Source organism: uncultured Psychroserpens sp., from assembly GCF_947494225.1.
Lineage (GTDB): Bacteria > Bacteroidota > Bacteroidia > Flavobacteriales > Flavobacteriaceae > Psychroserpens.
On the sequence record NZ_CANLUG010000002.1, the window covers coordinates 173,015 to 288,357 of the forward strand.

Genomic DNA, 115,343 nt, shown 5'->3' on the forward strand with positions numbered 1-115,343 from the left:
TGTAGATGAACCGTTTAAAAAGTTGATCAACCAAGGGATGATTTTGGGGACGAGTGCGATTGTTTATAGAGTTTCAGGGACTAATACTTATGTGTCCAAGGGGTTAAAAGAAGGTCACGATGTTGAAGAAATAAGAGTAGACGTAAATATCGTAAACGCTTCTGATGAGATAGATATCGAAAAACTTAAACAATGGCAACCACAGTTTGAAAATGCTGAATTTATTCTTGAAGAAGGTAATTATATTGTTGGTCGCGAAGTTGAAAAAATGTCAAAGCGTTGGTTTAATGTCGTTAACCCAGACAGTATTTGTGAACAATATGGAGCCGATAGTTTACGTCTTTATGAAATGTTCTTAGGACCATTAGAGCAAGCCAAACCTTGGAATACTGCTGGTATTACTGGTGTTCACGGATTCTTAAAGAAACTGTGGAAACTGTATGTGGATGACAATGGACTTAAAGTAAACGATGCAGAGGCCACAAAAGACAACTTAAAAACCCTTCATAAAACCATAAAAAAGGTAGAAGACGATATCGAGAACTTTTCATTCAATACATCAGTATCCACCTTTATGATTGCTGTGAACGAATTGACAGCTCAAAAGTGTACAAGTAAGGCCATACTAGAACCGTTACTGGTATTAATATCTCCTTATGCGCCACATATTGCTGAAGAATTATGGAGTAAACTAGGGCATGACCAATCGATCTCGACAGCTCCATTTCCGAAGTTTGAAGAAAAACACTTGGTAGAAAGCAGTAAGAATTATCCTATTTCTTTTAATGGTAAAATGCGATTTACATTGGAGCTACCTTTAGATATGAGTAAGGATGATATTGAGAAAACAGTCATGGCTCATGAAAAAACCATTGCGCAATTACAAGGACGAGAACCTAAAAAAGTAATTGTAGTTCCTGGCAAAATTGTCAATATAGTAGGTTAAAAACATGAGGCTGCAGATTAAAAAATATGATAAGATTATATTGTTCTTCTTCGTAGCCTTTATATCTGCTAGTAGCTTAATTTGGTTATTTGAAGAACGGTTTGACCAATCAAAATGGATTACGAATCCAACCCAACGTTACAAAATGGCCAATGACATTGTTGAAAGTAAATTGCTCATTGGCAAAACAAAAGATGAGGTGATATCACTATTAGGTGAGCCCGAAATGACACTAGAAGCAGGAGGAGACACCTTACTATATAAACTAGGAAATGCGCCAAGTTTTTTTAAATCTGAACAAGACAGATTGGTTGTGTTGCTTTATAATAATGTCGTTGCTCAAGTAGTCCTAACACCCTTTAAAGAATAGAGGTTTAAGAGTGTCTATAAATGACTTTCTGCGTTTTATAAAAGTGAGCAGTATCAAGAACTTTCATTACTTTTACTAAAACAACGATTATGAGAACCGTTTTCTTACTGCTTGGTTTATTTGCCTGTTTTAGTCTTAATGCGCAAGACAAGGTTTTTCCAGATGATTATTTAGGAGTTTATAAAGGCGATTTGGTCATTACAAGTTCTAAAGGCAAACAAAGCCTGCCTATGGAATTTCATTTAAAGGCTACAGATTCTACTGATCTTTACAGCTATAAATTTATTGTGTTGGTGAATAATAAGCCCTCTGAAAAGAACTACACTTTAAAAGTAAAAGATAAATCTAAAGGCGAGTTTTTAATAGATGAAAACAATGGTATTGTACTCAACGCCAATTATATTGATAATACACTTTATAGTGTTTTTGATGTTGAGAGTAGTTTGATAACAACTACCGAAACGTTTTATGAGAATAAAATGGAGTTCAAGATTGTATATTCAGATATGACTGACAAAACGAGCAGTGATAATGGAGGAGATGCAGTGAATGTGACGAATTATCCAGTAACGGTTATACAAAAAGCCATTTTAACAAAACAATAACTGACAAAATTTCCCTAGCTACAAATTGGCTTACTTTTTGTACTAGAATAGTAACAATTTAATTTTTATAATTATGAACGGAATGATGGGATATTACGTATTAATTGGAGCCATAGCATTGGTAAGCTGGTTAGTAAGTAATCAATTAAAACAAAAATTTGCGAAATACTCTAAAGTGCAATTGCGCAATGGTATGAGCGGACGAGAAGTAGCTGAGAAAATGCTTGCAGATAATGGAATTACAGATGTTGAGGTGATTTCTGTGGCAGGTCAGTTAACAGATCATTACAATCCAAAAAATAAAACGGTAAATTTAAGTGAGGCAGTCTACAATCAACGTAATGCAGCAGCAGCGGCTGTAGCAGCACACGAGGTTGGTCATGCAGTACAACACGCGCAAGCATACAGTGCTTTAGGAATGCGTTCGGCACTAGTGCCAATTGTAAGTGTAACTTCTGGCATGTCGCAATGGTTAGTTATTGGCGGATTGGTATTAGGAGCAGCAGCAGGTGTTGGCTTAGGCTATTGGGTTGCGGTTGCAGGATTGGTATTTATGGGATTTGCTACGTTATTTAGCTTTATTACTTTACCTGTAGAATACGATGCGAGTAACAGAGCCTTAGCTTGGTTAAAAAACAAAAATGTAGTTACTCCAGAGGAGTATAAAGGATCTGAGGACGCATTAAAATGGGCAGCAAGAACCTATCTTGTTGCAGCTATTGGAGCTTTGGCGTCTCTTCTGTATTGGGCACTTCAAGTGTTTGGAGGGCGCGATTAATACGACCTTATAAACAAGAGTTCAACCGAATTTCGTTTTTTTACACGGGATTCGGTTTTGTTTTTATTATTTTAGATTTATTAAATCAATTAACCTATGGAAAATTCTAACCAAAGCCCTTTTCACAATACTAATAACAAATTGATGTTGAGCGCTTTATCTGCTACAGATCGTGTAGCTTTTTACAAAAAAACCTATGCTCATGTAGCTGGTGGTGTTCTCGTTTTTATCATGTTTGAATGGCTCTTATTACAAAGTGATGCTATTGTTAGTTTTGCGATGTCTATGACGCAAGGCTGGAGATGGTTAATCATGCTTGGTGGTTTTATGTTTATTACCAATTATGCCGAGGGAATGGCTCTAAAAACTCAAGATAAGAATAAGCAGTATCTCGCTTATGGTTTATATATTTTAGCCGAGGCTTTTATTTTTGTTCCACTGCTGTATATCGCAACAACATTTTTGGCCGATGGTGGAGATGTGTTATATCAGGCTTCCATTGTAACCTTGTCTTTGTTTACAGGGTTGTCTGCCATAGTATTTGTGACTAAAAAGGACTTTTCATTTTTAAGAACAGGATTAACAATTGGCTTTTTTATCGCTATGGGATTAATTGTTGCTGGTTTACTTTTTGGATTTAATCTTGGTCTATGGTTTTCTGTGGCCATGTGTCTATTAGCAGGCGGTTCGATTTTATATCAAACCTCTAATATGGTACACAAATATTCAACCGAGGATTACATTCCTGCGGCTTTAGGATTGTTTGCATCGTTAATGCTACTGTTCTGGTATGTCTTGCAAATTTTTATGTCGAGAGATTAATTATTCTAAATATTATGTATGAAAAAAAGCATTCTGAAAAGGATGCTTTTTTTTTGTTTAATTAGAATTGCTCTTCGAGGTTTACCAATTTATTTTGAATGGCATACACTACCAAACCAGCAAGATTTTTAGCTTCTGTCTTCAGTAATAAATTATTACGATGACCATCAACGGTTCTCGGACTTATAAATAGTTTTTCGGCAATTTCGTTCGTTGTAAACTGCTTACATATTAAATCTAACACCTCTTTTTCTCGTTTGGTAAAATAGGTTGTGTCAAAGTTAGATTTCTTGATTTGGTCATTATTATTTAATAACCCTTCATGAATAAATTTCATCACTTGTTCATCATAATAAAACCCTTTGTCGGCAACTTCTTTAATGGTAGTAAGCATCAATTTTGGAGTACTGTTTTTTGCTAAATAAGCGACAGCTCCAATAGAAATCATATTAATAATGAATGGCTTACTAAAATAACTGGTAAGCGCAATAATTTTAATATCTGGGTATTCTTTACGAATAAGTTTTGTGGTTTCAACACCATTAAGACCAGGCATTTTTAAATCTGTGATCACAATTTCTGGCAACTGCTTTGCCGAGCGTAGTTGTTCCATTAAATGGTTACCATCTTCTGCATCAAATAAAATGTCTAAGTGTTTTTCTTTGCTTAAAATTGAAATAAGCCCTTGTCTAAATAATAGCTCGTCATCGGCTATTGCAATTGTGATTTTAGTATCCATAAGAGTAACAATTAATTGTGAATATACTTCCCGTTTTTTTAGAGCTCTCAACAAAAAGTTGCCCATTCAATATCGCAACTCTACTCTTAATATTTTGTAATCCAATTCCGGATTTCTTTTTATGTTCATTGACGTCGAATCCAATGCCATTATCTTTGAAAACGAGTTCAAAGCCTTGCTTCTGTTTTTTTAAATGCATTTGTAGTAGGTCTGCTTTGCCATGTCTTAAGGCGTTATTAATTAGTTCTTGTGCGATTCTAAACACATGAAGTTCGCTATTTCTATCTAATTGATTTAGGGGTTCAATTTGATGATTTATTTTTATAGATGTGTTTGATGTAAACTCTTCAAACAACTCTTCTAAAGCCACTTTTAAACCAAACTTGTCTAAAATTGGAGGCATTAATTCGTGCGCAATTTTTCTGGAGCTCTCTAGCGTTCTTGTGGTAATATCTAAAATATGATTTAGAGCTTCTTTATGTTCACTAGAAATGGTTTCGTCTTCAATTAAAACGTTGGTCGTTAAACTCACCACATTTAATTTTGAACTAATAGCATCATGTAAGTCTTGAGCAATACGATTGCGTTCTTTTTCTTGAACCTTTATTGTGGTTTGTAATATCTTTTTTTGATGATCGAGTTTAATGTTAATCTTTTCAACCTCTTTCTCGATAATTTTTTTTTTGGTATAATGGAAGAACGAGATTAAAGTAACTGCCATTATAATCAATAAGCAGATACTTATTCCAACGATACTTATGAATGTATTATCTTCCAATTTAAAATTAAGTTTTAGACTTAAGAGATTTATACCATTGTGTAAAAATAAGAATTTGGTAAACAACAAATAATAAGGAGTTGATAAACCAAAGTAACTTATTTAAGCTAGCGTTACTTGAAGTAACAAAATTTCCTGAGCAAAATATAAGTGTGCTTGTTAGGAGATATATGAATATTCCGTAGTTAAGATACATGCATTGCATTTTCTCTGTGAGCGTGTTATAAAAATACATTACAGAAAAGGTAACAATGCTTAGGGAGGTTAATATGATTTCTAATAAGTTGAATTTGTAATACAACATGGGATTATTTATGTATTGTATTGCGAGAATAATAAGTACACAAACAAATACAGTTTCAACAATCCTTTTATGCCTATTTTTTTTAAATAAAGCTCTATAGAATAAACTCAAAAGAGTAAATTGAAAAATGAAATAGAAATGAGATAAAAAGAGATTCGTCTTTCCTATTAAAAACATATAATTAAACAGTAATTGAATTATAAGAGTTACTAAAAGGTAAAGTGTAAATATATTAAGGCTTACACTTTTATTGTAAGCCCTAACATATAATATGGTATTTACCAATAGAAAACCGCTTCCCATAAGTAAAATTACTTTTTCTATCATTTTTTAATAAATAAATGGACTTAATCTATCACATGTGTTTGGACAAGGTGTAGTCAGGTCATAAGCACCACTTCCTGTTAAAACAGAAACTAAATTATCTACTTCTCCATTTGGACAGCCTGGAGATTTTTCACCTTGTACAATATCTCTATGTACACCATTACAATCTATGCTGGTTCCAACTATCACTAATTTTTCACCATAGCCATCTGTTTCTTGCGGGTCTATTGCCATATAAGCTCTTATACCCGATTGTTCGATATTATTAAGCGAATAATTTCCGTCAGCCTCCTTTTTGATGACTAACATTTCTTCAAGGGTGTCAATTAAATCTTTAGCAGGAATTAAAAAAGCTTTACAATTGTTAGGCTGTTTTTGTTGCCAGAGCTTAACATAAGAAATGGCATCGTTGATATCGATGGGGTTCTTTTTAGTTTTGATTACACTTTCTTTCATAATATTTAATTTAAAGTTGATTAATAATCCTTAAAGCTACTCAAATTGTATTAAAAAAACAGAGCTATTTAAAAAAACAGGTATTTCTACGTGATTTGAATATGTAGTGGTTTTGCGCTTAAAAATTAGAGGGTTTTCTGTCAAATTTGTAATCTATTAACAATTAAAAAATTAGACTATTATGGAACAATACATCGGACAAATTATGATGTTTGGAGGAAATTTTGCCCCAAGAAATTGGGCATTATGTGACGGCCAACTATTACCAATTGCAAGTCATACGGCATTATTTTCAATTTTAGGAACCACTTACGGAGGTGACGGGAGAACAACGTTCGCCTTACCAGATTTAAGAGGTAGAGCGGCATTACATGCTGGTAACGGCCCAGGAGTTGACCCTGTAACACTTGGTCAAAAAGGGGGAGAGAATAGAGTGACTTTAAACGTGACTCAAATTCCAGCGCATAGCCATACAGGAACGATTGAAGCTACAAGTCCAGTAGGACGTGGACAAGGAACGACTAATCCAACGAATGCTTATCCAGCCGAAGGTGGATCTTACGCTACTGCCAAAAATGTTAAAATGGCAGGAGATGCTATTCAAACTAATAATACTGGTGGTAACCAGTCTCATGATAATATGCAACCATTTTTAGCGGTGAACTATATTATCGCATTAGAAGGGATTTTCCCTCCAAGAAGTTAATAAAGAATAATGATGCAAAGAATATCTAATCAATAGATATTCTTTGCGTTTCTAAGATGCTTATTGTTGAGAAACATAGCGTTAAACCAAAATATTAATCTGTTTAACGATAAATAGCTGGATATCAGCAATTTATTTGTTTTAAGTAGTATCTTAAAAATATAAAAAGCTATTAATCATTAAATTATTCATTATGAAAACAAACTACACTTATTCAAAGAAATCACTATTTGGCACCATTGTTTGGTGTTTTTCGCTGTTTATAAGCCTTAATAGTGTAGCCCAAAATCTAAATTTTACTATCGATACCGCTGTAGACAATGGTACTAATATTACAGAAACTATTACCCTTGGATCAGATACTTATGTGCTTACAGTCGCTCACTCAGGAAATGAGGAACTCGACAACTTAGGAGGCGGAGATCTGGTGTTCTTTTTGAGCGCTATTGATCCACTTACTCCTCATGTTTTAAAAGTTACCAAAAATGGAGAGCCTGTTAATTTCAAACTTAATAGTATTGATTATGATACTTTAGGTGCAGGAACCATTTCGGTTAGAAATCAAAATGATGAGATTATTTCAGCTCCAACATTTTATCCGTTAGGTGCAGGAACCTTATTTATTTCTGATCCTAGTAATGGTTTTGATATTACTGAAATTAAAATTTTCCCAACGGATACAGACGATTTAAATGATTTTGGATTTCATAATATCGATATTGATATTCTTGATACACTTGGTGTAGACGAAAGCTCTTTGTTAGAAAACAATGTTAGCGTTTTTCCAAATCCATCCAATGGAGACATCACCTTAAAAAATACCACTATCGCTTTAGAAAAAATAGTTGTGTCTGATCTCAATGGAAGAACCGTTTTTACTAAAAATTTAAATGGTGTTATTGGAAATGTTGATGTAAGCATGAGTTCGAAGTTGTCAGCAGGAGTTTACCTAATGACAGTATCGTCTAAAGAAGGCTCTGCGGTAAAGAAAATAATTATTAATTGATTTTTATTTATTGGTAATCAGAAGTTTAAATGTCTTATCTTGTGATTCCAAATCTATTTATTAAATACTTATATTATGAAACAAATTTACATTTTACTTTTTTTAATGTCTTCGGTTCTTACGGCCCAAACTTTAAATTTTACCATCGATACTGCAGTAGATAATGGTACCGTAATTACTGAAACAATTGTAAGTGGACCAGACACCTACGTGTTAACGGTCAATCATTCGGGGAATGAGGAATTAGACAATTTAGGAGGAGGAGATCTTGTGTTTTTTCTAAGCGCCATAGATCCGCTAACACCTCATAGGTTAACTATTACAAAAAATGGAATGCCTACAAACTTTAACTTGAATAGTATTGATTATGACACGCTTGGAGCTGGAACTATTTCTGTAACAAACCAAGATAATGCCTTTATTTCTAACCCTACGGCTTACCCTTTGGGAGCAGGTGCTTTAACAATAACTAATGCTGCAAATGCCTTGAGTATAACGCAGATTAATATTATACCTTCTGATACCGACGATTTGAATGATTTCGGATTCCACAATATTAATGTAGATATTGTTGACACATTGAGTACAGATGAAGTGTCTTCATTAGAACAAAGTATAGACATTTTGCCTAACCCTTCCGATGGAAATATTACAATAAAAAATGCTGGTGTGGCATTAGATAAGGTTGTTGTATCAGATTTAAATGGTCGTACCATTGTAACCTATAATTTAGAAGGTACAACTAGTGATAAAAATTTAGATATGAGTTCGTTACTTTCTACAGGATTGTATTTAGTTACGATTTCTTCTGAAAGTAATGCAATTACCAAGAAGTTATCTGTTAAGTAATAACCAACCAACTCTAAAAAAAAAGCAACCTCATGAGGTTGCTTTTTTTTAGTATGGATTAAGCTAAGATAGCTTATATCTTAATTTGACGTTCAATTTGTTGATTTAAGGAAATAAAAGTTTCAGTTCTTGAAACACCTGTAATGGATTGAATATCATGATTAAGAACATGCATTAAATGCTCATTATCCTTGCAAAGCACCTTAATAAAAATGCTCCAATTTCCAGTGGTATAATGGCATTCTAACACTTCAGGAATCTTTTTCAATTGTTTAACCGCCTCAGGGTTACTTATAGCTTTATCTAAATAAATGCCAATAAATGCCATGGTTGTATACCCTAAAACTTTCGGATTTATAACAAACTTAGAACCAGAAATTAAACCAGATTTCTCGAGTTTTCTTAAGCGTTGATGTATGGCAGCACCCGAAATACCAACCAATCGTGCAATTTCCAAAATAGGAGTTCTGGCATCTGCCATTAATGCACGTAGAATCTTTTTATCGATACCATCAATTTGTATATTCTGATTGACCATTTTCATAAGCAATACGTCTTAAATGTTTAATGGGTTGTACCCTAAATATGGAACTTCTTTTTCAGAAAATTGAATTCCGAAGTCTTCCAACTCCCTTAAAATAGGTTCATAAACCTCTTTGGTGATTGGAATTTGAACACCAGGTGTTGTGATTTTTTCGTTTAAAATAGCTAATGTTGCTATAGCCACTGGTAAACCTACTGTTTTTGCCATTGCGGTATAGGTTTGATCTTCTCCAATAGTAACCATTGTAGAATCTATTTGATGCATGTTTCCGTCAAGTTCATATCCAAACTTGTGGTACATAACAATCATGTCTTTATCATCTTCTTCAAGCGTCCAGCTATCCATTAATATTTTTTGAAGAATTTGTGCTGGCGTTGCTTTTTTGAGTTCTACCATTTTGGTTTTACTGAAAAAATCTAATTCCTCTAGTTTATCCCAAACAATATCATCTTGATCTATTTTAAGGGCGTGTCTAAATTTTAATTCAACAGAATCGGTAGGGCTGTAAGGGAGAAAGGCATTAACAAAATCACGATAGCTCATGTTTTCACTATCGTCAATAGTATAACTATCGTCTGTTAAGCCTAATTGCACAAACATATTCCAAGCACGACTAAAACCAACACGACGCATGGTTCCGCGATATAAAGTTTTAATAGTATCTAATCCATAAACCGATTGATACTTAAGAGAATCTCGGTTAGCATACGCCTCAAAACGCCCGAAACCATCTATTTCTAAAAATTCAGTTCGTCTAAATAATCTATTATAAGGAATATACTTATATGAGTTTTCCTGTAAAAACTTTGCTGCACTTCCTTGTCCGGCAACAACAACATTTCTAGGATTCCAAGTGAATTTATAATTCCAAAGGTTATTATCACTTTCAGGAGCAACTAAACCACCTGTAAATGATTCAAATAATACCATTTTACCACCTTTTTCGCGTATATCATCTATGACTTGCATGGCACTCATATGATCGATTCCTGGGTCTACACCAATCTCGTTCATAAATACCAATCCTTTTTCAGTTACGGCTTTGTTAAGTTTTTGCATGTCCTCACTTACATAGGATGCCGTGACCATGTTTTTTCTATAAGTTATACAATCTTTGGCTACTTCAATATGATATCTGGCAGGCAGCATAGAAACCACAATGTCGGCATTTTCAATAGCAGTTTGTCTAGATGATTTGTCAAAAACATCTAGCATAATAGCATTAGCGTTTTCATGACCACCAATTAATTTTTTGGCATTAAGTATATTAATGTCCCCTACAATAATATGTAGTTCTTCTTCAATAGATTTATCTAATAAATATTTTATAAGGTAAGATGTAGATTTTCCAGAACCTATGACTAAAATCTTTCGCATAATGGGTTGAGTTGAGTAATTTTGTTTATGAAGTTTTTTTGTAAATCAGAAAAACAACAAAGAATTTTAAGCACGAATTTACTAAATAGAAAGGGTTATAAAAACCAAAATTCAATTTATATATGAACAAAAAAATTCTAATAGCAGGGAGTATTTTAGGAGCTCTAGGCATTATTATTGGTGCCTTTGGGGCTCATGGCCTTAAAGCGCTAATCTCTAGTGAGTCACAATTAACCTTCGAAACAGGTGTGCGTTATCAAATGTACCATGCATTGTTTCTTTTGTTTATTGGAAGCTATAACGGACTTAGTAAAAAGGCAAAAAGTATCATCTTTTATTTAGTTGTATTTGGAGTATTTTGCTTTTCTGGTTCAATTTATGGACTGGCAACAAATGAACTTTCAAGTTTCGATTTTAAGCAAATAGGATTCATTACGCCTATTGGTGGTTTACTGTTAATTATAGCTTGGATCATATTGTTGATAAACTTTTTGAAAACCAATGCCGATAAATCTCAAAATTAGCAGGCTACTTTAAAATAATGTTTAATTTTGCACTTTAAACAACACAAACAAATTATGGTAAACCATACACATGCAACGAAATCGATTTCGTTAGATGCTTACGGTATAAAAAATGCTAAAGTAAGATATCAACTATCTCCAAACGAACTTCAAGAACTTACTATTTCTAAAGGTCAAGGGCAGGAAGCCTCTTCAGGTGCTTTGGCTGTTAAGACAGGCGAGTTTACAGGTCGTTCACCTATGGATAGATTTATTGTAAAAGATGATATTACAAAAGATCGAATTTGGTGGGGAAATATTAACATCCCTTTTGATGCTGATAAATTTCAGAGACTATATGATAAAGTCACTAATTATCTTTCTGAAAAGGAAGTTTTTGTAAGAGATAGCTATGCTTGTGCAGATGACAATTATAGACTAAATATTCGTGTTATAAATGAGTATCCATGGAGTAACATGTTTGCATATAACATGTTTTTACGCCCTACAGAGGAAGAATTAAAAGACTTTTCAGCTGAATGGACTATTGTTAATGCACCAGGATTTATGGCCGATCCAGAAATTGATGGGACACGTCAACATAATTTCGCGATTTTAGATTTTACACGCAAAATTGCTTTAATAGGTGGTACTGGATATACTGGAGAAATCAAAAAAGGTATTTTTTCTGCACTCAATTTTGTTCTTCCTGTGTTTAAAAACACATTACCTATGCACTGTAGTGCAAATGTTGGTAAAGATGGAGATACAGCAATCTTTTTTGGCTTGTCAGGTACAGGTAAAACAACGTTGTCTACAGATCCCAATCGTAGTTTAATTGGTGATGACGAACATGGTTGGACCAGTGAAAATACAGTATTCAATTTTGAAGGTGGTTGCTATGCTAAAGTGATTAATTTGTCTAGAGATCAAGAGCCGGAAATTTATGACGCTATTAAAAAAGGAGCTATTCTTGAAAATATTGTTATGGATGATAATGGTAATGTTGATTTTGCCAATACATCAATAACTCAAAATACACGTGTGAGTTATCCAATTCACCATATTGATAATATTAGAGTACCTTCTATTGGTAAAAACCCTAAAAATATATTTTTCTTAACTGCTGATGCATTTGGCGTATTGCCTCCAATTTCTAAGCTTACACCAGGACAGGCGGCTTATCATTTTATTTCTGGATATACAGCTAAAGTTGCAGGAACTGAAGCTGGTATTACAGAACCTGTACCAAGTTTCTCGGCATGTTTTGGCGCTCCATTTATGCCGTTACACCCAACGAAGTATGCTGAAATGTTGAGCAAAAAAATGCAAGAGGCTGGTGTTAATGTATGGCTAGTGAATACAGGTTGGACTGGAGGTCCTTATGGTGTTGGATCGCGCATGAAATTAAAGTTTACACGCGCAATGATTAGCGCTGCAATGGACGGAAGTTTAGAAGCTGCTAATAAAGATAACTATCATGTACATTCTGTTTTTGGTGTAAAACAACCTAGAACATGCCCTAATGTACCTACCGAAGTTTTAAGTCCGAGATCAACATGGAATGATGATGAAGGGTATTACAAAACGGCATTTAAATTATCTCAATCTTTTAGAGACAACTTTAAGCAATTTGAAGAATTTGCTAGTGATGAGATTATGGCTGGTGCACCTTTGAAATAACTAGATTGTATTATAAATCATAAAAAAACGTCCTAATATATATTAGGACGTTTTTTATTTATAGTATTATAAAAAGGGATTTATTTTCCTTTGTTTACCTTATCAATATATTTTTCTAAAGCCATTGTCATTGATGGTGTCTCTGGTGTTGGAGCTGCAATATCAACTCTTAACCCATGAGATTCAACTGCTTTAATTGTCGTGTTTCCAAAAACAGCAATTCGAGTGTCGTTCTGCTTAAACTCAGGGAAATTGTGAAATAAAGATTCTATACCAGAAGGACTAAAGAATACTAAAATATCATAGTATACATTTGCTAAATCAGATAAATCGCTTATTACTGTTTTGTAAAATACCGATTCTTTCCATTTTACATTTAAACCATTTAGTATTTCTGGAACTTCCGGTTTTAATTTGTCCGTAGTAGGTAATAAGAAGCTCTCTTCTTTATACTTTTTAATTAATGGCGATAAATCCTTAAAGGTGCGTTTACCAACATAAATTTTACGTTTTCTGTAAACAACATACTTCTGAAGATAATAAGCAACAGCTTCAGATTGACAAAAATATTTCATCGTATCTGGAACTTTAAAGCGCATTTCATCTGCAACTCTAAAAAAATGATCCACAGAATTTCTACTTGTAAGGATAATAGCTGTATAATTAGAAAGATCAACTTTTTGTTGTCTTATCTCTTTAGCTTCTACTCCTTCAACATGAATGAATGGTCTGAAATCTATCTTTACTTTTTGCTTTTCTTGAAGATCAAAGTAAGGCGAATTTTCTATTTTAGGTTCTGGTTGAGATACTAAAATCGTTTTCACTTTCGTCATATTCCTTAAAGTGTTTTTAAGCGTTGAAATCTTTAATTAACTTATATAAAATTAGATAGGGTCCAATTTCAAGTGCGCAAAGATACAAAATAAAATAGAATATGTTATTTAAAAGTAATTTTTGATGATTCTTAAATGAAGAAATAAATCCAATAAGATTGATTAATACAATAAGTCCGATAATTGAATAAATGATAGGTTTTGAGGGATTTAGCGTATAAATTATAATGGCATTGATTGGGAATAACACTAAGCCAGCATAATTTTTAAACGTCGTTTTTTGAAATAAATACGAATCGATGAGTTCATCTATGTCAAACAAACTTCCTATTAAACGTTCTAATAGAATCTTAATTAGAAATAAAACCCCAATACCAAACAATAGTTTAAAAAATAGATTAAGGTCAAATTCTGAAGGGTTTACCAATGTAGAATAACTAATAAAGGCAAAAATTGAAACAGATATAATCCCATTGAAAAATAGTAAGGCATCAAATCCATCTATAAATTTTTGGTCCCTTGCATAAATTTTTAAATACTTAGAGTTGCCGATAACCACCAAAAAATCTTTAAACCTGTGGGCAAAAATGTATTTTGATAGCGTAATAAAAACCAGCCCTAAAACTAGGAAAACTGTAAACCAATCATTAGAAATAACCTCTCTTAGCATACTACAAAACTATGAAGAATATTTGACGAATGCATACCTTATAATTTGCAACATTAAATCAATTATATAAGATTAACAATGTTTATGATTTTAAGCCTTATTTATAAGTGATAAAACACTTACTTTTGTCTACAACTAACATCAAAAACTATTTAATTCTCGATGCAAGATGCCATTGTCATCATACCAACCTATAACGAAATAGAAAATATAGAAGCCATTATTAGAGCTGTATTTGCTCAAGATAAGGTCTTTTCTATTTTGATAGTTGACGATAATTCTCCAGATGGTACAGGAACTAAAGTTAAGAGCTTACAAAGTGAATTTCCTGAGAAACTATACCTGTTGTCTAGGGCTAATAAAACGGGACTAGGAACCGCTTATATTGAGGGGTTTAAATGGTGTTTGCAACGACATTATAATTATATTTTTGAAATGGATGCCGATTTCTCTCATAACCCAGAGGATCTTATTAAACTCTATAATGCATGTGCGATAAAAGGTGCAGACATGGCTATTGGCTCTCGTTATATTGGCAATAGAGTTAATGTTGTTGATTGGGATATGAAGCGGTTATTGATGTCGTATTTTGCTTCTAAATATGTGAAATTTATCACGAGAATGAGAATTGACGATACTACAGCTGGTTTTATTTGTTATAGTCGAAAAGTTTTGGAAACAATCAACTTAGACAAGATTAAATTTGTAGGTTATGCGTTTCAAATTGAAATGAAATTTAAAGCCCACCTCAAAGCATTTAATATAGTAGAAGTCCCTATTATATTCACAGATCGAGCAAAAGGAAAGTCTAAAATGAGTGGAAGTATTATTTCAGAAGCGATTTTTGGAGTGATTAATATGAAGTTTAAAAGTTTATTTGGTAAATAAGATGCAGAACAAAACGATACTTATCAAGAATGCTAAAATAGTAAATGAAGGTGCCATCACAGAAGGTGATATTTTAATTGAAGGAGAACTTATCAAAGAAGTTTCAGATTCAATTAGTGCTAAATCGGCCGATGTGATTGTAGTTGATGCCGAAGGTAATTATGTTTTTCCTGGTGTTATAGATGATCAAGTTCATTTTAGAGAACCAGGACTAACGCATAAAGGAAATATTGAGTCTGAGTCTAAAGCAGCACTTGCAGGTGGTATTACATCGTTTATAGAAATGCCTAATACAAACCCTCAAACCACAACAGTAGAGAAATTAGAAGCTAAGTTTGACGTGGCTTCTCAAAGCGCATATGCTAATTATTCTTTCATGTTTGGAGGTACAAATGATAATTTAGATGAAATTCTTAAAGTGAACCCTAAAACGGTTGCTGGTTTAAAGTTATTTCTAGGGTCTTCAACAGGAAATATGCTCGTTGATAATCCTAAAGTTATTGAGAAGATATTTAGTAGCACTGATATGGTTATTTCTGTGCACTGCGAGGACGAAGCTACAATTAGAAAAAATATGCAAACGCATATCGATACCTATGGCGAAGATATCCCAATTGAAAAGCATCCTATTATCAGAAGTGAAGAGGCTTGCTACTTGTCATCTTCAAAGGCCATTGAATTGGCTAAGAAAACTGGAGCTCGATTGCATGTGTTTCATTTATCAACAGGAAAAGAAACCAAACTTTTCAGTAATAAAATTCCATTAAAAGATAAGAAAATAACAGCCGAGGTTTGTATTCATCACCTCTGGTTTAGTGATGAGGATTATAAGCAAAAAGGTACACATATTAAATGGAATCCAGCAGTGAAAACCGCAAAGGATCGTGACGAACTATGGAAGGCTTTATTAGATGATAGAATTGATGTCATAGCCACAGATCATGCGCCACATACGCTTGAAGAAAAAGATAATGTATATACAAAAGCACCTTCAGGCGGACCCCTAGTACAGCATGCCTTGGTTGCTATGATTGAAATGTACCATAAAAATAAAATTTCGTTACCAAAGATTGCTCAAAAAATGGCACATAATCCTGCTATATTGTTTCAGGTTGAAAAACGAGGCTATATTAAAGAAGGGTATTATGCCGATTTAGTGATTGTCGATATCAATAACCCTTGGTCTGTTAAAAAAGATAACATTTTATATAAATGTGGATGGTCACCATTTGAAGGAGCTACCTTTAAATCTAGAGTAACTCATACCTTCTTAAACGGAAGCCTTGTCTATAATAATTTTAAAGTATTAGATGTGAAAGCGGCAAAACGACTCACCTTTAATAGATAAGATTATGATCTGATGTCGCGCTTGTAATAGTGTGAAACTTTGGAAATTGATTCGTCAATAGGACGAAACTTAAACTGAAGTGCCAACTTCACCTTAGCGTTGTCATATAAGGTGTCTTCAGAAATAGATTTAGCCATTTGTTTGGATAATTTTCGACGTTTTCCAAACAGTTTATGATGTGTCCAATCTAAGCGCCAAGCTACTCCTAATAACAACGGAGAGGCTTCTTTAGTTGCTGTTTTTACCTCTAAATTTCTGGCCACTTTATCCTGAAAACTCTTAAACGATGCATTTTCTGAAATTACAATATAGCGCTCATTTTTTAAATGACTCGTCATTAATTGTGTCATTATAGAGACAACGTCCCATACATCTACATAAGCCGATGACCCTTTAGGGTAGTAATTTAAACCTTTATAGATTTGTTTAAACAAACTCCCGCTACCTCCGCCATTCCAAATTCCAGGACCTAAAATAATTCCCGGATTAACAATAACAGCGTCAATGCCTTCTTGAGTGCCTCTCCAAACTTCCATTTCGGCTCCATATTTAGTAATCGCATATACGCTATTGTCATGTTCTGGATTCCATTCTGTCGTTTCTGTAATCAATGTGCTTGAATTTGACTCATGCCCAATGGCAGCAATAGAACTTACATAGCATAATTTTTTAACCGAGTTTGAAATGCATAAATTAACAATATTGGCTGTCCCTTTAATATTGACGTTTCGAAGTTCTTTATAACGGTTGGGTTCAAAACTGATGAAAGCCGCACAATGGTAAACGTAGGCGACGTCTTTAAAGGCTATTTCTAAAGCGGGAATGTCATTTATATTTGCCTCTACCCATTCAATTTTATTATAGAGTTCTTCGGCATTATCAGTATAATAACTAAATACTTTTTTTACAGATTCTAGTTTATGAGCCCTGCGATAAATGGCTCGCACAGCGTCATTATTACTTGCCAAATTAAACAATAGATGTGAACCAACAAGTCCTGTGCCTCCTGTAACTAAAATCATAGCATAAAATTACGCTTTTTTCTAATTGTCTTTTGTCTTTTAAGGTATAAATCTATCTTTGCGGAAGATTACTAATAGATACGTTATGATAAAGAATTTTGTAGAAGAATTACAATGGAGAGGAATGGTTCACCAAACCATGCCTGGAGCTGAAGAACATTTAATGGAAACAATGAGATCTGCCTATATAGGTTTTGATCCTACAGCAGATTCTTTACATATTGGTAATTTGGTACCTATAATGCTCTTAGCACATTATCAACGTTGTGGGCATAAGCCTTTCGCCTTGGTTGGAGGTGCAACAGGAATGATTGGTGATCCATCTGGGAAATCTAGTGAACGCAATTTGCTGGATGAAAAAACCCTACGCCATAACCAAGATGCTATTAAAGCACAGTTATCACATTTCTTAGATTTCGAAAGTGATGCTCCTAATGCTGCTGTGCTAGTTAATAACTATGATTGGATGAAAGACTTTTCGTTTTTAGAATTCATACGCGATGTAGGAAAGCACATTACAGTAAATTATATGATGGCTAAAGATTCTGTTAAAAATAGAATTTCTTCAGAGTCTAGTGATGGGATGTCGTTTACAGAGTTTACATACCAACTGGTTCAAGGTTATGACTTTTTGCATTTGTACAGAGCAAATAATTGTACAATCCAAATGGGAGGAAGTGATCAATGGGGAAATATTACAACTGGAACCGAATTGATTAGACGCATTGCTCGAGGTAAGGGATTTGCCATTACATGTCCTCTTATTACTAAAAGTGATGGTTCTAAATTTGGAAAATCTGAAGGTGGAAATGTATGGTTAGATCCAAACAGAACATCACCTTACAAATTTTATCAATACTGGCTCAATTCTAGTGACGAAGATGCCGAGAAGTATATCAAGATTTTTACGTTTTTAACGGAAAATGAAATCTCGAATATTATAGCATCGCATAAAGAAGCACCAGGCCAGCGAAGTCTACAAAAACGTTTAGCTGAGGAAATGACAACGATGGTGCATTCTAAGGCTGACTATGAAAATGCCGAAAAAGCATCTAATATCTTGTTTAGTAAAACCTTTAAGGCAGATATTAAAACTCTTGACGAAAAAACATTTTTAGATGTTTTTGAAGGTGTGCCTCAAGCCGAAATTTCTAAAGAAGAACTCTCTGAACTTAATATGATAGGAGCTTTGGCTGCAAAGACTAATTTCTTATCATCAAATAGTGAAGCACGACGTGCATTAAAAGAAAATGCCGTGTCTGTGAATAAAGAAAAGGTGAAAGAGGATTATCAATTATCTGAAGAAGACCTAATTAATGATACCTATATCATTCTTAATAAAGGAAAAAAGAATACTTATATTATTAAAGTGTACTAAAAGAAAAACGTCCCGAAAGTAGCGGGACGTTTAACATTAACCAATCAACTATTATTCGAAGCTAATCCTTCTTTTTCATAGAACTCTAAACTATTCGTCTAAATTCATAGCTTCCCAGTTTTTGTCGGCTTTTTTTTGTAAACCTTTCACATTATTTTTTTTCCAGCTTTTTAAAGTGTTATTTCCCCAAGAATTATAGAATAAATAGAGCTTTCCATCTCTAATTTCAAAAGTTTTGGGGTTGATATCCACCTTCTTAGAACTTACAGCTACAGCATATGCACAATAGCCTCCATATTGGGGAATATATTTTTTAGGATCGTTTTTAAATGCTTTAAGATTGTCTTCCGAAGAAAATTTAAACTTTACATTATCGTAGATTGTGGTATAAGCCTTATCACCTTCGATAGCTTGGTTATCAAAATAAGCTACAACATCATAACCTTTAGCTATATAATTCTTTTTGGTGTTGTAATTTACAGACTGTGCGAATGTTGTTATCATTCCGAAGAAAAAGATAACACTAAATAATTTTGTTTTCATGGATTTGTAGTCGATAGAAAACTAAAAAGTTTACAAGACCATTAAATTACAACCTCTAATGTCACTCGAATCGAACCTTCCAATAACATCAAAACTATGATTCTTATAAGTACGCCCTAAATCCTGTGTTGCAATGAATGAACACGAATTGATATTTGCTAAATCAATAATATTTATGCCACCAGTTTTTTCGTTGTTTAGGAGTGTAAGTGCGTCCTCAGGATCACGTGTTAGAATACGCATCCAACTAGGACATTTAAAACGACCATCGCCCAACGAATACGCCTGGCTTAATAGTTCGGTCATCCCATATTCACTATGAACTTTAGAAACACCAAAACCCGATTTTAGAATGGTATGGAGTTCATCTCTTACCATTTCTTTTCTACGACCTTTCATGCCTCCAGTTTCCATTATGATTGTGTTTTGGAGTTTGAATTGATGACTTTCCACGAGGTCTAATAAGGCAAAAGACACCCCAATGAGCAATACTTTTTTCCCTTTAGCATCTAATGCTGTTAATTGTTGTTTTAAGTCATTAATAGTATTGAGGTAGAAACCACTTTCGACATGTTTGGAGGCATTGATCATATCATTTACCATATAGATTAATGATGATCCTTCGCGTTCTAAGTAACTTGGTAATAAAGCAAGAATAACATAGTCTTTAATGTTTCCATAGAATTGCTCAAAACCTTTTCTAAAACTTTGCTCATAAATTGAGAGGTCTGTAACGTAATGCTTACTGGTTGTAGTGCCAGTTGTTCCGCTGCTAGAAAATGTTTCTTGAATGGGGGTTTGAGAACTTAATACCTGGTGACTTTTAAAAAACTGAATGGGTAAAAACGGAATATCTCTAATCTGTTTTACATCACTAGGATGCTTATATAGCAAATCGCAAAAAGAACGATACACTGCGTTATTTTCAAACTGAAATTTAAAAACATCTAAAGCTAGTGTTTGAAATTCTTTTTCAGAAGTAATTGAAAAAATGCGAGTTGTATCTATCATTAGTGCAAAAATAAAAAAAAGCGCCTCGATATTTATGGAGACGCTTTTAAATGATTTGTAATTACAATTTATTTAATGGCTAACTTTTTAGTTGTAGACGCATTATTCTGTGTAATTTTTAAGATATACAACCCTGTGTTTAGGTTTGAAACATTTAATTGATTGTTTTCTAAAGTTTCTCTAATAACTTCTTTTCCAGAAACATCAAAAACACTAACCTCAATACTATCATTGGTGTTAGTTGCATTTATGTTAACCACATGAGATGCAGGATTTGGGTACACATCAAAGTTTGTTGTGCTTACATCATTAGTTGATAATGTTTGCATGAAATTACATGTAGGGAGTGTAAGCCCTGGATTGTCGTTCGTTGTCCAATTTCCTGGATTTAAAATCGCAGCTTTAAGTTGTGAAATAGATCCTGTTGTTGTAGAACAATCATAAACAGCATTGTCAACTTCGGGAGCGATTTCTAAAGAAAATCCAACTAAAGATGCTGGCTGTGCCGAAGATGTTCCTCCTGTTGCATTAGCATCCCATGCGCCATTCATTTGAATACCAGCATAAAAACCACTCTCATCGCCAGCTACAGGTGTATTAGCAGGGTCATAAGCAAATAGTTGGTCACCATTAAAACTAAGGCTCACCAAACTGCTTACTGCTGTGAGCGATCCAATGTTTACTGTTAAACTGTTTACATCTGTAATTAAGATTTCGGTACCAAAAGTTACAATGCTATTTGGTGATGTCCAATCTAAAGTACCTTCGTTGTTTCTAAAACCACCAGCGGCAAACCAACCATTGTCGGTAAACCTGATTGTAGTATTAGCTGGGATATCAACCAATGCCACAAACGAAAATTGGTCTGGATTATCGGCAATGTAACCGGTAAAGGCAATGTCACCTTTTTGTAATTGTGCTTGAACTAAAAATGTTGAAATTAATAGTAATGTTGTTAAATAGATCTTTTTCATTTTAAATTAAGGGGATAAAAATTAATAATTTGGTGCAAAAAATAGAGAAACAATCATAGGACCGTTTCTCTATTTGTATGTAAATAAGAGTGTTTAGATTACTTGATCACTAACTTTTTAGTTATCGAAGCATCATTTTGTGTTATTTTTAAGATGTAAACGCCAGTATTTAATGCAGACACGTTTAAACGGTCATTTGTTAAAGACTCACTGATTACTTGTTTTCCTAAGATATCATAAACAACTACTGAAGTTGCATTGTTATTATTACTTATGATATTTACAAACCCAGTTGAAGTTGGGTTAGGGAATACTTTAAAGCTATCTGCAGAAAACTCTTCAGTAGATAAAGTATTAGGTGTAACATCTGCCCAAGACGTACCAATACGTAATTCGTCAAATGTCATAATTGGAGTTTCACCAGCTGAATCTTGTCTTAGAACAAATGTATCAACAGAAGGATTTGGTGATCCATCAGTATCTGTTAATAATGCAGTAGGAGCTGTGCCACCTAAATCTGCACCAGCAGGATTAACCCATCCATTAATAGCACCAGTATCAACATTATAACTCATAACAATAAAAACATCTTCATTTATATTGTATTTAGTTGTAGTAAAGTTCGAACCAGAACTACCATTTGTTAATGCAATGTCGTACGTTGTACCTACAGGATCAGTATCTGGGTGTACCCATAATCTCGCGTCAAAACTACCAAGAACTGCAAAGTAACCACCATCATTTAAATCTGTAATATTTGATAAGTCACTAATGTTGATAATAAAAGAGGCATAAACTTCTCCAGAAGTTACAGGAGTAAAAGTGATTTCTGAATCTATATTAGAATTTTCAGAACCATCTAACTGAATAGATTCTCCAGTTGGAGCAATTAAGCCTGCATAAGTTAAGTTACCAGAAACAACATCAATTGGATTTGCAGAACCACTAAAGTTATTCCAATTAGCTTGTGCGCCAAGGTCTGCACCTACTGTATAGTCAAAACCTTCATATAAAGGTAAACTGTTTGAAGGCTCACAAACAGGAGATGTTACCGTAGACATAAGGTCACATAACCCTCCATCTTGAACAGTAATTACAACATCTGTTCCTTCTGCAACACCTGTCACTGTAATTGTACCAGTTGCATCACTTGAAGGATCGCCATTTGTTAAATCAACAACTCCTGAATCTGCCATTACTGTATATGTAGAAGTTCCTCCTCCAGAAAAATCAACTGTAGCAGTGTATGTGTCACTAGTAGCACCTGGTGTAAAAGTATCACAAACAGCAGAAGTTGAAGATAAACTTAAATCGCAAACAGCTGTATCATTTTCTGCTCTAAACGTTGGAGCTTTAGTTTCATAAGCATCACCAGCCATATTTAGTTGAAGTGATTCTGTATCATTAGTTCCATTTAGGTTTTCGTCATATTGAACAGATTCTCCCAAACCAGCTAATAACCCAGCGTCATCACCATCACTAGTACCATATACAATAGCATCTACTAAATTTGTTGAAGTCACAGGTGTGTTATCTGGAAAATCAGTGTCATTAGCACTGTAAACAGCAACAGCATCTGCTCCGTTTTGTAAGGCATTACTAGCGCCCATGTCTGTATCACCAGGAAGTGTGATTATAGCGGTGTTACCTAAGATAAAGAATCCGTTAGCATCTAAAGTTTTACCATCAAGATCGTAAGCGGCATAACTTTGGTCATTTGAGCCATTATAAAGTACAACTACTAATCCATCAAGAGATGCGTTAGGCGTTCCTTTAAGCTCAATAAACTCAGCCATATCAGTACCTGGAGTAGCTGCGTCAATTTCGTTTATAACCACTTGACCAAAGGACAAAGATGTTGTTAAAACGGTTAAACATAAAAAGTAAAGTTTTTTCATAATTATTTTGTTTGTTAAAAAGTTAAGTATTTTGAAAAAATAGCAAACAAATATAAGGAGAATTTGGTGTTTAAACGAATAAATGAGATGCTATATCTCCATTTAACAATAGAATAACACTAGTTTTAAGTGGTTAATGTACAGTTTGTAAAGGCTATTGTAGACTTTTATAAGGATGTAGGTGTTTAAACCACAGCGATAGCCAGTTTTTACAAATTCGTGCACAATTAATTATGGCATTATGATTGGTTTTTATAAGGTTAACTTAATGTTATCAATTTATCGTGTAGTATAATTTTTTGTTATTAATAGTATCTTTACATCACAAAGTTTTCACTATTACAATGAAAAAAAGAGATATTAAAATCTTGTTGGTTGATGATGAGCCCGATATTTTAGAGATTGTTGGTTATAATTTATCATCTCAAGGCTATCAAATTAGTACTGCCGAAAACGGTATTGAAGCCGTAAAAAAAGCAAAAAAAGAAAAGCCTCAATTAATCATTTTAGATGTTATGATGCCAGAAATGGATGGCATTGAAGCATGTGAGCTTATTAGAAAGGTTCCAGAATTGAGTGATACTATTATTACATTTTTAACAGCTAGAGGTGAAGATTATTCGCAAATGGCTGGTTTTGATGCTGGGGCAGACGATTATATAACTAAGCCAATTAAGCCTAAAGTATTAGTAAGTAAAGTTAAGGCACTTTTAAGACGCCTAAAAGATGAAGAACAAATAGAAGAAGTTCTAAAAATTGGTGATCTTACCATTAATAGAGAAGAATATAAAATATCAATAAAAGACGAAGAATTGGTCTTGCCAAGAAAAGAGTTTGAATTACTATCTTTGTTAGCAACAAAACCCAATAAAGTCTTTAAACGCGAAGAAATTCTTGATAAGGTATGGGGAAATGAAGTGGTTGTAGGAGGTAGAACCATTGATGTTCATATTAGAAAACTTCGAGAAAAAATTGGAGACAAAAAATTTAAAACCATTAAAGGTGTTGGGTATAAGTTTGTAGACTAATGCAAAAAAAATTAAAAAAATCATACAAGTTTGCTTTTAAAACTTCCTTGTACATTACTTTTTTTTTAACGCTCTTATCGAGTGTTTTTTTGTATTTACTGCATTCTATTGATTTACTTTATTTGGCCTCTTTTGCTTTATTTACTTATATATTGTCTTTTATCGTTATCCAATATAGAGTAGAGCGTTTTATATACAGACGTGTAAAAAAAATCTATGACGACTTAACAATTTTAGAATCAGCCTCGCTAAGAAAACAACCTATTACTACTGATATGGCAACCCTTACTCAAGAAATTGATAAGTATGCTCGAGATAAAAAATTGGAGATTGAAACGCTTAAAGTTAGGGAAGAATATCGTAAAGAGTTTTTAGGTAATGTGTCGCATGAGTTAAAAACACCGTTATTTACTGTTCAAGGCTATTTATTGACCTTGTTAGATGGTGCTATGCACGATGAAAATGTTAGTGAAAAATATTTAAATAGAGCCAACAAGGGCTTAGAACGACTTATCTATATTGTTAAAGATTTAGATATGATTACCAAGTTAGAAGTTGGTGACTTAAGGCTAAATATTGATAGGTTCGATATTGTAGAATTGGTAGAGAGTGTGTTTGATCTTTTGGAAATGAAGGCCTCGAAAAAGAAAATATCGTTAATGTTCGATATAGATTATAATCAACCAATACTTGTCTCAGCAGATAAAGAACGCATCCAGCAGGTGCTTACGAATCTAATTGTAAATTCCATTAAATATGGGAAAGAAAAGGGTACCACCGAAATAAGCATAGAAAACCTTATTAAAAATAAGGTTATAGTAAGAGTTACAGATAACGGAGAAGGTATTTCTAAAGTCAATATCCCACGTTTGTTTGAACGTTTCTATAGAGTCGATAAAAGCGGATCTCGAAAAGAAGGAGGGTCGGGATTAGGACTTTCAATTGTTAAACATATCATTGAAGCTCACGAAGAAAAAATCTATGTAGAAAGTGAAGTAGGTGTAGGAAGTGAATTTTCATTCACCCTAGAAAAGGTGAAATAACTTTTTGTAATTCACATCATAGTTCATCGCATTTAAGCCTTTGTATTCTGAAATCACAGTTAACTTTTCTAAATTGAAATCGCCCTGATTGCAGCTAGGAGCATATCCAAGATCGGTTAATCGTTTCGCTAAATATTCTTGCTCAAATTGCCCTGGTGTAGGAATGAAAAAGGCCTTTTTACTAAGTTTAGTCAAATCCATTATTGTCGTATATCCAGAACGCGCTACGATAAGCGCACTTTCATTAATAACTTTTTCAAGCTCTTTACTCGTGAGATAGTTGTAAATTGTAATGTGCTTCTCTTCGGAAATATGCTGTTGTTTTTCAACACGTCCCATAACAAAAACCACCTTTCCATTAAAATTTTTGAAATCATTTAAAAGTTTACCTTCCAGCAACGTACGTTGAGGTTCAGGACCAGATAAGAGCACCAGAACATCAAATTTCATAGGTGTCGTTTTCTTCTCAAATCGACTCAGCGGACCAATATATTTTATGGGCATTTCATGCATATTAACATGACCTAAAACACCACTTAAATTATGATCACCTAAATTATCTGGAACCCAACATTCATTAAAACGTCTAATGATTTTCTGATGCAGTTTTGTGCTCAACCAAGTCGTATTTCCGCTTAATACTTGAAGTTGATGTGTTACAAATACACAAGGCACTTCTTTGCTATGTACACCCAAGCGATTATCAGATATAATTCCATCTATATTGAATGCTTTTATAATAGAAGCTGTTGCCTTTTTCTCGGCAGTAATGGCTTTCATCAATTTAGGAGAGTTTTGAAACAATTTTAACTTAAAATGATGTCCCTTTTTTGGGTAACTTACGCCATAAGAAGGTAACGCAATGGTTTGCAATTCAGGGAATTCTTTCTCTAACAATAATAAAGCGGCACCATCACTTGCAATAATAGGCTCAAAATGATGAGCAATTAAAGCATTAATAAGAGGAATGCATCTTGCAGAATGGCCTAATCCCCAATTTAAAGGTGCTATGAGTATTCGTTTTTTCAAATTCAGTAAAAACAAAGTTAAAGCTTAAAATGTTTCCTTAATTTTACGGCTTGAATAATAAAAATAAGAAATTGTTAATTTTTTAAAGTGGGAAGTAAAAATAAACTTAGACGATTTAAAGAAAATGAAACCTTTGACAATGTGTTTCAGCCAAAACGAGACGAGCTCGTAAACGAAAAGTACGAACTAAAAGGACAATGGAATATGTCTGTTTTTAAAAATGACAATCCTTTGGTTCTTGAATTGGGTTGTGGTCGTGGCGAATACTCGGTAGAATTGGCAAAGAAATTTCCAAACAAAAATTTTATTGGAATAGATATTAAAGGCGCTAGGTTTTGGAGAGGTGCAAAAACCGCTATTGAAGAGAATATACCTAATGTTGCATTTTTACGAACACAAATAGAATTAGTAGATTATGCGTTCGCAAAACATGAAGTAGACGAAATATGGATAACCTTCCCAGACCCACAAATAAAATACAAACGCACAAAGCATAGAATGACTAATTCCGAATTTTTAAAACGTTACAAAACCATTTTAAAACCAGATGGTGTTGTTAACTTAAAAACCGATAGCGAATTTATGCATGGCTATACACTTGGGCTCCTGCATGGAGAAGGACATGAGGTGCTTTATGCTAATCACAATGTCTATAAACAAGAAGGAAGTCCAGAAGAAGTTACGAGTATACAAACCTATTATGAATCCCAATATCTAGAACAAAACAAACCAATTACGTATATTAGGTTTAAAATTAGTTAGATTTGAACATAACCGCCATTTTCTTTCTGGGATTAATTATCGCCCTTGTTGGAGTTATTCCTCCTGGATTATTAAATATGACCGCTGCAAAGGTAAGTCTAAAGGAAGGTTCAAGTCGTGGCGTGGCGTTTTCTATTGGGGTTTGTTTAATAGTGTTTTTACAAACTTACATTGCGGCAATGCTTGCAAGATATCTTAGTAATCACCCCTATGTTGTTGAAGTTTTGCAACGGGTTGCCTTTGTGATTTTTGTGTTAATTACCATTTATTTTTTATTGCTAGCTAAAACCTCTCCCAAACCCGATGTAGAACAGCATACTAAGAGTAACCACAGTCGTTTTTTTCAAGGTATGTTTTTGTCTGCAATTAATGTGTTTCCTATTCCTTATCAAGCCTATATGACCATTACCATCGCAACGTTTGGGTGGTTTACTTTCGCAACTTCAAACATTGTGACCTATTGTTCTGGGGCAGCAACAGGAACTTTTGTTATGTTATATATTTATATATTCTTTTTTGATAAAATCAAGGATAAAAAATTCACATCTCAAAAAAACATGAACTATATCATTGGTGCAATTACTGGTATCGTTGCAGGTGTGACCTTGATTAATATTATAATGGATTTATAACCCCAGTTAAATACAGATTATACCAATTGGCAAACGACAATTTATATGAAACAAGAAACACTTAATTTCTTTGATAAAGTTTACGAAGTTGCACGATTAATACCTTACGGAAGAGTAACAAGCTATGGTGCTATAGCTAATTATTTAGGCGCAAAACGAAGTGCAAGAATGGTAGGTTATGCTATGAATGGCTCTGCAGGTAAAGACGTACCTGCACATCGTGTGGTAAATCGTAAAGGTTTGCTAACAGGAAAGCATCATTTTGACGGCACCAACCTTATGCAACAACTTCTTGAAAGCGAAGGCATAGAAGTTATCGAAAATCAAATCCAAAACTTGGATAAAGTATATTGGGATCCCGCTAAAGAATTATAAGTAAAGTTATTACAGATTTGATACCTTTTTAAAGTTATGATTTATAACGTTTGGCTTTTTGTCAGACAAAGAAATATTATGAACTTTAGCCAGTAAGTCTGTTTCATTCTTAAAAAGTGAACTTTTAAGAGATTGCATCTCAGATTCTATACTTTCTTTGATTAGTTTTTTAAGACCATCAGTAAAGGACAAGCTAAACTGTTTTTTGTATAAAAAAACATGATTAGAAAGCGTAACTTTACCATCTTCAATACATATATAAATCTGGTTCTTCTTGTCTATAATAAAGAACTCTTCAGATATTGGTGAACTCAGTTTTTTTATATGCGGTTTTTCACAATATGAAGTAATAATACGCTTAACATATTGTGCGTCTTCTTTAAGATCTTTTTTTCTAAATGTGAACATAATGTCTGTTTTTAAAATAGCTACAATGAGGTAACTATAGTTATACTATTAGAAACAATTTGAATGCCAAAGTCACAAAACATTATGAATCAAACACTTAGACGGATATTTTTGCATTTAGTGTCTGTTATTTTGTCGTTCATCGAATCCCAGTAATGCAATTTCGAGTGCTGCCAGTTGTTTTTTACATCAATTAATAGGGTTCATGGCGTCTATTGTGTTATAAATCATTTCAATTAAACGGTTTCAAAATGTAAACATTTCGCTGTATCTTTGCATTTTAGAATGATTCTTAATAAAAGGATCTAGTTTTTAAAACACACTATGAAATTAAATAAACAAGATATACTTAAAGCGCTCGAAACCATTTCTGCACCAGGAGAAGGACAAAATATGGTTGAGAGTGGAGCTGTAACCAATGTTGTCACGTTTGCAGATGAGGTTATTGTAGATATTACTATCTCAAACCCGAGCCTTCAAGCCAAAAAGAAAACCGAAGTTGAAATCATGAAGACCATTCATGATATCGTTTATGAAAAGGCTAAGATTACCGTTAACGTAAAAGTTAATGCTCCAGCAAAAGCAGCTCCTAATGTTATTAAAGGGAAGGCCATTCCTGGAATTAAAAATATTATTGCTGTAGCTTCTGGAAAAGGAGGCGTAGGAAAATCTACAGTAACGGCGAACCTTGCTGTGACTTTGGCAAAAATGGGATTTAAAGTTGGAGTTCTTGATGCCGATATTTATGGGCCGTCGATGCCAATTATGTTTGATGTAGAATTAGAACGCCCATTGGCTGTAAACGTTGATGGGAAATCTAAAATGCGACCAGTAGAAAATTATGGTGTTAAAATGTTATCCATTGGATTTTTTACAAAACCAGATCAGGCTGTAGTTTGGAGAGGACCAATGGCGGCAAAAGCATTAAATCAAATGATTTTTGATGCCGCTTGGGGAGAGCTCGATTTTATGCTCCTTGATTTGCCTCCAGGAACAGGAGATATCCATTTAAGTATTATGCAATCCCTCCCAATAACAGGAGCAGTGGTTGTTAGTACACCGCAAAATGTGGCTTTGGCAGATGCAAAAAAAGGTGTAGCCATGTTCCAACAAGATAGTATCAATGTACCTGTATTGGGTATTATAGAAAATATGGCTTATTTTACACCAGATGAGCTTCCAGATCATAAATATTATATTTTCGGAAAAGAAGGTGCTCAAAACCTTGCCGAAGATTTAGAAGTACGCTTTTTAGGAGAACTACCTTTGGTACAAAGTATAAGAGAAGCTGGAGATGTTGGTCGACCAGCAGCATTACAAACAGCTACATCTTTAGAAAAGGCGTTTGAGAAGCTAACTCAAAATGTCGTTGAAGAAGTAGTGAGACGTAATGACGATTTGCCGCCAACAGAAGCAATTAAAATAACGACCATGGCTGGATGTTCAGCAGTAAAGAAATAATAGATGAGTACAGAAGAATTAAGACTTAACGTAGAAAAAGCATTGGATGAGATTCGTCCTTTTTTGCAAAGTGATGGTGGTGATATTTCATTACTATCCATAGAGGATGATAAGTTGGTTAAAGTGCAATTACAAGGTGCTTGTGTTGGATGTAGTGTTAATCAAATGACACTTAAATCTGGCGTTGAGATGACCATTAAGAAGTACGCACCTCAAATAGAAGAAGTCGTTAATATTGAGTCTTAGTATGGCGTGACCACAAGGGTCAGGCTTTCACTACTCGCTCTCTGCGAGGAGCTCAAACAGGCCGTTCAATCCTTCACGCATAGACTGATAAATGTCATAAAAAAGAGACGTTAATTGTAAGAACTTTGCCCAAACAAAGCTGATTAAGAATTACAGAATTTCGAAACACACAAATGATTAAAACAGATATACTCATTATTGGAGCTGGACCAACAGGTTTATTCACCGTTTTTGAAGCAGGTTTGCTTAAATTAAAATGTCATTTAATTGATGCGTTACCGCAACCAGGAGGTCAATGCTCGGAGATATATCCTAAGAAACCTATCTACGATATTCCTGCATACCCAGAAATTTTAGCAGGTGATTTAACAGATAAATTACTCGAGCAGTGCAAGCAATTTGAACCAGGATTTACACTAGGTGAGCGTGCCGAAACCATAGATAAGCAAGACGATGGTACATTTATAGTTACAACAAATAAAGGTACCAAACATCAAGCACCTGTTGTTGCTATTGCAGGAGGTTTAGGAAGTTTTGAGCCGCGTAAACCATTAATTCATAATATTACCGATTTTGAAGATAAAGGTGTAGAGTATATCATCAAGGACCCAGAAATATATAGAGGTAAAAAAGTAGTGATTGCTGGAGGCGGAGATTCTGCATTAGACTGGAGTATCTTTTTGAGTGATATTGCAAGTGAAGTCACATTAATTCATAGACGCAATGAATTTCGTGGTCACTTAGATTCGGTAGAGAAAGTTCAAGAGTTAAAAAATAAAGGAAAAATAAATCTTGTTACACCTGCTGAGGTAATTGGGATTGTTGGAGATAGAAATGTAAAAGCTGTTGTTGTAAAACAGGCACAACATATTGAAAAAGAATTCGAATTGGAGTGTGACCATTTTATTCCACTCTTTGGCTTGTCTCCAAAACTGGGACCAATAGCAAATTGGGGATTGGAGATTGAAAAAAATGCCATTGTTGTTAACAATGCTCTAGATTATCAAACCAATATTCCAGGAATTTTCGCGATTGGTGATGTGAATACCTATCCAGGAAAATTAAAGTTGATATTATGCGGATTCCATGAAGCAACATTAATGTGCCAAGCAGCATATCAAATTATCAATCCTGGCAAACGTTATGTGTTAAAATATACAACAGTAAGTGGTGTAAATGGATTTGATGGGACACGTAAAGAGGCTCCTAAAGCTGTTGTGAAAAAGATAGATTAATCACTTAGTAAATAGTATTAAGTGGTTAGTAATTAGTGATTAATAAAAAGTAAATAGTAGTAAGTGGTATAATGGCTGTAAAACGATTTGAAGACTTATTAGTTTGGCAAAAATCTCAAGATTTGGCAGTTGCTATTTACAGTACTTTTAAGGACAACAAAGATTTTTCTTTTAGAGATCAAATAAAAAGAGCTACTGTTTCTATTTCTAATAATATTGCCGAAGGTTTTGATAGAAATTCTAATGCCGATTTTTCAAGATTTTTGTATTTTTCACTAGCTTCTAATAGTGAAGTTAGATCAATGTTGTATTTGTCTTTAAGACTTGGTTTTATTAATAAACTTGAGGTTGACAAACTAATTGAAAAAACAAATGAAATTTCTAAGATGTTGCATGGTTTGATTAAGTCTATTAGAAATTAAGAACAAGCTATAAGTTACTAACCACTAACCACTAACTACTAACCACTATTATATGGAACAAGACGTCAACATAAAAATAACAGATCGCGATGGTGTAACTCATGAGGTTTTGGCACCTACAGATATGGCAATGAACCTCATGGAAGTTGTTCGTTCTTACGAGTTGGCTCCAGAAGGTACAGTTGGTATCTGTGGAGGTATGGCCATGTGCGCCTCATGTCAATGTTACGTAAATTCTGAGCACGAACTTCCCGAAATGCAAGACGACGAAGAAGCCATGTTAAGCGAAGCTTTTTATGTTAAGGACAATTCGCGTTTGGGTTGTCAAATTCAAATCACGCCTGAGATGGAAGGTTTAGAAGTAGAACTAGCCCCTGAGAGTTAATCTGTTTTATAATCTACTAATTTTCTAGGTCCTTCTAATACAATTCTAACAATTTTAAGTGTACCATCATCTGTGGTAGCAATTTGCCATTTAATAAGAGAGATTTCACCGTTTTCAATTTCTATACCAGTAATACTTCTTGGGTGGACGCAACTTCCGTCATTAAAAAAAGCGATGTCTCCAGGTTCTGGGAATCGAGGTCTGTGTGTATGACCAACAATCGTGATGAGGTTATCGTTATCTGCAATCCATTTTTTAGTGCGACGTTCAACTTTTATAAGTTCTTTGTAGTTTTTTGCCGGACTTGTAGGATCTGCAATACCCATAACATTGAGTGGCTTCCATAGAACGCGAACCATAAAACGGCTCCATTTCCAAAAGAGATAATTCCACCAATCTGCTTGATGCCCATGGGTTAAGAACAACTCCTGTCCTGTTTCAGAATGTTTTAAAACAACTGCTTCATGGTATTTGATGTCGCAAAAAAGTTCAACATTCTCGCCTATTTTTGGATCAAAATAGGTTGATAAATGTTTTTCTACATAGTCTGGATCTCGATATACCATATCATGATTTCCCCAAATCATGTGTAATCGCTCTTGTTCATGAAATAACTTCATCAACATATACACATTTTTGTGTGCATTTAAGATAGATTCAAACGATAAGTTTTCCCAAAGTTCGTCGCCATCACCTAACTCGCAATAGCTGAAACCTTCAGCATAATAGTGTTTTAAGGCATGAAAATAAATATTTCTGTTATTGGCAAAATCGTCGGCAAAGCTATTATCACCTCTATGGCAATCGCTAAATAAAATTAACTTACTGCTATTGTCAAATGGAACAACTTTAGCATTGTTATAAGCACGATCTAATCTGGATTTTGAAGACATGAATAAACTTTCAACTAAAATAAGCAGAAATTAAATAACTGCGCTAAACTTGTTGTGTTTTTCAATTATAAGGACATGTATATCGGTATAATTAAAGGTTTATGCTTTAATATTTAAAGCTATAACCTTTATCCAGACTCATATTTCGTAATTAGCTTTAAGACATTAAAAATGAACATGCAAAATCATCGCAAAGCCCTGTAAAATGGACAATTGGTGATTTGTTTTCAGTTAACTATTAAAGTATTTACGCAATGAAAAATTTTGTAGCACAGATTTTAACTGTCTTTATATTAATGTTGTTTTCCCTGTCTTATGCACAGGAAAATTCTAAAGACTCATTTACACTTCCAGAAATTATAAGGCCTTCTCCTACGGTAGCTCAATTAATGAAGTTTGAAGAGGTAGATTTAAACCATTATACAGGGCAACCTCGTATAGGGATGCCCTTATTTAGTAAATCCATTAATGGATTAAACTATAGTCTGGCCCTACAATACCAAGTTTCGGGCATTCGCGTAAATGAACAGTCGGGCTGGGTAGGCAAAGGTTGGTCGCTAGAAACTGGCGGTGTGATTTCACGTTCGGTAGTTGGACTACCAGATGATTTAAACGTTCCAGGAATGTTTATTGGAATTAATCACAATCAATTTTATGACTATTGGGATTGGAATATTCTAGACACTTTTGATCCTAACAATCCAGATCCTAATAGTGATGCTTATAAGATAAGAGCGTTTTATTTTGATGCGCAACATGCCCAAGACTATCAATTGGATTATCAACGTGATATCTATCAGTTTAATTTTTTTGGTAGGACAGGACGTTTTCTATTTGTGAAAGAAAATGGTGTTATTACGCCTAAAATTATTGGTGATGCCTCAAAACTAAAAATCACTGTAAGTTATGCTGCACAAACAGGATTTTATGATGGCTATGACAACCCTTATCCTGAAGTCATTGATTCCTTTACAATCACTGATGAGAACGGATTTAAATATACTTTTGATCAAGTCGAGGTTACAAAAAACAATAGTTTTTCCATTTCTTACCCACAACCTGGAAGTGGTGGTGGAGCCGTAGCTCCAGTAGCAGGAGATGATATTCCTAAATTTCGCTCGGCATGGAAACTCAGTAAGGTTGAGACTCCTAACGACTTAAACTTACTAAGTATCGTTTATAAAGATGTTGTAGAAGAACCCGAATATCTTGCTACCACCATTGAACATATTGTAGATGTTAATACCAGACCTTATACTGTAGGGATTACTCCAAGTTGTATTTCAGCATTATACGCTCAACTAAAACCTCTTGCTGTAAGCTCTACGCGAACAACGATTATAGATTCTAAAAAGGTTGATTATATCACATTTAGAGATGGTGTTACCATAGAGTTTACCTCTAACGATAATCACCCTGAATATGTTGGTAAAAGACTCAATTCTGTAGTGATTAAAAACAATGGCAGTGTTAATAAAACCTACGATTTTAATTATAACGCGGCAATGGAGAATACTTCTAGTTTGTTGTTTTTAGATGAAGTTGAGGAAAATAATTCATTAGCCTATGTCTTTGAATATAATAATAAAGAGAATTTAAATGCCTTTGGTCAAACGTTGAGTGATGCCTTTGGATATTATAACAGTGGTGATGAGCAAACGTATAAAGATTTAGTGACCTCTGGTGCACTCTCAAGTATTACATATCCTACTGGAGGTAAACGTGAGTTTAATTGGCAAAGTAATACCTATAGTTATAAAGGTGATCGCTTGTTGACCTTTGATGAGATTTTTGAAAACCCAGATAATTATACGGTAACGCCAGATTCTCAAATTCATAATACAACAAATCATTACCAGACAGGAGGAACGCCTCCAACGAGTGCTGTGCAAACAATAACAGTAAATGTAGATCACAATGCTAATGTTAAATATGAAATATTAAGTGGTCAAGATTATATAGACCCATTTAATTTTACGGTGTACTATGTCCCAATCACTGGTAGTGGTACAGCTGGTAGTTTTATTCTGAATGGTAACAATACAACAGGAAATGTAAAAGTAGGATTAAAAACAGGTACTTATGAATTTCACATTGCCCAAGATCCATTTTTACCAGTAGAAGATGCATATGCTCAATCTACACTGCCACATGCCATTAGTGTAAGATTAGTTATTTCCCCAAAATCATTAATCGCCGATGAATTAAATTGGTGGGTTTATGGAGGCGGTCTTCGTATGTCATCTGTAGAAAATGTAGATGCTGGTCAGACCAAATCTAAAACAGCATTTAACTATCAATTAGAATCTTTAGTTCCAAGCCCAATGGGATATCCAGGTAACCCTAATTTTCAGGGACCAACAAACCCTACACATTATTATTCTAGCGGTTCTTTTGATGGATCATCTCATTTACAACGTAAATACACAATAGATAGTAAACCCATTTACAATGCGGCTCAAATTGTTGAAAACCCCGTGCGCTATTTTGTAACCGAAACTAATAATGCATTGGATGCACAGATGACCCAAGGCAACTTTATAGGCTATAGAGATGTGGCTGCTTATAACGTTGATACATCGGTTGCTCCAACGCCACAAACAAGTGGCGAAACTATTAAAGATGAATCTGTTGTAAAATACAGGTTTCATTCCCCTATTGACTTTCCAACATTTACTGCAGGATATACCTATCCATTTCCTCGTATGCCTGATACAGATTATAAAAGAGGAAATGTAAAAACAGTGTCCATATATGATACAGACAATAGACTTCTTAAGCAAACTACTAATACGTATAATTATGAAAGCGGTGCTATAGAACAAGTAGTGACAGAGTCCTTAGCTTTCGATACTAACGAAAATGATTTTATCAATGGAAGTGATGGAACTGGGCCACATTGTGCAAGAGTCATGTTTGATAACTTTTATTTGTATGGTCAAAATAGCCCTTTACTAACAAAGTATAATACAGATATTTGTACAGGACTACCTTTATCAAGAGCAGGTTTATTCATCGCGTTTGGCTCACCTTTCATACATGTAAATGAGCTAACGGTAGGACCATCTAGACGTTATGACGAGGTGACCTACAAAGTACAGCTTACGTCTACAGAGACTAAGGATTACGTTTATGACGGCACCGAGCAGGTTGTTTTAAACGTTCCTATTCCTGATAAAATGGTGACAACCAATCAAACCTTTAGTTATAGTTCTGATAATTATCAAATTGCAGAACAAAATACATTCCTTAAAGAAAAAGGTGTTGACCAACATTGGCAAACCAAATATTACTATCCAGTAGGACCGAGTTTAAATAGTAATTCAACAGTTATAAAAGACAAGTTAGAGGATTTAAACAAGATTAATGAGGTTTTAGAGACGGAGAGTTTTAAGAATGGTGTTAAGCTAAGTGAGACACAAAATATTTATCATGAATTTGTAAGCAATCAAGTATTACCTCAATCTGTTAAATCGGGTAAGAGTTCAACAACCCCAGAGTCTCGAATAGAATTTATAAAGTATGATGGCTATGGGAATCCACTAGAGCTTAGAAAGTCTGATGGTGTTCCAATAAGTTACATATGGGGATACGACAATACATTTCCCGTAGCAAAACTTCTAAATGTCACTTTTGCTCAGATAGAGACTGTTTTAGGCAGTAATTTCAATGCAGGTTCGGGAGGTTTAACTGCGACCCAGATAAATACATTAAAAACTAATTTTTCAGATGCTCAGGTATCAACTTACGAGTATAATGCTATGGTTGGTATCACAAAGGTGACAGATGCTAGAGGCTATTCTATGACCTATAATTACGATAGTATGAATAGGCTTTTATATGTCAAAGATCAAGATGGTAATATCTTAAGTGAAAATGAATATAACTACAAAAACCAATACTAATACCTATAACAATGAAAAGATCAATAATCACATTAGCTTTTGTAGTTGTGTCATCTATAGTATTGGCACAAACCACAACAGAGAATTACGTAAAGTCAACCACATATAAGAAAGCGGTTAAGACGCAATCAGAAATAGACGCACTTATCGATGATGATAAGATAGAGTCTGTGACGTACTTAGATGGTCTAGGGCGTCCAAAACAATCTATTGCCAAGCAAGCAGGAGGACATAAACAACATGTTGTTGTGCCTGTGTTTTATGATGGCTACGGAAGGCAGGTAGAAGACTATTTACCAATGGAAAGTCTAGTAACAGGAATTACGGCATTAGATTATATCGATAATGCTGTATTAAAAGCCAATCAGAAAACACATTATTATAACAAGTATTCAGGAGAATGGGCAAGTGTTTCTGATGTAAACGCGTATTCTGAAAAGCAATTTGAGAATTCCCCATTAAATAGAGTATTACAACAAGGTGCTCCAGGAACAGATTGGAAGATTGGCTCTACTATGGGTACCAATCACAGCATTAGATTCGATTACCAAAGCAATGTTGCTAGCGAGGTACGGCTGTTTGATGTGAATTTTTTAAATTCAAATACCGAAACACCAGAGCTGATTTACAATGGTTATTATTCGGCAAACGAGTTATTTAAAAGCATTACCAAGGATGAGAATTGGCAAACTGGACAAACCCATGGCAAATCTCATACTACAGAAGAGTTTACCAATTCGCAAGGTCAAGTGGTTTTAAAACGTACCTATAATAGTGGTATCGCTCATGATACCTATTATGTATATGATGATTTTGGTAACCTAACGTATGTGCTTTCACCAGAAGGCTCAAAAGCAATTTTAAATGGCAGCAATACAGTTGATCAAGCTGTGTTAGACAAGTTTTGTTACCAATACCACTATGATTATAGAAATAGACTGGTAGAGAAGAAGATTCCACAAAAGGGATGGGAGTACATCGTCTATGATACTTTAGATCGTCCAGTGCTTACCCAAGATGCCAATTTACGCGCAAGTAAGAAGTGGTTATTTACTAAGTATGATGCATTTGATCGTGTGGCTTATACAGGTATTTTTATAGCCAATGAGACGCGACTTTACATTCAAGGCGTTTTAAATGGACAAACAGGCAATTTATATGAAACCCAACAAAGTACGACAACGGCTATTTCAAATGATCCCACTACGGTTTTACACTATTCTAATAGTGTGTATCCTCAGGCAATAGATGAAGTGCTTACGATAAACTATTATGACAACTACAATTGGGATACCGAGAATGCGTATCAGGCGTCTTATGATTTGGACTTGTCTTCAGGTATGGATCTTTCTGATAATGAGGTAAAGAAGACCAATCCGATAACAGCATGGAATGCAGGTTTTACAACAGATGAAACCATAATTGATGATGGTTATATCGAATGGACCGTTAAGGATGCCGATAAAGGTGTTGTTATCGGACTCACAAATTCAGCAATCACATCACCTACCTATCATAGAGACGAGATCGATTATGGAATTTATGCAGCAGGCGTAGGAAACAGTTATAGAGTTTATGTTTTTGAACAAGGCGTTAATACGACCATCCCACCAACCTATTATGTGGCAGGAGACGTATTTAGAGTGTTGCGATCAGGGAGCCAGATTTATTATTACCATAATGGCGAGGTTATTTATGCCTCTGCAACAAGTACTACAGGCGAACTCATGGGATATGGATCGTTCTTACATGAAAATGCCATTGTAGAAGATGTCTTTATAGGCTATTCGGCATTAAGTCAACCATTTGCACAGGATGTAACAGGTCTAGCAACAGGTTCTAAGGTAAGGACCTTAGATACCAATACGTGGACCACAACCGAGAGTTACTATGATGCTAAAGGACGACCTATCCAAAACACATCAACAAACAGTTATTTAGAGTATACAGACCGTATGAGTTCTAAACTAGATTTTGTAGGTAAGGTCACTAAAACACACAGCACGCATGATGTAGAAAAACAAAAACCTAAGGTTGTTGTAGATGAATTTACCTATGATCATGCCGATAGGTTATCCAGACACGAGCAGAGCATTAACAACCATCCTAAGGAACTTATTGTAAAGAACCATTATGATGAGTTTGGGCAGTTGGAGATGAAACAGGTTGGTGGTGAACTGGCTATAGACCTAACTTATGCCAATACAGTAGGTGTATCTATAGTCAATAATATCATCACCAAAACTGCGAGCGGCTCTTGGGGCACAGCAGGGCTTTCTACTCAGAATGGTATTTTGGAAGATGGGTATGTACGTTTTACTACTGTAGATATTAATAAGGCTTTTATGGCAGGACTATCCTATACCGATCCAAATGTAGGTTATCCATCGATAAAGTATGCCATTAATATTACCTCTGCAGGTAATGTAGGTGTTCTTGAGAGTGGTTCAAATAAAGGATTTAAAACCACGCATGTACCGGGGGACACTTTTACGGTAGAACGTCGCGGGACTACGATATACTATTACAAAAACGGAGAACAGTTCTACACTTCAGAAACACCAGCAACTACAGCCACGATGTATGGCGATGTTGCTATTGCTAGCACAGGCACCAGAATTAAGGACTTGAGTGTTTATAATTTAAATGGCGGGTTACAAGAGGTAGATTACAGCTATAATGTACGAGGCTGGCTTACCGATATCAATAATGTAGATAATCTTTATGCTACAGGAAACGATTTGTTTGGCTTAAAGCTAAACTACAACAGCAAAGATAATACGAACTCTACCTCGTTGTATAATGGTAACATAAGTGAGATTTTCTGGAATACCAGAACTTATGACGCCTCAACGAGCGAGAGTCAGATAAAGCGAGGCTATAGTTTTAGTTATGATGCGCTAAATAGGATTACGGGAGCAGATTTTGAGAAGGCCTCAGGCGTTAATCACAATGATTATTTTAATCTTAGCAATATGGATTATGACAGAAATGGTAATATCATGACATTAAAACGTAGTGGTGTTAACAGCTCGGGCGTACTAGTAACCAATATGGACGAACTCGCCTATAGTTATGATGGTAACCAACTTACTGATGTTGTAGAAACGGGAGATAATACTATTGGATTTAAGCAGGTTACTGTACAAAATGATGATTATAGTTATGATACTAACGGAAATATGATTATTGATAAAAATAAGGATATCACGTCCATTACATATAACCATTTAAATTTACCAACACAAGTGACATTTGGTACAGGAGGAAAGAAGAAAATTAACTATATTTACGACGCAACAGGTCTAAAATTAAAGAAAGTGGTTACAGACGAAACCAATGTCACAAATACACAATATAGAGGGAATTACATCTATGAGGATGATAACCTAAAGTTCTTCTCGCACCCAGAAGGTTATATAGAACCAGAGGGTAAGAGTTTTAATTATATTTATCAATACAAAGATCATTTAGGGAATATACGACTTACCTATGCAGACAGTGATGGCAATGGTTCTATTAACCCTAACCTAGAAATCATAGAAGAAAACAACTACTATCCCTTTGGCTTAAAACATAAAGGGTATAATGACGTGGTTAACTCTACTAACATTGCTCAGAAGTACAAATACAATGGAAAAGAGCTTCAAGATGAATTAGGATTAGATTGGTATGATTATGGAGCAAGAAATTATGATGCCTCTTTAGGACGTTGGATGAATATAGATCCTTTGGCTGATGTTCCAGAAAACTATGAGTTCTCACCATATAATTATGCAATCAATAACCCTATTTTGTTTATTGATCCAGACGGCATGATTTGGGAGCGTAGTGTAGACAAGGAGACAGGTACAGTAACTTATACAGCTGGAGAAGGAGATAGTGCTTGGTCTTTATATGAACAATTTGGTGAACAAGATGGACTTACAGCAGAAATGGCTGATGAAATAATTCAAGGTGTTTTTGGTGAAAATAGGGTTGAAGATGGAGTAGAATACTCTAATATCGATCCAGGTAATGAATTGAAAATTTACACAGAACAAAAAAGGTCTGTAACAATACAAGTTAATATCCCTACTGATGAAGAACAAACTCAAGAATTAACTGAATTGGAAAAGCTTGATAATAGACTTAACAGCATGAACGCAGTATCAAGAACTGCTTATAAATTATGCTGTTATAGAGACGCAAAAAATGCAGCAGTTATTTTAGATAGATTTAAGTCTAACCCAGAAACAGCTATGCAACAGACTATGCTGGAAGGTATAGCTAATTCATATATATATGCGGCAACTCCGGGTCTTGGTGGTAGTAGTAATGTTGGTAGTTCAAGAGCAAGTAGTGCAAGAGCAAGTAGTGCAAGAACAAGAAGTACAAGAAGTACAGGAACACGAAGTTCTGGAGGTTCTAGTTCACCAAGTTCAAGAGCTACAGTTACTGTTTCTGGACAGGTTAGGACTGTACAAACTGGTCCTCAAGGTGGGAAATATTATATTAACAGTAATGGAAATAAAACCTACTTGAATAGAGATGGTACTAAGCGAAACTAAAAATAATTGACTTTGTATTTAAAAATGCAGTCTTATTAGAGAGACTGCATTTTTGTTTATATTTATCTCAAATAGTACTTTTCAAAATGGTTAATAGAAAAATGGGATTAGCAATAATAATCTTTACAGTATTCTGTTTATTAGGAGTGTTTATATTTTTAAAAACTACTAGAGTCGATTATAATCTTTCTAAATATGAAAATGACGTAATAGACTATTTTAAAGATATAGCTTTAAATGGAGAGGTTGATTATAAGACTCAAGAGGTAACTAAATGGAGAGAGCCTATGAAACTATTTATCCTTAAGAGTGAGGATTCAAAATTAAAAACTGAATCTGTTGAAAGAGTAATTGACATGATAAATAAGCTAGCTTCTGATGGGTTTAAAATTGAACTTACAGAAGAGAAGTCAAAAAGTAATTCAATTCTTTATTTGTTTAATAGAGACAAACTTGAAGTATTAGACCCATTTTTTATTGCAGGGATTAACGAAGATTTTGCCGGACTCTCTGAAGCAAGGTATAACTTGAGGAATAAGATCATTACAAACGCAAAAATTTTTGTAGACTCAGATGAATCAATGGATATACAAGAATCTATTCTTTTAGAAGAGATAACTCAAAGTATTGGATTGCTTAATGATTCTGAAAAATATCCTGAAAGCATTTTTTATCAACATCAAATGGAATCAGATAATGTAAACATAGAATACTCTGGAATGGACAAAGATATCATAAAACTTTTGTATCACCCCAGAATGAAGCCTGGTCTAAATAGTAAACAAGTGGTAAGAGTGATTAAGAAAATTTTAAAAAATAAAGAAATTGAGCTTTCAAAAAGTTAGGTACAACTAGATAAAGATTTAATTAGTAGATATGATTTATATATTAATAATTGTAACATTTATATTGATTGTTCAATCTCAAAATATTATAAGATATTTTAGGAACGAAAAACGAGGTTGGAAGTTTTATAAAAAAAACCATAAAAAAATAATATATTCTGAGAAAATTAAGGGCACTTGGAAACATATAGAAATAGACGCTGAAATTGATTATGGAACTTTTGTTCCTTGTTTTAAAAATGAAGAAAATTGGACAGATTATCCTGATTGGGCTCAGAATAGAAATGTTATAATGGATAGAATAAAAGAGAAATTCCCTTTAAAAGATTAATGAAAGTTATAACTTATGTTAAGAAAAATTATAGGGTATGTATTAATTTTAATCGGTTTCTTGTGTTTTTTAGTTGTTGGTGGAGGCTCTATGAGATATAGAAACCGAAGTGTTAATATGCATAATTCTCTAAGTGAGGATGTTGTGCTTATTGTTCTTCTTATACTAACCCCAGTAATAGGCTTTTTTTTAATAAAAATTGGTTTTAGAATTCTTGGGAATGACAAAAAATAATTAAAACGCTCATCAAATGATGAGCGTTTTGCTTTTCAATTATATAAGCCAAATCTTTTCAGCTTTTTCAAACCCCACCCAAAGATGGTTTTCATCATGACCACGACAGGCCAGTTCATATCGAATAAATCTCTCAAGTGGAATTTTATGAGATAAAATTGAGCTTAATATCTCTCCGTGCATGACAAAAAATACACCTTTGATGTCTTCGAAATGTAAAAGCACACTCTCGTCCATATAAATATGACGAATATGGTTATAAGTCATATTAGAATAATCTTTAGGTAAGACTTCAAAATCTTCATTTTTTAAAGAACGGTGATTGATGTTAGGTATAAGATAATCATCTCAATAGAAAAACGCGATATATACTTTTAGACGACTTGAACAGGAATAATAATTTCAAGGTTATCATTATTTGGAGAAACAGAGTGTCGTTGAAATGAAACTAAATCACCTTGAGTTAAAGTACCATTATCACTAACATTAATTTGAACTCTAAAAGAATATTCTTTACCTGCAGGAGGCATGGGGATTGTAATATTAAAAGGTATTTTAGAATTTGGAGATAATTTTACATTTCCGATTTTAAATATACTAATACAAACTGAAGCCGCATCAATTAATGATGTATCTCTAATTTCAATAATTGTTTCTTTAGCAGTTATGTCTCCACAGTTTGGTGGCAACAGAATAGCTCCTGAAACGATTTTATGTCCTAATCCTATATTCATCATCCTTTCCCATTAATAATTGAGCAACATTTTCGGCAATAGGGTATCCAGTGTTATCTTCTATAAAAAGCCATTGACCAGCAGGATTAACTTCGAAAAAAATGTAATCTCCTTTTTCTGTTTTGCGCATATCAATAGCTCCATATTGTAACCCTAATATGTTTTGCAATTTAAGAAGTTTTTTTTCTAAAGTTTTAGGAAGTTGTATTTTTTCAATAGATGTTTCACCAATAGCCATGCGCATATCAACAGGATATGAGGTCTTGGATGCATCAATAGATGCAGCAAAAATTTTATCTCCCACGATAGTTATTCGCAGATCAATACCAGATATATACTCTTGAAAAATTACTGGAGCGTATTTAACATGGTCAAGAAGATTTAGATCTTCTTTTCTCACTAATCTTGTTTCTCTCCATGCTTGTGTAGAGGCAAGAAAAGCTTTATAAACTACGTTTCCTATACCAAGCTCTTCAATGAATTGTTTTGCGCTATGCGGATTATTAGTCACCAGTGTTCGTGGCAATTTTAAGCCTATTGACCTAGCTACAGACCATTGATAAGGCTTATTATGGGCTATTTCATCCTCCTTTCTAGGGTTCACCCATTCACAGGGGAGGATGTTTAGTAATCCATTTACAGCCTGAGAAGTCTCACTGTTTCTAAATCCGGGAAAAGAAGATTGAGAGTCGTTCATTCCAATTGAAAAAGGTCTAACTCTTCTCCACCATCCAACACCAACATTGGTTAGAGAAGAGGATTTGCCTTCGAATAAATTTATGGAGTAACTTTCCTCTAAATCACTCCAAATAATATCTAGTGCAGCATTTAGTGGAAAATTTGCTAAATCAAGTAACAAAAAATCGCGGTTGTGTTTTTTGAAATAGTCATGTACTCTTACAGAGTGATCTTCACCTTCAAATGATACTGTTAAAATCATAAGCCTCTATGAATTAGATTGAAACGATTCAAACTTTTTCTTTACTTCTTGTTGTAACATCATAGATTGTGCAATATTGTTTTCCAAGGATTGCATTAAAATGATAATTTCATCATACTTCGAGTTAGCGGAGGGTTGGCCATGCGTTTTGTTTTGAGCATTATAATGATGTGGTGTAGCCATTACAAATGGAGTACCTGCAAAATGAGGATTAAAATGCCCACCAGGAAAATTAGTATGTTCTACCCATGTTGGATCACTAGTACCCGGTTTCCCAGGATCCATGGTTGGATCTTTTCCAACTTCCTTAATTGTTGGCCCAGGGTCAAAAATAGGATCTTTTCTAACTTCCTTATATGTTGGTGCAGGATCAAAAATAGGATCTTTTCCCACTTCTTTAAATGTTGGGGTAGGATCAAAAACAGGATCTTTACCTACCTCTTTAATTGTATGTACAGGATCTGAAATAGGATCTTTCGGTACTTCTTTAATCGTAGTAGTTGGTGGACCAATAATTAATGGGTACATTGCATGTACACCATCAATATCTCCTTGCGATAATCCATTTCTTTGTCCCATTACAATTCCAGGCGGCAAAGGTGACAATGGAACGATAGTAGGGTCTCCATTAATAGAAAATGCTGTTCCTGGGTAGTGCATAATCGAACCAAAATCATATGGTCCAAGATCATCACCATCTGTTATATGTTGATCAAAATTATGCGCTCTTCCTGGATCAATATTAACCCATTGAATTCTTACGTGAGAATCCCTGTCTTCACGACTGTGTTCATGCCATAGACCTATTGCATGACCTATTTCATGAATAGCATTACCAGTACTACAGCGACTGGAAAGGGTGATGTTTTGACGTCCACCTTGCATACCAACGTGTGATGAGCATCCCGAACCTGATCGAAACCTTATATAATTTGGATAGACCGAAGCATTTGACGAATTTCTTAACACAAACGAAATTCTAGTATTATTTTCCCAATGATCAATTGCATCTGTTATACGCGATTGATTAGGAATACTAGATTCTATTTCGTAAGGAATCACTCCGTTTGGCCATCTAAATTGTTGACCAGTTATTCCTATTGAATGTAGTACAGGATTATCTGAATTCTCATTAGCTTTTATCTCTTCAACTGTTCCAAGGATAATATCACCTTCGAAGATAGCCAATCCGTCTACATTGGCATACTTTACTCTTTTGTTTTCAAAATTAACACCCGAGATTAATGCAGTTCCTGCTATAGGTCCTGATCTAAATTCACCTTTTTCTACAGGTTTTTTTGAGTTTGATTGCTTTCCCATTTTTTAATATTTTAAGAATGTTATACTTCATTTTTTAGTTCAATAGAAATCAAAATGTAATGATTCTATATTCTCAATTTGATTAGGATAATTGACCTTTTATTAGTGCAAATACCTTTATCATATTAGAACCGTTATTCTAAATAAAAGATGGATTCAAACCGTTTGGGATATCTTCTTCAATATCTAGCGAATAGTTTTGTGCATAAAGACACAAATCTATTTAACGTTTCTTAAAAGAATCATGATTCCAATTAATAACATCTATTAATTAATATCTTATAGGGAGTGATAACAAATATAATGAAAAAAACATAAAATACTGATTGTTAAGTATTTAAAATATTATTTTTTCAATGAAATTATATTTTACACACCCGAAAGGGTAATGTCCTAAACTGGCTCTTTCGAAAAACAGCTAAAGTTGAATACTGATAATCAGTAAATTATAAAGTAAACAAGCCTCTTAATTGAGGCTTGTTTTGGTTCTTTGAAGTATTAAAAACTCTTTAGAGGTGCTTATTCTTGGGTTTGTTAAAGCTTCGTGTCCTAAATTGGTGCTTAAAAAAATATGAATTGTACAAAGTGTAATTTGTCGAATTTTATTAAGAAGGAATACGGAATAATAAACAACGCTTTTACTGTAAAGATTGTAGAATCTATTTTCAATCATCATACAATTATCAAGCATATAAATCTGATACAAATGACTTTATTAAAAGTTTACTTAAAGAAGGATGTAGTATTAGAGGAATTTCAAGAATATTGAAAATTTCTAAAGACACAGTTTTATCAAGACTACTCAAAATAAGTAAAGAGATTAAACCTCCATATTTTCAAAAGTTAGGTTGCAAATTTGAAGTTGATGAGCTTTGGAGTTTTATAGGCAATAAAGACAATGTCACTTGGATTACTTATGCCATAGAGCGACAAACCAAAACGGTAATTGATTTTATTGTTGGAAGAAAAACTTCAGAAAACATAAAACCATTAATCAACAAATTACTACTACTCAATCCAAAACGAATCTATACAGATCGTTTGAATATTTATCCGAGTATCATTCCAAAAGCGATACATAAACGATTTCAATATTGTACAAATAAAATTGAAAGACATAATCTAACACTCAGAACTCATATTAAAAGATTAAGTCGAAAAACAATTTGCTTTTCGAGAAACAAGATTTATCTTGAAGCTCATTTAAGAATTTATTTTTGGGGATAGAGGAGTGTAACATATATGCTTAATTTAACTACAATTTAATTACATTTTAACTACAATTTATTTGCACTTTAAATACAATAATGTTATATTAGATATATGAAGTTTGATCCAAATTATACTATTACTCTAAGTCTTACTAAACAATTATTGGAGATAGAAAGGCATAAAGAAGCTATAGATATATTACCTGTAACTGCACCACTTATTGCTTCGCTTAGAGAAACGGCACGTCTTATGTCTACACATTATTCTACACAGATAGAGGGGAATGCACTTACCAAAGAAGAAGTTAGAAAAGTAGCTGAAGGTAAAAAAGGAGGTTTTCCTGGTCGAGAACGTGATGAGCGCGAAGTAAGAAACTATTTTAGAGCACTGGAATATGTAGAACAAGAGCTGAAATCAGGATCTAAACTTACTGAGAAACTAATAAAAACAACTCACAGTTTCGTTTTATTAGGCTCAAAGAAAGCAACGCCATATCGAGAGGGACAAAATGTAATTAAAGATGCTCAATCTGGAGGCATTGTGTATATGCCACCCGAAGCTCATGATGTTGCTCCCTTAATGAAAGGTTTAGCGGATTGGATAAATGAATCAATTCAGCAACAAGAATTACCAGCTCCAATCATTGCAGGATTGGCACACTATCAATTTGCGACTATTCACCCCTACTATGATGGTAATGGACGAACGGCTCGATTGCTTACCACATTTATTTTACATAAAACAGGTTATGGTATGAAAGGGATCTATTCATTGGAAGAATACTATGCTAAGAATAAAAATGAATATTATAAAGCACTAACCATTGGTAAGAGCCATAACTATTATGGAGGAAGAGCAGAAGCAGACGTAACACCCTTTTTAGATTATTTTCTAAGCGGAATGGCAGTTTCATTTCGAAGTGTAAGAGAAAAGGCTCAAGAGTTAAAAGATCATAATAAGGAGCAAAAGATAATGTCTTATCAAACAGAAACCTTAAGGGAACTTAAGCCACAACAACGACAAGTATTTTCTTTGTTTGAAAAGAGCAAGGAAGTTACAACTAATGATGTCGCAGAGCATTTAGGGTTGAGTACAAGAAGTGCTCATGGCTTAGTAAAGAAATGGTTAGAAGGTGGTTTTGTGGAAATAGTTGAGCAATCAAGAAAATCCAGAACCTATTCATTAAGTAAAGAATGGGAACAATTGATTTCTGTAAAACAAAGAAGTAGACTTGAGGGTTTAGAAAATCTAAGAGACAAGGGAAAGGATCAATCAAGAGATATGGAACGATAAGGATAGAAGTTCTCTATTGAAGATTCTTAATAAAATAAAACGTTCTTTAAAAATACTGTAACAGAAGGAAGAAATAGGTTGTAAAAATTATTAAAAGGTCAAAAAAATGACCTTAGGCTACTATCCCTTTGGCTTAAAACATAAAGGGTATAATAACGTAATAAATGGTACAGACCATCCGTATGGTTTTGGAGGAAAGGAGGAACAAGATGAATTAGGATTGGGCTGGTTAGATATTACAGCACGTAACTACGACCCAGCTCTTGGTAGATGGATGAATTTAGACCCATTAGCAGAAATGATGCGTAGACACTCGCCATATAACTATGCTTTTGATAATCCTATTTATTTTATTGACCCTGACGGGATGGCTCCTTATGATGTGATTATAAGCGGTAGTGAAAAATTGCTAGCGTTTCAAGAGCTTCAAGCTTCTGTTGCTGGGGAGTTAGAGTTGAAAATGGATGATGATGGAAATGTTACATATACCTCTGTTTCACCCGGAAGCATGTCCGACGAAGCACAGCAATTAGCAACATCTATGGATGATTTTTCTGAAATAGCAAAAACAATTATACAGCATGAAGAAAAATAACAAAATTGTATTATTCCTATTTATTATAGTAATAGCATCATGTAACAACGTAAAATCAAAAATGATTAATCAAAACACCAAAGAAATCTCTTTTAACCAACTCGATAAAGAAGTTTTATCTAGTATCGAAAAAATGAAAAAAAACTATAACTTTGATAGAAATGAAAAGGTTATATTATTAAAATTATATAATACTCTCCACGATTCGAAAGTGATGTCAAATGAAAATAATAAGTTCTTCTTAAGAGTTTTTAAAGATGAATATATGCCGTTAATAATTTCAGAATTTGATTTTAAAATAGGAAAGGGAATGGCACTTTATTCTAAAACTTTGGACATGCATGTTTTTCCGTCTAATGAAGTCACAGAAAATGATATTTATAATTTAATAGAAAATACTGATAGTCGCTAGTCCATGCTAACACGAGCGTTCATACTTGTGCTAAAAGCTAAATAATACAAAAGTCATGATGAGAGTCATGGCTTTTGTTTTTAATAGTTTATAGATTATTTTCTGTATTTTTAACTTTGTAATATTGAGCGACAGGTGTTGCTTCGCGTTAAGGGTTGTAGCGGCATCCTTTTTACGTCAGGTCTCGATACAATGTTCCCTTTAGTCACATCACTCGATCTGACGTAAAAAGATACAGCGGAAGACCTGACGATTTTTGAGGGTCTCAAAAATGGGAACGCCCCAAAAAAAGAAACATATATTATTTACGATGCAACAGGTCTAAAATTAAAGAAAGTAGTTACAGAACCAAAAAATGTAACAAATACACAATATAGAGGGAGCTTTATCTACGAGGATGATAACTTAAAGTTCTTCTCACACCCAGAGGGTTATATAGAACCAGAGGGTAAGAGTTTTAACTACATCTATCAATATAAAGACCATTTAGGGAATATACGACTTACCTATGCAGATAGTGATGGCAATGGTTCTATAAATCCTAACCTAGAGATCATAGAAGAAAACAACTACTATCCCTTTGGCTTAAAACATAAAGGGTATAATGGCACAGTTTCTGCTAATAGTAATAGTCAAGCTTCTAAAATTAAGTATCAAGGACAAGAGTTTGAAGAAAGTTTAGGTAAAAACACTTATGAATTTCAGTGGCGTGATTATGACCCTGCACTAGGTAGATTTAATAAAATTGATAGATTCTCAGAAAAATATCACCCTGTTTCTCCATATGCATTTACAGCTAATAACCCTATTTTATTTAGAGAGATTAAGGGAGATACGATAGTAGCTTCTGGATCTGATGAATTTTTAGAACAATATAATAGAGATATTGAAATTCTTAAAAAAGATGAAAAGTTTAGTGAGATGATAGCTTTCTTGGAGAGTCATGAGTTAACTGTAGAAATAACAGAGGCCTTTAGTTTAATTGGAGCGTTACAGAATGCCTGGAGTGAGGGATCAGGAGATGATAACCATGTTCTCGCATCGAAAACTAAAATATCAGCCGGGGGTGTTTATGTTGAATATTCTCAAATAGAAGGGGTTGAGATTGATGGTGTTCAATCCGAATCTTCTGAAGTTTTAATACATGAATTAACACATGCCTTTGATTATTTTGGTTCAGGAGGATATGCAGAAATGAGAAATGATGAAAAGGTTGCTGAGGAAAAGGGAATGAGAGGTGGTGAAAAAGCCAAATATATTAGAATGAGAGCAGAAAGTAGGGCAATGAATAATGCTAATAGATTGAGAAAAAGACGGGGAAAAAGATTAAGATTAACATATGATGGATCTCCTATTCTAGAAAATGTAGAATCGGCAGTATATAAAAAAGCGATGGAACAAAGTAGACAAATAAATGGACACAACTAAAAACAACAGCAGTAATTCAAAGATTATATTATTGAATTCATTAATGGTTCTTGTTTTAATCGGAATCTTATTAATTAAATTAATATTAAAACTATATAATTACCAATTATATGAGGGCTATTTACCTAATGAATTAGGTTACCCTATCAGCAATATTGAAATTTTGATTGAGTTCATTTATTTTTTAATCTTTTTTTTATCAGTCATATTATTTCTATTAAAAAAGAAAATAGCAGTTTTATTGATAAGGGTATTTGTCATAACATCTGTTATTCTATTATTGATAAAATTAGGAATAGTTTCATTTCACTATGTAGGTTATATCAGTTATTTAGATATAGTATTTTGTTTATACTCAATGTTTTACCTGTATCTAATTTCAAATGAAAACAAATTAAATGATTATTACGGAAATAAAAATCTGGCCATATATAATAAATGGCCTTTGACAATACTTATTTCAATAATTTTGATTGTTTTAATTATGGTTTTAATTAATTTTATTTAGATATTTACAGTGTCCCATGCTGGCGCAAGCGTCCACGCTTGTGTCCAATAGATAAATAATATAAAAGCCATGATGTAAGTTGTGGCTTTTGTTATTAATATAATATAGATTATTTTCTGTACTTTTAATTTTATAATATTGGGCGACAGGTGTGGCTTCGCGTTAAGGGTTGTAGCGGCATCCTTTTTACGTCAGGTCTCGATACAATGTTCCCTTTAGTCACATCACTCGATCTGACGTAAAAAGATACAGCGTAAAACCTGACCCACTGTAGCTTAAGCGAAAGAGGGGAACGCCCAAAAAAAGAAACATATTTACGACGTAACAGGTGGAGTTTGTTATCACACTAGCGCCAGCGTGGGGGATATTTTGAGGATTAGTATAATAACTATTGGAGATTTAATGACTGCACTATAACTTCTGCAGCAAATCTACTTCCTTCAAAGGAAGGATGAAACCCATCAGGATCATAATACGAAAAATCGTTTGTTTGATCAAAATGTTCTTTCCAACGCCTACCTACAGGGCATAATATAGCATTGTTCGCCTCTGCAGCTGCAGTATAGTTAGCTATTACATTATCGAAAGTATGATAATAAACTAATGCTGGCCATACCATATAATAAGCCAATCTTGTATTATTTGCTTGGCATAGATTTGCATAATCAGCACCACTATTTACCAGCATATTGAAACCAAACTCTAGCGATGATGGCCCTTGTTGAATAACGACAAAATCATATATACCTGAACTAATAAGTGTTTGAACTTCACCTTCTGCCCAATGATCAACGATAGCATAATTACTACTGGCAAGCATTCGCGTGTTTATAATAATTCCTCTGGTAGCTGCCTCTTCTTTCACTAATCCAGGTAAATTATTATAATAAGTAAGACTATTGCCAACGAAAAGAATATTATAGCTTGCATTTGGGTCAAAAGAATCATCAGGCTGCTCTGAACTATCCGTTGAAAGTGAATATTCAAAAGAAGAATTCGGAGTACATGAAATCACTAATAAAATAAATATACTAGAAATTAATCTTATTGTCTTCATTAGAAAGATTTACATATCATCAATTCAACTAATATAAGTTATATTTTGTTCTTTTCTCCTTTTTATCAACAAAATTATATGCGCTTTCGTATTCAAATATAAGTAACTCCCCTTGCTAGCGCAAGCGTCCACGTTTGTGCTAAAAGATAAATAATACAAAAGTCATGATATGAGTCATGGCTTTTGTTTTTTTAGTATTTAAAATGTAATAGCGTATATTTACTATAAGGGTTGTTGTGGCACTAGCGAGACGCTAGCGCCAGCGTGGGTAATTAATAGACTTAAAAAAAATGCAAAAAACTAATATTAGATTTAAAATTTTTTTTCCTTCGGGATATATAATAGAAGATTATAATAATGATAATATTGATATAAATGTCATATTTGAAGATGAAAGTGTTTTTCACGGAACATTATTCACATTAGAAAATATTAATCAGTTAATGATTAAAAATAATGACGATTTTTTTTGGGCAGATGATATGGTTATAGTACATAATCTTAAGAAAACTTCGATTAGGAAAGCTGTTAGTATGATAATCGAAGATTCAGTTGAGTTAATATTGACGAAAATAGGAACGACAAGTGAAGTGTATGATGATATGAATTTTGAGAATATAAAAGACATGGCCCATTGAGTATTTATAAATGAAATTGAATGGAGATATATAATAATCAGAATTTTAAATAATCGAAAAGCAGTAATTATTAATTACTGCTTTTCTTCATAGAGAGTCTTTTTAAGGATAGAAGATCTAAATTGAAGATTCTTAGTAAAGAGAAACGTTCTTTAAAAACACTGTAATAGAAGCAACAAACAGCTTGTAAAAAATGACCCATGAGGGGAGTGGATTTTCCCTCGCTAGCGCAAGCGTTCACGCTTGTGCTAAAGGATAAATAGTAATGAGAACCATGATGTAATTTGTGGTACTCGTAATGAACTAATTTTTGAATTGTCTCATAAATTCAAAGGTTATCTTTTGATCTTGCCCTCTTAGAGGTATTTGTGATAAGGTTTTTTCTATGTTGTAAATACTATTATTTTCTTGTATAGGGTTTTTAAGTGTCTTAATAATTAACCCTTTGGTCTTATCATCTAATCTCAATATTTGCTGAATTGTAATTAGAGGTCTTATTTCCATCGTTCTGAATAAGGTTTCATTAAAGTATTGTACAAACTCAATATTTGTGGCACACTTCGATTTATAAATACAAAGCAAATTTTTTATATAATCAGTATCTCTTTTAATATTAAAACTTCTTCTTGCTGGTTGAGTAATAGGTTTTATAGTTGAATTTATATTACTCAAAAATAGAATATCACAGGGTTGGCAATTAAGTTTTCCTCCTGTAAGCGGTATTTTCTTATTTTCAAATTTATCATATAAGTTATCAGATTTTTCTCTAATATTATCGATCGTTATTTGAGCCTCAGATTGTTTTGCATCTGTATTACAAGCAAAAAACAAATGGCATAGAAGTATCGTTATCGTTAGTTGATGTTTCATTGGTATAAATCTTTTACGGCTTTTGCTAGCTTTTTTAGTGTTGATTCATCCGATTTAATGACTATAATAACGCCTTCAGAAGATCCTGTAGTTCCATTTTCAAAATTGAAATTCTTCATAAATTTATTATTATCATTGGGATGAATAGTAATACAGCCAGCCGAACCTCTACTATTATAATTTCCTTTATCACTATAACCTGAGTGCACATTCACATAAGTCATAGTCTTATTTTTTCCATAAGGATTAAACCCTTTAGCTTCTCGTTCGCCATTGCTTGCAACAATGTTTAACCCTCTTTGAGTTGATTCTTTATGACCATATAAATTATTAAAAAGATGATATTGAACGTCTATTCTCTTAGGCAATATGGTATTGTACGGGGTTTCTATTTCTTGGGGATTAGAAATATAAGGGCTAACAGAATTTGGATACGGACTACAGCGATAAGGTCCATTAACTTTTTTATTTACATGATCCACAACATAAGTTACACCTCTGTATGTTTTGCCAGGAATGCTTTTGTCCTCTGGTTGCCCATGCTCATCTAAAACAAATACTTCAATAGGAGCTGTATTGGCTATGATGCTTTCGTTTATAGCCTTTTCACGACATCCATTACAACTCAGAAAATAAGTTGATAATACCATGAGTATGAAATAACCTAAATGTCTAAATCTTTTCATAATAAAAATCATATCTAGAAACGTGAGTTTAAATGTTAACAGCATAAACTCCAGTTCGATTAATTAAGATTAACAGTGTCCAAAGTACGATATCTTAATGTGATTTTTACAAGGCTTTTTCACTGAAAATCAAGGGGTTATTTCCTGTTTTGAAAGGAATGTAAGTCTGTTGTGTTCCTACGCGTTAAGGGTTGCAGCGGCATCCTTTTTACGTCAGGTCTCGATACAATGTTCTCTTTGGTCACATCACTCGATCTGACGTTAAAAGATACAGCGAAAAACCTGACCCTCTGTAGCTTAAGCGAAAGAGGGGAACGCCCAAAAAAAAGAGACATATTTATGATGTTGATGTAGGTACTGGTTATGGCACTAGTGTAGGACTTTTAAGTAGCTTAGGTCATTGTTATTCCATAAACCTCATATCACATCCAGACCATTAAAAAAGGAAGGGATTATTCATTACGTTTCAGAATAAAGGTTAAGTACTTTAAAAAGATGATTTAGAAGTCATGGATTTTTTTGGGAGTATTTAAACGTATACTAAAGTAATGTCAGAAATAATTATTTCACTTTTACTATTTCAACTTCAGAATCTAAAGTGTTACTTTTTACGTGACAGATGTAAGATGAATTTTTGGTTTCTATGATTTTGACATTAAAACTCTTCCCTATAACGTTATCTTTTTGAGGATAATTAAGAATGTCTTTATACGTTAATATATATTCACAATCAGAAGCCCATTCTATCTTTGAAATTATCTTAATATCATCTGTATCATTATATTCAATTTGTATTGAATCATTTCTTTCTATAACATGTCCACTATAATCTTTGTGTTTATATTTAAAAATCCCTGTCCTGAAATTAGAACAATCTGTTGGTTTAGAAGAACAGCTAAAAGTTGTTATCAAGACTAGCAGAATTAATTTTTTCATTATATAACATGATTTAAGTTCTATCCGAAGATAAAAAACAAAAGCCATGATTTGAAAATCATGACTTTTAGTATTCTATAGATTCAACCTGACTAAGCTCTATTTAAAGGCATTTAAACCTGTAATATCTAAACCTGTAATTAATAAATGGATGTCATGAGTCCCTTCATAAGTGATTACACTTTCAAGGTTCATAGAGTGGCGCATAATACTATACTCACCAGAAATCCCCATACCACCAAGCATTTGTCTAGCTTCGCGGGCAATGGTAATAGCCATCTCAACATTGTTACGCTTAGCCATAGAAATTTGAGCCGAAGTTGCTCGATCTTCATTACGTAATACACCTAAACGCCAAGTTAACATTTGAGCTTTCGTAATTTCTGTAATCATTTCTGCTAATTTCTTTTGTTGTAGTTGAAATTGCCCAATAGGCTTTCCAAACTGGATACGTTCTTTACTATAGCGTAAAGCAGTGTCGTAACAGTCCATTGCAGCACCAATAGCGCCCCAAGCAATACCATATCGTGCAGAATCTAAGCATCCTAATGGTGCACCAAGACCTGATTTATTGGGTAATAAATTCTCTTTTGGAACTTTCACATTGTCAAAAATGAGTTCGCCTGTTGCACTCGCACGAAGCGACCATTTATTGTGAGTTTCTGGTGTAGAAAACCCTTCCATACCACGCTCTACGATAAGTCCGTGAATACGACCTTCTTCATTTTTAGCCCAAACAACTGCGACTTGGCAAAATGGAGCGTTTGAAATCCACATTTTAGCACCATTTAAAAGATAATGATCCCCCATATCTTTGAAATTAGTGGTCATACCTCCAGGGTTACTTCCATGATCAGGTTCAGTTAAACCAAATGATCCTATCCATTCTCCAGAGGCTAATTTTGGCAAATATTTCTGGCGTTGTTCTTCGTTTCCATATTTCCAAATTGGGTACATAACGAGAGACGATTGTACAGAAGCCGTACTACGTACTCCAGAATCACCTCGTTCTATTTCTTGCATAATTAAACCATAAGAAATTTGATCTAATCCTGCGCCACCATACTCTGCAGGGATATAGGGTCCAAAAGCACCTATTTCAGCTAAACCTCCAATAATAGAAGTAGGGAATTCGGCCTTTTGTGCTGCATCTTCAATGATTGGAGAAACATCACGTTTTACCCAATCTCTTGCGGCATCACGTACAAGTTTGTGTTCTTCAGAAAGTAAATCGTCAAGATTATAATAATCTGGCGCTTCGAATAAATCTGGTTTCATTTGTTTGGTTTTATTGATTTTGTTTGGGTAACAAAAATAGCGAAAACGTTTGCAGTTGACAATTTTAAAACTACATTTTCAAATAAAAATCCTTGGTTAAATTGATATAGTCATTTGTGTATTGATGACGAGAAGTCTCTATAACCAATTCACTAATTTCAACATTGGTATTAACAAATGAAAATTCCATTAAACTCCGTTTGATATCTGATGACAAGGTTCCTCTAACATGAGTGATTCGTTTTGGAAACAATTGGAAAGTCGCAGCTAGAGTTTTAAAACGCTCTTCTTCTGAAAAAGGAATGATTACAGAAAACTGCCCAGTTTTAGAAAGTAAAGTCGCAACACTTTCAATTAAGTGCTCAAATGGCATGGCATCCTGAAATCGCGCTAAATCGCGCTGTGTGCTTTTTGTTTTATAGTCCTCCGAATAGAACGGAGGGTTACATATAATTAAGTCATAAGTATCTTCTATCTCTTCTGCAAATTCTTTGAGCGACGCATGAAAACAAAATAGGCGATCATTCCATGGAGACTGTTCAAAGTTATCTACACATTGTTCATAGGCCTTACTGTCAATTTCTAAAGCCTCTATAACTTCGGCATGACTTCTCTGAGCCAACATCAATCCTAAGACACCAGTTCCTGCTCCTATATCTAAAATAGAAAAAGGCTTGTGATTAATGGAAGCCCAGGCTCCCAATAGAACGCCGTCTGTACCAATTTTCATGGCACATTGATCCTGATTTACTGTGAACTGTTTAAATTGAAAAGGGCTATTCATCAAGATATAAATCAATAAGTCCGTCTGGTGTGTTGACGAAAATCGTCTTATTCTTTTTATCTACTTTAGTAATGAATTCGTCATTCATTGGTATCAATATTTCAATACCATTGCGGTCTATTTCAAAAAGAGATTGAGCTGTAGAGTCATTAACCGATTTTATAGTGCCCACATAACCAAAGTTGCTATCCTCAACTTTAAATCCTATGATTTCATGGAAATAAAACTTGTCATCGTCTAACTTTGGTAAGAATTCAAGAGGCAAGAAAAGGTCGCTTTTAATAAGTGCATCAGCATCCTCTTCTGTATTTACATCTTCAAATTTTACTCTCAATAATTCCGATTTATGAAGTTGAGAAGATTCGATGAAAAACGGAACCAAATTATTACGTAAATCAACAAAAACAGATTCCAAATGTTCATAAAGCTCTGGTTCGTCAGTATCTAATTTAACCAACAATTCACCTTTAAAGCTGTATTTTTTTACAATTTTACCTAGGAAGAAACAGTCTTTTTTTTGCATTTCAAATGTAATTTATAAGATGTTGTAGTACCTATCTATTTTCAAATAAAAAACCCAGACTCAAGTGGTCTGGGTTTAAAAGTATAAAAAATAATTTTCTATTCTTCTTCGTTAGAAGCAGTTGCTTCTCCTTCAGCTTGCGCTTCTTCTGTAGCTTCTTCAACAACAGGAGCTGCAGCCGCTATTCTTGCTTCATTAACTGCTTTTTCAGCGGCTAATGCGTCAGCTTTAGCTTTAGCATCGGCTTGAGATAAACCATCAGCTTTAGCTTGTACTTTTGCTGCTTTCTCTTCTAACCAAGCATTGAATTTTACTTCTGCTTGCTCTTCAGTTAAAGCACCTTTTTTAACACCACCAGCTAAGTGGTTTTTAAGCATTGCACCTTTATAAGATAAAATTGCTCTGGCTGTATCAGTTGGTTGTGCACCATTCTGCAACCATGTCACTGCTCCATCAACATTTAATTCTACTGTTGCAGGATTCGTGTTTGGATTGTAAGCACCTAATTTTTCTAAGTATTTACCATCTCTTTTAGATCGTGCATCTGCTGCAACGATCCAATAATAAGGTTTCCCTTTTTTACCGTGTCTTTGTAATCTAATTTTTACAGGCATAAATTTAATTAATTTGTGAGGTTCGCGACCTCGATTATTAATGAGGCGCAAAGATAATACAATAATTTAATTTTCAACATTTTATTTGAAATTAAGTAATATTGAAATTTTATTATACTTTTGGGTGTTCTAAAACGTTATGTTTAACCTAAATACACCTTGTTTTTAGCACGAGGTGAAAAAAAAAGCAATGAAAAGATTAGCATTACTTCTCGTAACCGTATTAACCTTAGTAAGTTGTGGAGATGAAGTCGAGTTTAACTCACCCGGATTTCAAGGGAATAGAGAGTATGGACTTTGGAGAGCAGAATTTACTAATGCCGTAATAGACGCGAATGGTTTTTTAACCATAACCGCTAGTAATAACTCAGAAACCGTTGTTCTTAAGATACCTAATGTAACAGTTGGGACTTATGTACTCGGAAATGTCAATTCTAGAGAAGCACGTTATATTGATGGAAACGGCACTGTGTTTTCTACAAATAACACACCAGACCCAAGCGTCTCTATTTATCCCGAATTAGGTTTTGTAAGATTAGATGAGATTAGCAATAATACATTTTCAGGAACCTTTGAGTTTTTAGCCTTTGACGAATCTGGTTTAAATTCCATTGGATATAATGAAGGAGTATTTTTTAGAGTTCCTTTAATTTCTGGAAGTATTGGTTCGGGCGGACCAACGTGTGCAGAGACTGAAGCAGCATCTGCCAATGCACTTGCGGCTTTTGAATCTACATTTGATGCAGCACTAGAATATATAGATAGCGATGCTTATGTTGCCGCTTGTAATACCTATGAAGAAGCCTTACAGAGTCAGAAAAATATTTGCGGAGATGCAGATGGTAGTATCCAACTCTTAATAGATAATTTAGACGGTTGTGCATTCCCATGTACACTAGCTACCCAAAATAAAGATACAGCCCAAACTAATTTTGAGGCGGCTACAATCGCAAATTATATTGATGCTTGCGAAAACTATAGAACGTATTTAGAAGAACAAATTCTGTTTTGCGGAGATACAGACGGAAGTATTCAAGCTATTATTGATGGTTTAGACTGTAATGACGATGATAGTGATGGAATCCCAAATAACTTCGAAGATTTTGATGGTGATGGGGATTTAACAAATGATGATACAGATGGCGATGGAACACCAAATTATATGGATAATGACGATGATGGTGATGGGATTTTAACTGCAGATGAAGCTAAAGATGCCGACGGAAACCCGGCCGATACAGATGGCGATACAGATGTAGATTATTTAGATAATGATGATGATGGCGATGGTATATTAACACAGTTTGAAACAGGAGATACAGATGGCGATGGTACTAACGATTATTTAGATAACGACGATGATGGTGATGGTACCTTAACAGCAGACGAAAATGCCGATCCAAATATGGATGGTGATCCTGCCGATGCCGTAGATACAGATGCAGATACCATTCCTGATTATTTAGATGATATGTAACAATATGTCTTTTATAAGTAACAAAAAAAAGCGACCTATAGGTCGCTTTTTTTGTTAAAAACTGTTCATAACTTTCGCTTTAAAAAAGACCAGTTTCTTCGTAATTTTATGGACTTGCTTTTGAAGTGCACTTCGAAAGGTAACGCCTTAATAAGTTTTTAGCTACATGTATTTAATTTTTGACACCGAAACCACCGGATTACCTAAGCGATGGGATGCACCTATTACAGATGTTGACAACTGGCCTAGATGTATTCAGATTGCATGGCAGTTGCACGACGATATGGGACGTTGCATCGATCATCAAGATTATTTAGTGCAACCTGAAGGCTTTAATATCCCTTATGATGCCGAAAAAATCCATGGTATTTCTACGGAGTTAGCGCAGGAGCAAGGTGTGCCACTTCAAGAGGTCTTAGGTAAATTCAATGAAGCCTTGTCAAAGACAAAATTTGTTGTTGGTCAAAACGTCACCTTTGATCTTAATATTATGGGTGCCGAATTTGTAAGAGCAGAACTGGCAAACAGACTTCAAGAATTACCTGTTTTAGATACATGTACAGAACACACTGCAGGTTTATGTAAAATACCTGGAGGACGAGGTGGCCGATTTAAACTGCCTACCTTAACAGAATTACATCAGTTTTTATTTAATGCACCATTTGCAGAAGCTCATAACGCAACGGCAGATGTTGAGGCAACAACACGTTGCTTTTTTGAACTAGTTCGGTTAGGAGAATACACCCAAGAGCAGTTAGATGTACAGCCCGATTATTTTCAACACTTTGGTGAAGCCAACCCACAAACTATCCAGCTTATAGGATTAAAACATATTAATCTTAAAAAGGAAAGTGCTCGAATAAATGAACGGCTTCAAAAACTGCAAACCGATGATATTTCAGAAGCTGAAATTAGAGAGAATATTTCTGATTTAGCCGATATCGATTTTGTGCATTTGCATAATCATTCTCAATTTTCGGTATTACAATCAACCATTAGTGTTTCAGATTTAGTTTCGGTCGCAGCAGAACATAATATGCCTGCGGTAGCCTTAACAGATCATGCCAATATGATGGGGGCTTTTCATTTTGTAAAAGCTGTTAATAATCATAACAAATCTGTAAAAGCCAAAAACAATGAAGCTCGAGAAAAAGGTGAAGATGCGAACTTAAATGAAATTAAACCGATTATAGGTTGTGAGTTTTTTGTTTGTGAAAATCATGCCGATAAGACCAGAAAAGATAATGGTTATCAAATTGTATTGATTGCTAAAAATAAAAATGGATACCATAACCTGGCTAAGTTGTCATCGCATGCGTTTGTTGATGGATTTTATTATTTACCAAGAATTGATAAAGGACTTATAAAACAGTACAAAGAGGATTTAATTTGTCTTACCGGAAATCTCTATGGAGAGGTGCCAAGTAAGGTGTTGAATGTCGGAGAAAATCAGGCTGAAGAGGCTTTAATCTGGTGGAAACAAGAGTTTGGAGAAGATCTTTACGTAGAATTAATGCGTCATAATCAAGAAGATGAAAATAGAGTCAATCCTGTATTAATTAAACTTGCTCAAAAATATGAGGTTAAAATTGTAGCCACAAACAACACCTATTATAGTAAGCAAGAAGATGCTAACGCACATGATATCTTATTGTGTGTAAAAGATGGTGAAAAGCAATCTACGCCAATTGGTCGCGGCCGAGGTTACCGATACGGTTTACCTAATCAAGAATATTATTTTAAATCTTCTGAAGAGATGAAAGCGCTCTTTAAAGATATTCCACAGGCAGTTACAAATATTCAGGACGTTGTAGATAAGGTAGAAGCGTTTCAATTAGCTCGAGATGTTCTATTACCTGCATTTGATATTCCGAATGAGTTTCGAGATGATGCCGATTTAGCCGATGGCGGAAAACGTGGTGAGAATGCCTATCTCAGGCATTTAACCTATGAAGGTGCAAAAAAACGTTACGATGAATTAACCGATGAAATAAAGGAACGCCTAGATTTTGAGTTGAGTGTAATTGAAAACACAGGATATCCTGGTTACTTTTTAATTGTAGAAGATTTCATTAGGGAAGCAAGAAACATGGATGTGTCTGTTGGTCCTGGTCGTGGTTCGGCGGCGGGATCAGTGGTTGCCTATTGTTTGTGGATTACCAATATTGATCCGTTAAAATACGATTTACTTTTTGAGCGTTTCTTAAATCCTGATCGTATTAGTATGCCAGATATTGATATTGATTTTGATGATGAAGGCAGAAGTCGTGTCATGGATTATGTAATCGAAAAATATGGAGCCAATCAAGTGGCTCAGATTATTACTTATGGTACTATGGCTGCTAAGTCTTCTATTCGAGATACGGCTAGAGTGTTAGACCTGCCATTATTTGATGCCGATAGGATAGCGAAATTAATCCCAACCATGTCGAAACTGAATAAAATATTTGGTCTCGATGAAAAAGAACTAGGTAAGAAGTTTAGAGCCGAAGATTTAGAAAAGGTAAATCAACTCCTTAATATAGCCGATGGTGACGATTTAGAATCTGAAACTGTCAATCTTGCTCGAACCTTAGAGGGCTCGGTACGTAATACAGGAATTCATGCTTGTGGAGTTATTATTACGCCAGATGATATCACAAAGTTTGTTCCCGTGTCTACGGCAAAGGATTCCGATTTATATGTTACACAATTTGACAACTCCGTTGTTGAAGATGCAGGGCTACTTAAAATGGATTTCCTTGGACTCAAAACCCTAACGCTTATCAAAGACACGGTTAAAATTGTCAAAGCGAAGCATGACGTTCTATTGGATCCTGAAAGTTTTCCTTTAGATGATGAAAAGACATATCAATTATTTCAAAGGGGAGAAACTGTTGGAGTTTTCCAATATGAATCGCCAGGAATGCAAAAACATCTTCGCGATTTAAAGCCTACAGTTTTTGAAGATCTCATTGCCATGAATGCCTTGTATCGTCCAGGACCTATGGAGTATATTCCTAGTTTTGTTAGACGTAAGCATGGAGATGAAGAGATTGACTATGATCTTCCAGCGATGGAAGAGTACCTAAAAGAAACTTATGGTATAACGGTTTACCAAGAGCAAGTGATGTTGCTGTCTCAAAAGCTAGCCGATTTCACCAAAGGTGAAGCCGATGTTTTAAGAAAGGCCATGGGAAAAAAGCAAATTGCCGTTCTTGATAAAATGAAGCCTAAGTTTATTGATCAAGCAAGTGCTAAAGGTCATGATGCTAAGGTACTTGAAAAAGTATGGAAAGATTGGGAAGCCTTTGCCAGTTATGCTTTTAATAAATCGCATTCTACTTGTTATGCATGGATTGCCTATCAGACGGCTTATTTAAAAGCACATTACCCAGCCGAATATATGGCAGCAGTGCTCTCTAATAACATGAACGACATCAAGCAAGTCACTTTTTTTATGGAAGAGTGTAAACGCATGAGATTGGAAGTTTTAGGACCAGATGTGAATGAGTCCTATTATAAATTCTCTGTAAATCAACGTGGTGCTGTTCGTTTTGGAATGGGAGCCATTAAAGGTGTTGGTCATGGTGCAGTAAAAACAATTGTAAAAAACCGTAAAGAAGATGGGCCATACAAATCTATTTTTGATATGGCAAAACGTATTGACTTACGAGCAGCTAATAAGAAGGCCTTTGAGAATTTAGCTTTGGCTGGAGGTTTTGACGGATTTGGAGATACACATCGTGCGCAATATTTTCATGATGAAGGCGATGGGATTACATTTTTAGAAAAAGCCATTAAATATGGTGCTAAGCATCAGGAGAATGAGAATTCAGCTCAAGTTAGTTTGTTTGGTGCTGCGAGTGATGTTCAAATTGCAGAGCCCATTGTTCCGCCATCTGAAGAATGGGGAACCATGGAGAAGTTAGCACAAGAAAAAGAAGTGGTAGGTGTTTATATCTCTGGACATCCATTGGATGATTTTAAGGTAGAAATGAAAACGTTTTGCAATGCCACTTTAGCACTTTTTAATGAACTGGAGACTTATGTTAATAGAGAGTTGACTTTTGGAGGCGTTGTTACCGATGTGCAGCATCGTGTAAGTAAACAAGGTAAAGGTTGGGCTATTTTTATGGTTGAAGACTACACCGATAGTTTTGAATTTCGAATTTTCGGAGAGGAGTATTTAAAATACCGTCACTTTTTGGTGAAGAATAGTTTTGTGTATGTAAAAACTTTTGTTAGGGAAGGTTGGGTGAATCGCGATACTGGAAAAAAGAGTGACCCGCGACTTCAATTTAATAGTTTTCAATTGTTGCATGATGTCATGGATACTTACGCTAAAAAGTTGTCGATTCAGCTAAATATTAAAGACTTACAAGAACAACGTATTACGATACTACAGGATTTGTTTAGGCTTCATCAAGGTGAGAAAGCACTAAATTTTATTGTGTATGATAATGAAGAGAAAATCAAACTTAATATGCCGAGTCGCAAGCAAAAAGTGAAAATTTCTCAAGAGTTGTTAAATGAGCTAGAATCTAATGAGGTCATGTATAAGTTGAATTAGATTGTAGACTTTTCTAAATGATCTTTTAATCGCTCTGTAATAAACATATCCCAAGTGGTTGAACAAATATCATAACATTCAATTTGAGGTGTTAATCCTACCTGATGAAATTGGATAGTAGTTTTTGACTCTGTTTCTTTAATTAACCAATGTAAAACATGACCTATCCATTCTTTGTTGAAATCGGGTTCGCCATCAATACATTTCCAAATGATTTCATGATCTGGTCTGAATTCAAGGATTTTAAAGGTCCACCAGTGCCCATTTTCAAAATGAACAGTAAATTGACCTCCTTCGTTTTGAGAAGACGCGCTCGTTTTTGACCACCATAAATGAATATCTTCGGTTAGTGCTTTAAAGATAGTTTTGGCTGTTGCAGCTACTGTTATTTGTTTTTGGTAATTTAAATCTGTAGCATTAATAGGTGTGCTATTAACCATGCTTTGATGTATTTAAGTAGTTGTCTAAATTATCTAATGAATCATCCCAGAATTGATCATAGAACTGAATCCATTTATTAAGTTCTTTGAGAGGTTTTGCATTAGCATTACAAAAACGCTCTCGACCTTTAGTATCTAAATGTACAAGTCCGGCATCTTCTAAAGTTTTAATATGTTTAGTTACGCCTTGTCTGCTCATATCAAACTGATTTGATATTTGTGTAATTGATAATGCTGAGGTTGCAATCACCAAGGCATGAAAAATGTCACGCCTTGTTGGATCTGCAACGGCTTTAAATAATTTGGTGATTTTATCCTGCATTAACTTCGTCTTTAAGATAAGTTAATAAACCATCTATACAGTTGTCCCAACCACCATTGAAACTCTCAAACATGGCGACAGCGGTTTCGCCACCATAGTTGGAAATCCCAGAATGTTCTAGATGAAGTTTAGTGCCTTCTGTAGTAGATTCTAAGGTCCATGTTACTGTGGTTTCTACTTTCGTATCTGCCACAATCCAAGTGTAAGCTAACACATAAGGATGTGCTTCTTTAACGGTTCCGCTAATGGTAGTACATCCTTTGTCATTAGGTTCTGATGTAAAGGTGTACTGGTATCCTTCTTCGGCTTTAAAATCGGCTTTAATGAACCAAGTTGAAATTTCTTCGGCTTTTGAAATAGCATCCCACACTTTCTCTATAGGATGACTGAATAGTTTTTCTTTAGTGATACTGTCTTTCATAATATTCGTTTTATTTGATTAATATGCAACTTTGTGGTTGCTAATTTAGATTAAATTATTTTAATACGCAACTTTTGGGTTGCATATCGCTAATTTCTCTTCTGCGCAAAGGATGGAGCAATTGTTGGAGCTCCTCAAAGAGAGCGACTTGCGAGAGCCTGGTTTATGCGCCCAAGACTTTATTATATAACCAATCTATAACCATATAATCAAAACAAATACTGCCATTGTAAGGTTTGGCAAAATTTTTGACTAATTTTGTGTATTAAATTAAAACGAAGTTAAACACATAGAGAATATAATTATGGCATTAGAAATAACAGATGCAACGTTTGAAGAAACAGTATTAAATAGTGATAAACCAGTAATGGTTGATTTTTGGGCTGCTTGGTGCGGACCTTGTAGAATGGTTGGACCAATCATTGATGAAATTAGTACAGAATACGATGGTAAAGCTGTTGTAGGTAAAGTAGATGTAGACGCTAATCAAGAGTTTGCTGCGAAGTATGGTGTACGTAACATCCCAACTGTTTTGGTATTTAAAAACGGTGAGGTTGTAGGACGTCAGGTTGGAGTTGCTCCAAAAAATGCATACACAGAAGCTATCGATTCTTTATTATAAGATATAATCTAAAAGAAATGATAAAAGGTTTGCCAGTATGGTGAACCTTTTTTTATTTTTAGCTAATAAATAAGATATCAAATAAAACATATATGAGCAAGCAAGGAAAAACGCAAGACTTAATAGCTAATAAATTATTAGAAGAACGCAAGGTGTTTCTATGGGGAATGGTAGATGACAAATCGGCAAAACATGTGATTGATCGTTTGATGTATTTAGATTCGTTGGAAACTAAAGACATCCACTTATACATAAACAGTCCTGGAGGTTATGTGACTTCTGGTTTTGCGATGTACGATTGTATCAAGTCGTTAAATAGTGATGTTTCTACTATTTGTACAGGTTTAGCAGCTTCTATGGGCTCAATTTTATTATCTGTAGGAACCAAAGGCAAACGTTTTATCCAACCACATGCCAGAGTGATGATTCATCAACCTAGTGGTGGCGCTCGTGGTCAAGCCAGTGATATTGAAATTACGGCACAAGAAATTTTAAAGACGAAAGAGCTAAGCGCACAAATTTTGGCAGATAATTGCGGACAATCATTTGACAAGGTGATGAAAGATTTTAATCGTGACCATTGGATGGGAGCAGATGAATCTGTGGCTTATGGTATTGTTGATGGGATTTTAAAATAACAGATGAATTTACAGGCAGAACTTAATAAAGCTGGAGGCTTTAAAAACTTAGAACTACTCGCAAAACAAGTGGTAGAAGGGTTTATTGCTGGGATGCATAAGAGTCCGTTTCATGGCTTTTCTGCGGAGTTCGCCGAACATAAAATATATAATCAAGGCGAAAGCACGAGACACATAGATTGGAAACTCTATGCTAAAACAGATAAGCTCTATACGAAGCGTTACGACGATGAAACCAACTTACGTTGCCACCTCATTGTAGATAATAGCAGCTCAATGCATTATCCTGAAATGAAAGATTTTAGTATAGCACATCTCAATAAGATTGCATTTTCGGCCTTAGCATCTGCCTCCCTAATGCATATTTTAAAGAAGCAGCGCGATGCAGTTGGCTTAAGTATCTATAGTGATGCTTATGATTATTATGCTCCTGAAAAGGGAAGTGAACGTCATCATCAGATGTTGCTAAGTCAATTAAGTAAGATGGTGGTTTCAAAGCAGCTTAATAAGCAAACCGAAACCTATACCTATTTGCATCAAATTGCTGAGAATATTCACAGACGCTCGTTGATTTTTTTCTTTACTGATATGTTTCAAACCTCGACAGACGAGGTGAAACTATTTGAAGCCTTGAGACATTTAAAGTATAACAAGCACGAAGTGGTTTTGTTTCATGTGATAGATAGAGAGAAGGAGTTGAAGTTCGATTTTGATAATACACCGAAACGCTTTATAGATGTTGAAACCAATGAGTACATCAATTTATATCCAGATACAGTAAAAGAAGGATATGAAAGTGCTGTTGATGAGTACTTTAAAAGTATTCGTTTAAAATGTGGTCAATATCAAATTAAATATGTCGAAGCAGATATCAATAAACCCTTTGATAAGATATTAACGACCTATATGGTAGAGCGACAAAAATTTATTTAATTTTTTGATAAAAAATTGTCCTAAAATATTTGTGATATTAAAAATCGAATGTATATTTGCCCTCGCAATAAAGCAACGGTCTGGTAGTTCAGTTGGTTAGAATGTCGCCCTGTCACGGCGAAGGTCGCGGGTTCGAGTCCCGTCCAGACCGCTAAAATTGCAAGAGCCTTAAGAGATTAGGGCTTTTTTTTGCAATAAAGATTAGTTGTGTTGTTCTAGGAGAGATCCTAGAGTTGTGAGAACCTCAATGTTGTTGAGTTCTTACCGATGAGAAGCTTTCCTTTTCCGATATATCGGAATCGGGATGCTTTTTTGTTTTATGATAATACCATTCAATCTTCAGTAACCATTTGCGCTTTACGCTCAAAATCTGAATCGGTTAAGGTATTTATTTTAATATCTGTAAAGACATATTCAAAAATCTCATCACCTTGTGTAAAGGTGGCTTTTTTAAACATATTGATACCATCTAAGGTATCCCAATCTTCAAATAAAATGACCGCCTTGTCTTGCCCTTCTCCTGGGAAAATCTCAAAGCCAAGGGGTTGATAATTTTCAAAAGCATAATAGAAGTTTACGGGAGAATTAGTGAGATTTGTAAAGGTAATTTTAAAAGCATCCTGATCTTTAAATTTAGTAATCCCGTCAAAGGACGGATTAGAGAAACGATCCCCTGGAAATAAACTTAACCAATGCAACTCATGACCTTGTACAAAAGTTTTAGTGCTAGCACTAAGACTATCTGTTAGCGTTTTGGTATTTACATTATAGCTCCAAGAGTTAGATTCACCTTGTTTCAAAATATAATGGCTGTTACCAGACTGCTGTTCCATCTTACTCTTTTTATGAGACGATAAAATGAGTGTTTTAAAAGGTCTGAGATCTGGAGCTATGCAATTAGCCATAGCATATAATGACTGTAAACTATCCGTTACCTTTGTATAATCTTTTGAATTATCTATGATAACGTTGGCGCTAATGGTTTTTGTAGCTTCGGTATTGGTGGTGCTTATTATGTTCCACTCGTTATTAATTTTTTTTAAAGTGCTTTGCCAAGCCACCACCCAAAAAATGGGTTCTTTATTCAAAAACCCTCTTATCACTCCCGAATTAGTATATGTTGCTAAAGTGGCATCATCTGAAATTTCTATAATAGGTTCGTCACGCATGATCATATCTTTAAATTCCATATGATCTAAATAATTTTGAGTGCCGGGAATAGCATCTTCTTTATGTCTGATTTTTATTTGCCCAGATCGTACATCATACCATTGCTCTGCATTAGGTTGATAAAATAAATTGGCATCTCCTTTATAGTGGGCTTGCGTCACTTTATCAAGCTGTGCTTTTATTTGTTCTTTTTCGAAGTCTAAATCTACAGGTTGCTGGCATGAGCTGAGAAAAGCTACAAGTAAAACAATAAGAAAGCGTCTCATTTTGATTGGTATTATAGGATAACAGTAATCTCAAATGTAAAGAACTATAATTCAAATTTGTTTAAACTTATGTTAAGTGATATCATTTTATTTTAAGATTTTAAGCTGAAATGGAACAAGTTATTAACAGTTAATGAACAATAAAAAATTGCGATTAGTGTATTTCATCGATATTAAAATACATTTAGTCGGATATTTTTTTGTTTATCTCCTAAAAAGTGGTATGTTTGAAGTCCTTCATAAGCCCCTAAAATCACTTATCAAGGTATTTTATTAATCCATTTCATGTTTAGATGCGTTTGTGCGTTTAAATTTCCCTCAATTTTTGTAGGCATTTTTATGCTTAAAAGTTAATAATCCATTCTTCCCTCGATTGGCATTTTTTGATGCTGTTTTGTTATTAACATAAATTAAAATTGAATAGATAATCCCTAAAAACGAAAAACATGAAAACCCTGAAAATTACTTTTCTACTACTTGCAGTATTAGTATTGACCGTTTCTGGAGTAAGACCAGAAAATGCTAATCTTACTGATGAACAGCCTACTCAAAAAGAATATACTCCTAAAGATCAACTTGCATTGGAGAAGAAGAAGTTGAAACTTAAGTCTCAAGTTTAAGAATAGAGACAAAGTAAAATAAATTTAAGCCTTTACAATAATCTGTAAGGGCTTAAATTTTTGCATTACTTCATTGTTGTCAATATTTAGTCTATTTTTGATAACAAATGAAAAAAATATTGAAACATTCGCTACTAATAATTTCGTTTTTGATAGCTATATTTTTTAACACTTCTTTTGCTCAAACACAGAAGTCATTAGATTCTATTAATAAATATATTGCTCTTTCTAAAAACTCTAGCTTAGATTTAAAGCAGCGACTAAACTATTCTTTAAAATCTCTAGAATTTGCTAAAATTTTGAATGTGGATTCTGTACGGTTAAGAGTACAGCGTAACTTATCATTGATGTATTTTTTTAATGAAAAGTATGATGAATATATTCCAATTAATAAAGAGAATTTAGATTTAGGACTGAAATTAAAAGATACTTCAGCGATAACTGTGGCTGCAACCAATTTAGGTTCATATTATCGGTATACGCAGCAAAACGACAGTTCATACTTTTTTTATTCCAAGGCCTTAGAATATTATGGATCTAAAGAAATATCAGAAAATAAAGCTGAGGCACTGTTATATGTTGCCGATATTCAACAATTAGAAAGGGCCTATGTTGGCGCGGAAGAAGATGCTATAAAAGCGATAACAATCCTAAATAGGTTGGAAGTTAATGAGGACAGGTTGCAGCTGTATTGGAATTTATATAATCTATTAGCTATAATTTCTGAAAGATTAACTAATTATGAAGAATCTCTAGAAAATTATGACAAGTCTATTTCATATGCGAAACAAATGGATGATGGTTTTATATATGAAGTGTTTTCAATAAATAATAAAGCCAATGTATATAGGAAATCTGAAAAATATGATCAGGCCTTAGAACTGTATCAAGGTTTATTACCCTTGCGCCCTAAATATGAAGAAGAAGAGCCCACGTTTTATCCAACTATAGTCATAAACATTGGGAAAACAAAAGTTGAATCTGGCAAGTATGATTTTTATGATGTTGAAAACAGCTTTAAAGAAGGCTATCGAATATCAGAAAATTTAGAAGATGACTTTACCTTAATGGCCGCAGCTATTGAACTTTCAAAATTGTATTTGAAACATGGTTTCAAAGACTTGACTATAAAATTTGGAAATGAGGCTTTAGAAATTGCAAACAAGGTGTCTTCAAATGAATATAAAATGGAAGCTTTATTAATTTTATCCGAAGTGTATGAAGGAGAGAAAGGAAAATCTGTATTAAGAGAGCATATACGTTTAAATGACAGTTTACTTAACGAAGAACGGAAAGTAAGAGATAAGTTTGCCCGTATAAAGTACGACACCGATACTGTAGAAAAAGAAAATGCACGCATGTCCGAACAACTCATGTGGCTGCTCGCTATTTCTGGAGGCTTACTAGTGACCTTCTTTTTATTGTATATCATCATAACGCAACGGGCTAGAAACAAAGAGTTAAGGTTTGAACAAGACCAGCAGAAGGCCAACGAAGAAATTTATAACCTCATGTTATCACAACAAGATAAAGTTGATGAGGCTAGAGCTGGAGAAAAGAAACGAATTTCCGAAGAGCTGCACGATGGCATTTTAGGGCGATTGTTTGGCACCAGACTCAGTTTAGATAGTTTAAATTTTTCAGAAGGACAGGAGGCCATAAAAAATAGAGCAACCTATATTAAAGAGCTGATGACTATTGAAAATGACATTAGAAAAGTCTCCCACGATTTAAATACCGATTTCGTATCGGGATCTGGATTTATGGATATTGTCTCCGAACTCATCGAAAAACAAACCGTGGCTTATCAATTAGATTCCTCGTTTGATTATACAGATGATATCAACTGGGAAAGTGTACCTAATAAGACTAAAATCAACATTTACAGGATCATACAAGAATCACTTCAAAATATTTATAAACATGCCAACGCAAATAGCGTAAAAATTAGTATTCAATTAAAAAATAATGTAATTTGCTTATCCATTATAGATGATGGAGATGGTTTTGATGTCAATAAAAGTAAAAAGGGTATTGGCCTTAAAAACATAAATTCTAGAGTAAATGAGGTCGAAGGGAAAGCCGAGTTTAACTCTATTTTAAAAGAAGGGACCGAGGTTAGTATTACTATTCCTTACAAAAATTAAAACAATGCAACATATTCACATATTAATGGTGGATGATCACCCAATCATTATTGAAGGGTATCAAAACACATTGATGGCTACTAAAAAAGATGATCAAACCTTGGTTATCGATACTGCAAATACATGTGATGCTGCAAACCTACTTATGCAGAAAGCAGCTAATGAACGACCATACGATGTGTGTTTTTTCGACATTAGTTTACCAGCTTCTTCAGACGGAAAAATAACTTCAGGTGAAGATTTGGCAAAAATTTCACGCAATATTATGCCAAATGCTAAAGTCATAATTCTAACGATGTTCAACGAATCGTATAGAATACATAGTATTGTAAAAGAAATCAACCCAGACGGTTTTTTAATAAAAAGTGATCTTACATCTAGTGAATTGGCCGAGGCATTTCACCATATTTTAACAGATCCTCCATATTACAGTAGTACAGTAAGTAATTTTCTTAATAAATCTGTAGTCAACGAAATTTATGTGGATGAGATTAACCGTAAAATTCTACATTTATTATCTCAAGGAATAAAAACTCGGAGCTTAACAGAATATATTGATCTGTCTATGAGCGCAATAGAAAAACGTAAAAAACAGCTTAAAATATTATTCTCAATTAACGACGGAAAAGACGAATCTTTGATAATTGAAGCCAGAAAAAAAGGTTTTCTCTAAAAAATACTGTTAAAATTACGCTTTTTTACGTTTCGAGACCCTCTTGAAAGCACTGCTATACTTGAAAACTACGGTTTTTCCACACCAAGTTTACGGTTTTTCCGTAACAAAAAGTGAATTACATTAAATATATTTGAAGTGTCAACAAAATTAATTAATCCCTCTAAGTAATTTGTTGAATTAATAGCAAAGAACTAAAACCTAACGCTTCTCAACAGGCGTTAGGTTTTTCTTTTATAATAATAGGTCTTTATATTCGAAAAACTTCACAATAAAGAAACCTAGAAATACCATAGCCACCACAAACTTGATAAAAGTGGAAGCAATAAATCCTAAAAAGGAACCAAATGCTGCTTTTAACGCTTTGTCAAATTCAGCTTTATTTAAAAGTTCGCCAATTAAAGCTCCAAAAAAAGGACCTAGGATAATACCTCCAGGAATAGGAGAGAGTAGTCCAACAATTAAACCTACAGATGTGCCAATCATTCCGGCTTTGGTACCACCAAAACGTTTAGTGCCCATGGCAGGTATAATATAATCAAGGACCCATATGCCCAGAGCAAAAATAAATGTGATGATTAAAAAAGTCCAATTCATTGGTACTACATCTGCCAAATGAAAAATGAGTAAACCAAGCCAACTGGTTAAAGGCCCTGGTAATACAGGGAGAAAACTGCCTATGATTCCTAAAATCATAAAAAAAGCAGCCAAAATAACTAAAAATATATCCATTAAATAGGTTTAAAATTCTACTAGTAAGACGTACAAAATTGTGAAATGTTACATTTTGTAACTAAAAGTTTAGTTTAAACTAAACTTTTAGTTATATTAGCAATCCAAAACGATTAAAATTATGGAACCAAAAAAAAATTCGAAAGCAGAAATAGGTAGAAACAGTTCTCTTTATTTTTCCGTAGGTCTATTGTTAGTAATGAGTTTGACATATATGACACTTAATTTTAAAACTTACGATAAGGAGGTCATAGATATTGGACGATTGGATTTAGAGGCTTTGGATGATGAAGAGATTCCAATCACAAATCAAGATGTTATTCCACCACCTCCGCCGCCACCGCCACCTGTAGTGCCTGAGGAGATTGAAATCGTGGAAGATGAAAAGGAAATAGAAGAGACCGTTATAGAATCTACTGAAACAGATCAGGAAGAAGAAATCGTTGAGGTGGAAGAAGTTGAGGTAGAGGAGGTAGAGGAGGATATTGAGGTACCTTTTCACATTATTGAAAACGTACCAGTGTTTCCTGGTTGTGAAAAGAAAAAAACCAATGAAAAGAAAAGACAATGTATGTCTGATAAAATCAATAGGTTCATTAAGAAAAAATTTAACTTGGATTTGGCAAATGAACTTGGACTACAAGCTGGAAAGTATAGAATTTCCATGATGTTTATCGTCGATGAAAAAGGAAATATTACGAACATTCAGGCCAGAGGACCAGATACCAGGCTTGATAAAGAGGCGAAGCGCGTTCTGAGATTGTTACCAAAAATGGAACCAGGTAAGCAGCGTGGTAGGGCTGTACGAGTACCTTATGCTTTTCCACTAACATTTCAAGTCGATAACTGATATTCAATACATGTATGAGGCACATCGTTTTACCCGAAATTTAATGCCTCTAAGCTCATTTGATAATTTTTTAAACTAAAACCATAGTTTAAACTAATCTTTTAGTTATATTTGATTCGTTAAACATGTGGTTTATGCTTTCGCTTAACTTAAAAAGACTAATTCTAGTTTGTACTTTGTGCACCTCGTTTGTATGCGTGTCTCAACAGAGTGCAGATACTACTATGGTACCTAAACTAGAACGTCCTTATTATAAAATAAATGAAGGCCCCACCGTTCATATCGATGAAATGCACAATAATTTTCATACGAAAAATGGGCGTTTTAAACCATTTAGTGATTTATTGAAACGCGATGGCTATCAAGTAAAAGCATTAATAAATTATGACGACCTTAAAACACAAGATATTCTAGTAATTTCTAATGCCATAGAACCTAGAAACATTGGTAATTGGCAACAACCTATTTATGATGCCTTTAAAACAAAAGAGATAGAACAGATCAAACAATGGGTATCTAATGGTGGGCGTTTATTACTTATAGCAGATCATATGCCTTTTTCTGGAGCATCTAATACATTGGCGAATGCTTTTGGATTTGATTTTTGTGATGGATTTGCCCGATTGTCGAAACCTCGAAATCAGCCTGATGTTTTTTCTAAAAACAACCAAAGATTAATTGCATCTAAACTAACCGATGGAACTTATGGAAAATCGTTGGATAGTATAACAACATTTACAGGTTCTTCTTTTCAAATACCTTCAAAAGCTATTGGTATTTTAAAATTTAAAAAGGGCGACACTTGCTTACAACCTGAAATTGCTTGGCAATTTAATGACGATACAAAAACTAAAGACCTAGAAGATAATTACCAAGGAGCCATAATGGATTTTGGGAAGGGTAAATTGGCTGTATTTGGTGAAGCAGCACAGTTTACCGCTCAAACAATTACAAATGCCTCTGGAACATTCAAAGTAGGATTTAATTCTAAAAATGCACCAAATAATATAGATTTTATACGAAACCTGATGCTTTGGTTAGGTTCCAACAATACTATAAAACAATAAAAATAAAAGGGATAAAATGAAACAACTCACAAAGGCCGAAGAAGAGATTATGCAGATCTTATGGCAACTAGAAAAAGCCAATGTCAAAGACGTTATTAATGAGCTTCCCACACCCAAACCAGCATATAATACAGTTTCTACTATTATTAGAATTTTAGAAAACAAAGGGTTTGTAGATTATGAGAAACAAGGTAAAGGACACTTGTACTTTCCTATAGTTAAAAAACAAGATTATAGTAATCAATCTATTAATACCCTTGTAGATAATTATTTTCAGGGTTCTTTTAAAAGTATGGTGTCTTTTTTTGTTAAGAAAAATGACGTTGATTTAAAAGATATGGAAGCCATATTAAAGGATATTAATAAAACAAAGCAATAAGATGTTACATTATATTTTACAGGTCGTATCCTTTCAATTGTTGTTTTTAATCATTTATGATATTTTTCTTAGGAAAGAAACATTTTTTAATTTGAATAGGGCATATTTATTAGGTACAGCTTTACTCTCTGTAGTGATCCCATTTATAAAAATAGACCAAATAAAAACCGTCGTTTCTGATGATTTTGTAATTCATTTACCTGAAATTATAATAGGAGATGTTACGAAAACAGTAAGTACTCTAGATCCTCAAATAGCCATGCAAGCAGGCATTAATTTAGAACAAGAGTCCCTGTCAATATGGACGATCATTTTATTTGTAGGAATGGGTTTAGCTACCTTAATATTACTCATTAAGTTGTCTAAGTTATTATGGTTAGCTCATAAGTATCCAAAACGATGGAACGGAAATTTGCTCATAGTCAATTTACTTAATAGTACTAGAGCATTTTCTTTTTTTCATTACATATTTCTAGGTGAAAAATTAAATCCTCAAGAAAGAACTAGCATTCTAGAACATGAAATTGTACATGTAAAACAAAGACATACGCTAGATTTGATGTTTTTTGAAATATTTCGCATCATATTTTGGTTCAATCCACTGGTTTATATGTATCAAAATAGAATTGCCACGCTGCATGAATATATTGCAGATGCCAATGCTGTTAAACAGCATAATAAATCAGATTATTATGATAGCTTGTTATCTCAGGTTTTTGAGACCCAGCAGTTTTCATTTGTCAACCCATTTTTTAAGCACTCATTAATAAAAAAACGAATCCTGATGTTAAGTAAATCAAAATCTAAACGTATCAATATTATTAAGTACGCACTGTTAATTCCATTGGTGTTTACAATGTTAATTTATACATCATCTTATGCCCAAGAACAACAAGATTTAGTGCAAGATGCCAATACTACTGAATTAAATCAAGAATTATCAGATGAAGATTTATTTAATAAATATTATGACGAAATAGTGAAATTGTATGAAGTTACAGGAGTAAAAGGTGAGGATTTCGGTAGGTATATTCTTAATAGAGAAAATTATATTGCAGCTAGAGATCAGTTTATGAAAAATAAGGCTTTTGTAACCTATCTTAAAGACCTCGGTAATAGTCAAAGTAACGGAAAAATAACTAGAACTCCATTTCAAAACACAGCATCCCCAATAACTTATAAGCAATATTTAGAGTATAAAAAAACGAACGAAGCCAAATTAGAATGGGAAGGTATTATTAAAGATGGTATTCTAAGACTTGTTGTTGATAAGGTTGGTAGTATGACAGATGAAGAACAGCAGAAATATGAAGAAAAACTCAAATTGATCCAACAGGATGATTTTTTTAAAGGCTTACTCATCGTTTCGGTAGATGGTAAAACAAAAATGCAGGTCAATGAAGGTGCAGTAGCAGACATGTCGATTGAAGTTAAGGAAGATCTTTCAGCAGAAGAAAAAGATTCAAATATCGAAGTACCTTTTGCCATTATTGACCAAGCACCAACGTTTTCATTCTGTGATTCTTTTGAGAGTCAAGAAGAACGAAAAAAATGCATGAGTGAAAATGTAGCCAAACATGTTAATAAAAAGTTCAATACAGATTTAGCCAAAGAGCTCGGTTTAGTTGGAAGGCAGCGCATTAATGTCATCTTTAAAATAAATAAAGAAGGTTTTGTAACAGGTGTTAGGGCAAGAGCGCCACATCCTAAATTAGAAGAAGAAGCTATACGAGTGATAAATGAATTGCCTCAATTTATAGCAGGAAAACATAAAGGGAAAGCTGTTATCGTGCCATATAGTTTACCAATTATTTTTCAAGTAAACGCAGATCCAAAAGAAGAAACAACTACAGACAATCAAGAGGTACCGTTAAAAGAAGCGCTAGAAGAAGCTGTTAATGAGCAAGAATTAAAAGAGGTCCCTTTTGGAGTTGTTGATGAGGTGCCAATGTACGATTCTTGTGTTGGCCTTTCAGACAATGAAGCGAGAAAAAAATGTGTTAGTAGAGAAGTATCTTCTTATGTAAGTAGAAATTTCAATATGGATTTGGCAACAAATTTAGGACTTAAAGGTAGACAACAGATTATAGCGATGTTTAGAATAGATGAATTGGGTTATGTAACCAATGTAGTGGCTCGAGCGAGCCATCCAGATTTAGAAAAAGAGACGATAAGAGTACTCAAGAGTTTGCCGCGATTTACTCCAGGTAAACATAAAGGGAAACCAGTGATCGTACCTTATAGTTTACCAATTATTTTTCAAATAGCTCCAAAAACTAATAAAGACAAGAAAAATTAATGCGTATACTATTTATTCTATTTTTTATAGTCATTAATGTAAATAAAACCGAGGCTCAGTCTTCGGTTTTAAATCTTGCCGATAGCTTATATGTAAATGGTAATTATACCAAAGCTATTGCTGCCTATAAAACCTATAACAACCCTAATGAAGTTTATGACAAAATAGCCAAATCCTATGTCGCTATTGGTAACTATGACCTAGCACTAGAACATTATAAATTAAGTGTTGATGCTTATCCTAAAAAAGCGCTAACTCTTTATGAGTATGCAAAGTTGTTATCAAAAACGAAAAAATTTGAATTGTCAATTGAAATGTTTAATCGATTAATGAATATCGATTATCGCAATCCTAATTATCATTATGAAATGGGCCTCGCTTTAGAGAAAATGAAAGATTCTACAGCAATTAATAGGTTTAGATCTGCCTATGATTTAGATCAAACACACCAAAAGTCGATTTATAAAATAGCGAGACATTATCTTAAAAAACGCCGACATACACTTGCCGAAAAATATATTGATAAAGGTCTAGAGACTTACTCCAACAATGTAGAACTCATTAGTTTAAAGGCTCAAAGTTTTTATTTGCAAGAATACTATACCAAGGCGCGCGATAACTTTCAGAAACTAATAGATTTAGGAGAGTCTTCAGAATTTATACATGAAAAATTGAGCTTATGTCATGCTCAAAATTCAGATTACGAATTGGCCATTGAACAACGTAACAAGGCACTAAAATACAATCCGTATAATTCTACTGCTATATTTGTTATTGGCACCTATTATGAGCGTTTACGAGATTTTGAGAAGGCCGAAAAGTATATCAAACAGGCCTTGTCTTTAATGGATGTTCCGCTCGACCAAGAATACCAAAAATTGGGTACGGTTTACAATTGGCAAAACAAACGTAAAGAAGCACTTGAGGCATTTCAAAAATCACTTAAAGAAAACCCTCAGAATGTTAGGACAGAATTCTTTATAATCACTACCAAAGATGCTTATTATGAAGACATCGATGCTAAAATCAAATTGTATAAAGACTTTAAAGAGAAGTATAGTGATAGCTTTTACGCAAAGTATGCTTCACAACGTATCTCACAGCTTAAAGAGGAGAAATTTTTAAAGGAAAAGGAGTAAATTATATTATATCCAAAAAAATTGTACTTTTCCGTTTCAGTTTATACCATGAAACGTTTATTTTATTTTTTGGCTATTATTACCTTAATATCTTGTGATTATTTCGACAAGAAGAAGGTATATACTGAAGATATTCTTGAGGAAGAATGGCAAACATTCAACTGGAAAGATGTTGACGAGTATCCATCGTTTGATTCTTGCCAAGCGTTGTCTGGAAAAGCGAATAAAAAAGCCTGTTTTGAAAATACATTACGACGTATTCTTAACCAGAATTTGGCTAAAGCACATATTATTGTTTCAGAAGAAATTACAGATACAGTTCAACTTCAAATCACTATTGATAACAAGGGTAAACTTATGATTAACGATATTGTAAGTGCTCCCACTACAAAGAATGAGATTCCGCAATTAGATAGTCTACTAAGACACAGCTTGAGTACACTGCCTAAAATTTATCCAGCCATAAAACGAAGTCAACAAGTAAAAACACAATTTGTTTTACCTGTAATCATTAAACTTGAATAGAATTTCTTGAAGTTAAAAACGTATCGCTAGCTTTTGCATGAGACGTAAAGTCTCTACATAAAGCCAAATGAGCGTTGCCAGAAGTCCCCATGTGGCCAGCCATTCTTTCCATTTAGGAGCACGATTTTTATAGCGCTCTATGTAATCAAAATCGAGCAATAATGAAAACGATGCCACAATAGCCCCAATGCAGTTAAATACTATGGCAAACCAAGATGTTCCCCAAAGATAAGTTTCAATTTTAAAAAAGCTCAAAATCCATGATATTAAATAGACAACCATTATACTCACTGCCGACGTAATAATAACACTACGCAGTTTTTTTGTGACCACAATAATTCGAGTCTGATAAAGTAAGAGCATAACAAAAAAAGTGATGATTGTAACGCCAATAGCTTGATATGGTAATTCTGGAAAGTTTTTGTGAGCAAATGCTGAAAAACCGCCCAAAAAGAACCCTTTAGCAATTGTATATAAAGGCACTAAAGATGGTGCCCAATGGCGTCTAACTGAAATCATTATACTTATAACTATGGCACCTAACATTCCACCCAAGGTAAACCACTTTACAGACATTCCTTGTTCATTGAGTTTCCAGATATAAGCGGTGATACCTGCAATTACAAGAATACAAAACAGTGATTTAAAGAAAATACCCAAAACCGTCATTTTTTTTGTAGACTTCTTTTGGTCATCCCAAAAAAATCCTGAAAATACGGGGTTGTTCGTTTTGTAATTTGATAATCGCATTAGAGATTGAACTTATAACCGATTGAAAAGTCTTGAGAAAAATTACCTTGATTATCTAAAAGTATGGCAAATAACTCGTTGTATGCGAGGGTAATAAAACTGTTTTCAGTAATTCTAATATCTGCTCCTACACCAAAAATAAATGGCACGTCAAAGGCGGTTTCATTAAACTCTTCGGTAGTTATTGTGCCATTATTGTCTGTAACAACAACAGCTTTTGAGAAGTTTAAAGTCGCAAATTTCACATTTCCATAGAGGCTAAACTTTGCCTTATTAATAAATCTAAAACGATAACCTAACGCTAATTCTGTGGTAGAATATTGTAATTCATCTTGCTCTAAAACATGTTTTAATTGTAAAAAAACCGCATGCCTAGAAATTTGATTTACATCTAATACTTCTAATTCACCTCCAAAAAAAGGTGTGGTCAAATTATCTGGATTAGTCACAAAAGGGCTGTTGGTTATACCTCCAAAGAGACCTAACCGAAAAAGCAATTTGTTCCGTACTACTGTAGATTGATAGGAAGAATCTACAGAACCGTTATACTCGTCTATGAATTCTTTAAGACTAAAAAGCGTTAAATTTAAACGCTTCGTATCCATGGAAGCGTCGGTTAATTCATTAAGAAGCGCTTTGTATTCTTGCTGAAATTTGCCGTCTTTTTTCGTGTTTTTTAGCTCAATAATTTTATTGCCTTCGGTTCTAACAAAATAACGGTATTTACCATCTATAATATTCCAGAGTAAATCAAGTTTACCATCAACTTCGTTTTTTAATACTAATTGTTCATCATTAACGATAAAGGTTTCTTGCGCTTCGGCAAAAGAGAAGCTAAACAAGAGACATACTAAACAAACAAATTTTTTCATTTCGATTATGGGTTACGATTTAGGTAAATCTAACAAAAATAAATGATAGTATCACTATTTAGTATAAGCTCTATCTTTCCATTTATAACCTTTAAATACAGAAAGAAATGCAACATAAACACTAAAGAATGGATACAAAATACTTGAAAGAAAATAAGAAACTAAATACTGTTCTTGTTCTAAAAAACGTGCTGTTTTAAACAGTAATAGAAAATCAATCATTAACTTAATAGCAATCGTATAAACTAAGGTTTTTAAACTTACGATTTCCACGAAGAATAATAGCGGGAGGCATACTAAAAGTGCATTCATAACTAATACTAAAAACCCAGTTAGTTTACCAAATGCATTTTTATAACGAGATGTTTTTGCTGCCCAACGTACACGCTGAGACTTTAGAGATTTAAACGATGACTGAGGAGTTGTAGTTACTGTAATTTGATTGCTTTTAATATAACGAATGTTGTTTTTGTCGTGTTTGAACGCTTTTTCTAGTAAGAATATATCATCACCACTAGCAATGTTAGTGTTGCCTTCAAACCCTTTAACTTCGTTAAAAAAACTCTTTTTGTAAGCGAAATTAGCGCCATTGCAAAGAAATGGTTTTTTGATACCAAAGCCACCAATCGTGGCTCCTTGTAAACTCATCATATCTAAAAGCTGAAAACGTTCTAAAAAGGAGGTTGCTTTTTTAAACGTCACTGGTGCTGCTAGTACTTTTGAGCTTGTATTTTTAATAAAATGATCATAGCAATCTAACCAGTATGTTGGTAATTGGCAATCGGCATCTGTCGTCACTATCCAGTCATATTTGGCATGAAGTATCCCTTTAGAGATGGCGTCCTTTTTAGGTGCTTTTGTAAGTCTCTCATTAATTAGTATAGCAGTATCTAAGGAGGTGTTAAGCATAAGTTCTTGCTTAATCCTTTCTACCGAATCATCTGTTGAATCGTCATTTATTAATAGGATTTCAAACATAGATTTAGGGTAATTTAAATGCGATATTGATTGGATTAACGCTTGTAAATTCTTCGCTTCATTTCTAAAAGGAATGATAACTGAAAACTTAGTTTGAGGTTGAGATTCTTCTAACTTGAAATCGTTAACCTTGTCAAAGCCGTAGATAAAACTCCCAATTAATAAAAGGTAAAGGACTGTAATTGAAAAGATAATGATTATCATGAGTCGTCGTCTTTTGGGAAGTTAAAATTAAGCACATAGTAACTTCCAAATACACTTGGGAGTACAAAATTTAGTAACCACATAATCGTAACTACACTAAGTGATGTGAATTCGTTTACGCCAATAATGGAAAACAAATATACGGCGACGCTACCTTTTATAATGACATCAAAAATAAAAATTGATGGAATGACAGATGATAGTAAGTACATACTGGTAATGACAATCATCGCATTATAATAACTCAATTCTATTCCAAATAGTAGCAGTAAAAAGTAAAACTGAAACGAAAAAACAGCGTACCTTAAAAATGAAAGTCCAAAGGCAATAAAGTGAATGCGCTTTGGCAGTTTTTTGAGGAATGTCTTGAGCCGATCAATGGCAAAACCTTTGATTTTATATTTGTTTTGTTTTAGTCCAATGAATGCAAATAAACCTATAAGTAGAACGAGTACAAGAAATCTTGAGGCTTTAAAATAATTAATATTTAGATCGTATACTATACGCATAAACCCTAACCCAATTAAACCTAAGATTACAGTAACCGACATTTGCATCATATTACTTATTAAATTGAGAAGCATCACCTGTTTACGTTTTGAACTCTTAAAGTAAATGGCTTTAGCGCCATATTCTCCGATACGGTTTGGAGTGAATAGCGAAGCTGTTAAAGCGCCTAAACTTTGTTCTAAGGCATTTTTAAATGATATTTTTCTAATATAGGCGACTAAGGTTTTCCATTTAAGAATTTCAAAAAACCAATTCAAAAACGTCAAAAACAACAAAAAAGTGACGTTTTTTGGCGAAAAAGCATCGTTTTTAGATAAAACCTCTAAAAATTGATAAAAATCTAAATCTTCATTCTTGAGTAATTTCTGATAGATAAAATAAAAAGCACCAACTACAATACTTAATTTAATAAGTACAAAAAAGAATTGTTTAGTTTTGTAAGGAAGGCTGCTAAAATGCATGTCCGAAAATAACCAATATATTAATATGACCTCAAATTATAGACTTCAAAAGTTAAGTATTTTTATTGTGATCCTTATGTGGTGTACAAACCTAAATGCTCAAAGGGATACTAATAAATGGAAAGCACAAATTGCTATAGGTTTAAATAGCCCATCCCAATCTGGTTTTGTAGATGGTTTTCAGGCAAAATCGGTAAATTTTCCAACCGTAAATTTAGGGATTCAACGTATGTTTAAACCACAATTAGGAGCTAAGTTAGATTTTGGATTTAATCGGTTTTCTAATGATGATAATTCTATTGAATTCAAAACTAATTATACAAGATTAAATGTACAGGCTGTGTATGATCCTACAGAGTCAATGTCGTTTTTACCCCAAAGGATGGGGCTTGTTGCCCATGCAGGACCTGGCTATTCATTTGTAAAACCCCTAGGGAATTTTGGAGGAAATAAAATCTCATTTTTTAATGTTATGGCTGGTTTAGAATTTCATTATGGATTAACAAAGCGCATGTCGCTTTATGCTGACACGTCTTATATCTTAGGCTTCGGAAAAGACTTTGACCCTGTAACCGATGGCTTTGGATCATTTAATGGTAATCTTTTTACGGTTACTTTTGGAGTGACATTTTCAATTAGTGGATGCCAATATTGCGATTAATGAACAACGAAAAAATCATATTAGGGATTGATCCAGGAACTACAATTATGGGTTTCGGACTCATAAAAGTGGTAGGCAAAAAGATGTCTTTTCTTCAACTCAATGAGTTAGACTTAAAAAAGTATAGTGATCACTACCTCAAACTCAAACTTATTTTTGAGCGCACAATAGAATTAATTGATACGCATCATCCAGATGAAATCGCTATTGAAGCACCATTTTTTGGTAAAAATGTACAGAGTATGCTCAAACTTGGTCGCGCACAAGGAGTAGCTATGGCAGCTGGTTTATCTCGAGAAGTCCCAATTACAGAGTATTCACCAAAAAAAATAAAAATGGCTATTACAGGCAATGGTAATGCTAGTAAAGAGCAAGTAGCCAAAATGCTTCAAAGTCTATTAGACCTCAAAACTTTGCCTAAAAATTTAGATGCAACTGATGGTTTGGCAGCTGCTGTTTGTCATTTTTATAATCAAGGTCGTGTTCAGATAGGTAAAAGTTATTCTGGTTGGGCAAGTTTCGTGAAACAAAATGAAGATAGAGTTAAGAAGTAAAATGAATTTAAAATCTAAGCATTTAGCGCGCGCACTGAAATGTATTGCAGTCTTTTTTTTGACTTTTATAGTTATAGGATGTTCTTCGAGCTTAAGTGATGAAGAACTAAAAGAGCGTTATGATAAGGCGTTAGAAGCTAAAAATTGGAAAGCGGTTATCGAGTTACTTGACGAAATTATTGAACGCGAACCTAATGATAAAAATACGTATTATACAAGAGCACTGGCTAAGTCTAACTTAGAGATACCAGATCCAAAAGGTGTTGCCGAAGATTTAACAACGTATTTGTCTTTTGACCCCAACTCTTATCAAGCCTTATATGTTAGATTTCAAGCCTATTCTGTATTGGGGGAGTATGATAAAGCTCTAGAAGACATTGATAAGATTATAAAACTTAAAGGCAAGACAGCCTTTTTATTGGCATGGAAAGGTAATTGTGCTTTTGCTGCGAAGAAATTTGATGTTGCCGAGAAAACTTATGAAGAACGATTACGACTTCCAGGAGGTATAGAAGATCTTAAAAACACGTATTATTATTGGGTTTTTTCAAAATATTTTGGAGGAAACAAAGAAAGTGCACTTTGGGATGTTGCTTTTTTGGAAGATAGAGGGCTGAAAGCAGATCACGATTTAATGCGGCTTATTGAAGAAGATAAATTAGTCTTTGAAGAACTCGCTCAATTTGAATTAACACAGATGTCATTAGAGCAGCTCGAGGAGGTTTTGAATAACTACTGTGCTTCGTTCGATATTTTTGAAGGGGAGAGCTACTTTAGGTCAGGACTTTTAAATCGTTTTGCTCGACTTGAAAAAACAGAAGATTTAAATGCATTGTTAGACCAGAAAGAAGAGGTCTATGCTTTAAATTTAAGTTATTCAGATTTTTCAGAATTACCTAAGACGCTTACTCAGTTTATCAATCTTCAGTATTTAAATATTTCTGGAACTAGATTTAAAGATAAGGAACAACTTTTTGAAGATTTAAGTAAACTCCCAAACCTAAGAATTCTAATCGCATATAGATGTAATTTAAGAAAATTACCAGACAATATTAAACTGCTTCAAAATGTTGAAATGCTTGATATTGGCACCAATGGATTAAGAGAGCTCAATGAGAATATTGGGGCACTCACTAAACTTAAATATTTAAGTGTAAGAAGTAATAGTTATTTAAAAGATTTACCAAAATCTATTGAAAACTTAAGGTGTTTACAGTTCTTAAATGTCTCCGGAAGTGGTATGACTAGACTAAGGGATGAACTGTCAAATTGCAGTGAGTTAGTTAGCATCGTTGCTAATGCAAGTAAAATTAAAACCATCCCAGAACAAATAGGTAATTTAATTAATCTAAAGCATATTAATCTAGGGCATAACAAGATTGAATCTATTCCAGAATCAATTGGGAAACTATCAGATTTAGAACATTTGGGTTTAGGTTCTAATGACATTAGAAAGCTACCTAAAGAATTCTCTAATTTAGAGAATCTTGGGTTCTTAAGTTTGGCTTACAATCGATTTGATGAATTCCCAAAAGAAGTCCTAGGCTTAAATAATGTGTATAACCTTTGGGTTCATAATAGCAGTTTTAAAATTATTCCATCTGAAGTTGGTAAAATGGAATCCTTAACACATTTGCTTGTTGATCATCAAGTGATATCAAACGAAAATATTGAAGCTATAAAGACTGTGAATCCAGCGTTACGCGTTATTCGCGAAGACAATCAGAAGTATGTCAAAACACAAAAAAGAAAAAACTAATGAGCGGCATTTACATTCATATCCCATTTTGTAAACAAGCCTGCCATTATTGTGATTTTCATTTTTCGACTTCGTTGAAAAAGAAAGATAACCTTATCAATGCTTTAGAAAAAGAACTAGAGTTAAGAAAAGGAGAGTTTAAAGGGACAACAGTAGAAACCATTTATTTCGGAGGAGGAACACCATCACTACTAACAATAGAAGAATTACAAAGCCTTATAAATACAGTATATAAATATTATAAAGTATCTAAAACACCAGAGATCACCTTAGAGGCTAATCCAGATGATTTATCAGAGCAACAGGTTTTGAAATTGTCTAAAAGTCCTATAAACAGATTAAGTATTGGTATACAGTCTTTTTTTGAGGACGATTTAAAACTCATGAATCGTGCTCACAATGCCAAAGAAGCTAGACAATGTATAGAAGAAACTGTACGTTATTTTGATAATGTCTCTATTGACCTTATCTACGGAATTCCAGGTTTAAGTAATGAACGCTGGAAAGAAAATATTGATATTGCTTTAAGTTATGGTGTCCCGCATATTTCGAGTTATGCACTAACAGTAGAACCTAGAACAGCTTTAGAGAGTTTGATAAAAAAAGGTCTTATTAAAAATGTAAATGACGATCAAGCCCAAGAGCAATTTCACCTATTAATTGAGAGATTAGAAGCTCATGATTTTCAACATTATGAACTCTCTAACTTTGGAAAACTCGATTATTTTAGTAAAAATAATTCGGCGTACTGGCAAGGAAAAGCCTATATAGGCATTGGGCCTTCGGCACATTCGTTTGATGGAGATAATCGTAGCTGGAATGTGTCAAATAACACGAAGTATATTAAATCTATTGAGAAAGGCTTATTACCAATGGAAACCGAAACACTTAGTGTAACCGATAAATACAATGAATATGTTATGACTGGTTTACGAACCATTTGGGGTGTTTCGTTGAATAAAGTAGCCGAAAACTTTGGCGAAAATTTTAGAGACTATCTTTTACTACAATCACAGCCTTTTATAAAGCAACAATTATTGTATATTGATGATGAAAAGTTATTGGTTACAAAAAAAGGTAAATTTTTAAGTGATGGAATAGCTTCAGACTTGTTTAAAATTAATGTATCGTGATTGCAACCATTCAATACAATTCTAGAAAACTTCAAGTAGATTTATCTCAACCTTTAGATATTTCAATTCCAATGCGTGCTTCAAAATCTAATGTTAATGCGTGGTATATTGATGAGCCAACTGTGGAAGCCGTAAAATTTGATGATGACATTATAAGTGTCGAAGAAGGTGCTGCTGTAAATTTTAATACAATTCAGTTTAATCCGCATGCACATGGCACGCATACAGAGTGCGTGGGTCATATCACAAAAAAAGTACATTCAATAAATCAAAACTTAAAACAATTTTTCTTTTTAGCAGAAGTCATCACTGTAGCACCCGAAGAACTTGGAGAAGATACCATTATATCAAAATCCCAATTACAGTTTGCTTTGGGTAATAAAAAAAGAGATGCGATAGTAATTCGTACGATTCCAAATACCAACGAAAAATTATCACAACATTATTCGCATACAAATTGGACCTACCTTAAAGAAGACGCCGTTGCCTTCTTAGTAAAAAAAGGTATAAAACATTTACTAATAGATTTGCCAAGTGTAGATAGGGAAGAAGATGGAGGTGAATTAAGAGCACACAAAGCATTTTGGAATTTCAACGGAAAACTGCGTAAAGATTGTACGATTACAGAATTTATTTTTGTGCCTAATACGGTAAGCGATGGCGAGTATTTCTTGAATTTACAAATTGCACCTTTTGAAAATGACGCAACACCAAGCAAACCTATTTTATATAAGGTTTTAGATAAAATTTGAGATGCAGAAACTAGTATCATGTTAATTTTGGCGCGACATTTGAAAGCAGTTATTAAAAACTAACTATGGAAACATTTTTTATAATCATCTTAAGTATTTTGGTCACTTTAGGGATTGTGACTATTGTAAAACAATTTAGACAACGACAACAAACCAACTCCCAGTCGGTAATTTTATTAGATAAGATTAAGAAAGTATGTAAGTTCATTACAGTAGAAGGAGATTTTGCTGAAATTTATCATTATGAAGATGTTAAAGAACGTTTCTTAAAATTAATTACAAGTAAAAAAAAGGCACTCGTGGTCATTAATGCAAAGGCTCATGTCGGTTTTGATTTGTCTAAAATTCAAATGGATTCCGACGTAAAAACAAAAACAGTCAGATTGTTTCATTTCCCACAACCAGAAGTATTGAGTATCGAAACCGATTTAAATTACTACGACAAATCAGACGGTATGTTTAATAAATTTGAAGCTTCAGACTTAACCGAACTTCATAATGAAGCCAAACTGCATATCATGAATAAAGTTCCAGAAAGCGGTCTTTATGAGATTGCTAAAAAAGAGGCCTTAGATTCTGTTTTACTTATAGAAAGTATCGTAGAGACTATTGGTTGGACCTTAGATTTTTCTGCATTAAAAATTGAAGATAATACGCCTAAAAAATTAAAAGAGTGATTGTTATATCAACAGATAAAGAACGTCTTGATATTCATATGATTCATGAATTTTTAACCAAAAGTTATTGGGCTAAAGGACGTTCTATCGAACAGGTAAAATCATCTATAGAACATTGTTTGTGTTTCGGAGTTTATAGTGAAAACAAACAAATTGGCTTTGCTCGAATCGCTACAGATTATACAGTTTTTGCTTATCTTATGGATGTGTTTATTCTTCCTGAATATAGAGGCAATGGATACGCTAAAGAACTTATGTTAGCCATACATAATGAACCAAAATTAAAACCTTGCCGTACATGGATGCTTAAAACATCAGACGCTCATAAACTCTATAATCAATTTGGTTATACTGAACTGAAACATCCAGAAAAGGTTATGGAACGCTTATTAAAATGAATATAGAAGACTACAGAAATTATTGCATGAATAAAAAGGCTGTGACCGAGCATTTTCCATTTGATAATGACACGCTTGTATTTAAAGTGCTTGGTAAAATGTTTGCTTTGGCATCGTTAAAAAGGTGGGAAAACGGAGAAGGGTTTATCAACCTTAAATGCGATCCAGAATATGCAATACAATTACGAGAAACGCATAGCTGGATTAAACCAGGATATCACATGCATAAACAACAATGGAATAGTGTTTATATCCATACTGGTGAACTTTCACCAAAACTCCTTATAGAATTGATAGATCATTCCTATGACATGGTAGTTAAAGGAATGACAAAAAAGCAACGTCAAGAGCTAGAGTAGACATTTTCAGTTATCTCAAGACCTTTTCTCAGCATTACACTATTTAACCCAGCTAAATTCTAAAAGTCAATGTCTAGAATCCTAATTTTTAGAGTTGAATGTCCTTAATATCCAAGCGCATATTAATTAAATGTTTTTTAAAGCCAGCCTTTTCATAAGCTCTTATGGCTGGTAGATTAGTGTCATAAACATCTAGCCTAATCTCATATATGTGTCTAGATTTGCACCACTTCAACAGAGCATTCAAAATTAGTTTGTTATACCCATTTCCACGATGCTTTTCTGGGACATACATAAAACCTAAATACCCTTGGAAATCATGTTTTAAGTAAGGCCTGTCTGGAATGATTTGTGCATAGCCAGAAGCAATAAGTTCTCCATCAATTTCTACAACTAGTAATTCAGAATTATCGTCAGTAATTAATGCCTCTAAATCATAATAACTAGTCGTATCTTCCTTAATGGTTTCATCCATAGGAAGTTCTGCCTGTATTAATCCAAGTTTAAACTGTTTTAAGGTTTGTAAATCTGCCAAAGTGGCCTTTCTAACTTTCGGTGTTTGCATACTTAAAAATAAGTAGATAAAATTAAAACAATACATTTGTGACTACAAAAAATTTGAAGGTTATGAGTTTAGAAAAAGAATTAAAAGAACGCAGCAATAATACTTGCGAACTATGTGCCTCAACCCAAGATTTAAAGCAATATACAATTCCGCCTTCCCTAAACGAAAATGTTGCTAATGATATATTGGTTTGTAGCACATGCTTGAATCAAATTGAAGGTACAACAGATATGGACCCTAACCACTGGAGGTGCCTTAATGATAGCATGTGGAGTGAGCACGTTGCTGTGCAAATTATGGCTTGGAGAATGTTACAGCGATTACGCCAAGAAGGTTGGCCTCAAGATTTATTAGATATGATGTATCTCGATGATGATGCTCTGGCTCTGGCACGAGCAACTGGCGAACATGAAGATGAAGAAAGCAAAATTATTCATAGAGATTCAAATGGTGTTATTTTAGCGTCTGGAGATTCGGTTGTTTTAATCAAAGATTTAAAAGTAAAAGGGTCAAGTATGGTTGCAAAGCAAGGAACTGCTGTTAGGAATATTCGTTTGGATCATGAAAATGCCGAGTATATCGAGGGCAAAGTAGATGGACAACAGATTGTTATTATAACACAATACGTTAAAAAACTTTAGGTGCTTTTAATATTTTAAATGCCGTAGGGCTCATTTGTTTTACAGTTTTAAATTGTCTGTTGAAATTAGAGATATTGTGAAAACCAGTCATTTCCGCAATTTCAACGATTGCTAAATCTTTGTTCGTCAATAACAACTTACAGGCATGTTCTATTCGTAATTCATTGAGAAAAGTAATATAGGTTTTATTTGTTCTTTTTTTAAAATATTTACAAAACGCATTTTTGGTCATATTGGCCACTTCTGAAATCGTACCTAAAGAGATATTATCACTGTAATTATTCATCGTATACTCAAATACATTACGCATACGATTGCCTTCAATATCTGTAAATGCTTTATCGTAGATGAAAGAGGATAAACTTGTATAACTGGATTTAGATAATAACTGAAGTAACTCTAGCAATATCATAAACCGTTGGAATTTAGATGCTATTGCTAATTGATCAAATAGACCCGAAATCATTTTTTTATGAGAGGCCACTTTAAATCCATGTCTCGAACGTTTAAAGAAGGGTTTTAACTCTTTCAATTCTTCCAAATTAAAAAAATGTGATCCAAAAGATATTTCAGTAAAAAATAAAGTAAGCATGTGTGATTTTAAATGTGAAGTTTGGTCACTTTTAAAAACATGTGGGATATCACTCCCTATAACTAAAATATCTCCAGTTTTATAATAATTTATAGTGTCTCCAACGATTAAAGTACCTTCTCCTTCAACAATTAAGCTTACCTGAATTTCTTTATGCTGGTGTAACTTGTCAAAAAACACAATGTCTTTATCCTCCTGAAAAACAAGAGCATCAAAATCTGGTTTTGGGATTTTAAATGGTAGGACTTTCATTAATATAGTACATAATTCTATGGCTAAGATACGCAAATACTATTCTTATATGTTGACATTATGTCCTTTTTAAGATAATATAGTATTAGTATTGGATAAATAGACATTATTGAGTTTAGAACTTGTATACTAGTTTTACACTACAAAAAAAACACAAGTTATGAGCATACAATGGAATGGCGTTATGCCAGCTGTAACCACAAAATTTACAGATTCCGATACCTTAGATTTACATATGTTTGAGCACAACATTGATGCTCAATTAGAAGCTGGCGTTCACGGCATTGTTTTAGGAGGAACACTGGGTGAAGCCAGTACTCTAAGCGATGATGAAAAAAGAATTTTAACACGAACAACGGTCGACATTGTTAACGAGAAAGTCCCGGTTTTAATTAATATCGCAGAGCAAACCACGAAAGGGGCTATTGCAGCGGCACAGAAAGCGGAAGAAGATGGAGCTAAAGGGCTTATGATGTTACCTCCTATGCGCTACAAATCTGGTGATAGAGAAACGGTAGAGTATTTTAAAGCTGTAGCCAATAGCACGTCATTGCCAATAATGGTATATAACAATCCAGTTGATTACAAAGTTGAAGTCTCCTTAGATATGTTCGATGAATTACTGAAATGTGACAATATTGAAGCAGTAAAAGAATCTACAAGAGATATTTCTAATGTGACAAGAATAAAAAATAGATTTGGTGACCGACTAAAAATCTTGACAGGTGTTGATACCTTGGCTCTAGAGAGCTTGCTTATGGGAGCAGATGGATGGGTTGCAGGATTGGTTTGCGCATTTCCGAAAGAAACCGTTGCTATTTATGAACTTCAGAAAGCAGGGAGGATTCAAGAAGCTATCGAAATATATAGATGGTTTTTGCCATTGTTAGAGTTGGATATAAACCCTAAATTAGTACAAAATATAAAATTGGCTGAAGTTGCAACTGGCATTGGAACAGAAAATGTAAGAGCTCCGCGTTTACCGCTGCATGGAGAAGAGCGACAACATGTTTTAAAAGTTATTGAAGAAGGTTTAAAAAATAGACCAACACTTCCAGACTATAAGAACTTATAATATGCTAGAGATTAGGCCTACATGTGAACATTGTAATAAGCCACTCGCTTATGATGCAAAGGATGCTATGATTTGCACTTTTGAGTGTACATTCTGTAAGCAATGTGTAGAGGATATATTAGAACATGAGTGTCCTAACTGTAGCGGTGGTTTTGAAAAACGACCTATACGACCTAAAGCATTATTGGAAAAATATCCAGTGTCTAATGTGGTAATTCATAAACCAGTGGATATTGTGGCCCATTTAAAACGAATTAAAAAAAGATGATTACAGGAAAAAACTATATAGGAAACGCCCTATCGGCTAAAGGTAATATTGAATATAAAACCTTTAATCCAAGATTAAATATTGAAAACCAAAACACGTTTATAGAGGCTACGTCTTCCGAAATTGAAATGGCTTGCACACTTGCAGAAAGAGCATTTCAAAGATTCAAAACCTATTCAGGGAAGGATAAAGCTGAGTTTTTAAATGCTATTGCTGATGAAATTCTAGCTTTAGATGATGAACTCATAAAGACGTATTGTTCTGAAACCGGACTACCTGAAGGTAGAGCAAAAGGGGAACGCGGAAGAACAGTTGGTCAATTGCGATCTTTTGCAGAATTGGTTGCCGAGGGATCTTGGGTAGAGGCTACAATAGACACAGCACAACCTGAAAGAGAGCCAATGCCAAAATCTGACATTCGTAAAATGATGACACCTTTAGGAACCGTTGTTGTTTTTGGGGCGAGTAACTTTCCGTTGGCATATTCTACCGCTGGCGGAGATACGGCCGCAGCATTTGCTGCTGGCTGCCCAGTAATTGTCAAATCACATCCTATGCATGCTGGAACAGGAGAATTAGTAGCTTCGGCCATTATAAAAGCAGCAGAAAAAACAGGAATGCCAAATGGTGTGTTTTCTAATTTAAATAGTAGCGGTATAGAAGTTGGCGCACAGTTGGTGAAACGTCCAGAAGTTAAAGCAGTGGGTTTTACAGGAAGTATTAAAGGTGGACGTGCTTTGTACGATTTAGCGGCACAACGCAAAGAACCTATTCCAGTATTTGCTGAAATGGGAAGTATAAATCCTGTTGTGATTCTTCCAGAAGCCTTAAGTAATAGAGGCAATACATTGGCTAAAACTTATGCCAATTCTATAACCCTAGGAACAGGACAATTTTGTACAAATCCTGGTTTGATTTTAGGGTTGAAAAGTGAGGACTTGTCCAATTTTATTACAAAACTTTCTGAAGAAATTGTAGCTATAGAACCGTCTTGTATGTTGCATCCAAATATCCTTGGAGCGTATGAAGCTAATAAGGAAAAAACGCTATCACAACCAAACTTGAATGTTAGCGCTGACTATACATCTGAGGTACTTCCAAATTATGCGAAACAAGCTATTACTACAGTTTCTGGAGTAACTTTCATCGAGAATCCAACGCTACATCAAGAAGTATTTGGCCCATTTTCAATGGTGGTGCAATGTGAAAATGTTACCGAGTTAGAGGAGGTAATTTCAAATCTAGAAGGACAACTCACAGGAACAGTTATAGCAAATGATAAAGAAGCGAACAACTATACAGGTGTAATTTCAGCATTGCAAAATAGAGTAGGACGGATTATTTATAATGGGGTTCCAACAGGTGTTGAAGTATGCCCTTCTATGGTTCATGGTGGGCCATATCCGTCATCAACAGATAGTAGGTTTACTGCTGTAGGGATTCATTCAATAAAGCGTTGGGTTAGACCTTTTAGTTATCAAGACTGGCCAAACCACTTGCTTCCAGATGAACTTAAAAATGAAAACCCTTTGGGTATTTCCAGACTTATAAATAATAAGCAAACAACATCAACGATATGAACTATTTTAAAGGCATTTCGATACTAATTTTACTATTAACTTTTGGGTGTGAAAAAGAAAAATCGACGACTAATTCAAAAGATTTGACCCAAATAATTGATAGCTATCAAGACAATAAAGGATATGATGAAAACGCATATCCTTTGGGTCTTTTTACTAAAGAATATTTCGAATCTGAAGCCGAGTTTGCAAAGACAAAATTAGACGAGTTATCACATATTAATTTGTCTGATTTAAGCGAAACAGATCAAATTTCAGTGGCACTTCTAAAGTTCATCCTTGAAGATAAGATTAACTATTTTGAATTCGAACAATATTTGAATCCAATTCTTTCTGATGCTGGGTTTCATAGTAGTCTAACCTATGAAGTTAGACCCTTAAATGACTATGCTCAAGTTAGAACATATCTCAATAAATTGAATGCTATTCCTACTTATGTAGATCAACACCTTGTAAACCTAAGAGAAGGTCTTGAAAAGGGAGTTTCTCAACCATTAATCATTTTTAAAGGTTACGAATCTACTTATGACGATCATATTGTTGACAATGTAGAAGACAGTTATTATTATTCCCCTTTTAAAAACTTGCCAGCCGATTTAACCCAAGCACAAAAGGATTCTGTGCTCATAGCAGCCAAGACTGTGATAGAATCCAAAGTAACACCACAATTTAAACGTATTAAATCCTTTTTTGAAACAGAATACCTCCCTAAAACTAGAACAACTATCGGTGTTTCAGAAACTCCAAATGGTAATGGATACTATCAAGATCGTATAAATTTTTATACGACCAGCACCCAATACACTGCAGACGATATTCATCAAATTGGATTAAAGGAAGTGGCACGAATAAAGGCTGAAATGGAACAGATTATTTCAGATTTAAACTTTGAAGGTAGCTTTGCAGACTTCCTTAATTTTTTAAGAACCGATGAACAATTTTACGCTAAAACTCCAGAAGAATTATTAATGATTGCTCGCGATATGTCTAAAAGGGCAGATGAGCAATTACCTAGATTTTTTAGAACATTACCTAGAAAACCGTATGGCGTAGCTCCTGTACCAGATGCTATTGCGCCTAAATATACTGGCGGACGCTATGTTGGAACATCTAAAGAGAGTACAGATCCTGGGTATTATTGGGTAAACACCTATGATTTGCCGAGTAGAACATTATATACATTGCCAGCACTTACTGTTCATGAAGCGGTTCCTGGTCATCATTTGCAAGGTAGTTTAAATAACGAATTAGGAGATAGTATTCCACAATTTCGAAAAGATCTTTACCTCTCAGCATATGGCGAAGGTTGGGGCTTGTATTCTGAGTTTCTCGCAGATGAAATGGGTATGTATACAACACCTTACGAACAGTTTGGTCAGCTTACTTATGAAATGTGGCGAGCTTGCAGATTGGTAGTAGATACAGGAATACATGCCAAAGGTTGGACAAGAGATCAAGTAGTAGATTATATGTCATCTAATACCGCACTATCGCTTCACGAAATTAATACAGAAACAGATCGCTATATTTCATGGCCTGGACAAGCGTTATCGTATAAAATTGGAGAACTCAAAATAAGAGAGCTAAGAAAAAAAGCTAAAAAAGAACTGGGTGCCAAATTTGATATTAGAGCATTTCATGAGGTGATTTTAGAGCAGGGAACTGTGACCCTAGCCATTCTCGAAAAAAGAGTCAACGATTATATCGAAAAACAAAAAAATGAGTAAATCAACGTTTGTTTGTATAGATGCTCATACATGTGGCAACCCGGTTCGAGTCATCAAAGAAGGAGGTCCCAATTTGGTGGGAGACTCTATGAGTGAAAAGCGCCAGCATTTTTTACAACAATACGATTGGATTAGAAAAGGACTCATGTTTGAACCTCGAGGACATGACATGATGAGTGGAAGTATTTTATATCCTCCACATGACCCAGATAATGATTTTGCAATTTTATTTATTGAAACTTCCGGATGTTTACCAATGTGTGGTCATGGCACTATTGGTACTATTACAATTGCAATAGAAGAAGGATTAGTGATACCAAAAACACCAGGCAAAATTAGAATGGAAGCTCCAGCCGGACTTGTAGATATTGAATATCAACAAACGGGATCTAAAGTAGATTGGGTGAAACTTACCAATGTGAAAAGTTACCTGGCAGCCGAAGGTTTATCTATTGAATGTCCAGAGTTAGGTGACATCTCTTTTGATGTTGCATATGGCGGAAATTTTTATGCCATTGTTGATCCACAACAGAATTTTTCTGGAGTACATAATTTTACAGCAAGCCAGATAATTCAGTATTCTCAGATTGTTAGAGATCGCATTAATGCAAAATATCCAAACATGTTTGTGCATCCTGAAAATGATACTATTCGAGATGTATCGCACATGCTTTGGACAGGAGATCCAATTCATACATCGTCATCGGGAAGAAATGCCGTGTTTTATGGAGATAAAGCCATTGACAGAAGTCCATGCGGTACAGGGACTTCTGCACGTTTAGCACAACTACATGCGAAGGGATTACTGAAAAAAGACGAGCCTTTTATTCATGAAAGTTATATAGGCTCCACATTTATTGGTCGTGTTGAAGAAGAAACAGAATTAAATGGACATAAAGCTATTATCCCAAGTATTCAGGGATGGGCAAAAGTATTTGGACATAACACAATAACAATTGATCCTGATGATGACCCGTATGCTTATGGTTTTCAGGTAATATAAAATAAAAACAGATGAAATTATTGTATTGTTTTCTAATTGGAATTGGTATTTCATTAGGTAGCGTTCAGGCGCAAAATATCTCGCAAGAAGATTATAAAAGAGCCGTTAGTTTTATGTTTGATAATTACAATAACAAAACAGCTTTTAACCTTTATACACCAGTTAACTGGTTTGAAGATGGTAACGGGCTTTGGTTTATTGATTATAGCGAAAAAGGAAAATCATATAAAACAGTGAATTTTGAAGACTATAAAGTCACGCCATTGTTTGATCATATGGCTTTGGCAAAAGCCCTAAGCGGAGTATCGAAAAACCCAGTAGATGCTAGCCAATTACCTATAAGGGATATAGCAAGACTATCGAAAAAAGAACTTTCGTTTTCCTTTGAAGGTAAGGACTATACATATCATCTAAAAAACGACAAACTAAGCCTGAAAACAAAAGAGTTAGAAGAAGTCAGAAATTTGTTCGAAACTAAATCTCCAGATGGTAAATGGACGGCTTACGTGAGAGATTATAATGTGTATGTAAAATCTGTAGCTTCTGAAAAAGAATATCAGCTAAGTGTAAGTGGTCAAAGAAATTATGAATATGGATCATGGTATGGTTGGTATGACAAGATGGAAGGTGAAAATGGAGAACGTCCAAAACGATTTTATGTAGATTGGTCTCAAGACTCAAAGTGGATTGCAACGTCATTGGTTGATTTGAGAACTGCTGAAAAGATGTATCTATTAGATTATAGTATAGACTCACTATATAAACCTAAACTTTTATCCTATTATCGAGGATCTCCAGGTGATACAACAATGGTTTATGTAGAACCTGTGTTTTTTAATGTAGAGACAAAGACTGAAATAAAGACAGACCTTCCTAAAGGAACACATATTAATTCTGTATCTACACAATGGACAGACAAATCTGGTGTGTTATTAGCAAGATATCCTGAACGAGGTTATCAAAAAGAATATGTAAAGTTGGTTGATTTAAATTCAAATACAATAAAAACCATAATTGAAGAAACTAGCGAAACTAATATTGATAACTTTGAATATCGCTTTTTAGAACAACAACAAAAAGTCCTGTTTCTTTCAGAACGAAGTGGTTGGAGGCAACTCTACCTATACGATTTAAAAACAAATGAAACTAAGGCATTAACCCAAGGAGAATATTATGTTGCTAACATAGAATATGTAGATGAAAAAAAAGGACTCGTCTATCTTCTAATTAATGGAAAAGAAACAGGTAATAATCCATATCATCATCAATTATATAAAGCCGATTTTAAAGGTAATATTACTTGCCTAACCCCAAAACTGGTAAACCATCAAATTACATTTTCAGAAGATGGCACCTATTTTACAGACAATTATTCTACTATAAATTTGCCTACCACAACAGTTTTGAGAGATTCAGAATCTGGGGAAGTTTTAACAGAGCTAACAAAGGCAGATGTCAGTGAGGCTTTAGCAATGGGTTGGCAGTCACCCGAAGTTTTTGAATTAACGGCTAAGGACGGTAAAACGACAATCTATGGCGCATTATGGAAACCAACGACTTTCGATCCGTCAAAAAAATATCCAATAATAGATCATACGTATACAGGTCCGCATACAAAAATGTTTCCTGAATCTTTTTCTCGAGGTTTTATGAATCAATCTTTAGCCGAACTTGGCTTTATTGTTATCATGGTGGATGGTCTAGGAACGTCTAAGCGCTCTAAATCATTTCATAACTATTCGTATAAGAATATGGGGAATAATTTAGAAGACCATGTCTTAGCTATTGAATTTTTAGGTAAAAAGCACCCTTGGATTGATACAAATCGTGTTGGTGTTTTTGGTCACTCGGCAGGAGGATTTGACACGGGAAGAGCAATGCTGGCCTTTCCAGAAGTCTATAAAGTTGGTGTTGCCAGTTCTGCCGATCACGATTTCCGAATGGAAAAAGCATGGTGGCCCGAAATGTATCAGGGTTGGCCAGTAGATGAATCTTACCAAGAGGTGTCAAATATTACTAATGCTTCTAACTTAAAAGGAAAATTGTTATTAGTTCATGGTGGATTAGATGATAACGTAAATCCTTCGGCGACATTTAAATTGGCAGACGCCTTAGTTAAAGCCGATAAAGAATTTGATCTATTGATTTTACCTAGTCAACGTCATGGCTATAGAGGAAAACAACGTTTGTATTTTATAAAAAAAAGGTGGAATTATTTTATAGAGCATTTGAGAGGAGATACGCCACTATGGGATTTTAAATGGGAGTAAATGAGTAAACAGGTTGTTATTATAGGCGGTGGAATTATTGGGTTATGTTCGGCATACTATCTTCAAAAGGAAGGGCATCAAGTTTCGATTGTAGATCAATCAAACCTAGATGCTGGAGCGTCCTATGTTAATGCTGGTTATTTATCACCAAGTCATATTGTCCCTTTATCTGCGCCAGGTGTTATGAAAAAAGGGTTGAAGTGGATGTTCGATTCTTCGAGTCCATTATATATTAAACCTAGATTAGAGCGTGATTTTTTAAAATGGACATGGGCTTTTAATAAATCATGTAATGCCAATCATGTTTCTAAAGCGATTCCTGCAATTAAGTCGATTACATTGTTGAGTCAAGATTTGTATGATGATATTAAGCAAGAGGAAGGGTTTTCATTTCATTATGAAAAGAAAGGTCTTTTAATGCTGTGTCAAACTGAAAAAATGTTAGATGAAGAAATTAAAATGGCAGACCTTGCTAGGCAGGAAGGTTTAGAGGCTAGAGCCATCGGCTTGGACGAATTAAGTAGGATAGAGCCTAATGCTACTATGAGTGTTAAGGGAGCAACATATTACCAATGTGATTCTCATACAACACCTTCCGAATTTATGGAAGAAATGAAAGCACATTTACGCACTGTGGGAGTTCAATTTTATAAAAATGAAACCGTTAAAGATTTAGAAATTTTAGATGGTGAAATTGTATCAATTATCACAGATAAACAAAATTTGAAAGCCGATGAATTTGTATTGGCAGCAGGTTCATGGTCATATCTATTAAGCAAGAAACTAGGCTTGAAATTATTATTGCAGGCAGGTAAAGGCTATAGGATTAATACAACTAGAGTTACCAATATATCTGTTCCCGCTATTTTGGCAGAAGCTAAAGTTGCTGTGACTCCAATGAATGGATTTACACGATTTGCGGGTACTATGGAAATCGCAGGAATTAATCATGATATTAATACAGCAAGAGTAGAGGCTATTGCTAAAGCTGCCACACAATATTATCCTGAAATTATTTTGAGTTCAGAAGAGAAACGTAAGGCCGCGTCTGGATTACGACCTGTATCTCCAGATGGGTTACCTTATATTGGAAAATCTTCCAAGTGTAAAAATATTACAATTGCAACTGGCCATGCCATGATGGGGTGGAGTATGGCAACAGCCACGGGAAAACTGGTTCAAGAAATAATTGATAGCAAGAAAACATCACTTCCGATAGATGTATTTAGCCCTGACAGAACTTTTTAACCACTCCTAAGTCTGTTATCTTAGAATGAATCCATCTTTCATTGGGTCGTTTGGGTCAATCACAAACGTTTGCATTCCGGTAATATGCGCTGTTCCTTCTACTTCAGGAATAATGGCTTTAAAAGCGCCATAATTTTCTTCAGACACTATGGATCCATTAAACATTGAGCCTGTAATGCTTTCAATTGTCATTTGTTCTTCGAAATTTATTTCTTTCCGAGCCCAATGAATCGCCATTCGACCAGAAACACCTGATCCTGTTGGGCAACGATCTACTTCTCCTTCTGCAAAAATGCAAACATTTTTACTGTCACTCCCAGAACTCTGTTTAGTGTTATCAATAAAAATGGTACCATATAAAAAGCTGAGATCCTGTTCAAAAGGATGAACAATGTGTTTGTCGTTTGTCATAACAGCCTGTTTGATTTCCATTCCTGTTGAAATGAGTTGACGATAGGAACTAGGATTTAAATCAAAATTAAAAGTGTTTTTTGCTAAATCAACATAAGCATAGAACGCACCACCATATGCTAGATCGTAAGTTATGGTGCCCAACCCTTTTACGTTCACTGTTCTGTCTAGACCAACAACAAAACTTGGAACACAATGAAAACGAACACCAGTAACCTTTCCGTTTTTTACATGTGCATACGAGGTAATTCTACCACATGGCGCATCTATTTTTAAGATATTGTCACCTTCTTTCATATCGATCCAATTCATTTCTATAGCTAAGGTTGAGATGGCAATGATGGCATGACCACACATTGTAGAATATCCTTCATTATGTAAAAAAATGACACCAAAATCACCATCACTATCATTAGGCGGAAGTAATATGCAACCATACATATCGGCGTGCCCTCTGGGCTCGAACATGAGTGCTGTTCTTAAAAAATCGAAATGTTCTTGACAGTACCTCCTGTATTCTAAAACAGAATTCCCTTTTAATTCGGGAAAACCATCAATAATAACACGAAGAGGTTCTCCTCCAGTATGCATATCGATGGTTTTTATTTTTAGCCAATGTTCTGGTGGCGTAAATTGTGTGTTGTTTAGTATCTTTTGATAAGTCGAATTAGGCATTGGTATATGTATTGTAGTAATAGTTTGCGGCGATTAAGTCTTCTAAGGCATGACCTACAGATTTAAATACGGTTATGTCGTTGGAATGTTCACGCCCGTAATGTGCTTGAGAACAAAGATGGAAGAGATCGGCTTTAATATCTGACGCGTTAATAACCCCTTCTTTTATTGGGATAACAATATCTCCGCTTTCTTTGAGTCCGCCTTGAAAAGTGTCAACAAAAATAGACGCTTTAGATATTGTTTCGTTGTCTGCTTCCCTCATATCCTTTTTATAAGCACCAACCAAATCTATATGTTGACCTGGGCGCAGGTATTTTCCAAAAACTAAAGGTGTTTTAGATAACGTAGCGCAAGAAATAATTGAGACTTCAGATATTTTTTCCTCTATAGTCTCAATAGGAGTGCTTTTGAATTTTTCGTTGTTTAGCTGATCGCATACGGCTTGAGCTTTTTTTAAACTTCGGCCCCAAACGTATACATCTGAAATAGGTCTAACGGAGGCATGCGCTTTTATTAAATTAGTAGAAAGGGCTCCAGTTCCAATCATTAGTAAAGAAGACGCGTCTTTATTTGACAAAAATGAAGATGCTAAAGCCGAGGCTGCGGCAGTGCGTTTTACCGTTAAACTTTTGGCATTTAGTATAGCTTTTAATACACCAGTCGTAGCATCGAGGTAAATATAAGCCCCGTTGATAGAAGGTAAATTATATTGTCCGTTTTTTGGACTTACTGTGACAATTTTAACACCAGCGTTTTTATTAGGATTCCAAGAAGGCATTAATAACATTGTAGAATCTGAATTCGTTTTTGGGTTGGGGAAATCATGATGATGACGTAAAGGCACAATAATATCTTTAGATAAGAATCCATGCTTTAGTGCAGCAATTAGATTTACGAAATCCGTATTGTTTTCAATAAACTTACCATCAATGAGTTTAATGTTTTCCATAGCGAAAAAATTACAAGACTATTGCTGTAGCCATGCATCTATAATATCGTAAATAGATTGTTTTGTTTCCGAAGAAAAATTTCTTATTCGTGTTCTGTGATCTCCTTTAGGCTTAACAAACTTATAGAGTTCTCTTTCTGCTGCCGAATCACTTAACTCTACAGCTGTAGCACTCCATGCATCATATTCTCCATAAATAAAAAGTATTTTTTCGGCAGACTCATCCAAATAAGATTTTATGTCTTGCATTGGTTTTAAATTATATGGCTTTGAAACTCCATCTGGAAATGCCCAATCAAATTTATAAATAGCCTCCGTATTTAGATACTCCTTAAAAGGTGCTGTTTCATAGCCATAGATACCTTGCTCGGTCAAGGCAGCCCAAAAATAGGGTTGGAGATCGTCAACAGCTTTTTCTTCAAAAAAGCCATAACCAACAACATCAATGAGATGCTTATATATTTGTTCTGTGGAAACCCCTTTAGGAGGAATACTACTTACAGGAACGCCCCATTGCCAGAAGGCAAAAGAATATTCGAGAATGGTATAATCTAAAGCCTTTTCGACGCCAAACTCCCAATTCATGTTTTTACTTTGTGCTTCATTTTTCATAAGTTGTAAAAGCGCATCTCGGTTTTCAAAACATAAGTTCTGAAATGCTTTCACTTTGTCTCGATCTTCTTTGGTTGCTACCGTTTTTAAAAACTGATATACTCTAGGGTCTTCACGTTTGTAATTAAGAGGGCCAACATAACACACGCTAGCATCAACATTATTTGGGAAAAACCTACGATGTGCCATTGTAGTTTGACACCCTTTTGAAATACCAGTGGAGATGAATTTTGAATTAGGATATAGGGCGTTTCTAATCGCATTAATAATACGAGCCTGATCTTTAGCGGCATTTTCAACAGTTAAAGTATTCCAATCGATTGTACTAGGGCGTGAGTTATTAAAATAACGATGTTCTATAGTGAGTTGGTTAGCTTTATAATGAGCTGCGAGTTCTCCAGCCCTCTCTGATCCAATGCCATAACCCCTTAGTTCGACAATGACAGGTAAATTACCGTTTTCAAAGCCGAGAAATACACGTTGTTTGAATGTGCCCTTAGTAGCATCGTTATGATCTATTGGTTGCTCAAACCAAAGTTCATAGTTTTCATCAAAGTGACTTGTAGTTTGCTTTTTTTCAATACTAACAATATTTGGTATTCCTGCCAGTTTTTCGAAATTAGAAAGCTCTTTTTCAACTGTTGGAGCAACCACATTTTGTGTGGTTTTACAGCTTAAAACAGTTATTGAAAAAAGAATAGCGTAAAAAACATGAGATAATTTCATAGGTATTTAATTTTTAAGTAATAACATAATAATATGTGCCGCGCTCCAGCTAAAATTTTGAGCGTGCAGTCCTTTTCCAGTTAATGGATGGTAATTTTCTCTTATAGATGGTCCTTGATCTAACAAGCCCTCTGCACCTTCTAGGATTTGAATGGTAGCGTTATTGGCTTCCTCATTAAAACCATAATTTCGCAAAGCTTTAACGCCAAAATAGGCTTGGTCTAACCAATTAGGACCTCTCCAATACCCATTTAGGGGGTCAAATTTTTGATGATCGGCACTCATGGTTTGGAATGGAACTTTAGTGAAGAATTTTTTAGGATTCATCATTTTGTTTTTTACAGCACTGGCTTGTTTGTTTGTGGCTGCATTTGCCCAGAGCATCGTCCATCCTTCGCTTCCTTCACCTTTTATGAATGCAGTTCCTTCTAAATTAGTATCGTAGAACCAGCCATCTTTCTCATCATAGAATTGGCTCTGAATTTTACCTTTTAATTGTTTGGCTTCTAATTGAAATTGTGTAGCGTCTTCTGGCATCTTTAATGCTGAAGCTAATTGAGCCAAATAATGTTTTTCAGCATAGAGATAAGCATTTAAATCGACGCTTTCTTGGTTAAGGGAATACGCGTTTTCTGAATTTTTTAAAATTTCAGAATGATCAAATCGTATAGCATTATCCATTCCACTTTCCCATTTGGCAGCTATTAAACTTCCATCTGTTGAGCCATATTCGCATAAGCCATCATTGTCATGATCTCGTTTTTGATACCACCAATAATGATACTTTTTCAGTTTAGGATATAATACTTTTATAAAAGAGAGATCCTTATCTTTTTCGAATATTTTAGAAACTGCCCAGGCCGAAAGAGGTGGTTTGGTGTCGCGATAATTGTGTTTCTCAATGAGGGTATCTCTAAACACACAATCGGCAACAAAACCATCATCATCTTGAAACTCAAACATGAGTCTTATTTGTTTTTTTGCTAAATCGGGATTGAAATAAGACAAGCCAACAGCATGCTTCCATGAATCCCAAGACCAAAAGCCGTTAAACCATTTGTAGTGGTAACTCGGGAATAACCCTTCATGTTTAATTGCTCCTGCTGGAATTCTCCAATTATTTTGTAATGTAAGATGAGCTTTTGCTAAAACTCTAGCGTATTTTTCTTTTTTAAATTGTGGTCTTCTATTCGCAAGGAGAGATTTTATTTGAGCTTTCTTTTCGACTTTTTTTGAATTTAGGACCGTATCAAAATTGGTGTTTAGAATTTTGTTTTTCTCATTATTCCAAGAATACTCTGGAAATATAAAAGAGTGAGAAATAATAATTTCGTTTGAGGTGTTAGGCTGAAGGTTTATTGTTTTTAGTTGTATGCTGTAAAGAGAATTTTCATCGAGAATATCAATATGCTCAATATTGTTTTTAACCAGAATATGACCTATAGCTTTAGATTTTTCAGAATGTAGAGAAACAGTATTGTTCTTTTTGGATAATCTAATTCCGATGTCAGAAAGACTTCCTTTGATATTAGTGTTTATTACTAATTGGGTATTTGATATGTTGGTTATTTTGACGCGTTGTAATGCCGTGTGACCGGACATAAAGACGAGGTCTTGCTTAACTACGACATTCTTATTTTCGAAAAGTTGTTCTAAATGACTGGCATAGCTATTTTGTGATTTGAGATCTTCGTTAAAATCTAACAGAGGTTGCTCATGATTATCAATAGTAAAATTAAAAACTGATAGATTTGGGCTACTCCAGATACCATTTTGTTGTGTCATTAAAAATGGCCCAGAAAAGCCAATTTTATGGGATTCTTTTTTAGGTAAACTATATGCGAACCAAGCGCCTTGGTCTGAAAACATTAGACCAGATTTATCTAGAGAGTCTTTAGGTGAAATATGATAATCCAGGATATTATGGCTAAACTCGAGCGGATCTTTTTTTATGGATTCCTTTTTTTGCGTACAACTTAAAATAGAGACGCAAGATACTAGACTCAAGACAAGTGTTCTTTGTTTTAAAATTAGAAGAGATGTAAAAATCTTTCGACTCATTTATGTGGTTCTAAATAGAAAGTAAATGTAACCAATATTACAGACTATTTGATTGATATTATTTTCTAATTTAATACATCTATAGACGTTTTTAACAGCTATAAATCAGGAAAAACACTACAAAAACCTTCAGAATGTATTATGTAATTCATTTATAATGTGTTGTTTATCGAATAAACAAGTCCGTTTATAATCTAAAACCAACCAATTATACATTTAATCGAAAATATAGTTATACGCGTATTTAATTTTAGATATTTATATCATAATAATATTGATTGATAGCAAATAAGAGTAACAACCTTAAATCGTATTATTATGAACTTAGAAATTACAAACGCGAATAACTTTTTTAAAGTTAAAGGAGCCTTAGATAGACACAATATTCATGTATTTAAGAAGCAATTCAGAAACGTTTTTGAACGTGCTAATGCCATTACGGTAAGCATAGAAAATTTGACAAGTATAGATCGTTATGGGGTAAGTGCTATCGCCCAATTACATAATGAAGCTTTGGTCAAAAACAAACGTTTATCAATTATTGGATTAGGACACAGTAACTTATATAATCATTTTAAGTCTGAAGAGGCAGCATAATTAGCAAGACATATCTGCGATAATTTTCCAGTGACCGTCTATCTTTTTAAAGATGATCATAAAGACACCGTTAGCATCTCCGACAGGTCGTGTTAAGTGATATTCTCCCATAACCCAATAGTTGCCATTTTCAATTTTTGATATATCATTAATAACAAATCTTAATGTACCGCTTTCAGCAGGTGTAGGGTAGCCTTTTTTATAATTTGCAAGCGTGTTATCCCAGCCTTTGGTGAGACCACTACTGCCATAAAATTTTAAAGAACTACTTTTCCAGTATCCATCCATAAAACCTTCAAGATCATGGTTGTTCCATGCAATTTCTTGTGCAGACATTACCGCTTTGATAGCAGCTTTATCTGCTTGATTTGTATCTTCAGAATGTGTTGCAACGTCAACTTGTTTTGTTTCAGTTTGACAAGACAATAGGAGAATGGTTAGAAACGCATATATAAATTTTCGCATAGTAAGTACCTTTAGAAACTAAATATACTTAAAATTATAATGCATTTTTCTGATGTTTAAAAAAGGCATCGGCTTGTAATTGCATTAACTCACGAGCTTTTTTACGCTTATACGTATATAATTCGTCTTCTTCTGCAATGTCATTGTAAATTCTATTATTTAGGGTTTGATCTGTTTGTAATAAAATTTTTCGTTCACCTACCTTTTGCTCAACCCATGTTTTTACTGCTGTTTCTGCATCTTCTAACTTATAGTCATACTCACCTTTAGGCGATAATAGCTTTGCAAATATGGGAGATGTTTCAACTGCTAAAAACAGAAGTAAAATGAAAAGAGATGGTAGCCAAGGTAATTCGCCAAGAGCGCTCACACGCGCCATTAGACCATCAAAACCATCAATGATAGGTTGGGTTGTGGTAACTTGCGTGTCATAATCTGTTTTGAGTTGTGCAATTTGGGCTTCGGTTGTGGCAATTTTAGCCTTATTGTCTGCTTTTAACTGCTGTAATTCGGCAAGTGCCGCATCATGCTTTTCACGTTTTTCTTTATAAACTGGGCCTTTACCTAAAAGTTGAGTTCCTGCAGTTCCTTCGGCTTCAGAAATATAAGTGTCGTATAAAGCATTAACTTCGGCTTCTTTTGTTTCTATTTGAGATTGAAGTGTAGTAATATTATTTTCTAGAGCATTGATATTTGGCGTAAACTGCTCAGCAATTTGTGTCTGATTAGCTAATGTAAGTTCATTCTTTTGTTCCAGTAGAACTTGATTAATTTCTTTTTCAAAAATTTTAAGTTCCAAAGGTTTCGAAATAACAACAGCAATAATAACAGCTAGTATTAATCTAGGAGACGCTTGGATAATCTCGTCCATTATATTGTTTCGTTTTTTTATGGTTGATACAATAAAACGATCCAAATTAAAAATTAATAATCCCCATACAAAACCAAAACCAATAGCTGTGATTAGATTATCAAAAACGGTATAGAGTGCATAACTACAAGCAATAAATGCCATTACTGCGGTAAAGAAAACTGTGGCTCCAATGCCAGCATATTTATTTTGTTCACCTATAGCACAGCTATCTAGAATATCTGTATCAGCACCAGAACAAATGATGAAGAATTTTTTTAACATGATGATTGTTTTTTGATTGATTGTCTATTAGAACGCAAAACCTTTGGCTTTGTTACATAATTTAACAGAAAAGAAGGTTTTAAAATGACTTTTCATGATTTATTTTAAACCATTGGGTAACATCTTATGGTTTTTCTGAACACTATTATTATTAACCATAAATTTTTAATTATGTTAAAGAATATCTTAAAACTTGAAGGTGTTAAGCCTCTTCAGAAGTCTGACTTATTAGCTATTGAAGGAGGATCTGTTGGTCCAACCTTTGAATTGGAATATGTGCATTCATGTGGTATGGAAACGGAAGGAAATTATGCGCACTTTTCTGAATGTTTAAATTTAGGATTAATCCCAGTATCTGCTTCATATTAACTCATTAAAAGCAGGGTTTTTCATAAATAGCCCTGCTTAAATTTTAATTTATTTGGAAGCACAATATACACGATTGGGATATTCACCATGTACAAACATATCGGTATGTTCTCTAATAACAAATTCTGACAAACCTATATGTGTTGGATTATCTGGACTCCAATCGTAGGTATATCCTAATTGTGTCCATGGATAACCATATTGATTAAATAAGGTGTCCTTGCAGTCATTATATTGTGTGGCTCTTGTAGTATTAAACCATTTTCTATATTCTGGACTTACATTGTTTGGAAGATTTAAACCACAAGTGTTATCATTAATTTCATTGTCTGGACCTGGTCTAAACATGTCAGAAGGTTTTACCCATAGTTCTAGAAAGAAGGTTTCTGGCGTGAATGGTTGTAGTCCTAACAATTGTCTTAAGCGCATATTAGGATCTTTGTGGTTTTTATAAAAACTTTTGCAGCTGTCTTGTATAATTGGTGCTGCTGTAACCCAAATAACTCTATTTCCGTTGTTGAATTTTCCTGTTTTTGGATACCAGTCTGGATTTAATTTCCAGGATACCATTTTAATATAGCGCTCTCCATTAATTATAGAGTCTATAAGGTTTTTATTTGTTTCTAGATTAATGAGGTTATGACTTATTTCGCTTGGTTCAGGATTTTGAGCGTCCAGCATAGCCAGTGTAAAAAGGGAATCTAATTCTTTAATTGGTATTGAGGTAATTGGAACAATTCCCGATATTTTTTCTTCCTTTTGTGTTGAATCTTGAGTTTTTGTACTAGCTTTTTTTTCTTGAAATTGGTCGGAGTTGTCCGCTTTTTTACACATTGTAAGATTTAAGGTTAAACATGTAAAAAACAATAAGGATAAACAGATATTCACTTTGGGGTTATAAGACGATTTCATAACGAATGAGTTTTCTATTTCTATATTTTGAAAACTAGCTATTCTCTAATGAATTTTTGTGATTCTATTTACCCGAAATCCAAACCGCGTAAAAACACCTATAAGAAAAAAACCCCATTAATGGGGCTTTTAAGGGTGATTTTATCAGTCGATAATAGTAACAACTATTGGTTTGAGCTTTAAACCATTTTTGCTTTTAATATCAAAAAATTGAACAGCACTACCTTTTTGTAGTGGTTTTATATAAGATTTAGACGTTTTATTTAACGTATTTCCAGAAATTGATTCTGTTCGTTTTCCAGGAACTTTAAATTTGAAACTTTTTATTTCAAGTTTTTCCATTGTTAGTTTTAAGTTATTGAATTCGTCTTTTGATAATGAGATTTGCCCATTTACTGGAGTTTTGCCATTAACAAACACAACTAATTCATTTGTAGCGAGCGTCCCAACCAAGGCTCCTTTTTTAGAAAGATATATAGATGGTTGTTTGCTATCGACATTTTTACTTTTAATTTCTAAAAGACCACCTTTTCTTTTAACAAGAGAAATGGCTTTGTTTGATGTTATTTCTTCGCCTTCAAAAAAGAACTTGGCGTTTCTTTTAGACATGGCAATTACAAATACTAACGGCGATTCTAATGTTTGATCTTTTGGAGAAATCTTAACAACATTTGCCTCCATAGATGTGTCAACAATAGCATCTTTATGTTTTCTTACATAACTTAAAGCATCCTTATAGGTTAATTCTTTATTACCGAGATAAAAACGAGCGCCATGCCTATTCATTACCTTGATATGATTAACAATATTCGAAGCTGTTGGTTTTGGAAGGCCTACTTTATTATTAACTATTGGTTGTTGCGCTATTCTTAGAATAGGCTTTTCATCACGTTCATTTATTGTTTGGATATGTTTGTAGTTTCCGTGTTTAACAATTTCTATGGCTTTATCAGAAGTTATGATTTTATCATCAAGATAAAAGGTAGCATCTTTTTTAGCCATGTCAATTATATTATCAAGAGGTGATTTAGGTGGAGGAGGAGGAATATTTAACTCTCCTTTTAAATTAGGTTTGTCATCTTTAAATTCTGCAACAACAATGTCGTTAGTATATACTTTGGTCACATATTGATTTGGAATAACATCAGAAGCATTGACTTGAGATGAACTTAGAATTTTACCTTCTTTTGAAACTTGAAACCCTTGTCTGTTGTAATATTTAGTTTGCCCATCTATGGATACAAAATAATGAGGGATTCCATTGATTTTTTTGAACCCTGTTTTTACAGTTTCATTTAGAGTCTCATCATATTCATTTGCATTAGGCCCATTATTTGTTTTAGATTTTACTGGATACGAAGTTAGTCTTGACAAGTTCTCGTTGCTAGAATCATATTTGCTAAATACGATGGAATAAACAGATTGTAATTCGATCGGACTCATTTTTTTACTATCTGAATTAGAGAAGGACAAAGTTAAACTTCCATTTGAATTTTCTCTAGCCTTAACGGAAGCTCTTGGGAAATTGCTTAGGTATTTATTAATTTTATTAAGAGATACTGGCTTTCCGTCGATTTTATAAATTGATTTTTTGTTCGTTTTTTCAGCGACATGTATGATCATCTTTCTATAATCTAACTCCCTTTTTATAGCCTCACTTTGCTCAGGCAAACCTTTTGGTGTGTTTTGCTGAGTCATATTTACACTTGTAAAATTGTACGATAAAGAATCATTTAATTTATGAGTAAATGAAGATGGTAATGAGGAGCTAGCCATGTTTTTGGGCTTTGAAGGCCGAGGCGGAGGTGGTGGTAACTTTGGAAATGGTTCTGCATTTGCTCTTTGTGTTTTACTCATGAGTTTATAAATGCGTTCTAACCTTTTATAATCCTTAAGTTTTATAAGCCTGTTTTCTATGCTCTTATCATTTAGGACCTTCGCCATTTTATTATATTCAGCTACTTGCTCTGGCGTAGCACCAACCGATAATTTAATTGGCGCAGGCGGTGGCGGTGGCGGTAAAATCTTATGTTTCTTTAACTCTTCGTCAGTAAATGATTTGTAAAGCCTATAGCAACGTTCGTTTAAAAGTACTAATTCGGAGATGTCCTTACGATCACCTTTTAAAAACGTCTCAATGGCCACCTTATACTTTTTTGTTAGTACTCTGTATTCTTTAATTTTAGATTCCTGATAGGTGTTTTTGAATCCTTTTTTGGTATATAAACTAAATTGATGAGGTTGCGGGAATTTTTTGCTTCTTGCATTTTTATGAACGAAGCTACCAGTATAGTGCGCTATGTCATGTACACTGTATGAATTTAGTCTAGCATTTGGAACGTGAACACCATCAATCCAAATGGCGAATTCCTTGCCGTTTTTCCACGATTCGAACTGAGTTTTGGTTGGTGTTTTTGCTTTAGTTTTTGATAAATCAACATTAGGAATCTTAGGATATGGTTCGACCGAATTACGTTGCTTTTCAGACATTAAGTTGTAAATAGATACAATTCTTTCGTATTTAGAATAGTCTATGATATGTGTTGTGTTAAACTGAATAATGAAATCATTATATTCTTTCATTTGAGCATCTGTAACACCTTCAGAAATGATACCACTATCGTCAGAAATAGCTCTTACCACTTGCTCTTTGTTCGTGAAACTATACAAGGAAAGGGCCAATAATGGTATAAGTAATAGACTCTTGAACCAAATGGATGTTTTTGATGTTTTTGTTTTCATAACTGTAAATCGTTTTTTAATTGATGAGTAATTGATGGCATTTGCCAAGTGTTGATCTGATGCTTTTGATGAGAAAGCTAGGATGATATTTTGGTATGTTGATGGTTGAACTCCATTGCTTAAAACAGCATGGTCTGCTAAAAATTCGTGATTCATTTTTACATCACGCTTTAGAAAATAAATAAGTGGATTAAACCAAAACACAATTTGCAAACATTCAAGAAAGAGGATGTCTATGCTATGTTTTTGTTTTGCATGTGTTTGCTCATGGAGTATAACTTCATTTGGTATTTCTTCATGTTCAAATTTGTATTTGTTCAAGAAGATATAACTGAAGAACGTATGAGGAACCATTAAATTAGTCACAAGAACATTGATGAAGTTTTCAGATTTGTATTTAGGATTGTTTTTAATTCTTGAAAAAATGCTACGCAGGTTAAGGCAAAATTTAAGAAAGAAAACAACAACTCCAAGAATATAAATACTCCAAAGAATATATGGGGTATAGTTGATAGTTGGTTCTACAGGTAGCATTTCCAAAGTATCAAAAGAAACTGTAGATTCAAATATTTCTACATTTGAAATCACTGGTTCTATATATTCTGTAATTGTTATCGATGGAATAATTAATGCACAAATTATGATACCTATTAGGTAGATACGTTTAAAAACATGAATGCTTAATTGTTCTAGAAACAACTTATAAAATACCATAAAAATGGCTAGACAGACGCTAAATTTTAAAAGATAAATGAGCATGACTATTTGTTTTTTATTTCATTATCTATTAATGCTTTTAAATCTTCGAGCTCTTCTTTTGTTAAATCGGTCTCCTTTGTGAAAAACGAAGCGAACTGGGATGCACTGTCATTAAAAAATGTTTTAATTAAAGTGTTTACGTGTTTTGAGAAATAATCTTTCTTTTTAACTAAAGGGTAATATTCCCGCGATTTTCCATAAAGCTTATAAGCGACAAAACCTTTACCAATCATTCGTTTTAAAAGAGTGGCAACAGTTGTGGTAGCAGGTTTTGGATCAGGATAGGCTTCTAACAAATCTTTCATAAAAGCGGTCTCTAGTTTCCAGAGATATTGCATAAGTTGTTCTTCTGTTTTGGATAATTGCATTGCTCTACGTTTTTAGAATTAACTCTACAAATGTAGAATAAAAATTTGATTTTACAAATGTGTTTTGGTCTTATTTTGTTAAAATCCACTATATTTGGTAAAAAATTAGAAGAAAAAGAGCCCACAATGAAAGCAATTAACACCACCTTAATCTGCCTGTTTTGTTGTTCCATGTTATCTTATGGACAAAACATACAAGACATTATAAATCAGGTTGATATCGCCAGACTAACACAAACACTTAGTGAGTTTACTGGAGAACAAACTACTACTGTTGACGGTAATACAGTAACCATTTTAAATAGACAACAAGCTAACAATGGTCTTGCAGGCGATTATTTGGTAGAACAATTTGAAGCCTTAGATAATATAACCATTACAGATCAATCATTTAATACTAATGGACGCAATATTATTGCTACACAATTGGGAAAAACCAATCCAAATAATATCTATATCGTTTGTGCGCATTATGATACAGTAGATGATTATTGTGCAGATGATAATGCTTCTGGTACTGCTGCGGTACTGGAAATAGCAAGAATTTTATCGAAACAATGCCTTGATAATACAATTGTTTATGCACTCTGGGATGAGGAAGAAATTGGATTACGCGGTTCTGCATTTTATGCTAATCAGGCGGCTGCCAATGGAGATAATATTTTAGGTGTTTTAAACATGGATATGATGGGATATGATGGTGATGACCCTGGACAACCAGGTGATAATCAATTTGATATTGATTATAGAAACATAGCAGGTTCTGAGGCCATGAAAGACGATATCGTTGCGGTTTTGAATACTTATACTTTTGATCTTAGTGTTGTTGAGGTTAATCCAGGGACAACAGCAAGTGATCATGCTAGTTTTTGGTTTGCAGGAACGTTTCCAGATGATGCATTTTCGGCTGTTTTGGTTGGTGAGTCTTGGGAAACAAATGACGAAACACCTTTTTATCACACATCTGGAGATAGACTTGCTACTCTAGACATACCTTATTATCACGAAATGGTGAAATTGGTAACGGG

General features: G+C 34.1%; 114 protein-coding genes and 1 tRNA gene (2 of these 115 running past the window's edge). 68 read left to right on the forward strand and 47 right to left on the reverse strand.

Going from position 1 to position 115,343, the window contains the following annotated elements:
* The 5 genes from leuS to Q0893_RS04820 form a co-directional block, all read left to right on the forward strand.
* Nucleotides 1-946, forward strand: the 3' portion of a protein-coding gene (gene leuS / locus Q0893_RS04800; RefSeq protein WP_299272849.1) for a leucine--tRNA ligase. 1,898 nt of this gene lie to the left of the window's left edge; only the last 946 of its 2,844 coding nucleotides appear in the window; the start codon falls outside the window, past its left edge; its stop codon occupies nucleotides 944-946.
* Between the two features lie 4 nt (nucleotides 947-950).
* On the forward strand, nucleotides 951-1,316 hold the full coding sequence (locus Q0893_RS04805; RefSeq protein ID WP_298900716.1) for a hypothetical protein: 366 nt from the start codon (nucleotides 951-953) through the stop codon (nucleotides 1,314-1,316).
* Nucleotides 1,317-1,405: 89 nt separating this feature from the next.
* The gene (locus Q0893_RS04810) at nucleotides 1,406-1,921 is read left to right on the forward strand and encodes a hypothetical protein (RefSeq protein ID WP_298900715.1); all 516 of its coding nucleotides are present in this window, start codon (nucleotides 1,406-1,408) and stop codon (nucleotides 1,919-1,921) included.
* Nucleotides 1,922-2,003: 82 nt separating this feature from the next.
* A complete protein-coding gene (locus tag Q0893_RS04815; protein ID WP_298901514.1) occupies nucleotides 2,004-2,699 on the forward strand; it encodes a zinc metallopeptidase in 696 nt (231 codons plus the stop codon).
* Nucleotides 2,700-2,795: 96 nt separating this feature from the next.
* Nucleotides 2,796-3,521 carry a Bax inhibitor-1 family protein gene (locus tag Q0893_RS04820; protein WP_299272851.1) on the forward strand — a complete coding sequence of 242 codons (726 nt, stop codon included), beginning with the start codon at nucleotides 2,796-2,798 and terminating at the stop codon, nucleotides 3,519-3,521.
* 61 nt (nucleotides 3,522-3,582) lie between these two features.
* Here the strand turns inward: Q0893_RS04820 and Q0893_RS04825 are convergent, their stop codons facing one another.
* From Q0893_RS04825 to Q0893_RS04835, 3 genes are all read right to left on the reverse strand, one after another.
* The gene (locus Q0893_RS04825) at nucleotides 3,583-4,260 is read right to left on the reverse strand and encodes a response regulator transcription factor (RefSeq protein WP_298900713.1); all 678 of its coding nucleotides are present in this window, start codon (nucleotides 4,258-4,260) and stop codon (nucleotides 3,583-3,585) included.
* Nucleotides 4,250-5,038, reverse strand: a complete 789-nt coding sequence (locus Q0893_RS04830; RefSeq protein ID WP_299272854.1) for an ATP-binding protein — start codon at nucleotides 5,036-5,038, stop codon at nucleotides 4,250-4,252. Before Q0893_RS04830 ends, Q0893_RS04825 begins: the two co-directional genes overlap by 11 nt.
* Before the next feature lie 634 nt (nucleotides 5,039-5,672).
* A complete protein-coding gene (locus Q0893_RS04835; protein WP_299272856.1) occupies nucleotides 5,673-6,125 on the reverse strand; it encodes a hypothetical protein in 453 nt (150 codons plus the stop codon).
* A gap of 181 nt (nucleotides 6,126-6,306) precedes the next feature.
* On the opposite strand from Q0893_RS04835, the gene Q0893_RS04840 reads away from it, so the two are divergent.
* The 3 genes from Q0893_RS04840 (at nucleotide 6,307) to Q0893_RS04850 (ending at nucleotide 8,686) form a co-directional block, all read left to right on the forward strand.
* Nucleotides 6,307-6,831 (forward strand): phage tail protein, encoded by a 525-nt coding sequence (locus Q0893_RS04840; protein WP_298900710.1) that lies wholly within the window; start codon nucleotides 6,307-6,309, stop codon nucleotides 6,829-6,831.
* 193 nt (nucleotides 6,832-7,024) lie between these two features.
* The gene (locus tag Q0893_RS04845; protein WP_298900709.1) at nucleotides 7,025-7,837 is read left to right on the forward strand and encodes a T9SS type A sorting domain-containing protein; all 813 of its coding nucleotides are present in this window, start codon (nucleotides 7,025-7,027) and stop codon (nucleotides 7,835-7,837) included.
* 75 nt (nucleotides 7,838-7,912) lie between these two features.
* Nucleotides 7,913-8,686, forward strand: a complete 774-nt coding sequence (locus tag Q0893_RS04850) for a T9SS type A sorting domain-containing protein (protein ID WP_299272859.1) — start codon at nucleotides 7,913-7,915, stop codon at nucleotides 8,684-8,686.
* Between the two features lie 73 nt (nucleotides 8,687-8,759).
* Here the strand turns inward: Q0893_RS04850 and Q0893_RS04855 are convergent, their stop codons facing one another.
* Both Q0893_RS04855 and Q0893_RS04860 read right to left on the reverse strand, forming a co-directional pair.
* Nucleotides 8,760-9,230, reverse strand: a complete 471-nt coding sequence (locus Q0893_RS04855; RefSeq protein WP_298900707.1) for an Lrp/AsnC ligand binding domain-containing protein — start codon at nucleotides 9,228-9,230, stop codon at nucleotides 8,760-8,762.
* A gap of 12 nt (nucleotides 9,231-9,242) precedes the next feature.
* The gene (locus Q0893_RS04860) at nucleotides 9,243-10,607 is read right to left on the reverse strand and encodes a saccharopine dehydrogenase C-terminal domain-containing protein (protein WP_298900706.1); all 1,365 of its coding nucleotides are present in this window, start codon (nucleotides 10,605-10,607) and stop codon (nucleotides 9,243-9,245) included.
* A 122-nt stretch (nucleotides 10,608-10,729) separates the two neighbouring features.
* On the opposite strand from Q0893_RS04860, the gene Q0893_RS04865 reads away from it, so the two are divergent.
* Nucleotides 10,730-11,131 (forward strand): DUF423 domain-containing protein, encoded by a 402-nt coding sequence (locus Q0893_RS04865; protein WP_299272862.1) that lies wholly within the window; start codon nucleotides 10,730-10,732, stop codon nucleotides 11,129-11,131.
* Between the two features lie 54 nt (nucleotides 11,132-11,185).
* A complete protein-coding gene (gene pckA / locus Q0893_RS04870) occupies nucleotides 11,186-12,793 on the forward strand; it encodes a phosphoenolpyruvate carboxykinase (ATP) (protein ID WP_299272864.1) in 1,608 nt (535 codons plus the stop codon).
* An 80-nt stretch (nucleotides 12,794-12,873) separates the two neighbouring features.
* On the opposite strand, the gene Q0893_RS04875 is transcribed toward pckA, so the two are convergent.
* Both Q0893_RS04875 and Q0893_RS04880 read right to left on the reverse strand, forming a co-directional pair.
* On the reverse strand, nucleotides 12,874-13,626 hold the full coding sequence (locus Q0893_RS04875; protein WP_298900703.1) for a uroporphyrinogen-III synthase: 753 nt from the start codon (nucleotides 13,624-13,626) through the stop codon (nucleotides 12,874-12,876).
* A 16-nt stretch (nucleotides 13,627-13,642) separates the two neighbouring features.
* The gene (locus tag Q0893_RS04880) at nucleotides 13,643-14,296 is read right to left on the reverse strand and encodes a DUF4271 domain-containing protein (protein ID WP_298900702.1); all 654 of its coding nucleotides are present in this window, start codon (nucleotides 14,294-14,296) and stop codon (nucleotides 13,643-13,645) included.
* A 162-nt stretch (nucleotides 14,297-14,458) separates the two neighbouring features.
* Between Q0893_RS04880 and Q0893_RS04885 the strand changes: the two genes are divergently transcribed.
* Both Q0893_RS04885 and Q0893_RS04890 read left to right on the forward strand, forming a co-directional pair.
* Nucleotides 14,459-15,184, forward strand: a complete 726-nt coding sequence (locus tag Q0893_RS04885) for a polyprenol monophosphomannose synthase (protein WP_298900701.1) — start codon at nucleotides 14,459-14,461, stop codon at nucleotides 15,182-15,184.
* A 1-nt stretch (nucleotide 15,185) separates the two neighbouring features.
* Entirely contained in the window at nucleotides 15,186-16,532 is a 1,347-nt protein-coding gene (locus Q0893_RS04890; RefSeq protein ID WP_299272867.1) for a dihydroorotase, read from the forward strand.
* A 2-nt stretch (nucleotides 16,533-16,534) separates the two neighbouring features.
* On the opposite strand, the gene Q0893_RS04895 is transcribed toward Q0893_RS04890, so the two are convergent.
* The gene (locus tag Q0893_RS04895; protein ID WP_299272869.1) at nucleotides 16,535-17,554 is read right to left on the reverse strand and encodes an NAD-dependent epimerase/dehydratase family protein; all 1,020 of its coding nucleotides are present in this window, start codon (nucleotides 17,552-17,554) and stop codon (nucleotides 16,535-16,537) included.
* An 85-nt stretch (nucleotides 17,555-17,639) separates the two neighbouring features.
* Between Q0893_RS04895 and tyrS the strand changes: the two genes are divergently transcribed.
* Nucleotides 17,640-18,932 carry a tyrosine--tRNA ligase gene (gene tyrS / locus Q0893_RS04900; RefSeq protein ID WP_299272871.1) on the forward strand — a complete coding sequence of 431 codons (1,293 nt, stop codon included), beginning with the start codon at nucleotides 17,640-17,642 and terminating at the stop codon, nucleotides 18,930-18,932.
* A 90-nt stretch (nucleotides 18,933-19,022) separates the two neighbouring features.
* Here the strand turns inward: tyrS and Q0893_RS04905 are convergent, their stop codons facing one another.
* The 4 genes from Q0893_RS04905 to Q0893_RS04920 form a co-directional block, all read right to left on the reverse strand.
* A complete protein-coding gene (locus Q0893_RS04905; RefSeq protein WP_299272873.1) occupies nucleotides 19,023-19,475 on the reverse strand; it encodes a YHS domain-containing (seleno)protein in 453 nt (150 codons plus the stop codon).
* A 30-nt stretch (nucleotides 19,476-19,505) separates the two neighbouring features.
* Nucleotides 19,506-20,486: an acyl transferase gene (locus Q0893_RS04910; RefSeq protein WP_299272875.1), complete on the reverse strand. Its 981-nt coding sequence runs from the start codon at nucleotides 20,484-20,486 to the stop codon at nucleotides 19,506-19,508.
* Between the two features lie 68 nt (nucleotides 20,487-20,554).
* Nucleotides 20,555-21,460 carry a T9SS type A sorting domain-containing protein gene (locus tag Q0893_RS04915; protein WP_299272877.1) on the reverse strand — a complete coding sequence of 302 codons (906 nt, stop codon included), beginning with the start codon at nucleotides 21,458-21,460 and terminating at the stop codon, nucleotides 20,555-20,557.
* A 98-nt stretch (nucleotides 21,461-21,558) separates the two neighbouring features.
* On the reverse strand, nucleotides 21,559-23,358 hold the full coding sequence (locus Q0893_RS04920) for a T9SS type A sorting domain-containing protein (RefSeq protein WP_299272879.1): 1,800 nt from the start codon (nucleotides 23,356-23,358) through the stop codon (nucleotides 21,559-21,561).
* 344 nt (nucleotides 23,359-23,702) lie between these two features.
* Between Q0893_RS04920 and Q0893_RS04925 the strand changes: the two genes are divergently transcribed.
* A complete protein-coding gene (locus Q0893_RS04925; protein ID WP_298900692.1) occupies nucleotides 23,703-24,386 on the forward strand; it encodes a response regulator transcription factor in 684 nt (227 codons plus the stop codon).
* A complete protein-coding gene (locus tag Q0893_RS04930; RefSeq protein ID WP_299272882.1) occupies nucleotides 24,386-25,429 on the forward strand; it encodes an ATP-binding protein in 1,044 nt (347 codons plus the stop codon). The genes Q0893_RS04925 and Q0893_RS04930 overlap by 1 nt, the downstream gene beginning before the upstream one ends.
* Here Q0893_RS04930 and Q0893_RS04935 read toward each other — a convergent pair.
* Nucleotides 25,412-26,458, reverse strand: a complete 1,047-nt coding sequence (locus tag Q0893_RS04935; RefSeq protein WP_299272884.1) for a glycosyltransferase — start codon at nucleotides 26,456-26,458, stop codon at nucleotides 25,412-25,414. The two genes, Q0893_RS04930 and Q0893_RS04935, sit on opposite strands and share 18 nt — an antisense overlap.
* A gap of 87 nt (nucleotides 26,459-26,545) precedes the next feature.
* On the opposite strand from Q0893_RS04935, the gene trmB reads away from it, so the two are divergent.
* From trmB to Q0893_RS04950, 3 genes are read left to right on the forward strand one after another with little or no spacing between them, the layout of a single operon-like run.
* Nucleotides 26,546-27,220, forward strand: coding sequence for a tRNA (guanosine(46)-N7)-methyltransferase TrmB (gene trmB / locus Q0893_RS04940; RefSeq protein WP_299272887.1), 675 nt, complete (start codon nucleotides 26,546-26,548; stop codon nucleotides 27,218-27,220).
* Between the two features lie 2 nt (nucleotides 27,221-27,222).
* Nucleotides 27,223-27,852: a lysine transporter LysE gene (locus Q0893_RS04945; RefSeq protein WP_298900688.1), complete on the forward strand. Its 630-nt coding sequence runs from the start codon at nucleotides 27,223-27,225 to the stop codon at nucleotides 27,850-27,852.
* A 45-nt stretch (nucleotides 27,853-27,897) separates the two neighbouring features.
* The gene (locus Q0893_RS04950) at nucleotides 27,898-28,227 is read left to right on the forward strand and encodes an MGMT family protein (RefSeq protein ID WP_298900687.1); all 330 of its coding nucleotides are present in this window, start codon (nucleotides 27,898-27,900) and stop codon (nucleotides 28,225-28,227) included.
* Nucleotides 28,228-28,236: 9 nt separating this feature from the next.
* On the opposite strand, the gene Q0893_RS04955 is transcribed toward Q0893_RS04950, so the two are convergent.
* Nucleotides 28,237-28,635, reverse strand: a complete 399-nt coding sequence (locus tag Q0893_RS04955; RefSeq protein WP_299272892.1) for a hypothetical protein — start codon at nucleotides 28,633-28,635, stop codon at nucleotides 28,237-28,239.
* 324 nt (nucleotides 28,636-28,959) lie between these two features.
* Here Q0893_RS04955 and Q0893_RS04960 point away from each other — a divergent pair, with 324 nt between their 5' ends.
* From Q0893_RS04960 to Q0893_RS04980, 5 genes are all read left to right on the forward strand, one after another.
* Entirely contained in the window at nucleotides 28,960-30,096 is a 1,137-nt protein-coding gene (locus tag Q0893_RS04960; RefSeq protein ID WP_299272895.1) for an Mrp/NBP35 family ATP-binding protein, read from the forward strand.
* Between the two features lie 3 nt (nucleotides 30,097-30,099).
* Nucleotides 30,100-30,342, forward strand: a complete 243-nt coding sequence (locus tag Q0893_RS04965; RefSeq protein WP_298900684.1) for a NifU family protein — start codon at nucleotides 30,100-30,102, stop codon at nucleotides 30,340-30,342.
* A gap of 173 nt (nucleotides 30,343-30,515) precedes the next feature.
* On the forward strand, nucleotides 30,516-31,577 hold the full coding sequence (locus tag Q0893_RS04970; protein ID WP_298900683.1) for an NAD(P)/FAD-dependent oxidoreductase: 1,062 nt from the start codon (nucleotides 30,516-30,518) through the stop codon (nucleotides 31,575-31,577).
* Nucleotides 31,578-31,648: 71 nt separating this feature from the next.
* Nucleotides 31,649-31,999 (forward strand): four helix bundle protein, encoded by a 351-nt coding sequence (locus Q0893_RS04975; protein ID WP_298900682.1) that lies wholly within the window; start codon nucleotides 31,649-31,651, stop codon nucleotides 31,997-31,999.
* Between the two features lie 52 nt (nucleotides 32,000-32,051).
* Nucleotides 32,052-32,384, forward strand: coding sequence for a 2Fe-2S iron-sulfur cluster-binding protein (locus Q0893_RS04980; protein ID WP_298900681.1), 333 nt, complete (start codon nucleotides 32,052-32,054; stop codon nucleotides 32,382-32,384).
* Here the strand turns inward: Q0893_RS04980 and Q0893_RS04985 are convergent.
* Nucleotides 32,381-33,277, reverse strand: a complete 897-nt coding sequence (locus Q0893_RS04985) for a metallophosphoesterase family protein (RefSeq protein WP_298900680.1) — start codon at nucleotides 33,275-33,277, stop codon at nucleotides 32,381-32,383. The two genes, Q0893_RS04980 and Q0893_RS04985, sit on opposite strands and share 4 nt — an antisense overlap.
* Nucleotides 33,278-33,531: 254 nt before the next feature.
* Here Q0893_RS04985 and Q0893_RS04990 point away from each other — a divergent pair, with 254 nt between their 5' ends.
* The 4 genes from Q0893_RS04990 (at nucleotide 33,532) to Q0893_RS05005 (ending at nucleotide 42,908) form a co-directional block, all read left to right on the forward strand.
* Entirely contained in the window at nucleotides 33,532-37,182 is a 3,651-nt protein-coding gene (locus tag Q0893_RS04990; RefSeq protein WP_299272901.1) for a hypothetical protein, read from the forward strand.
* A gap of 11 nt (nucleotides 37,183-37,193) precedes the next feature.
* Complete coding sequence (locus Q0893_RS04995) at nucleotides 37,194-41,732, forward strand: DUF6443 domain-containing protein (RefSeq protein WP_299272904.1); 4,539 nt, start codon at nucleotides 37,194-37,196, stop codon at nucleotides 41,730-41,732.
* Nucleotides 41,733-41,833: 101 nt separating this feature from the next.
* Entirely contained in the window at nucleotides 41,834-42,577 is a 744-nt protein-coding gene (locus Q0893_RS05000) for a DUF2927 domain-containing protein (RefSeq protein WP_299272907.1), read from the forward strand.
* 31 nt (nucleotides 42,578-42,608) lie between these two features.
* Nucleotides 42,609-42,908, forward strand: coding sequence for a hypothetical protein (locus Q0893_RS05005; protein ID WP_299272910.1), 300 nt, complete (start codon nucleotides 42,609-42,611; stop codon nucleotides 42,906-42,908).
* A gap of 273 nt (nucleotides 42,909-43,181) precedes the next feature.
* On the opposite strand, the gene Q0893_RS05010 is transcribed toward Q0893_RS05005, so the two are convergent.
* From Q0893_RS05010 to legP, 4 genes are all read right to left on the reverse strand, one after another.
* Entirely contained in the window at nucleotides 43,182-43,409 is a 228-nt protein-coding gene (locus tag Q0893_RS05010) for a hypothetical protein (RefSeq protein WP_299272913.1), read from the reverse strand.
* Between the two features lie 107 nt (nucleotides 43,410-43,516).
* Nucleotides 43,517-43,879, reverse strand: coding sequence for a hypothetical protein (locus Q0893_RS05015; protein WP_299272916.1), 363 nt, complete (start codon nucleotides 43,877-43,879; stop codon nucleotides 43,517-43,519).
* Nucleotides 43,854-44,816: a hypothetical protein gene (locus tag Q0893_RS05020; protein ID WP_299272919.1), complete on the reverse strand. Its 963-nt coding sequence runs from the start codon at nucleotides 44,814-44,816 to the stop codon at nucleotides 43,854-43,856. The genes Q0893_RS05015 and Q0893_RS05020 overlap by 26 nt, the downstream gene beginning before the upstream one ends.
* A 6-nt stretch (nucleotides 44,817-44,822) precedes the next feature.
* Nucleotides 44,823-46,136, reverse strand: coding sequence for a Dot/Icm T4SS effector Zinc-dependent metalloprotease LegP (legP, locus tag Q0893_RS05025; protein WP_299272922.1), 1,314 nt, complete (start codon nucleotides 46,134-46,136; stop codon nucleotides 44,823-44,825).
* 615 nt (nucleotides 46,137-46,751) lie between these two features.
* On the opposite strand from legP, the gene Q0893_RS05030 reads away from it, so the two are divergent.
* The 6 genes from Q0893_RS05030 (at nucleotide 46,752) to Q0893_RS05055 (ending at nucleotide 51,584) form a co-directional block, all read left to right on the forward strand.
* On the forward strand, nucleotides 46,752-47,363 hold the full coding sequence (locus tag Q0893_RS05030) for an IS1 family transposase (protein WP_299274109.1): 612 nt from the start codon (nucleotides 46,752-46,754) through the stop codon (nucleotides 47,361-47,363).
* 96 nt (nucleotides 47,364-47,459) lie between these two features.
* Complete coding sequence (locus Q0893_RS05035) at nucleotides 47,460-48,641, forward strand: Fic family protein (RefSeq protein WP_299272925.1); 1,182 nt, start codon at nucleotides 47,460-47,462, stop codon at nucleotides 48,639-48,641.
* Nucleotides 48,642-48,747: 106 nt separating this feature from the next.
* Nucleotides 48,748-49,236 (forward strand): RHS repeat-associated core domain-containing protein, encoded by a 489-nt coding sequence (locus Q0893_RS05040; protein ID WP_299272929.1) that lies wholly within the window; start codon nucleotides 48,748-48,750, stop codon nucleotides 49,234-49,236.
* Nucleotides 49,223-49,648, forward strand: a complete 426-nt coding sequence (locus tag Q0893_RS05045) for a hypothetical protein (RefSeq protein WP_299272932.1) — start codon at nucleotides 49,223-49,225, stop codon at nucleotides 49,646-49,648. The genes Q0893_RS05040 and Q0893_RS05045 overlap by 14 nt, the downstream gene beginning before the upstream one ends.
* 555 nt (nucleotides 49,649-50,203) lie before the next feature.
* Nucleotides 50,204-51,076: an RHS repeat-associated core domain-containing protein gene (locus tag Q0893_RS05050; RefSeq protein ID WP_367180644.1), complete on the forward strand. Its 873-nt coding sequence runs from the start codon at nucleotides 50,204-50,206 to the stop codon at nucleotides 51,074-51,076.
* Nucleotides 51,063-51,584, forward strand: a complete 522-nt coding sequence (locus Q0893_RS05055; protein ID WP_299272934.1) for a hypothetical protein — start codon at nucleotides 51,063-51,065, stop codon at nucleotides 51,582-51,584. Before Q0893_RS05050 ends, Q0893_RS05055 begins: the two co-directional genes overlap by 14 nt.
* A gap of 388 nt (nucleotides 51,585-51,972) precedes the next feature.
* Here the strand turns inward: Q0893_RS05055 and Q0893_RS05060 are convergent, their stop codons facing one another.
* Nucleotides 51,973-52,641, reverse strand: coding sequence for an SGNH/GDSL hydrolase family protein (locus Q0893_RS05060; protein ID WP_299272938.1), 669 nt, complete (start codon nucleotides 52,639-52,641; stop codon nucleotides 51,973-51,975).
* Nucleotides 52,642-52,931: 290 nt separating this feature from the next.
* Between Q0893_RS05060 and Q0893_RS05065 the strand changes: the two genes are divergently transcribed.
* Nucleotides 52,932-53,279 carry a hypothetical protein gene (locus tag Q0893_RS05065; RefSeq protein ID WP_299272941.1) on the forward strand — a complete coding sequence of 116 codons (348 nt, stop codon included), beginning with the start codon at nucleotides 52,932-52,934 and terminating at the stop codon, nucleotides 53,277-53,279.
* Nucleotides 53,280-53,582: 303 nt separating this feature from the next.
* On the opposite strand, the gene Q0893_RS05070 is transcribed toward Q0893_RS05065, so the two are convergent.
* The 7 genes from Q0893_RS05070 to Q0893_RS05100 form a co-directional block, all read right to left on the reverse strand.
* A complete protein-coding gene (locus tag Q0893_RS05070; protein WP_299272944.1) occupies nucleotides 53,583-54,149 on the reverse strand; it encodes a hypothetical protein in 567 nt (188 codons plus the stop codon).
* Nucleotides 54,146-54,835: a hypothetical protein gene (locus tag Q0893_RS05075; RefSeq protein ID WP_298900670.1), complete on the reverse strand. Its 690-nt coding sequence runs from the start codon at nucleotides 54,833-54,835 to the stop codon at nucleotides 54,146-54,148. Before Q0893_RS05075 ends, Q0893_RS05070 begins: the two co-directional genes overlap by 4 nt.
* 561 nt (nucleotides 54,836-55,396) lie before the next feature.
* The gene (locus tag Q0893_RS05080) at nucleotides 55,397-55,747 is read right to left on the reverse strand and encodes a hypothetical protein (RefSeq protein WP_299272947.1); all 351 of its coding nucleotides are present in this window, start codon (nucleotides 55,745-55,747) and stop codon (nucleotides 55,397-55,399) included.
* Nucleotides 55,748-55,870: 123 nt separating this feature from the next.
* Entirely contained in the window at nucleotides 55,871-57,049 is a 1,179-nt protein-coding gene (locus Q0893_RS05085; protein WP_298900668.1) for an acyl-CoA dehydrogenase family protein, read from the reverse strand.
* A gap of 70 nt (nucleotides 57,050-57,119) precedes the next feature.
* Complete coding sequence (locus tag Q0893_RS05090; protein ID WP_298900667.1) at nucleotides 57,120-57,833, reverse strand: methyltransferase; 714 nt, start codon at nucleotides 57,831-57,833, stop codon at nucleotides 57,120-57,122.
* Nucleotides 57,826-58,356, reverse strand: a complete 531-nt coding sequence (rimM, locus tag Q0893_RS05095; RefSeq protein WP_298900666.1) for a ribosome maturation factor RimM — start codon at nucleotides 58,354-58,356, stop codon at nucleotides 57,826-57,828. The genes Q0893_RS05090 and rimM overlap by 8 nt, the downstream gene beginning before the upstream one ends.
* A gap of 98 nt (nucleotides 58,357-58,454) precedes the next feature.
* Nucleotides 58,455-58,970 carry a 30S ribosomal protein S16 gene (locus Q0893_RS05100; RefSeq protein ID WP_298900664.1) on the reverse strand — a complete coding sequence of 172 codons (516 nt, stop codon included), beginning with the start codon at nucleotides 58,968-58,970 and terminating at the stop codon, nucleotides 58,455-58,457.
* 190 nt (nucleotides 58,971-59,160) lie between these two features.
* Between Q0893_RS05100 and Q0893_RS05105 the strand changes: the two genes are divergently transcribed.
* Nucleotides 59,161-60,447: a DUF6252 family protein gene (locus tag Q0893_RS05105; protein ID WP_298900663.1), complete on the forward strand. Its 1,287-nt coding sequence runs from the start codon at nucleotides 59,161-59,163 to the stop codon at nucleotides 60,445-60,447.
* A 166-nt stretch (nucleotides 60,448-60,613) separates the two neighbouring features.
* Entirely contained in the window at nucleotides 60,614-64,999 is a 4,386-nt protein-coding gene (gene dnaE / locus Q0893_RS05110; protein ID WP_298900662.1) for a DNA polymerase III subunit alpha, read from the forward strand.
* Here the strand turns inward: dnaE and Q0893_RS05115 are convergent.
* From Q0893_RS05115 to Q0893_RS05125, 3 genes are read right to left on the reverse strand one after another with little or no spacing between them, the layout of a single operon-like run.
* Nucleotides 64,996-65,439 carry an SRPBCC domain-containing protein gene (locus Q0893_RS05115; protein WP_299272956.1) on the reverse strand — a complete coding sequence of 148 codons (444 nt, stop codon included), beginning with the start codon at nucleotides 65,437-65,439 and terminating at the stop codon, nucleotides 64,996-64,998. The genes dnaE and Q0893_RS05115 overlap by 4 nt on opposite strands.
* A complete protein-coding gene (locus Q0893_RS05120; RefSeq protein ID WP_299272959.1) occupies nucleotides 65,432-65,761 on the reverse strand; it encodes a helix-turn-helix transcriptional regulator in 330 nt (109 codons plus the stop codon). The genes Q0893_RS05115 and Q0893_RS05120 overlap by 8 nt, the downstream gene beginning before the upstream one ends.
* A complete protein-coding gene (locus Q0893_RS05125) occupies nucleotides 65,751-66,182 on the reverse strand; it encodes an SRPBCC domain-containing protein (RefSeq protein WP_298900659.1) in 432 nt (143 codons plus the stop codon). Before Q0893_RS05125 ends, Q0893_RS05120 begins: the two co-directional genes overlap by 11 nt.
* Nucleotides 66,183-66,471: 289 nt before the next feature.
* Between Q0893_RS05125 and trxA the strand changes: the two genes are divergently transcribed.
* The 4 genes from trxA to Q0893_RS05145 all read left to right on the forward strand — a co-directional run bounded on the left by trxA (nucleotide 66,472) and on the right by Q0893_RS05145 (nucleotide 68,526).
* Nucleotides 66,472-66,804, forward strand: a complete 333-nt coding sequence (gene trxA / locus Q0893_RS05130; protein ID WP_298901513.1) for a thioredoxin — start codon at nucleotides 66,472-66,474, stop codon at nucleotides 66,802-66,804.
* 92 nt (nucleotides 66,805-66,896) lie between these two features.
* Complete coding sequence (locus Q0893_RS05135) at nucleotides 66,897-67,442, forward strand: ClpP family protease (RefSeq protein WP_298900658.1); 546 nt, start codon at nucleotides 66,897-66,899, stop codon at nucleotides 67,440-67,442.
* Between the two features lie 3 nt (nucleotides 67,443-67,445).
* Entirely contained in the window at nucleotides 67,446-68,375 is a 930-nt protein-coding gene (locus tag Q0893_RS05140; protein WP_299272964.1) for a DUF58 domain-containing protein, read from the forward strand.
* Between the two features lie 77 nt (nucleotides 68,376-68,452).
* A tRNA-Asp gene (locus Q0893_RS05145) sits at nucleotides 68,453-68,526 on the forward strand.
* Nucleotides 68,527-68,707: 181 nt separating this feature from the next.
* Here Q0893_RS05145 and Q0893_RS05150 read toward each other — a convergent pair.
* Nucleotides 68,708-69,811: a hypothetical protein gene (locus Q0893_RS05150; protein WP_299272966.1), complete on the reverse strand. Its 1,104-nt coding sequence runs from the start codon at nucleotides 69,809-69,811 to the stop codon at nucleotides 68,708-68,710.
* A 446-nt stretch (nucleotides 69,812-70,257) separates the two neighbouring features.
* Between Q0893_RS05150 and Q0893_RS05155 the strand changes: the two genes are divergently transcribed.
* The 3 genes from Q0893_RS05155 to Q0893_RS05165 all read left to right on the forward strand — a co-directional run bounded on the left by Q0893_RS05155 (nucleotide 70,258) and on the right by Q0893_RS05165 (nucleotide 73,251).
* The gene (locus Q0893_RS05155) at nucleotides 70,258-70,431 is read left to right on the forward strand and encodes a hypothetical protein (RefSeq protein ID WP_299272969.1); all 174 of its coding nucleotides are present in this window, start codon (nucleotides 70,258-70,260) and stop codon (nucleotides 70,429-70,431) included.
* 149 nt (nucleotides 70,432-70,580) lie between these two features.
* A complete protein-coding gene (locus Q0893_RS05160) occupies nucleotides 70,581-72,578 on the forward strand; it encodes a tetratricopeptide repeat-containing sensor histidine kinase (protein ID WP_299272972.1) in 1,998 nt (665 codons plus the stop codon).
* A 4-nt stretch (nucleotides 72,579-72,582) separates the two neighbouring features.
* Nucleotides 72,583-73,251 carry a response regulator gene (locus Q0893_RS05165; protein ID WP_299272975.1) on the forward strand — a complete coding sequence of 223 codons (669 nt, stop codon included), beginning with the start codon at nucleotides 72,583-72,585 and terminating at the stop codon, nucleotides 73,249-73,251.
* A 234-nt stretch (nucleotides 73,252-73,485) separates the two neighbouring features.
* Here the strand turns inward: Q0893_RS05165 and Q0893_RS05170 are convergent, their stop codons facing one another.
* Entirely contained in the window at nucleotides 73,486-73,983 is a 498-nt protein-coding gene (locus Q0893_RS05170) for a DUF456 domain-containing protein (protein WP_298900652.1), read from the reverse strand.
* Nucleotides 73,984-74,104: 121 nt separating this feature from the next.
* Between Q0893_RS05170 and Q0893_RS05175 the strand changes: the two genes are divergently transcribed.
* From Q0893_RS05175 to Q0893_RS05200, 6 genes are all read left to right on the forward strand, one after another.
* The gene (locus Q0893_RS05175) at nucleotides 74,105-74,833 is read left to right on the forward strand and encodes an energy transducer TonB (RefSeq protein ID WP_298900651.1); all 729 of its coding nucleotides are present in this window, start codon (nucleotides 74,105-74,107) and stop codon (nucleotides 74,831-74,833) included.
* 134 nt (nucleotides 74,834-74,967) lie between these two features.
* Nucleotides 74,968-75,900 carry a DUF4350 domain-containing protein gene (locus Q0893_RS05180; protein WP_298900650.1) on the forward strand — a complete coding sequence of 311 codons (933 nt, stop codon included), beginning with the start codon at nucleotides 74,968-74,970 and terminating at the stop codon, nucleotides 75,898-75,900.
* Between the two features lie 16 nt (nucleotides 75,901-75,916).
* Nucleotides 75,917-76,279, forward strand: coding sequence for a BlaI/MecI/CopY family transcriptional regulator (locus Q0893_RS05185; protein WP_298900649.1), 363 nt, complete (start codon nucleotides 75,917-75,919; stop codon nucleotides 76,277-76,279).
* A gap of 1 nt (nucleotide 76,280) precedes the next feature.
* Complete coding sequence (locus Q0893_RS05190) at nucleotides 76,281-78,578, forward strand: M56 family metallopeptidase (protein ID WP_299272981.1); 2,298 nt, start codon at nucleotides 76,281-76,283, stop codon at nucleotides 78,576-78,578.
* Nucleotides 78,578-79,717 (forward strand): tetratricopeptide repeat protein, encoded by a 1,140-nt coding sequence (locus Q0893_RS05195; protein WP_298900646.1) that lies wholly within the window; start codon nucleotides 78,578-78,580, stop codon nucleotides 79,715-79,717. Before Q0893_RS05190 ends, Q0893_RS05195 begins: the two co-directional genes overlap by 1 nt.
* A gap of 48 nt (nucleotides 79,718-79,765) precedes the next feature.
* A complete protein-coding gene (locus Q0893_RS05200; protein ID WP_299272985.1) occupies nucleotides 79,766-80,242 on the forward strand; it encodes a hypothetical protein in 477 nt (158 codons plus the stop codon).
* A gap of 12 nt (nucleotides 80,243-80,254) precedes the next feature.
* On the opposite strand, the gene Q0893_RS05205 is transcribed toward Q0893_RS05200, so the two are convergent.
* The 4 genes from Q0893_RS05205 to Q0893_RS05220 are packed head-to-tail and all read right to left on the reverse strand — an operon-like array spanning nucleotide 80,255 to nucleotide 84,017.
* Entirely contained in the window at nucleotides 80,255-80,992 is a 738-nt protein-coding gene (locus tag Q0893_RS05205; RefSeq protein ID WP_299272988.1) for a Bax inhibitor-1/YccA family protein, read from the reverse strand.
* Nucleotides 80,992-81,864, reverse strand: coding sequence for a hypothetical protein (locus Q0893_RS05210; protein WP_299272991.1), 873 nt, complete (start codon nucleotides 81,862-81,864; stop codon nucleotides 80,992-80,994). Before Q0893_RS05210 ends, Q0893_RS05205 begins: the two co-directional genes overlap by 1 nt.
* A 54-nt stretch (nucleotides 81,865-81,918) precedes the next feature.
* Complete coding sequence (locus Q0893_RS05215; RefSeq protein ID WP_299272994.1) at nucleotides 81,919-83,046, reverse strand: glycosyltransferase; 1,128 nt, start codon at nucleotides 83,044-83,046, stop codon at nucleotides 81,919-81,921.
* Nucleotides 83,043-84,017, reverse strand: a complete 975-nt coding sequence (locus tag Q0893_RS05220) for a lysylphosphatidylglycerol synthase domain-containing protein (protein WP_299272996.1) — start codon at nucleotides 84,015-84,017, stop codon at nucleotides 83,043-83,045. Before Q0893_RS05220 ends, Q0893_RS05215 begins: the two co-directional genes overlap by 4 nt.
* On the opposite strand from Q0893_RS05220, the gene Q0893_RS05225 reads away from it, so the two are divergent.
* From Q0893_RS05225 to Q0893_RS05260, 8 genes are all read left to right on the forward strand, one after another.
* Entirely contained in the window at nucleotides 84,016-84,678 is a 663-nt protein-coding gene (locus Q0893_RS05225; protein WP_299272999.1) for an outer membrane beta-barrel protein, read from the forward strand. The two genes, Q0893_RS05220 and Q0893_RS05225, sit on opposite strands and share 2 nt — an antisense overlap.
* Nucleotides 84,678-85,232, forward strand: coding sequence for a crossover junction endodeoxyribonuclease RuvC (gene ruvC, locus Q0893_RS05230; protein WP_298900638.1), 555 nt, complete (start codon nucleotides 84,678-84,680; stop codon nucleotides 85,230-85,232). Before Q0893_RS05225 ends, ruvC begins: the two co-directional genes overlap by 1 nt.
* Nucleotides 85,210-86,991 carry a hypothetical protein gene (locus Q0893_RS05235; RefSeq protein WP_299273003.1) on the forward strand — a complete coding sequence of 594 codons (1,782 nt, stop codon included), beginning with the start codon at nucleotides 85,210-85,212 and terminating at the stop codon, nucleotides 86,989-86,991. Before ruvC ends, Q0893_RS05235 begins: the two co-directional genes overlap by 23 nt.
* A complete protein-coding gene (hemW, locus tag Q0893_RS05240) occupies nucleotides 86,991-88,124 on the forward strand; it encodes a radical SAM family heme chaperone HemW (RefSeq protein ID WP_299273007.1) in 1,134 nt (377 codons plus the stop codon). The genes Q0893_RS05235 and hemW overlap by 1 nt, the downstream gene beginning before the upstream one ends.
* Nucleotides 88,121-88,876 carry a cyclase family protein gene (locus Q0893_RS05245; protein WP_298900635.1) on the forward strand — a complete coding sequence of 252 codons (756 nt, stop codon included), beginning with the start codon at nucleotides 88,121-88,123 and terminating at the stop codon, nucleotides 88,874-88,876. Before hemW ends, Q0893_RS05245 begins: the two co-directional genes overlap by 4 nt.
* Before the next feature lie 65 nt (nucleotides 88,877-88,941).
* Nucleotides 88,942-89,553, forward strand: coding sequence for a DUF4230 domain-containing protein (locus Q0893_RS05250; protein WP_298900634.1), 612 nt, complete (start codon nucleotides 88,942-88,944; stop codon nucleotides 89,551-89,553).
* Nucleotides 89,550-89,951 carry a GNAT family N-acetyltransferase gene (locus Q0893_RS05255; protein ID WP_298900633.1) on the forward strand — a complete coding sequence of 134 codons (402 nt, stop codon included), beginning with the start codon at nucleotides 89,550-89,552 and terminating at the stop codon, nucleotides 89,949-89,951. The genes Q0893_RS05250 and Q0893_RS05255 overlap by 4 nt, the downstream gene beginning before the upstream one ends.
* Nucleotides 89,948-90,310 carry an MmcQ/YjbR family DNA-binding protein gene (locus tag Q0893_RS05260; RefSeq protein WP_298900631.1) on the forward strand — a complete coding sequence of 121 codons (363 nt, stop codon included), beginning with the start codon at nucleotides 89,948-89,950 and terminating at the stop codon, nucleotides 90,308-90,310. The genes Q0893_RS05255 and Q0893_RS05260 overlap by 4 nt, the downstream gene beginning before the upstream one ends.
* An 88-nt stretch (nucleotides 90,311-90,398) precedes the next feature.
* On the opposite strand, the gene Q0893_RS05265 is transcribed toward Q0893_RS05260, so the two are convergent.
* Nucleotides 90,399-90,875: a GNAT family N-acetyltransferase gene (locus Q0893_RS05265; protein ID WP_298900629.1), complete on the reverse strand. Its 477-nt coding sequence runs from the start codon at nucleotides 90,873-90,875 to the stop codon at nucleotides 90,399-90,401.
* Nucleotides 90,876-90,937: 62 nt separating this feature from the next.
* On the opposite strand from Q0893_RS05265, the gene Q0893_RS05270 reads away from it, so the two are divergent.
* Complete coding sequence (locus Q0893_RS05270; protein ID WP_298900627.1) at nucleotides 90,938-91,516, forward strand: alkylphosphonate utilization protein; 579 nt, start codon at nucleotides 90,938-90,940, stop codon at nucleotides 91,514-91,516.
* Here Q0893_RS05270 and Q0893_RS05275 read toward each other — a convergent pair.
* Nucleotides 91,503-92,360 (reverse strand): helix-turn-helix transcriptional regulator, encoded by an 858-nt coding sequence (locus Q0893_RS05275; protein ID WP_299273015.1) that lies wholly within the window; start codon nucleotides 92,358-92,360, stop codon nucleotides 91,503-91,505. The two genes, Q0893_RS05270 and Q0893_RS05275, sit on opposite strands and share 14 nt — an antisense overlap.
* A gap of 160 nt (nucleotides 92,361-92,520) precedes the next feature.
* Here Q0893_RS05275 and Q0893_RS05280 point away from each other — a divergent pair, with 160 nt between their 5' ends.
* From Q0893_RS05280 to Q0893_RS05310, 7 genes are read left to right on the forward strand one after another with little or no spacing between them, the layout of a single operon-like run.
* Nucleotides 92,521-93,435 carry a dihydrodipicolinate synthase family protein gene (locus tag Q0893_RS05280; RefSeq protein WP_299273018.1) on the forward strand — a complete coding sequence of 305 codons (915 nt, stop codon included), beginning with the start codon at nucleotides 92,521-92,523 and terminating at the stop codon, nucleotides 93,433-93,435.
* Nucleotide 93,436: 1 nt separating this feature from the next.
* The gene (locus Q0893_RS05285; protein ID WP_298900624.1) at nucleotides 93,437-93,703 is read left to right on the forward strand and encodes a DUF1272 domain-containing protein; all 267 of its coding nucleotides are present in this window, start codon (nucleotides 93,437-93,439) and stop codon (nucleotides 93,701-93,703) included.
* Nucleotides 93,700-95,283: an aldehyde dehydrogenase (NADP(+)) gene (locus tag Q0893_RS05290; protein WP_298900623.1), complete on the forward strand. Its 1,584-nt coding sequence runs from the start codon at nucleotides 93,700-93,702 to the stop codon at nucleotides 95,281-95,283. The genes Q0893_RS05285 and Q0893_RS05290 overlap by 4 nt, the downstream gene beginning before the upstream one ends.
* Entirely contained in the window at nucleotides 95,280-97,010 is a 1,731-nt protein-coding gene (locus tag Q0893_RS05295; RefSeq protein ID WP_299273060.1) for a DUF885 family protein, read from the forward strand. Before Q0893_RS05290 ends, Q0893_RS05295 begins: the two co-directional genes overlap by 4 nt.
* Nucleotides 97,003-98,013, forward strand: coding sequence for a 4-hydroxyproline epimerase (locus Q0893_RS05300; protein ID WP_299273063.1), 1,011 nt, complete (start codon nucleotides 97,003-97,005; stop codon nucleotides 98,011-98,013). The genes Q0893_RS05295 and Q0893_RS05300 overlap by 8 nt, the downstream gene beginning before the upstream one ends.
* Nucleotides 98,014-98,024: 11 nt before the next feature.
* The gene (locus Q0893_RS05305; RefSeq protein WP_299273066.1) at nucleotides 98,025-100,283 is read left to right on the forward strand and encodes a prolyl oligopeptidase family serine peptidase; all 2,259 of its coding nucleotides are present in this window, start codon (nucleotides 98,025-98,027) and stop codon (nucleotides 100,281-100,283) included.
* Nucleotides 100,284-101,531, forward strand: coding sequence for an FAD-binding oxidoreductase (locus tag Q0893_RS05310; RefSeq protein ID WP_299273069.1), 1,248 nt, complete (start codon nucleotides 100,284-100,286; stop codon nucleotides 101,529-101,531).
* Nucleotides 101,532-101,546: 15 nt separating this feature from the next.
* On the opposite strand, the gene Q0893_RS05315 is transcribed toward Q0893_RS05310, so the two are convergent.
* Genes Q0893_RS05315 through Q0893_RS05330 form a run of 4 tightly spaced genes read right to left on the reverse strand, consistent with a single transcriptional unit; the run spans nucleotide 101,547 to nucleotide 106,968 of the window.
* A complete protein-coding gene (locus Q0893_RS05315) occupies nucleotides 101,547-102,617 on the reverse strand; it encodes a proline racemase family protein (RefSeq protein WP_299273073.1) in 1,071 nt (356 codons plus the stop codon).
* Nucleotides 102,610-103,569: an ornithine cyclodeaminase family protein gene (locus Q0893_RS05320; protein WP_299273076.1), complete on the reverse strand. Its 960-nt coding sequence runs from the start codon at nucleotides 103,567-103,569 to the stop codon at nucleotides 102,610-102,612. Before Q0893_RS05320 ends, Q0893_RS05315 begins: the two co-directional genes overlap by 8 nt.
* Before the next feature lie 18 nt (nucleotides 103,570-103,587).
* Nucleotides 103,588-104,907 (reverse strand): S28 family serine protease, encoded by a 1,320-nt coding sequence (locus Q0893_RS05325; protein ID WP_299273079.1) that lies wholly within the window; start codon nucleotides 104,905-104,907, stop codon nucleotides 103,588-103,590.
* Between the two features lie 6 nt (nucleotides 104,908-104,913).
* Nucleotides 104,914-106,968, reverse strand: a complete 2,055-nt coding sequence (locus tag Q0893_RS05330; protein WP_299273082.1) for a trehalase family glycosidase — start codon at nucleotides 106,966-106,968, stop codon at nucleotides 104,914-104,916.
* 318 nt (nucleotides 106,969-107,286) lie between these two features.
* Between Q0893_RS05330 and Q0893_RS05335 the strand changes: the two genes are divergently transcribed.
* Nucleotides 107,287-107,565 carry an STAS domain-containing protein gene (locus Q0893_RS05335; protein ID WP_298900613.1) on the forward strand — a complete coding sequence of 93 codons (279 nt, stop codon included), beginning with the start codon at nucleotides 107,287-107,289 and terminating at the stop codon, nucleotides 107,563-107,565.
* Here the strand turns inward: Q0893_RS05335 and Q0893_RS05340 are convergent, their stop codons facing one another.
* Together Q0893_RS05340 and Q0893_RS05345 are read right to left on the reverse strand one after the other, a co-directional pair.
* Nucleotides 107,566-108,030, reverse strand: coding sequence for a DUF4440 domain-containing protein (locus Q0893_RS05340; RefSeq protein ID WP_298900612.1), 465 nt, complete (start codon nucleotides 108,028-108,030; stop codon nucleotides 107,566-107,568).
* 34 nt (nucleotides 108,031-108,064) lie between these two features.
* Entirely contained in the window at nucleotides 108,065-109,165 is a 1,101-nt protein-coding gene (locus Q0893_RS05345; protein ID WP_298900611.1) for a DUF4407 domain-containing protein, read from the reverse strand.
* Between the two features lie 171 nt (nucleotides 109,166-109,336).
* On the opposite strand from Q0893_RS05345, the gene Q0893_RS05350 reads away from it, so the two are divergent.
* Nucleotides 109,337-109,534 (forward strand): hypothetical protein, encoded by a 198-nt coding sequence (locus Q0893_RS05350; protein ID WP_298900610.1) that lies wholly within the window; start codon nucleotides 109,337-109,339, stop codon nucleotides 109,532-109,534.
* Nucleotides 109,535-109,582: 48 nt separating this feature from the next.
* On the opposite strand, the gene Q0893_RS05355 is transcribed toward Q0893_RS05350, so the two are convergent.
* The 3 genes from Q0893_RS05355 to Q0893_RS05365 form a co-directional block, all read right to left on the reverse strand.
* Nucleotides 109,583-110,368, reverse strand: coding sequence for a hypothetical protein (locus Q0893_RS05355; protein ID WP_298900609.1), 786 nt, complete (start codon nucleotides 110,366-110,368; stop codon nucleotides 109,583-109,585).
* A gap of 222 nt (nucleotides 110,369-110,590) precedes the next feature.
* A complete protein-coding gene (locus Q0893_RS05360; protein ID WP_299273090.1) occupies nucleotides 110,591-113,947 on the reverse strand; it encodes a M56 family metallopeptidase in 3,357 nt (1,118 codons plus the stop codon).
* A 2-nt stretch (nucleotides 113,948-113,949) separates the two neighbouring features.
* On the reverse strand, nucleotides 113,950-114,315 hold the full coding sequence (locus Q0893_RS05365; protein WP_298900607.1) for a BlaI/MecI/CopY family transcriptional regulator: 366 nt from the start codon (nucleotides 114,313-114,315) through the stop codon (nucleotides 113,950-113,952).
* Nucleotides 114,316-114,441: 126 nt separating this feature from the next.
* Here Q0893_RS05365 and Q0893_RS05370 point away from each other — a divergent pair, with 126 nt between their 5' ends.
* Nucleotides 114,442-115,343 carry the 5' portion of a M28 family peptidase gene (locus Q0893_RS05370; protein ID WP_298900606.1) on the forward strand. The gene runs 493 nt beyond the window's last position, so the window shows 902 of its 1,395 coding nt (coding positions 1-902); it begins with the start codon at nucleotides 114,442-114,444; its stop codon lies off the right edge, out of view.

What these genes read in the sequence shown, in the direction of transcription:
- Q0893_RS04805 (WP_298900716.1), top strand. Translation starts at nt 951, where the DNA reads ATGAGGCTGCAGATTAAAAAATATGATAAGATTATATTGTTCTTCTTC.
- Q0893_RS04810 (WP_298900715.1), top strand. Translation starts at nt 1,406, where the DNA reads ATGAGAACCGTTTTCTTACTGCTTGGTTTATTTGCCTGTTTTAGTCTT.
- Q0893_RS04815 (WP_298901514.1), top strand. Translation starts at nt 2,004, where the DNA reads ATGATGGGATATTACGTATTAATTGGAGCCATAGCATTGGTAAGCTGG.
- Q0893_RS04820 (WP_299272851.1), top strand. Translation starts at nt 2,796, where the DNA reads ATGGAAAATTCTAACCAAAGCCCTTTTCACAATACTAATAACAAATTG.
- Q0893_RS04825 (WP_298900713.1), bottom strand. Translation starts at nt 4,260, where the DNA reads ATGGATACTAAAATCACAATTGCAATAGCCGATGACGAGCTATTATTT.
- Q0893_RS04835 (WP_299272856.1), bottom strand. Translation starts at nt 6,125, where the DNA reads ATGAAAGAAAGTGTAATCAAAACTAAAAAGAACCCCATCGATATCAAC.
- Q0893_RS04840 (WP_298900710.1), top strand. Translation starts at nt 6,307, where the DNA reads ATGGAACAATACATCGGACAAATTATGATGTTTGGAGGAAATTTTGCC.
- Q0893_RS04845 (WP_298900709.1), top strand. Translation starts at nt 7,025, where the DNA reads ATGAAAACAAACTACACTTATTCAAAGAAATCACTATTTGGCACCATT.
- Q0893_RS04850 (WP_299272859.1), top strand. Translation starts at nt 7,913, where the DNA reads ATGAAACAAATTTACATTTTACTTTTTTTAATGTCTTCGGTTCTTACG.
- Q0893_RS04855 (WP_298900707.1), bottom strand. Translation starts at nt 9,230, where the DNA reads ATGAAAATGGTCAATCAGAATATACAAATTGATGGTATCGATAAAAAG.
- Q0893_RS04860 (WP_298900706.1), bottom strand. Translation starts at nt 10,607, where the DNA reads ATGCGAAAGATTTTAGTCATAGGTTCTGGAAAATCTACATCTTACCTT.
- Q0893_RS04865 (WP_299272862.1), top strand. Translation starts at nt 10,730, where the DNA reads ATGAACAAAAAAATTCTAATAGCAGGGAGTATTTTAGGAGCTCTAGGC.
- pckA (WP_299272864.1), top strand. Translation starts at nt 11,186, where the DNA reads ATGGTAAACCATACACATGCAACGAAATCGATTTCGTTAGATGCTTAC.
- Q0893_RS04875 (WP_298900703.1), bottom strand. Translation starts at nt 13,626, where the DNA reads ATGACGAAAGTGAAAACGATTTTAGTATCTCAACCAGAACCTAAAATA.
- Q0893_RS04880 (WP_298900702.1), bottom strand. Translation starts at nt 14,296, where the DNA reads ATGCTAAGAGAGGTTATTTCTAATGATTGGTTTACAGTTTTCCTAGTT.
- Q0893_RS04885 (WP_298900701.1), top strand. Translation starts at nt 14,459, where the DNA reads ATGCAAGATGCCATTGTCATCATACCAACCTATAACGAAATAGAAAAT.
- Q0893_RS04890 (WP_299272867.1), top strand. Translation starts at nt 15,186, where the DNA reads ATGCAGAACAAAACGATACTTATCAAGAATGCTAAAATAGTAAATGAA.
- Q0893_RS04895 (WP_299272869.1), bottom strand. Translation starts at nt 17,554, where the DNA reads ATGATTTTAGTTACAGGAGGCACAGGACTTGTTGGTTCACATCTATTG.
- tyrS (WP_299272871.1), top strand. Translation starts at nt 17,640, where the DNA reads ATGATAAAGAATTTTGTAGAAGAATTACAATGGAGAGGAATGGTTCAC.
- Q0893_RS04905 (WP_299272873.1), bottom strand. Translation starts at nt 19,475, where the DNA reads ATGAAAACAAAATTATTTAGTGTTATCTTTTTCTTCGGAATGATAACA.
- Q0893_RS04910 (WP_299272875.1), bottom strand. Translation starts at nt 20,486, where the DNA reads ATGATAGATACAACTCGCATTTTTTCAATTACTTCTGAAAAAGAATTT.
- Q0893_RS04915 (WP_299272877.1), bottom strand. Translation starts at nt 21,460, where the DNA reads ATGAAAAAGATCTATTTAACAACATTACTATTAATTTCAACATTTTTA.
- Q0893_RS04920 (WP_299272879.1), bottom strand. Translation starts at nt 23,358, where the DNA reads ATGAAAAAACTTTACTTTTTATGTTTAACCGTTTTAACAACATCTTTG.
- Q0893_RS04925 (WP_298900692.1), top strand. Translation starts at nt 23,703, where the DNA reads ATGAAAAAAAGAGATATTAAAATCTTGTTGGTTGATGATGAGCCCGAT.
- Q0893_RS04930 (WP_299272882.1), top strand. Translation starts at nt 24,386, where the DNA reads ATGCAAAAAAAATTAAAAAAATCATACAAGTTTGCTTTTAAAACTTCC.
- Q0893_RS04950 (WP_298900687.1), top strand. Translation starts at nt 27,898, where the DNA reads ATGAAACAAGAAACACTTAATTTCTTTGATAAAGTTTACGAAGTTGCA.
- Q0893_RS04955 (WP_299272892.1), bottom strand. Translation starts at nt 28,635, where the DNA reads ATGTTCACATTTAGAAAAAAAGATCTTAAAGAAGACGCACAATATGTT.
- Q0893_RS04960 (WP_299272895.1), top strand. Translation starts at nt 28,960, where the DNA reads ATGAAATTAAATAAACAAGATATACTTAAAGCGCTCGAAACCATTTCT.
- Q0893_RS04965 (WP_298900684.1), top strand. Translation starts at nt 30,100, where the DNA reads ATGAGTACAGAAGAATTAAGACTTAACGTAGAAAAAGCATTGGATGAG.
- Q0893_RS04970 (WP_298900683.1), top strand. Translation starts at nt 30,516, where the DNA reads ATGATTAAAACAGATATACTCATTATTGGAGCTGGACCAACAGGTTTA.
- Q0893_RS04975 (WP_298900682.1), top strand. Translation starts at nt 31,649, where the DNA reads ATGGCTGTAAAACGATTTGAAGACTTATTAGTTTGGCAAAAATCTCAA.
- Q0893_RS04980 (WP_298900681.1), top strand. Translation starts at nt 32,052, where the DNA reads ATGGAACAAGACGTCAACATAAAAATAACAGATCGCGATGGTGTAACT.
- Q0893_RS04985 (WP_298900680.1), bottom strand. Translation starts at nt 33,277, where the DNA reads ATGTCTTCAAAATCCAGATTAGATCGTGCTTATAACAATGCTAAAGTT.
- Q0893_RS04990 (WP_299272901.1), top strand. Translation starts at nt 33,532, where the DNA reads ATGAAAAATTTTGTAGCACAGATTTTAACTGTCTTTATATTAATGTTG.
- Q0893_RS04995 (WP_299272904.1), top strand. Translation starts at nt 37,194, where the DNA reads ATGAAAAGATCAATAATCACATTAGCTTTTGTAGTTGTGTCATCTATA.
- Q0893_RS05000 (WP_299272907.1), top strand. Translation starts at nt 41,834, where the DNA reads ATGGGATTAGCAATAATAATCTTTACAGTATTCTGTTTATTAGGAGTG.
- Q0893_RS05005 (WP_299272910.1), top strand. Translation starts at nt 42,609, where the DNA reads ATGATTTATATATTAATAATTGTAACATTTATATTGATTGTTCAATCT.
- Q0893_RS05010 (WP_299272913.1), bottom strand. Translation starts at nt 43,409, where the DNA reads ATGACTTATAACCATATTCGTCATATTTATATGGACGAGAGTGTGCTT.
- Q0893_RS05015 (WP_299272916.1), bottom strand. Translation starts at nt 43,879, where the DNA reads ATGATGAATATAGGATTAGGACATAAAATCGTTTCAGGAGCTATTCTG.
- Q0893_RS05020 (WP_299272919.1), bottom strand. Translation starts at nt 44,816, where the DNA reads ATGATTTTAACAGTATCATTTGAAGGTGAAGATCACTCTGTAAGAGTA.
- legP (WP_299272922.1), bottom strand. Translation starts at nt 46,136, where the DNA reads ATGGGAAAGCAATCAAACTCAAAAAAACCTGTAGAAAAAGGTGAATTT.
- Q0893_RS05035 (WP_299272925.1), top strand. Translation starts at nt 47,460, where the DNA reads ATGAAGTTTGATCCAAATTATACTATTACTCTAAGTCTTACTAAACAA.
- Q0893_RS05040 (WP_299272929.1), top strand. Translation starts at nt 48,748, where the DNA reads ATGACCTTAGGCTACTATCCCTTTGGCTTAAAACATAAAGGGTATAAT.
- Q0893_RS05045 (WP_299272932.1), top strand. Translation starts at nt 49,223, where the DNA reads ATGAAGAAAAATAACAAAATTGTATTATTCCTATTTATTATAGTAATA.
- Q0893_RS05055 (WP_299272934.1), top strand. Translation starts at nt 51,063, where the DNA reads ATGGACACAACTAAAAACAACAGCAGTAATTCAAAGATTATATTATTG.
- Q0893_RS05060 (WP_299272938.1), bottom strand. Translation starts at nt 52,641, where the DNA reads ATGAAGACAATAAGATTAATTTCTAGTATATTTATTTTATTAGTGATT.
- Q0893_RS05065 (WP_299272941.1), top strand. Translation starts at nt 52,932, where the DNA reads ATGCAAAAAACTAATATTAGATTTAAAATTTTTTTTCCTTCGGGATAT.
- Q0893_RS05070 (WP_299272944.1), bottom strand. Translation starts at nt 54,149, where the DNA reads ATGAAACATCAACTAACGATAACGATACTTCTATGCCATTTGTTTTTT.
- Q0893_RS05075 (WP_298900670.1), bottom strand. Translation starts at nt 54,835, where the DNA reads ATGAAAAGATTTAGACATTTAGGTTATTTCATACTCATGGTATTATCA.
- Q0893_RS05085 (WP_298900668.1), bottom strand. Translation starts at nt 57,049, where the DNA reads ATGAAACCAGATTTATTCGAAGCGCCAGATTATTATAATCTTGACGAT.
- Q0893_RS05090 (WP_298900667.1), bottom strand. Translation starts at nt 57,833, where the DNA reads ATGAATAGCCCTTTTCAATTTAAACAGTTCACAGTAAATCAGGATCAA.
- rimM (WP_298900666.1), bottom strand. Translation starts at nt 58,356, where the DNA reads ATGCAAAAAAAAGACTGTTTCTTCCTAGGTAAAATTGTAAAAAAATAC.
- Q0893_RS05100 (WP_298900664.1), bottom strand. Translation starts at nt 58,970, where the DNA reads ATGCCTGTAAAAATTAGATTACAAAGACACGGTAAAAAAGGGAAACCT.
- Q0893_RS05105 (WP_298900663.1), top strand. Translation starts at nt 59,161, where the DNA reads ATGAAAAGATTAGCATTACTTCTCGTAACCGTATTAACCTTAGTAAGT.
- dnaE (WP_298900662.1), top strand. Translation starts at nt 60,614, where the DNA reads ATGTATTTAATTTTTGACACCGAAACCACCGGATTACCTAAGCGATGG.
- Q0893_RS05115 (WP_299272956.1), bottom strand. Translation starts at nt 65,439, where the DNA reads ATGGTTAATAGCACACCTATTAATGCTACAGATTTAAATTACCAAAAA.
- Q0893_RS05120 (WP_299272959.1), bottom strand. Translation starts at nt 65,761, where the DNA reads ATGCAGGATAAAATCACCAAATTATTTAAAGCCGTTGCAGATCCAACA.
- Q0893_RS05125 (WP_298900659.1), bottom strand. Translation starts at nt 66,182, where the DNA reads ATGAAAGACAGTATCACTAAAGAAAAACTATTCAGTCATCCTATAGAG.
- Q0893_RS05135 (WP_298900658.1), top strand. Translation starts at nt 66,897, where the DNA reads ATGAGCAAGCAAGGAAAAACGCAAGACTTAATAGCTAATAAATTATTA.
- Q0893_RS05140 (WP_299272964.1), top strand. Translation starts at nt 67,446, where the DNA reads ATGAATTTACAGGCAGAACTTAATAAAGCTGGAGGCTTTAAAAACTTA.
- Q0893_RS05150 (WP_299272966.1), bottom strand. Translation starts at nt 69,811, where the DNA reads ATGAGACGCTTTCTTATTGTTTTACTTGTAGCTTTTCTCAGCTCATGC.
- Q0893_RS05155 (WP_299272969.1), top strand. Translation starts at nt 70,258, where the DNA reads ATGAAAACCCTGAAAATTACTTTTCTACTACTTGCAGTATTAGTATTG.
- Q0893_RS05165 (WP_299272975.1), top strand. Translation starts at nt 72,583, where the DNA reads ATGCAACATATTCACATATTAATGGTGGATGATCACCCAATCATTATT.
- Q0893_RS05170 (WP_298900652.1), bottom strand. Translation starts at nt 73,983, where the DNA reads ATGGATATATTTTTAGTTATTTTGGCTGCTTTTTTTATGATTTTAGGA.
- Q0893_RS05175 (WP_298900651.1), top strand. Translation starts at nt 74,105, where the DNA reads ATGGAACCAAAAAAAAATTCGAAAGCAGAAATAGGTAGAAACAGTTCT.
- Q0893_RS05180 (WP_298900650.1), top strand. Translation starts at nt 74,968, where the DNA reads ATGCTTTCGCTTAACTTAAAAAGACTAATTCTAGTTTGTACTTTGTGC.
- Q0893_RS05185 (WP_298900649.1), top strand. Translation starts at nt 75,917, where the DNA reads ATGAAACAACTCACAAAGGCCGAAGAAGAGATTATGCAGATCTTATGG.
- Q0893_RS05190 (WP_299272981.1), top strand. Translation starts at nt 76,281, where the DNA reads ATGTTACATTATATTTTACAGGTCGTATCCTTTCAATTGTTGTTTTTA.
- Q0893_RS05195 (WP_298900646.1), top strand. Translation starts at nt 78,578, where the DNA reads ATGCGTATACTATTTATTCTATTTTTTATAGTCATTAATGTAAATAAA.
- Q0893_RS05200 (WP_299272985.1), top strand. Translation starts at nt 79,766, where the DNA reads ATGAAACGTTTATTTTATTTTTTGGCTATTATTACCTTAATATCTTGT.
- Q0893_RS05205 (WP_299272988.1), bottom strand. Translation starts at nt 80,992, where the DNA reads ATGCGATTATCAAATTACAAAACGAACAACCCCGTATTTTCAGGATTT.
- Q0893_RS05210 (WP_299272991.1), bottom strand. Translation starts at nt 81,864, where the DNA reads ATGAAAAAATTTGTTTGTTTAGTATGTCTCTTGTTTAGCTTCTCTTTT.
- Q0893_RS05215 (WP_299272994.1), bottom strand. Translation starts at nt 83,046, where the DNA reads ATGATAATCATTATCTTTTCAATTACAGTCCTTTACCTTTTATTAATT.
- Q0893_RS05225 (WP_299272999.1), top strand. Translation starts at nt 84,016, where the DNA reads ATGTCCGAAAATAACCAATATATTAATATGACCTCAAATTATAGACTT.
- Q0893_RS05220 (WP_299272996.1), bottom strand. Translation starts at nt 84,017, where the DNA reads ATGCATTTTAGCAGCCTTCCTTACAAAACTAAACAATTCTTTTTTGTA.
- ruvC (WP_298900638.1), top strand. Translation starts at nt 84,678, where the DNA reads ATGAACAACGAAAAAATCATATTAGGGATTGATCCAGGAACTACAATT.
- Q0893_RS05235 (WP_299273003.1), top strand. Translation starts at nt 85,210, where the DNA reads ATGAAGATAGAGTTAAGAAGTAAAATGAATTTAAAATCTAAGCATTTA.
- hemW (WP_299273007.1), top strand. Translation starts at nt 86,991, where the DNA reads ATGAGCGGCATTTACATTCATATCCCATTTTGTAAACAAGCCTGCCAT.
- Q0893_RS05250 (WP_298900634.1), top strand. Translation starts at nt 88,942, where the DNA reads ATGGAAACATTTTTTATAATCATCTTAAGTATTTTGGTCACTTTAGGG.
- Q0893_RS05260 (WP_298900631.1), top strand. Translation starts at nt 89,948, where the DNA reads ATGAATATAGAAGACTACAGAAATTATTGCATGAATAAAAAGGCTGTG.
- Q0893_RS05265 (WP_298900629.1), bottom strand. Translation starts at nt 90,875, where the DNA reads ATGCAAACACCGAAAGTTAGAAAGGCCACTTTGGCAGATTTACAAACC.
- Q0893_RS05270 (WP_298900627.1), top strand. Translation starts at nt 90,938, where the DNA reads ATGAGTTTAGAAAAAGAATTAAAAGAACGCAGCAATAATACTTGCGAA.
- Q0893_RS05275 (WP_299273015.1), bottom strand. Translation starts at nt 92,360, where the DNA reads ATGAAAGTCCTACCATTTAAAATCCCAAAACCAGATTTTGATGCTCTT.
- Q0893_RS05280 (WP_299273018.1), top strand. Translation starts at nt 92,521, where the DNA reads ATGAGCATACAATGGAATGGCGTTATGCCAGCTGTAACCACAAAATTT.
- Q0893_RS05285 (WP_298900624.1), top strand. Translation starts at nt 93,437, where the DNA reads ATGCTAGAGATTAGGCCTACATGTGAACATTGTAATAAGCCACTCGCT.
- Q0893_RS05290 (WP_298900623.1), top strand. Translation starts at nt 93,700, where the DNA reads ATGATTACAGGAAAAAACTATATAGGAAACGCCCTATCGGCTAAAGGT.
- Q0893_RS05295 (WP_299273060.1), top strand. Translation starts at nt 95,280, where the DNA reads ATGAACTATTTTAAAGGCATTTCGATACTAATTTTACTATTAACTTTT.
- Q0893_RS05300 (WP_299273063.1), top strand. Translation starts at nt 97,003, where the DNA reads ATGAGTAAATCAACGTTTGTTTGTATAGATGCTCATACATGTGGCAAC.
- Q0893_RS05305 (WP_299273066.1), top strand. Translation starts at nt 98,025, where the DNA reads ATGAAATTATTGTATTGTTTTCTAATTGGAATTGGTATTTCATTAGGT.
- Q0893_RS05310 (WP_299273069.1), top strand. Translation starts at nt 100,284, where the DNA reads ATGAGTAAACAGGTTGTTATTATAGGCGGTGGAATTATTGGGTTATGT.
- Q0893_RS05315 (WP_299273073.1), bottom strand. Translation starts at nt 102,617, where the DNA reads ATGCCTAATTCGACTTATCAAAAGATACTAAACAACACACAATTTACG.
- Q0893_RS05320 (WP_299273076.1), bottom strand. Translation starts at nt 103,569, where the DNA reads ATGGAAAACATTAAACTCATTGATGGTAAGTTTATTGAAAACAATACG.
- Q0893_RS05325 (WP_299273079.1), bottom strand. Translation starts at nt 104,907, where the DNA reads ATGAAATTATCTCATGTTTTTTACGCTATTCTTTTTTCAATAACTGTT.
- Q0893_RS05330 (WP_299273082.1), bottom strand. Translation starts at nt 106,968, where the DNA reads ATGAGTCGAAAGATTTTTACATCTCTTCTAATTTTAAAACAAAGAACA.
- Q0893_RS05335 (WP_298900613.1), top strand. Translation starts at nt 107,287, where the DNA reads ATGAACTTAGAAATTACAAACGCGAATAACTTTTTTAAAGTTAAAGGA.
- Q0893_RS05340 (WP_298900612.1), bottom strand. Translation starts at nt 108,030, where the DNA reads ATGCGAAAATTTATATATGCGTTTCTAACCATTCTCCTATTGTCTTGT.
- Q0893_RS05345 (WP_298900611.1), bottom strand. Translation starts at nt 109,165, where the DNA reads ATGTTAAAAAAATTCTTCATCATTTGTTCTGGTGCTGATACAGATATT.
- Q0893_RS05350 (WP_298900610.1), top strand. Translation starts at nt 109,337, where the DNA reads ATGTTAAAGAATATCTTAAAACTTGAAGGTGTTAAGCCTCTTCAGAAG.
- Q0893_RS05355 (WP_298900609.1), bottom strand. Translation starts at nt 110,368, where the DNA reads ATGTGTAAAAAAGCGGACAACTCCGACCAATTTCAAGAAAAAAAAGCT.
- Q0893_RS05360 (WP_299273090.1), bottom strand. Translation starts at nt 113,947, where the DNA reads ATGCTCATTTATCTTTTAAAATTTAGCGTCTGTCTAGCCATTTTTATG.
- Q0893_RS05365 (WP_298900607.1), bottom strand. Translation starts at nt 114,315, where the DNA reads ATGCAATTATCCAAAACAGAAGAACAACTTATGCAATATCTCTGGAAA.